We start from the raw sequence: 113,314 nt of genomic DNA, 5'->3' as shown, positions 1-113,314 counted from the left end.
GATCGTCAGCCTGTCCTTCGGCTCATTGTGTCCTTTGAGCAGCAGGGCCGACAGCGCCGGCGACAGGGTCAGCGAGTTGACGGCGGAGATCACGGTCGAGATCGCGATCGTCAGCGCGAACTGCTTGTAGAACTGCCCGGTGAGGCCGGAGATGAAGGCGAGCGGCACGAACACCGCGATCAGGACCATCGCGATGGCGATGATCGGTCCGGAGACTTCGCGCATGGCCTGATAGGTGGCGTCGCGCGGCGACAGGCCGCCCTCGATGTTGCGCTCCACGTTCTCGACCACGACGATGGCGTCGTCGACGACGATGCCGATCGCGAGCACCAGGCCGAACAGGCTAAGCGCGTTGATGGAGAAGCCGAACAGATGCATCACGGCGAAGGTGCCGACGATCGACACCGGCACGGCCAGCAGGGGAATGATCGAAGCGCGCCAGGTCTGGAGGAACAGGATCACGACCAGCACCACCAGCGCGATCGCCTCCAGCAGCGTATGGATGACGGCTTCGATCGAGGAACGCACGAACTGGGTGGGATCGTAGACGATCTGGTACGACACGCCCTCCGGCATGTTCTTCTTGATCTCCGCCATGGTGGCGCGGACGTGGTCGGAGATCTCCAGCGCGTTGGAGCCAGGCGCCTGGAAGATCGGAATCGCCACCGCCTGTTTGTTGTCGAGCAGCGAGCGCAGGCCGTATTCGGAGGCGCCGAGCTCGATGCGTGCGACGTCGCGCAGCCGCACCACCTCACCACGCGTGCCGGTCTTGACGACGATGTCGCCGAACTGGTCCTCGTTCGCAAGGCGTCCTTCCGCATTGACGGACATTTGCAGGTCGATACCCCTGACGTTCGGGGAGGAGCCGACCACGCCGGCGGCGGCCTCGACGTTCTGCGCCTGGATCGATTTGACGATGTCGCTCGCGGTCAGGCCGTGCTCGGCCGCCTTCTGCGGATCGACCCAGACCCGCATCGAATAGTCACCGGCGCCGTAGAGCTGGACGTCCCCGACGCCGTCGATCCGCGCCAGCCGGTCCTTGACGTTGAGCACCGCGTAGTTGCGCAGGTACGTCATGTCGTAGCGGCCGTTGGGCGACAGCAGATGCACGACCATGGTGAGGTCGGGCGAGGACTTCTTGGTGATGATGCCGAGCTGGCGCACCACGGCCGGCAGGCGCGGTTCGGCCTGCTGCACGCGGTTCTGCACCAGCTGCGTCGCCTTGTCGGGGTCGGTGCCAAGGCGGAACGTCACCGTCAGCGTCATCGCGCCGTCGGTGGTGGCCTGGCTCGACATGTACAGCATGCCCTCGACGCCGTTGATCTGCTCCTCGATCGGCGTTGCCACCGTCTCGGCGATCACCTTGGGATTGGCGCCCGGATAGGTCGCGCGCACCAGCACCGAGGGCGGCACCACGTCGGGATATTCCGAGATCGGCATCGCGAACAGCGAGATCAGCCCCGCGAGGAAGATCAGGACCGACAGCACGCCGGCGAAAATCGGACGATCGATGAAGAATTTCGAGAGATTCATGGCTTTGCCCCTGGGCAATATCTTGGTCGTCTCCGCACAGCTCCGCCGTCATTCAGGGGCGCGCGAAGTGCGAGCCCGGAATCCGGAGGGGATGTGCTCGGAGTTTTGTAACGTCGTCATCCCGGGCTCACGCCACGCGCAGCCCGGGATGAGGTAACTAGCGTTGCACTACGTCCTGGTTGCTGTGGTTGTTTGCCTGCTGTGGCCCACGCGCGCCCATCTGTGCGACCTCCGTCTTGAGGAGAGCGCCCGGACGCACGCGTTGCAGGCCGTTGACCACGATGCGGTCGCCTGGCTTCAGCCCCGTCGTCACGATACGCAGGCCATCGACCGAACCGCCGAGCGTGATCGGCCGGTAGACCGCGCGGCTGTCGTCACCGACCCCCATCACGAACTTCTTGTCCTGGTCGGTGCCGATCGCGCGCTCGTCGATCATCACCAGCGACTGCTGCTTCGGCTGGCCCATGCGCACGCGGGCGAACTGGCCGGGGATCAGACGCCCGTCCTCGTTCCGGAACACCGCACGGACGCGGATGGTGCCGCTCTGGCCGTTGACCTGGTTGTCGATGAGCTGGATGTGGCCCTTGGCGGAAAGACCGCCCGAGGTCGTCATCTCGACCGGGATCTGGTCGAGCTTGCCGCGCTGGCCGGAGGCATCCGCGATCGAGTTCAGCGCACGCAGTACCACTTCTTCATCCGCGTCGAACGAGGCGTAGATCGGGTTGACCGAGACCAGCGAGGTCAGCACCGGGGAGGCGGTGCCGGCGGCGACGAGATTGCCGACGGTGATCTCGAACTTGCCGACGCGGCCATCCACCGGCGCGCGCACCTCGGTGTAGTCGAGGTTGAGCTTTGCCGTCTGGAGCGTTGCTTCGGCGGCCTTCACGTTGGCGATCGCTTCGCGATTGGCGTTGTCGCGCTGGTCGTAGTCGCGCCGCGTGACCACGGCGTTGCCGACCAGCTGCGCGCCGCGCTCGAGCTCGCTCTGGGTGAACACCACGCGGGCCCTGGCGGCCTCGAGCTGCGCGTTGGCCTTGTCGACCTCGGCCGCGTAAGGCGCCGGATCGATCTTGAACAGCACGTCGCCGGCCTTCACCAGCGCGCCTTCGGTGAAGTTGGTCGCGAGGATCGCACCCGCGACCCGCGGTCGAAGCTCGACCCGGTTGATGGCCTCGAGCCGGCCGGAGAAATCGTCCCACAGCACGGTCTGCTTTGGCTCGATCAGCGCGACCGTGACGGGCACGGCCTGCTCGGCTGCGGCGGCCGTTGCGGTCGCCTGCGCGGTACGAAAATAATGGCCGGTCGCGATCGAGCCGGCGACGGCGAGGGCGCCTACGACCGCGACACCGCCAAGAAGGCGGCGGAAACGGCCGGTGCGGGGGGAGTTTTGCGAGGGATGCATTTGCGCGCTCCAGATATGTAGTGTTCACTACAGATGTGGAGGTGGATGTCGCAGTGCAAGATACTTATGTACCATTCACTAAGAAAATTGTAGCCGCTTACCGCAAGAATTGGCAAGCGGAAGAGAAAAGAAAGACAGAACAAATAGATAGGATCAGGCGTTAGATTGAGAGATGACGCCGATTTCGAGGAGAACAGGCACATGGGCATGGGACGCCCCCGCGAATTCGACGCCGAAACGGCGTTGGACCAGGCGATGGAAGTGTTTTGGCGCCATGGCTATGAGGGCGCCACCATCGCCGAGCTGACCGAGGCCATGGGCATCAATCCGCCCAGCCTCTACGCCTGTTTCGGCAACAAGGAAGGCCTGCTCAAGGCCGCGCTCGATCGCTACACCAAACTGCGCAGTATCTGGATGAACGAGGTGGTAGCGGCTCCGACCGCCCGCGATGTCGCCGAACGAATGCTGATGGGCATCGCCGACAGGCAGACCGATCCCGCCAACCCGCCCGGCTGCCTGCTCGTGCAGGGTGGCATCGCCTGCGGCAGCGGCTCCGAGAATGTCCCCTTCGAGCTTGCCGCCCGCCGCGCCGAAAACGAAGACCAGCTCCGCGAGCGTTTTGTTCGCGCCAAGGCCGAAGGCGATCTCAAGCCGACCTCCGATCCCGCCGCACTGGCGCGCTACGTCTCCGCGGTGTCGGTCGGCATGGGCGTGATGGCGTCCTCGGGCTCGGACCGCGAGGCGCTGCGTCAGGTGGCGAGCGTGGCGGTGCAGGCGGTCGAGGCGCAGTCCGTCGACCGAACCTGACGGCTAGCGGCCATTGTCATTTTGAGGAGTGGAGCGCCGGCGGCGGGACGAAGCCGCCGAACTCGCGCTCGATTAGCCCTGCCAGCGCAATTGTGGTGCGGTCCTCCAGATAAGGCCCGATGATCTGGACGCCGATCGGCAAGCCTGACGGCGTGCGCTCGATCGGAACGGCGGTCGCCGGCAATCCGCAGGTCGAGGCGGGATCGGCCCAGATGAAGCACGCATCGGAATAGTTGTGGAGCTTTCCATCGATGTCGAGCTGCCGCGCGTCGAACGGCTCGGAATGATCGTGTGGGAACGCCGGCACGGCGGCAGCCGGGTAGACCACCGAGTCGAACTCCCGGAAGAAGAGCTGCCACTTCTGCTGCAACTGCAGGCGGGCAGCATCCATCGCGAGCCACTCGCGATGGATCATGCCCCAACCGCGGGCTCGCTCGGCCTGCAGGCTGCGGTCGTCGGGCGAGAGAGCAGCGGCAACGCCTTGCGCCTCGGCGAGGGCGCCCGGTGTCAGGCGCGGGCTTCGCGCGGCGTTCAGCAGCTTCATATAGAGCCGCGCGGAGTCGGCAAGATCGGGGAGCGAAGCGCTCGCGCGTGCGATCCGTGCGCCGGATCGTTCGAGCCGTTCGGCCAGCCGTCCGATCGCGGAACGTACCGCGTCGCCCGTCGGCATCAACGGATGCGTATCGATCACGAGGATCCTGAAATCCTTGAGCTGGTCATGGCGCGGGGCTGGCAGTGCAAGGCGATAGCCTATCCCGTCGCGCGTCTCGTCGGGGCCGGCGATCACGTCGAGCGCCAGCGCAAGGTCCGCAGCAGTGCGCGCCATCGGTCCGACGACAGCGAGATCGCCCTGGCCGGGGACGGGCGGTGCCGGCGGCAGGCTATATCCGCGCAGCGGGACCAGACCGAGGCTCGGCTTGTGTCCGAACACGCCGCAGAAATGCGCAGGCACCCGGATCGAGCCGCCGATATCCGAGCCGATCGAGAGCGGACCGAAACCGGCGGCCAGCGCCGCCCCCGATCCGCCCGAGGAGCCGCCGGGCGATCGGCCGAGATCCCACGGATTGTTCGTTGTCCCGTAAATCTCGTTGTAGCTCTGGAAATCCCGCAAGCCGATCGGGATGTTGGTCTTGCCGATGATGACGGCGCCCGCCGCCTTCAACCGCGAGACGACGAGAGCATCTTCCGCCGGTTGAAAATCCCTGAAGTGTGGAAAGCCCCACGTGGTCGGCAGGCCGGCCACGTTGAACGGTTCTTTCATGGTGACGGGGATGCCGAGCAGCGGCAGCCGCTCGCCGCGGCCAAGCGCGGCATCGGCGGCGCGCGCGGCGTCCCTGGCGCGATCGAAATCGCGAACGATGATCGCGTTGATCGGTCCGTCCAGTGCCTCGATGCGTGCAATCGTGTGTTCGAGCAATTCCGACGCCGACACCTTGCGCGCGCGCAGGGCGCTCAGCAATTCGCTGATCGAGCCGTACTTCAAGTCAGCGGCCTCTGCGGTCATCACGAACTCCATGGTATCGCATCGTCCCGGCAAACCGATCCGGGCGCCGACCATGCAATCTTGGGAGCGGGATGAGGAGGTGGCGCGACGGGAACCAGATCTGCCCGCCGGTCGGGACGGAGGGGCCGAACATTTGCAGGGGGGCATCATGCCCGGGACAAGCCCGGCCATGACGCCAAAGTCCGGCGTCCCGAGGTCGGACTCGGATCATCCACCGATCGGCAAGAGTGATACTCAGGAAGCTTCCTTGAGCACCGGCGCTGCCGTTTCCTCCGTTTTCATCTCCTCGAGACTGCGATGCCGCGGCTCGATCCCCAGCGCCCAGACCGTGACGATCTGCACCACCAGCAGTCCGATCATCAGCGCCATCACCCCGGCCACGCCGCGCGACTCGAATAGCGACACCACGAGGAATGGCGTGACGATCGTCGCGCCGCGTCCCAGCGTGTTGACGATGCCGGACGCACGCAGGCGGACTTCGGTGGGAAACAGTTCCGGGATGTAGATGCCGAACAGCAGGGCGACCAGCACGTAGATCGGCACTGTCAGTGCAAAGCCGACGGCCGGCAGCAGGATCGGATCCGAGATCATCGGATAGAGAATGCCGAATGCTACCGTGATCAGGGACGCGCCGATGATGGTCGGCTTCCGGCCCCAGCGGTCGGCGGTCAATGCACCAATGGCCGCGCCGATCGGTGCACCGAGCGCCATCAGCAGTGAATAGCCGAACGAGGTCGCGACCGAGAGACCCTGCTTGACGAAGAACACGGGGAGCCAGGTGACGAAACCATACAGCAGGGTGTTGATCGTGATCAGGCAGACGGCGCCGACGATCATCCGCGACAGCAGGGGCGCAGTGAACAGCGTGCCGAGATCGGGGGACACCGGCGCCGGTATGGCGGCCGCAGGCGCGGGCAGGGGCTGCCCCTGGGCCGCCTCCTTTTCGATCGCCTGCATGAGCGCTTCCGCCTCGGTGGTGCGTCCCACGGCCTCCAGCCAGCGCGGCGATTCCGGCAGCGACTTGCGCATGTACCACACGACAAGCGCGCCGATGCCGCCGAGCACGAACATGGAGCGCCAGCCGAATTGCGGTACCAGCACGGACGCGACCAGCAATGCGACGGGCAGACCCGTCACCACGCACACGGCCGTCAAGCCGAGCCATTTGCCGCGGGTGCGCGCCGGCACGAACTCCGTCATCGTCGAATAGCCGACGACGTTCTCGGCTCCGAGCCCGACCCCCATCACGAAGCGGCAGGCAATGAGGAAGGCCATGTTCGGAGAGAACGCCGCGGCGAGCGAAGCGATGCCGAAAAGGAGCAGATTGAATTGGTAGGTGAAGCGGCGTCCGTAGCGGTCACCGAGAAAGCCGGTGCCGAACGACCCCAGCATCATGCCGACGAAGGTCGCAGAGATGAAGGCCGCGTTCTGGGCAAGCGTCGAAAAGCCCGTCTTCAGGGTGACGCTGAGGACGGTCCCGGCGATGTAGATGTCGAAACCGTCGAAGAACATTCCAATGCCGATCAGCAGCATGATGCGGCGATGGAATGGCCCGATCGGCAGCCGATCCAGACGGCCGCCTGCGTTCACCGATGTCGACATTTACGCTCTCCCTTGACTGTTGTTCTGGTTGATGCGGGCCGCCTTCTACGGGCGGTCGGCCGCTTGCAGTTCTGCTAGTTCAGCCGTTTCTGATTGGCCGTGTCGCGGTACCAGTCGAACGGCTGCTCGTGGGTCGCGACCATCACGCTCTTGGTGTTGAAGTGGTCGTTGAAACTCTCGGTGCCGCATTCGCGGCCGATCCCGGAATCGTCGACGCCGCCCCAGGGCGAGGCCGGATCAAGCCGGTGGTGATCGTTGATCCAGACAATGCCGGCCTTGACGGACGCGGCGACGCGATGAGCGCGCCCGACGTCGCGGGTGCGGATCGCGGCGGCGAGGCCGAACGGCGAGTCGTTCGCAAGCCGAAGCGCATCGGCCTCGTCCTTGAACGGCGTCACCGAGGTGAAGGGACCGAACACTTCCTCCTGGAAGATGCGCATGTCGGATGTGACGTCCGCGAACACGGTCGGCTCGACGAAATAGCCGTTGTCATGGCCCGGCACCTTCGCGGCAACGCCTCCGGTGACGAGGCGCGCGCCGTCCGCATGGCCGTAGCCTGCGTAGGTGAGAACGCGATCGCGCTGCCGGGCGGAGATCACGGGGCCCATCTGGGTGTTTGCATCGAAGGGATCTCCGACGCGGATCGTGCGGGTCTTGGCCTGCAGCTTCTCGACGAATTCGTCGTAGATCGAGGCCTGGACGATATGGCGCGAAGCGCAGACGCAGGTTTGTCCGGCGCCGATGAAAGCGCCGAACGCGGCATAGTTCACGGCACGGTCGACGTCGAAATCGTCGAACACCATCACCGGCGTCTTGCCGCCGAGTTCCATGGTCTGATGCGCGAACACTTTTGCGGCCGCGCTTCCGGCGATACGGCCGGCCTCGGTGCCGCCGGTCAGGACCAGCTTGTTGATGTCGCCATGCTCGGCCAGCATCTTGCCGGCGCTCTGGCCCAGGCCGAGAACGATGTTGAAGACGCCGGGCGGAAGGCCTGCCTCGGTGAAGATCTGCGCCAGCTTCAGTGTCGTCAGCGGCGTGTATTCGGACGGCTTGACCACGGTGACGCAGCCGGTCGCCAGCACCACGGCGAGCGATTTGCACAGGATCATCAGCGGGTGGTTGAACGGCGTACAATTGGCGACGATACCGATGGGGGTGCGCAGCGTGTAGTTCAGATATGCGCCTTCGACGGGGATCACGGAGTCCCGACGTGCGAGCGCAACGCCGGCAAAGTAGCGGAAGAAATCGGGCAGGCGGGAGAGCTGGGCACGGGTCTCGTTGATCGGCCGGCCGTTGTTGAGGGTCTCCAGCCGGTACAGGCTGTCGAGATTGGCCTCGAAAGCATCCGCGAGCCTGTTGACCAGTCTGGCACGCGCGCGTGTGTCCATGCCGCCCCAGGCTTTGCCTTCGAACGCGGCGCGCGCGCTCTTCATGGCGCGGTCGATGTCCTCAGCGGTAGAATTGGGGATGCGGGCGATCACGTCGCCGGTCGCGGGATTGCGAACGTCAAGCATCGCGCCGCCTCCGGCCTCGACTTCACGCCCGTCGATGAAATTGCCGTGGATTTCGACGTCGATCGACGCAGGTTTCGACGGGATGTTCATGACGACCTCTCTTCCACGATGACGGCGTTGCGCTTGAGCGCCGGCAGGACGCGTTTTTCTGTGGCTCCGATGTGGGCCTTGATGATGCGCGCGGCGGTTCGCGTCTCGCGCTGTTGCATGGCGTCGATCAGGGCGACGTGCTCGGCGACGAGCTTTGCCGGGTCATGCCCCTTCAGGTTGGACACGCTGACGCGGACCAGCCGGTCGGCCTGGCCGATCAGGTCGCACAGCGCCGTCGCCATACGGCGATTGCCGGACGCGTTGGCGAGCGCTGTGTGAAAGCCGCGATTGTAGGCGATGAAGTCCTCGTGGTTGCCCGAGAAGCGGCGAAATTCGTCGAGCGATTTCAAGACGCTGTCAGGGGCGCTCTCGATCGCCTCGGCAACGCAAGCCGGCTCAAGTGCGAGGCGGAAGCGCAGGAGATCGCGGGCATCGGACAGCGAGATCGGAGTGACCCGGTAGCCCTGCCGCGGCTGCACCGTCACGAGATGCTCGCGCTGCAGTCGCAAAAGCGCATCCCGAACCGGTTGCCGGCTCACCGAATAGCGCTCGGCCAGGTCCTGTTCGCGCATTTCATCACCCGGCGCAAATCGACAAGCTAAAATATCAGACCTGAGAAGATCATAGATGTTTTCGCGTAAAAGCATGATTACTCCGGGTCTCGTTCGCTCCAATCTGACAATCCTGATATTTCACGTCAAGAGCCAAATGCTTGAATTCCCTGACAGTTGATTTATCAATCGGGGCCTCGCGGTCCGCGAACGGGCGTGATCCCGCCGACGAAGTTAAGGAAAGACCAGACATGGACAGGCTTCTTGCCAACGGGACCGTCAACGCAGCGCAATCGGGCGAGGGGACGCCGCTCTTCCTGTTCCACTCGCTGCTGTCGGATCGCGCGAGTTTCGATGCGATCGTGCCGGAACTTGAAAAATCCTTTCGGACCATCGTGCCGGAGTTGCCGGGGTTCGGCCGTTCACGCGCGGTGGAGGGCGGCCTCGCCGCGGTCGCGGATCGGATGGCCGAGGCCGTGCGCGATGCGGCTAGTGGTGCGCCGGCGATCGTGCTCGGCAATGGCTATGGCGGCTTCGTTGTCTTGCAGATGGCGATCCGGCATCCGGAGATCGCCAGCAAGCTTGTTCTGGCCGACAGCGGCGCGGCGTTCTCGGAGCCTGGCCGCGAGGCGTTTCGCAACATGGCGAAAGTGTCGCGCGAGAAAGGGCTGGAGGCCATCACTGATGTTGCGATGCGCCGCCTGTTCGCGCCGGATTTTCAGGCACAGCACTCCGAACTGATGCGGGACCGTCGTGAAGCATTTTTGCGGACGGATCCCGACGTGTTTCGCAGCGCATGCGATGCGTTGGCTGGCCTCGATCTTCGCGCTGAGCTTGCCGCGGTGAAGGTCCCGGTCCTCGTTCTGGTCGGCGAGCACGACGAAGCAACGCCTCTGCCGATGTCGCGCGAGCTGGCGGCGGGATTGCCGCACGCCGAACTCAAGATCATTCCGGGATGTGCGCACGTGCCGCAGCTTCAATCGCCGCGGCAGTTCCTCGGAGCTCTCAAGGACTTCTTGATCTGATTTGGGCTTGGTCGAAGCTGGCTTTGCATGAGAACCGCGATGCCTTGCGAACGGCTGCTAGCGTTGGCGCGGCGGCGAAATCACGATCGGGGATGATACAAGTCTGCGCCTGTTTTGCCCGACGGCGCAAGTGAAAATTTCGCTCTTGCCGAAATCAAAAAAAGGTCAATGATTCCGATCCGATCTCTACTGTGCATGGGGTTGTTTTCGCATTTTGTGTTGGGGCTCACCACGCCGCATGGCTCGCACTATCCGCCAGATTGAACCGGAACCCCTAAGAGTTTTTATACACAGTTCTGGCACGCTCCCGCGCGTCAAGATCCGCTACCTGCATCGTCACGTCTCAACGCGTGCACGAAAAGACGGGGCGGGCACTGAGGGGGCGTTGCTTCATGACTGCACTTGCTTCGGACGCCGGTTGCGCGAAGCGCGGGATCGTGCCGATCCTGCTGTGCGTCGTGCCGTTCAGCCAGATCCCGCTTGACGCCTATACGCCCGGCCTGCCGCAGATGGTGGTGGACCTCGCCACCGATTCAGCGTCGATGCAGAACACCGTCACCGCTTACATGCTCGGCATGAGTCTGGCGCTGGTGCCGGTCGGAATCGCCTCCGACACGCTCGGTCGCCGCAACGTCCTGCTCACGGGTCTGACGGTGCTCATCGCCATGAGCATTGCCTGCGCGCTGGCCACCAGCGCCTCGCTGCTGCTGGGCTTGCGCTTCCTGCAAGGCATCGGCGGCTGCACCTGCCTCGTGGTCGCCTATGCGGTGGCGGCTGATTGTTTTCGCGGCCGCGAGCTCATGGCAATCTCCGGCCTGCTTGGCGCGGCCTGGGGCCTTGCACCCGTGCTGGCGCCGGCGGCTGGCGGCTTCATCGTCGAGTTGACGTCCTGGCGCGGCGTCTTCGTCATCATTGCGATCGCCGCGGCCATCGTCGCCGCGATCGTCGTATTGTTTCTGCCCGAGACATTGCCGGCCGACCGGCGCGCGCCGTTCGATCCGCGCCGCACCGCCAGCATCTTGCGCGAGGCGCTCGCCCGTCCGGGCTTCATGGCCTTCGTGCTGGTGTTCGCCGCGGCGGCCAGCGCGCAACTCGCATTCGGCGTCGTCGCCCCGTTCTTCTACCAGACCGGTCTTGGCCATTCGGCAGCCATCTATGGCCTCGTCGCGCTCGGCCTTGGTGGCGTGAACCTCGCCGGCGAGCTCGGCTGCGCGCGTTTCGCGAGTTGGATGCCGGCCCGCGTGATGGGCTTCGGTGCCTTCGCACTGTTCCTCGCCGGCGCCGCGGTGCTGACCGTAACGGGCATGACTCTCGGTCTCGATTTCACGTCGATCACGATCGGCGGCGCGCTGGTGCTCGGCGGCTGCGGCGTGCTGTGTCCGATGATGTACGGCATGGCGCTCGGCCTGTTCGAGCGCGACCACGGCCTGATCGGCGGCCTCATCAGCGCGCTCTGCTATCTCGCGGTGAGCGGCGCCATGGCGATCGCGGCTGTACTGCCTGAAGCGACGCAGGCGCCGATCGGCTGGCTTTATCTCGGTCTCTGCGCCGTCGCCGGTACGCTGCTTGCTATCTCGCTGCCTGCGGCGCGCCGCGCGGCACAGACTTGAGAAAGGAACCAATCATGACCACCGTCGGTATTCGCGGCACGTTCTTCGATTTCGTCGACGATCCCTGGAAGCACGCCGGCAACGAGCAGGCCGCCGCGCGATTTCATCAGGACGGCCTCATGGTCGTCACTGACGGCGTCATCAAGGTGTTCGGTCCTTATGACAATATCTCCGCTGCGCATCCGGGCGTGCAGATCACCCACATCAAGGACCGCATCATCGTCCCGGGCTTCATCGACGGTCACATCCATCTGCCGCAGACCCGGGTGTTAGGTGCCTACGGCGAGCAGCTCTTGCCGTGGCTGCAAATGTGGATCTATCCGGAGGAGCTCAAATACAAGGATCGCAACTATGCGCGCGAGGGCGTGAAGCGCTTCCTCGACGCGCTGCTGGCCTCCGGAACCACCACCTGCCAGGCGTTCACGAGCTCCTCGCCGGTCTCGACCGAAGAACTGTTCGAGGAAGCCGCCCGCCGCAACATGCGCGTGATCGCGGGCCTCACCGGCATCGATCGCAACGCGCCGGCGGACTATGTCGACACGCCCGAGAATTTCTATCGCGACAGCAAGCGGCTGATCGCGCAGTATCACAACAAAGGCCGCAACCTCTACGCCATCACGCCACGCTTCGCCTTCGGCGCCTCGCCTGAGCTGCTCAAGGCGTGCCAGCGCCTCAAGCACGAGCATCCGGACTGCTGGGTCAACACCCATATCTCCGAAAACCCGGCCGAGTGCAGCGGCGTGCTGGTCGAGCATCCGGATTGCCAGGACTACCTCGGCGTCTACGAGAAGTTCGGCCTGGTCGGTCCGAAATTCTCGGGCGGCCACGGCGTCTATCTCTCCAACAACGAGTTTCGCCGCATGTCGAAGCAGGGCGCGGCGGTGGTGTTCTGCCCGTGCTCGAACCTGTTCCTCGGCAGCGGCCTGTTCCGCCTCGGCCGCGCCACCGATCCGGAGCACCGCGTGAAGATGTCGTTCGGCACGGATATGGGCGGCGGCAATCGCTTCTCGATGATCAACGTTCTGGACGACGCCTACAAGGTCGGCATGTGCAACAACACGCTGCTCGACGGCAGCATCGATCCCGTGCGCAAGGATCTCGCCGAAGCCGAGCGCAACAAGCTGTCGCCCTATCGCGGCTTCTGGTCGATCACGCTGGGCGGTGCTGAGGGCCTCTATATCGACGACAAGCTCGGCAATTTCGAGCCGGGCAAGGAAGCTGATTTCGTCGCGCTCGATCCCAACGGCGGCCCGGCGGCGCAGCCCTGGCACCAGTCGCTGATCGCCGACGGCGCCGGCCCGCGCACGATGGACGAGGCCGCGAGCATGCTGTTTGCCGTCATGATGGTCGGCGACGATCGCTGCGTCGACGAGACCTGGGTGATGGGCAAGCGCCTCTACAAGAAAGGCTGAAGCGGACGCGATGAACGGATCACCGGATCAAGCCGGCCAGCCGGTCGCGCTCGTCATCCAGCGCCGCATCGCGGATGACGGCTTTGCCGCGTTCGCGCGCTGGAACGGCGAGGTCGGCGAAGTGCTCAAGGCATGGCCCGGCTTCCTCAGCCAGGAAGTCGTGCCGCCGCAGCCGCCGGCGCATGTCGACTGGGTGACGATCCTGCGTTTCGCAAGCCCGGCGGCCGCGCGCGCGTGGCTTCAGAGCGAGGTGCGGGCGAGGCTGATCGCGGAGGTGCAGCGCTTCTTCGTCGGTTCGGAGGATGTCCATATCCTGCCGGACAGCGGCGTTCAGCGCGACAGCGCGGTCTCCGCCGTCATCTCCTTCAAGGTTCCTGACGGGCTCGAGGACGCGTTCCTGAAATGGCAGCAGCGTATCCAGGCCGCGGAGGCCGAGTTCAAGGGATTCCTGCGCCACAAGATCGAGCGGCCGATCCCGGGCCTGCACGACGAATGGATCATCATCCTGTCGTTCGACGGCGACGCCAATCTCAATGCGTGGCTCGACTCGCCCTTGCGGCAGACCCTGCTGAGGGACGGCGCGCGCTTCAACGCCGGCATGAGCGTGAAGCGGGCGAGCTATGGCTTCAACTTCTGGTTCCCGGCCGGCAAGACGCAGGCTCCGGAGCAGGGACCGGCCCTGATCTGGAAGAGCAACCTGATCGTCCTGCTGGTGCTCTATCCCGTGGTCTTCCTCTGGGGCTTTTTTGTCAGTGCTCCGTTGATCGATAGCCACGGCGTGCCGGTCTGGCTGTCGCTGTTCGCAGGCAATCTCGTCAGCACCCAGTTGCTCGGCTGGTGGCTGGTGCCTGCTGCCTTCAGGGCGCTCGACTGGTGGATTACGCCGAAGGCGGCGCTCGGCCGTCAGATCGCGGGATACGCGCTGCTTGCCGCGCTCTATGCGGGATCGATGGGCCTGTACGCGCTGCTGCTCGCGTGGCATTGGGGGCAGTGAGGCCGCTCATGTGCCGCCGGATGCGTGATCATGTTTGCTCTGACATTTCTCGGGACCTCGGCCAGCTTTCCCTCGGCAGAACGAAACCATCCGGCCCTCCTCGTTGAAGCCGAAGGCAAGCGCATCCTGGTCGATTGCGGCAAGGGCACGCAACGCCAGTTGCTGCGGATCGCCGCCGACTTCGACCACATCGTGATCTAGTCGAGGTCCATGGCGCGCGCGTTATCCTTACCGGTCAAGGTTGACGTGACATCTTGCTCACATGGGGGCGCCGATCGCGATAGCTTCGGTGCCTGGGCAATAATCCATGTTTTGAGAGTACGATGTCTCGTTCCGTTGAATTGATCGTCGAAGGATATGTGCGGCTGAATGATCGCGAGGCCCTCCACGAGATCCTGACGCATCGGCAGGACCTGCTGCGGCAACTGGTATCGGTGACCGGCGTCGACCCGAGGCAGGCCATCGCGCAGGTCAGCGAGGAGATCACGATCATCGAGGCCGGGCTCGCGACGCTCGCGCCGGAATAGGCGCGTCCCCAGGGCCCACCCCTGGTCAACAGCTCCGTGCACCGCAGCGCTTGCCAGCCCCGGGACGAGGGGGTAGAACGCTGCCACGCCTGAGCCGTGATTTGCGCCCGAACGCGCTTCCGGCCGCAGCCGAACAGGTCGATAAGTCATTGAATTTGTTCGGCTATTCCGTTGGGGAATGGTGTAACGGTAGCACAACAGACTCTGACTCTGTTTGTCTTGGTTCGAATCCAGGTTCCCCAGCCATATCAGGCCCTTTTCCCCTGTTGAATCTGTACCACCGGTTCGCCCTCAAGCCTTACGGCTTCTGCCTCACGGCTTCTTCTTGGCTTTCTTCGCCACGGTCTTCTTTTTCTTGGCCTCGATGGTGAAGGGGCGCGCGGCCATGAAGGCTGGATTGCTGGCGCCGACCAGCGACAGTTTTGGCGATTGATCCGGCGGCATCTTGCGGCCGATGGCGGTGTGGAAGCCGCGGTAGGACCCCTTGAACGTGCCACCGTTCCAGACGGTCTTCAGCGTTCCCGTGAACAGGCCGTTGAAGGTGCCGTCCTGCGAAAGCTGGTTGTCCTGGCACCCTGAGATCAGCAGCACCGACGCCTTGATCTTGCCGAGAGCCTCGGAAAGGTCGCGCCGTTTCAGCAGCGGATCATAGGTCTTCTTGTTGTTCTGGTACACGCGCAGCGCCACCTCGTCCGGCATCGCGCGATATAGCGTGCCCGAAACGGAGCGGGCCCTGGCCTGATAGTACAGGGCCTTGCTCACGCTGCCGCTGTGACAACTGTCCGAGAGCAGCAGAATGCGCACGCCCGCTGCAAACGCCCACCATGACGAATACAGCTCATCGTCGATCAGCTCGCCGTCGTAGAGGCACCAGGTCTCGTCCTTGCCGTCAGACTCGTCGCCGTTGAGGTCTGGTAACTGACCGCCGTGCCCCGAATAGGTCAGAAAGAACATGTCACCCGACTTGAGGGTCTTCGCCGCGTGCGCGATCCCGCCCAGAACGGCGGAGCGCGTCGCCTTGCGGGTGAGGAGCCTGCTCGGTGCGAAGCCGCTGGTGTGAGCGAGGTCCGCCATGTCATTGGCATCGGCCTCGCAGGCGTTGAGGGGGCCGCTCCAGCCCTCGTAATGCCGCGGGTCGACCGAGTTCAATCCGATATGCAGGGAGATGCCTGTCGCCATGATGAATTCTCCAGCGTCCGATCGATCGAGCCGATGACTGCTATTTCTTTTTCGCCGTCTTCCTCGCTGCAGGCGCCCGTTTGCGCTCCGTCTTGCGGGGACGCCTCGACGATGTCGTCGGGCCGGCCTGGGCCGCGGTTTTGGCGGGCGCCTCGCCTTGCGAGCGTCCCCACGGCACGGGCGCGTTGCAGCGAACCTTGGCGCCGACCAGATTGGGCGTCTGGTTGTATCTCATCCGCCTCAGTTTCGCGGTGACGAGATCATTCAGCGTATTGAAGGAGGGATTTTCGCCCCTGGCTCTCAGCTCGCGCAGTGTGGCGGCCATCGAATAGGTGTAGACACCATAGGACGTCACGCCATCGCGGTATTCGTAGGAGAGCTGCTGCTCCTGGCAAGCCTCGAGCAGGATCGGCAGATACGGCCCGAAATGGTCGAGCTCCTTGCGTGTCTTGTCGTAGTCCTTGTCCGGTCTGGTGCGCAGCATCATTGCGCGTCCCAACCGTTGCGTTGCGCCGTTTTGCCCCAGGAAATCGGCGCCGTTCTTCCGGTCCTTCAGGCTCCTGTTCAGAGGCGTGAAGTCCCGCGGCACCCACATCCGCTCGGTCGCGTCCCATTTCAGTGCGCGGTGCCGGATGTCGTCCGGAGGGCTCAGCCCGCGGACACGCGGACCGCCGTCGCGCGTCAATCCGCCTGAATGACAGCAATCGAGCATCGCCACGAAATAACTGTCATAGGGAAGCTGCGAGTACAGCTCGGCGAACTGGCGATCCAGAATGGCGTGGGCCGGCGACCAGTCGAAATCATAGGGCACGAGGCATTCGTCGACATGATCCGGTTCGCCCTGGATGTTGTAGCGGGGAATCTGGGCGCCGTGTCCCGAATAGAACAGCATACGCTCGTCGCCGTCGCGGACGCCGTCGAGCAGCCAATGCAGCCGGTCCATGATGCCTTGCGTCGTTGCGCGATCATTGAGGACGATGCGGATATCCTCGGGCTCAAAGCCGCTCTCCTGGAGTACCGCACTCATCAGGAAAACGTCGTTGACGCAGCCCTCGAGCCGGCTGGCCGGGTCGGGGTAGTCGTTGATGCCGATCAGCAGGGCGCGGCGGCTGGGCTTGACCGCAAGGCTCGCCATCTCGCGCGCAGCGCTTACGATCCCGCGGGATGCGGGCGCCGGGACCGCATCATGCCAGACGGTCGCGACGGTGCTGGTGTGCGACAGGTACCACGTCGCATCGTGGTTCAGCGCGTCGTTGGGAACATCGAAGGAAACCGTGACCTGCTGATAATTGTCGGCCCGGATGCCGAGCGGGTAGGTCAGCACGTGATCGACGGGATTATAGAGGTGATACCATTTGCGGCAGGTCAGGGGCTTGATGCGACCGGCGAAGACGTCGCGCACCGCCGGATTGCCGATCTGCGATCCGAAGCTGACGAAGACCGCGTCCTTGATCGCGTCGTTGTCGTGCAGAAAGGTGTCGTAGCAGATCAGCGAGCCAAGGCTGTGCGCCAGGACCACGTCGTAGGTCTTGCCCTCGATCTTGTCGAGAATGAGCTGGCGCAGGTCCTCGCGGAGCTGCTCGTCCGTGGACCACTGGGCGACCATCCCCGCGGTCCATTTGATGACCGCGGGGATGTCCGTAATGCCTCGTGCACCAGTCAGAAGGTCGGTGAGGCCATGAGCCACTGCGCTCGCCAGCAGCTTGGCCGAGGCTGCGGCGTAGGTGAGGGGGTTGAGCGGGGCCTTGTCGAACAGATCGTCGTATTGCACGAAGTCGATATCGAGTTGAACGCCCTGATCGACGCTCTCGATGGCACGTGTGATGGCTGCGGACCAGGACTGCTGGAACCCGGCGTCGATCTCCGCGTGACCGACGCCGTGGACGCAAAGCAATGAAAGGCGGGTGCTCATGAAAGCTGCCTTCTGCCAAATTGCAATCTGAAATAGCCAGTGCGCGGGTACAAACGCTGGGGATGGTGTCACGGTGTTGCCACCTCTGGATGTGAAGTAGCACACGAAAACCTCGCGACAGTTTGCCTCACCTTGCAAGTTACCGTGACGTGTCGGATCGCCGCCGGCCGCTTCGTCCTTGGGGCGTGTACCCTCAAGGAGATCCGAAATGCCCTATGTCGATGGCTTCGTGCTCGCCGTGCCCAAGGACAAGATCGAGGCCTACAAGGTGCTGGCGCGAAAGGCCTGCGCGGTGTGGATGGCGCACGGCGCACTCGACTACGTCGAATGTATCGGTGACGACGTGCCCTACGGCGAGCTGACGTCGTTCCCGCGCGCGGTGATCGCGAAGGAGGATGAGGTCGTGGTGTTCTCCTGGATCGTCTACCGCGATCGGCAGACCCGCGATGCCGTCAACAAGAAGGTGATGGCGGACCCGCAGTTCCATGGCGCCGACATGCCCTTCGACGGCAAGCGGATGATCTATGGCGGCTTCACCACGCTGTTGCAGGCGAGCGACGTGGTCGGTTGAGGGCAAGGTCTGTTTCTCTCGTGTCCCGGACGCGGCGCAACGCGCTGATGGACGGGCCCCGGCTCTGCAGCGCACCGCTGAAGTGGCGCTGCGTAGCGTCCGGGGCACGAGACTGTTGTTCATCGATGGACATGGCTGCTCATCCTCGCGGCGTGTTTCGCCCGAGCTTTGGCTGGTCGCGTCACCCCCAAGATGAAAGAGGGCGCAGAGAAGGCCGGGTGCCGGCCGGGCACCCACGGTCCACTGTGCGAAAGGTGGCAACAAGAATTTGCACAGCGGCATACAGGTGAAGCCAAAACATCCGGCCTTCCCTGCGCAGTGGTCTTACGGCTTATGTCGCGCTCTCCTCGGGGAGCGATGCACTCTTGCCCCCGTCGCCTTGCGGCTGACGATGCGCGCGCCCGGTCGGGCCGCCACATCACCGCAACGCTTGACGCCAGCCTGCGGGCGCCAGGACCACACGATTTTGCCGTACGCAGATCACACCGGTCGTACGTGCGATGTGCCTCGCTCACGGTTTCCCGCCCTGCGATCACCGTCGCACCAGTGTGGCCCACGTCCACCGCCGTCCGGCCCGCGTTCGTGACGATCGCGATACGCCCCTCTTCCTTGGGCCGGAGTGCGCGCAATATCCGCCTATTCCGAAATTCTGTAAAGGCGAATATTTTTGAGGGTGCGGATTGACCGATGGCTTGGGTGTTTTGCCCGTCGGGCAACGCAAGATCTCGTAACCGTCGCAGTTGTCCTTCGTGCACCAGGCGACGTGAGATTGAACACCGCACATCGCGCCGCGTTCGCTGCTCCCTTATGCGGCATTGCGCAAGTCCGTTTCACCTTGCCGGTATCCGGATGGCATGCCATCCTAGGGTCAGCCAGGCATAAACAAGCGGAAGCGGGCGCCAGCCACAGCTTTCAAAAAACCTTGGTCGGGGAAACCCTTTGGGAGGTCTGATTTCATGAATTTGAAGCACGTCACCGGGCTGCTTTGCGCGGCCGCGATGTCCCTTGCGCTCGGCCCAAACGCGGACGCGCAGGATAAGGTCGTCAAGATCGGCGTGATCCTGCCGATGTCCGGCGGCACCGCCTCGATCGGCGCGCATGCCAAGGCGGCGCTCGATGTCGCCACCGATATCATCAACAACGCGCATCCCGAACTCGGCAATTTCCCGCTGGCGAAGAACGCCGGCCTCGCCGGCCTTGGCGGTGCCAAGGTCGAAGTGATCATCGCGGACAACCAGGGCAATCCGGCAACCGGCCAGAACCAGGCACTGCGTCTGATCACGGAAGATAAGGTGGCCGCATTGTTCGGCTCCTACCAGTCCGGAGTCACGCTGACCACGAGCGCGATCGCCGAGAAATACGGCGTTCCCTTCCTGAACTCCGAATCGGTCGCCGCCAATCTCACCGAGCGCGGCTTCAAATGGTTCTTCCGCACCACGCCGATCGCCACCGACTTCGCCAGGATCTATGTCGACTTCCTCGCCGACATCAAGGCGCAGGGCGCCAAGACCGACAGCGTCGCGCTGGTTCACGACAACACCGAATACGGCTCCTCGGTCGCGAACACGATTGCCGGCGCTTTCAAGGATAAGGGCCAGCCGATCGCGCTCGACGTCGCTTATCCCGTCAACGCGACCGACGTCCAGGGGCAGGTGCTCCAGCTCAAGGACAAGAAGCCCGACGTCGTCATCATGATCAGCTACACGTCGGACGCCATCCTGTTCGCCAAGACCATGCAGTCGCTCGACTACAAGCCGGCCGTGCTGCTGGCCGACGATGCCGGCTATTCCGATCCGTCCTTCACCAAGGCGGCCGGCAAGATCTCGCAGGGCGTCTTCAACCGCTCGTCCTGGGTCGTGGGACCATCGGGTTCAGCATCCGCTGTTATCGCCGACATGTACAAGAAGAAGAGCGGCGAGGAGATGGACGACACCGTCGCCCGGCAGATGCAGGGCTTCTTCGTGCTGGCCGACGCGATCGACCGGGCCGGCTCGACCGAGCCTGCCAAGATCCAGGCTGCGCTGAAGGCGACAGACCTGAAGCCCGATCAACTGATGATCGGCTACAAGGGCGTGAAGTTCGACGACAAGGGCCAGAACATCCTCGCCTCCGGCGCCATCATCCAGCTCCAGGACGGCGATAACTACGTCTCGGTGTGGCCGAAGACCAACGCCGAGAAGGCACCGATGCTGCCCTACAAGGGCTGGTGAGATCGCCTAGAGGCGGGACCGTGCGTCCCGCCACTCCTTACGTGATTTGATCAGAGCAACGCAGCTCATGTCCTTTGTCCTCGTGCAGGTGATCGTCGGCGGGCTTCTGCTTGGCGCCGTCTACGCCCTGTTTTCCTCGGGCCTCACGCTGGTGTGGGGCATGATGAACATCGTCAATTTCGCGCATGGCGATTTCGTCATGCTCGGCATGTACGTCGCCTATGTCGTCTACACCCTGATGGGGGGAGGGCCGCTCCTCGGCGCACCGCTGGCGACGCTGGTGCTCGCGACCGTCGGTGTCGTGGTCTATTTCACCCTGATCCGCGACATCATGAAGGGGCCGATGCTGGCCCAGATCCTCGGCACCTTCGGGCTCGCGCTGCTGCTGCGCTATTCGGTGTTCTGGTGGTTCGGGGCCAACTTCCTGTCGATGCCGCCGAACATCGTCGGCGGCACCTATGCGTTCGCCGGCCTGCGCATCGAGGCCTCGCGGCTGCTGGCCGGTGTCGTCGCGCTGCTGGTGACATTGGGCCTGCATCTGCTGCTGACGCGGACCTCGCTCGGCTCGAAGATGCTGGCGGTGGCGGAGGATCAGACCGCGGCGCAGCTGATGGGCATCCGGCCCGACACCATGCAGGCGATCGCCTGGGGCATCGCGGCTGGCGCCACCGGTCTTGCCGGCGCGCTGATCGCGAACTTCTTCTACATCGTACCGACAGTCGGCGAGACGCTCGGCATCGTTGCCTTTGTCACGGTCTCGCTCGGCGGTTTCGGCAGCGTGCCGGGCGCACTCGTCGCGGGCCTGTTGATCGGCGTGATCGAGTCGTTGTCCGGCTATCTGATCGGCGCGGTCTACAAGGACATCGTCGTCTATGTCCTGTTCCTGCTCTTCCTCTGGTTCCGGCCGCAAGGCTTGATGGGTAAATCCTGATGGGGAAGCTGTGATGCGGCGCCTGATCTGGCTCTCGGTCGTCGCGGCCTGTGCGATCGCCTATCCGCTGCTGATGTCCTCGCCGTTCCAGCAGCGCCTCGGCGCGCTGGTGCTGCTCTATGCCATCGCGGCCTCCGCCTGGAACATCGTCGGTGGTTATGCCGGGCAGGTCTCGGTCGGCCACGTCGTGTTCTTCGGCTGCGGCGCCTATGCCGCGATGGCCTCCTACGCCAAATTCGGACTGTCGCCGCTGTTCGGCATCCCCGGCGGCATCGTGCTGGCGGTCGGGCTCGCCGCGATCATCGGCGTGCCGACGCTGCGGCTGTCAGGTCACTATTTCAGCATGGCGACCATCGCGGTGGCCGAGACGGTGCGGTTGATCGTGACCAACACCGAGTGGTTGGGCGCAGCTGTTGGCCTCTCCGGTCCGACCGTGCCGCGCAACGTCTTCGATCTCTCGTTCCTGTCGTCGCTGCCGTATTACTATCTCTTCCTCGCCGTGCTCGTGATCACGTTGCTCGTCACCTGGTGGATGACCAACAGCCGGATGGGGTTTTACCTGCGCGCGATCAAGGATTCCGAGCGGGCCGCGCGTTCGCTGGGCGCTCCGGCCGCACGCACGAAACTCTATGCCTACATGCTGAGCGCGGCGCTGACGAGTGTCGCCGGCGCGCTCTATGCGATGATGTTCGGCTTCGTCGACCCCGAGTCCGGGCTCGGCATCCTGATCTCGGTGAAAATCCTGATCATGGCGGCGCTGGGCGGGGCAGGGCTGCTGTTCGGGCCCTTGGTGGGAGCCGCGATCCTGGTGCCGCTGGAGGAGATCTCCAACAGCTGGCTCGGCGGCAAGGGCGCCGGGCTCACCTTCGTGCTGTATGGCGCAATCATCGTGCTGATCGCACGCTTCCAGCCGGGCGGCCTGCTCGCCCTGTTCACGCGCCGCCGCAAGCCCAACGCCGACACGGGAGCCGGCCATGCTCCTTGAGGCACGCGGGATCACCAAGGCGTTCGGCAGCTTCAAGGCGGTGGACGATGCCTCCGCGACGCTGGAGCAGGGCGACATTCTCGGCCTGATCGGGCCGAACGGCGCCGGAAAATCCACCTTCTTCAACTGCCTCACCGGCGACCTCAAGGCGACCTCGGGCCGCGTGCTGTTCGAAGGGAGCGACATCACCGACTTCACGCCGGAGCAGCGTGCCGGGCTAGGGCTTGCCCGCACCTTCCAGGTGCCGCAGACCTTCGAGGGCATGACGGTGCTGGAGAACGTCATGATCGGCGCCTTCCTGCGCACGCCGCATCGCAAGGAGGCCGAGACCAGGGCACGCGCGGTGCTTGAGCGTGTCGGCATGATCAGGCTCGCGGACGCGCCGGCGCGCTCGCTCGGTACGCCCGGCCGCAAGCGGCTGGAGATCGCGCGCGCGCTCGCGACCGAGCCGAAGGTGCTGCTGCTCGACGAGGCCATGGCCGGGCTCAACGCGCATGAGGTGAAGCTCGCGATCGATCTCGTCCGTGACATTCACCGCTCCGGCATCACGCTCGTCATCGTCGAGCACATCATGGAAGTGATCATGTCGCTGGCCAGCCGCGTGATGGTGTTCCACCAGGGCAAGGAGATCGCCCGCGGCAGCCCGCGCGAAGTCACCTCCAACCCGGCAGTGATCGAGGCCTATCTCGGCAAGCGCGCGGCCAAAGCGGCCGCGGGCCATACGCCGGTCGAGCTGATGGGCGGGCCGGACCGATGAGCGGAGCGCTGCTGCGGATCGAGCACCTCGAGGTGCGCTATGGCGACCTGATCGGCGTCTCCGACGTGTCGCTGGAGGTGCCCGAAGGCAGCGTCGTCGCGCTGCTCGGCTCCAATGGCGGCGGCAAGACCACGACGCTGAACGCGATTGCGGGTCTCATTCCCGTGCATTCCGGCTCCATCAGCTTTCGCGGCGAGGACATCGCCGGGCAAAGGGCGTTCACGATCGTGCGCAAGGGACTGGCGCTGTCGCCCGAGGGTTGGCGGCTGTTCGTGCAGCAGAGCGTCGAGAACAATCTCATGCTCGGCGCAACGCCGCTGCATGACAAGTCGCGTCAGGCCGTGCTGCTCGAGCGGGTCTACGAGTTCTTTCCGCGCCTGAAGGAGCGCCGCAACCAGCGCGCCGGCACCATGTCCGGCGGCGAGCGGCAGATGCTCGCGGTCGGCCGCGCATTGATGAGCGATCCGAAGCTCTTGATGCTCGACGAGCCGTCGCTCGGCCTTGCGCCGGCCGTGGTCGAATCCATGTACGAGACCTTCGGTCGCCTGCATCGCGAGGGCCTCACCATCCTGCTCGCCGAGCAGTCGATCGAGCTGGCGCTGGAAGTGTCGGATTTCGCCACCGTGCTCCAGGTCGGCAAGAGCGTGCTGTCCGGCACGGCGGCCGCGCTCGCGGAGGATCCGCAGGTGCAGAAGGCTTATCTCGGGGTGGACTGATCGGCTTCCGCCTGGAGCAACCTCGACGGATGTCAGGGATAGGGTTACGCTTGCGCGGTTTGCGAAACTCCCGGGGGATTGGATCGTGTTCTCAGACGCGCTCGGATTCGATGTCGCGACCGGCAGATACCTTTTGAAGCAAGGCGAGGAAGGCGAAGGCGCCGCCTATCTCCAGGAGTTCATCGCGAAAGGCTCTGTCATGGCTATGATCGACATGGCCGAACATCTGGATGACAAGGGAGATCAATCCGCGAGCCTGACGTTGATGGAGCGAGCCGAGGCATCGGTCACGGACGATGACTTCGAGTCGCGGCTTTATCTCGCTGGGGCCTTGCGACGGGGGCTCGGGGCCGGGACGGCCCAGGAGCGATACTTCAGGTCCTTCCGTCTGAAGGAGCGGGTGGCCGAGGCAGGCCATTTGGCGACCATTCGAGAGATGATCGTGAATTACTCTCACGGCCTCAACGGCGCTCCGAAGGATAGCGAACGCGCGATCTATTGGCTCAGAAAGGCAGCGGCGTTCGGGGACGAGAAGGCGAAACTGATCCTTCGCGAGGAAGGCTTGTCATAGTTCCGCTTGAAGCAGCAGCAACAGGCAGCCGGCGAGCCGCGTCTCCATCTCTTTCGACACCAGCGACAGCGGCCCGGGATCGTTCAGGATGGCGTTCACCAGCGTGCCCAGCACGACTTGAAAGCCGAAGGCGATGGCGCGGGTCTTGGCCGCTTTGCGGCCCTTGCCCATGGCCGGCAGCAGGAGAGGGGTGGCGCGTTCGGTCGTCGCCTTGGCGAGCGCCTTGAACGGTGACCATGCGTCCGGGCGGGTATCGTCATGTTGCAGGGCGGCGCGGAGCACGCCCTCGTGGTTGCGCATCCAGGCGATGATGCCGCTGACGATGAGGGTGCAGAGCTTGTCGAGGCTTGTATCCGGTGACGGTGACCTGATGTCGCGGAGCCGTTGCTCGCCGTCGCGCGTGGCCAGCGCCATCAGTGCGTTGAAATAGGCCTCCTTGCTCTCGAACCGGCTGTAGAAGGCGCCGACGGTGGCGCCGACCTCGGTGCAGAGCGCCTCGATGGAGAGTTCGGCAAGGCTGCGCGTCCGCAGCATGTCGGCGCCGGCGCGCAGCAGCGCCAGCGTGGTTTCCCGGCTGCGCTTCTGCCGCGATGGTGTGACACCGGGCAGGTCGAAGTCGCGAGGCTCGTCCGGCGATGGTCGCATCCGTGCTTGCATCCGGCTTAAATCATAATCATAATTCGGGTTATAATTTAAGCGCGGACGTGCTGCGGGTCAACCGTGGGGTTCACGCGGCAAACAGGGAGGATCGGATGAGCGCAGGCAGCGGCACGCCGTTTCGCGGCACCGTCGGCAAGACGGTCGCGGAGTCGAAGCCCTGGTGGCCGGAGGCGGCAAGGCCGCCCGCGGGCGCGCCGAATATTCTGGTCGTGCTGTTCGACGATGTCGGCTTCTCCGATTTCGGCTGCTATGGCTCGGCGATCAGGACGCCGACCATCGACAGGCTCGCCGCGGAAGGGTTGCGCTACAGCGGCTTCCACACCACGGCGATGTGCTCGACCACGCGCGCCGCGCTGCTGACCGGCCGCAATCATCATTCGGTCGGTGTCGGGTGCCTCGCCAATTTCGATTCCGGTTATCCCGGTTACCGCGGCAAGATCGCGCGCGAGGCAGGAACGCTCGCCGAGATGCTGCGGGTGCACGGCTATCGCAACTACATGGTCGGCAAATGGCACGTCACACCGCTGACCGAGAGCGGCGCCACCGGTCCGTTCGACGGCTGGCCGCTCGGGCGCGGCTTCGATCGGTTCTACGGCTTCCTCGACGCCGAGACCGATCAATATGCGCCGGAGCTCGTCTCGGACAACACGCATATTGATCCGCCGGGCACCTACGCCGACGGCTACCATCTGACCGAGGATCTGATCGACCAGTCGATCCGTTTCATCGGCGATCATGTTGCCGATCGTCCTGATGTTCCCTGGCTGACCTGGGTTGCGCTCGGCGCCTGCCATGCGCCGCACCAGGCGCCGATGGATATCATCCGCAGCTACGACGCCGCCTTCGCGCATGGCTGGGACGTCGAGCGCGAGCAGCGGCTCGCGCGTCAGAAGGCGATGGGACTGGTGCCGCCGGATACGCGGATGCCGCCGCGCAACGACGGCGTGAAGGCCTGGGAGGAGCATTCGGCCGACGAGCGGCGCGTTTTCACGCGCCTGCAGGCGGCCTTCGCCGGCATGCTCGATCATTCCGACCGGCATCTGGCGCGGCTGGTCGCATTTCTGGAAACGGCCGGCATCCGCGACAACACGGTGATCATGGTGATGTCCGACAATGGCGCGAGCCAGGAGGGCGGGCCGCTCGGCTTCGTCAATGCGATGGGGCCGTTCAACTTCAAGCCGGAGCCGATCGCGGAGAAGCTTGCCCGGATCGATGACATCGGCGGGCCCGACACCCACAGCAATTTTCCGCATGGCTGGGCGATGGCCTCGAACACGCCGCTGCGGCGCTACAAGCAGAACACCCATGGCGGCGGCATCCGCGATCCCTTCGTGATCAACTGGCCGAAGAAGATCGCGGGTCTAGGCGAGCTGCGGCACCAGTTCGTCCATGCCTGCGACCTCACGCCGACGCTGCTGGACCTGATCGGCATCGCGGCGCCCGCGGAGATCGCGGGCTGCCCGCAGATGCCGCTGGAAGGCGAGAGCTTTGCGCGCTCGATCACCGATGCCTCCGCGCCTTCGAAAAGCTCGCCGCAATATTTCGAGATGTTTGGCCATCGCGGCCTCTGGCACGGCGGATGGAAGGCCGTGGCGTTCCATCCATCGGGCACGCCGTTCGAGAGCGACAAATGGGAGCTGTTCCATCTCGACGAGGACTTCTCCGAGACCAATGACCTTGCGGCGAAAGAGCCGGAGCGTCTGGCCGCGATGATCGCGACATGGTGGGCGGAGGCCGAGACACGCAACGTGCTGCCGCTCGACGACCGGTTCGGGCCGCGCTTTGCCGAGAACGCCGCGCGCTTCCACGGTGCGCGGCATCATTTCGTCTTCCACGCCGGCATGGGCCATGTGCCGACCGACGTCGCCCCCGACGTGCGCAGCCGCAGCTATACGATCGAGGCGCATGTCGAGACCGGCGAGGCGGGCGCGGACGGCGTGCTGATCTCGCATGGCGATGCGACGTCGGGCTACAGCCTCTACGTCAGGGACGGCCATCTCTTGCACGATCTCAACATCGGCGGCAGCCATCAGATCGTTCGGTCGGACCGGAAAGTGCCGTCAGCTGCGCGGCGGCTCGGCGTACATGTCGAGCGCCTCGTGCGCAAGGAGGCGCCGGCGAAGGGCTCGCGCACCGGTGTCACAGAGTACACGCTGCTGATCGACGGCGAGCCGGTGGGATCGCTGCAGACCCAGCTCGGCTTCCACACGCTGATCTCGTGGTCCGGCCTCGACATCGGCCGCGACCGCGGCAGCCCGGTGTCGCATTACGAGGCGCCGTTCGAATTTGAGGGACGGCTGCTGCGCGTCACCGTCACCATGCACAACGACCAGAAGCTCGACGGCGAAGCCGTCGGCAACGCACAGATGGCGCGGCAGTGACGGAAGACGCTCGTTACTTGATCTTGTCGTAGGCGGCCGCGAAATCGCCCAGCGGCATCGGGATCGCGATGGTCTCCTTGGCCATGTTCTGAAAGGAGACCTTCAACTGCTTGCCCGACTTCAGGCTCGCGAGCAGGTCCGGCGCGATCGGGGTCGAGGCGTAGCAGCCGCGGTTCTCGCAGGTCTGGATCTGGAGGTCGACCGTCTTGCCCTCGTCGACCTGGAGCTTGGCGCCGACGGGCAGGTTGAGGCCGAGCGGCAATTGCAGCAGCGCCACCGGCGTGCGGGTGTCGGGCGCGATGCGGATGTTGATGAGGACGATGGTCTGGCCGGTCTTGGTCAGCACCGCGTTCTGCTCGATCGCGCATTCGAGCGGCGCGTCGCGGCTGGGGCTGGTGCAACGCGCAACCCAGCCGGCCTGCTGCGCCGGAGCACCGTCAGCCTGCGGCTGCGTCGGGGCAGGAGCGGGCTGTGCGGCAGGCGCCGCATTCTTCCTGGCGCCCTGCTGGGCATACGCCGCGCTCGTTGACAACAGCAATGCAGCGGCAAGGGCGACAAGTCGGGATTGCATGGGCATGGCGAAACCGCGTTGGCGTGACCGGAGGCCTCGCTGTAGCGTCGCGGGCGCAGCGGTGCAAGCCTACTCGGCTGCTTCCTTGACGGTGCCGTGCCCGGGCGTTTCGTGGCCTTCGCTGTCACCCGAACGGCCCCAGCCCGAGAACCAGTTGTTGAGCTTGTCGAGATAGAGATAGACGACTGGCGTCGTGAACAGCGTCAGCGCCTGGCTGACGATCAGGCCGCCGACCATGGCGTAACCCAGCGGCTGGCGGATCTCGGCGCCGGTGCCGTGGCCGAGCATCAGCGGCACGCCGCCGAGCAGCGCTGCCATCGTCGTCATCATGATGGGGCGGAAGCGCAGCAGCGCGGCCTGACGGATTGATTCCTCCGGCGTCTTGTGCTCGTCGCGTTCGGCGGCGATGGCGAAGTCGACCATCATGATGCCGTTCTTCTTCACGATGCCGATCAGCAAGATGACTCCGATCAGGGCAATGAGGCTGAACTCGAAGCCGGCCGCCATCAGGATCGCGAGCGCGCCGACGCCGGCCGAGGGCAGGGTCGACAGAATCGTGATCGGGTGGATGTAGCTCTCGTAGAGAATGCCGAGGATCAGATAGACCACCACCAGCGCGGCGAGGATCAGCAGCGGCACGGTGCCGAGCGACTGCTGGAACGCCTGCGCGGTGCCCTGGAAACTCGAGTTCAGCGTCGGCGGCGCGCCGAGATCGGCCATCGCCTTCTGCACGGCCTCGGTGGCCTGGCCGAGTGCAACGCCCTGGGCGAGGTTGAAGCTGATCGTGATCGCGGGGAACTGGCCCTGGTGGCTGATCGAGAGCGGACGGACCGGATCGGTGCTCCAGGTCGCGAAGGTCGACAGCGGCACCTGGTCGCCGGTCAGCGGCGATTTCACATAGAGTTTGTTCAGGCTCTCGAGGCTGCCCTGCAATTCCGGCAGGATCTCGAGGATCACCTTGTAGGTGTTGAGCTGGGTGAAATATTGCGTGACCTGACGCTGTCCGAACGCGTCGTACAGCGTGTCGTCGATCAGCTGCGGCTGGATGCCGTAGCGCGCCGCGGTGTCGCGGTTGATCTTGAGCTGGACCGTGGTGCCCTGTGTCTGCTGGTCGGACGCGACGTCGCGCAATTCAGGCAGCGTCTGCATCTTGGTGAGGATCTTTGGCGCCCAGTCGTTGAGCTCGTTGAGATCGGCATCCTGCAAGGTGAATTCGAACTGCGTCCGCGTCGGCCGGCCGCCGAGCCTGACGTCTTGAGCGGCCTGCATGTAGAGGCGGGCGCCCTCGACCTTGTCGAATTGCGGGCGCAGCCGAGCGATGATCTGCTGGGCCGAGGCCTCTCGTTTGTCTCGCGGTTTGAGCGTGATGAAAAGGTTGCCGTTGTTGCCGGCGCGGCCGCTGCCGCCGATCGACATGGCAACGCTTGCAACGTCGGGATCGGCGAGGATGATCTTGCCGAGCTGCTCCTGGCGTCTCACCATTTCCTGGAACGAGATGTCCTGTGAGGCCTCGGAGGTCGCAGTGATCAGGCCGACGTCCTGCTGGGGGAAGAAGCCCTTCGGGATCAGCACGAACAGATAGACCGACAGGGCCAGGGTCGCGAAGAAGATCGCGAGCGTCGTCCGCCGCCAGCTGAGGGCATGGTCCAGCCCCCATTCGTAGCCGCGCAGCATCGCGTCGAAGCCGCGTTCGCTCCACTGGTAGAACTTGCCGTGGGTCACTTCGCCATGGGAGCGCAGGAAGCGCGAGGCCATCATCGGCGTCAGGGTCAGCGACACGAACATCGAGACGAAGATCGTCATCGCCAGCACGACGGCGAATTCGCGGAACAGCCGGCCGATGATGCCGCCCATCAGCAGCAGCGGGATCAGCACCGCGACCAGCGAGATGCTGATCGACACGATGGTGAAGCCGATTTCCTTCGAGCCCCTGAAGGCGGCCGCCATCGGCGTTTCGCCTTCCTCAATGTAGCGCGTGATGTTTTCCAGCATCACGATGGCGTCGTCGACGACGAAACCGACCGCGATGGTGAGCGCCATCAGCGACAGATTGTCGAGCGAATAGCCGGCCACCCACATCAGGGCACACGCGCCCAAAAGGGCCAGCGGCACCGTGATGGTGGGAATCACCGTCGCCCAGAAGCTGCGCAGGAAGATGAAGATGACCATGACCACGAGTGCGATGGTCAGCAGCAGCGTGAACTGGACGTCCTCGACCGCCGCCCGGATGGTCGTGGTGCGGTCACTGATCACCTCGATCTTGATCGCAGGCGGGATTGCGGCGACGAGCCGGGGCAGCGTCGCCTTGATCCGGTCGACGGTCTCGATGACGTTGGCGCCTGGCTGTTTGAAGATCACCAGGAACACGCCGCGCTTGCCGTTGGCCCAGGCTGCCTGCTTGGCGTCTTCAGCTCCGCTGACCGCCTGGCCGATGTCGCGGATGCGCAAGGGACCGCCGTTGCGATAGGCGATGATGACGTCGTTCCAGTCCTTGGCCTGGGTCAGCTGGTCGTTGGCGTAGATGGTGTAGGCGCGTTTGGGACCGTCGATATTGCCCTTGGGGCTGTCGACCGTGGTGATCGCGATCTGGCTGCGCACGTCCTCCATCGACAAGCCCTTGGCGACGAGCTTGGCCGGGTCGATCTGGATTCGGATGGAGGGTTTTTGCTGGCCGCCGATGAAAACCTGCGCGACGCCCGAGAGCTGGCTGATCTGCTGGGCGAGCTGGGCATCGACCGCGTCACTGACGCTGGTCAGAGGCAGCGTCTCTGATGTCGCCGACAGCAGCAGGATCGGGGCGTCGGCCGGGTTGACCTTGCGGTAGGTCGGCGGCGAGGGCAGGTTCTTCGGCAACTGGCCGCTGGCGGCGTTGATGGCGCCCTGCACGTCGTTGGCGGCGCCGTCGATGCTGCGGTTGAGGTCGAACTGGATCGTGATCGAGGCGGTACCCAGATAGCTCGTCGAGGTCATCTGGGCGATGCCGGGGATCTGGGCGAATTGCCGCTCCAGCGGCTGCGCCACCGACGAGGCCATCGTCTCGGGGCTGCCGCCCGGCAGATTGGCGGTGATCTGGATGGTCGGGAAGTCCACCTGCGGCAGCGGCGCGACCGGCAGCAGGGGGTAGGCGACGAGACCGACGAAGAGAATGCCGGCCATCAGCAGCGAGGTGCCGATGGGATAACGGATGAAAGGTGCCGAAATCCCGCCCGCGTTCATTCCTGTCGTACCTTGTTCTGGCTTGGATCCGAACTCGCCACGGCCGTCGAGACAAGGCTCCCGGGCTGCACCTTGAACTGGCCGCCGGTGATCACCTGCTGGCCCGGGGTCAGCCCTTCATCGACGACCGAACGACCGTCGATGGCGTAGCTGACCTTGATCTTGTGCAGTTCGGCCTTGTTGTCCTGATTGACCGTGTAGGCATAGAGGCCGTTGGTCGAATGCTGAACCGCGTCGTCCGGAACCACGGTCGCGTCCTTCAGGGTGCGCACCAGAAGGCGCGTCGAAACCGACTGGCCCGGCCACAGCGTGTGGTCCTTGTTGTCGAACACCGCCTTGAGCCGGATAGTCCCGCTGGTGGTGTCGACCTGGTTGTTGATGACCGCAAGCTGGCCTTCTGCAAGCGTCTTTTTCCCGTCGGTCGTGAACGCGATCACCCTCAGCGCGCCAGCCTTCTGGCCCTCGCTGATGTAGGGCAACTGGTCTTCCGGCGCGGTGAAGATGACCGAGATCGGCTCGACCTGCGAGATCGTGACGATGCCGGTCTGTGTCGATGCGTTGACGATGTTGCCGACGTCGACCAGACGCAGACCGGCGACGCCGGTGATCGGCGCCTTGATCTGGGTGTAGTCGAGCTGGGTCTGGGCGTTGGAGATGGCGGCTTCGTCGGCGGCGATCTGCGCGGTGAGCTGGGCGACGGTCGAGCGCTGGGTATCGACCCGCTGCGCGGTCGCGAACTCTCCGAGCTTCGTGGCGCGCTGCAGCTCGAGATTGGCGTTGGCGAGATTAGCCTCGTCCTGAGCCTTCTTGGCCTTGGCCTGGTCGAGCGCGGCCTTGTAGGGGCGGGGATCGATCGAGGCCAAGAGCTCGCCTTCCCGGGCGATCTGGCCTTCGGTGAAGGCGATCTTGTCGATCTGCCCGTCGACGCGACTCCGGACTTGTACGGTGTTGAAGCCAGCAACCGTGCCGAGGCCGGTCAGATAGACCGGGAAGTCGACCTTCTGGACCGGTGAAACACTGACGGGGACGGCGGACGGGCGCGGCGGTCCCTTTTGGGCGGTCTGGGCTTTTCCGCTCTCGGGCGAGCCGTATTTCTGCCAACCAAAGTAGCCCGCCGAGGCCACGGCCGCGATGATCAGAATCCAGAGGATCGGCCGTGATGTCTTCATATCGGCTCGCATGCCCAAAGGTATGAATTATGGGCCAATCATAGGGTTCCAGCGCGCTTGTATAATACACGCCAAGTTCGAGTGTAAACAGCACTATCGAATGGAAATCCTAAACAATTGGAAAGCTTTGCACTGCTTAGGCAACCCTCTGGCGCACCGGTGTGCAGTGCTGCATTTTCCCAGAACGAACCATCAGCGAGCAAAGCTCGTGCAATGCTCGGAAGCGGTGTGGCGGCGCCTCGCGTTGTCGGCACAGCCTCCTCTCATCACGAGCGCGACGGCGCGCGTGAGAACGGTTCTAAACCGGGAGTGCTGCGTTTCGGTTGTCAGGAAAATCTGCATCGGTCATATCGGCCCCGCCACAACGGGAGCGCAGGATGGACGAGCTGAACGGCAAGCTGATCGCGAGTCAGATTTTGATCACGGGCCTGATCGCGCGCGTCGCCAACGAGCAGCGTGATCCCTTGCGCTTCCTCACCGACTTTCGCGACGAGATCAAAGCTGTCGTCAACGGCGTCAACATCGCCGGCATGGACAACAGCGACCGCGTTCGCGCGGTCGCGCAGAAAACCATCGACGAGTTGTTCTCGCTGATGAAGCCGCCGAGCAGCGATTGACGTCGCGCGCACGACGCTGATTTTCGCTGCGTTTTTCCCGTTCGATTTAGAACGAGTCCAATCTCGGTTTAGAACCGTTTCAAACTACAGTTTAGAATCGTTTTGATCTGGACTTATTCAAGGGTTCTCGCGGCTTGCTCGCATTGACCCGCTATTTTGCCGCCGATACCAACAGCTTCATCGTTCGTCGAAGTGAATGAACGAACAGGAATATGGGGCGTGTTGAAATGGGGCAGGTGGTCGCACCGAAGTCGCTGCGTTCGTTCGCAGCGTTCGAGTTGATGGATGAAAAGTCGTCGGCAGGTTCCGGCAAGACGGTATCGGCAGTCGCGAGCTTGATCGCGGTGGCGTCGGTGTCGAGTGGCGCGCAGGCGCAGCAATCGAACCTGCCGCCGGTGACGGTCGATGCTCCCGTCGAACGTCCGCGCCCGACAGCCTCGAAGCCGACCGCAGATCAGGTCCGTGCGCGCAATGCTCTGCGCCGAGCCGCACAGCGCCAGCAGGCCCAGCAGCAGGCCGCCGCCGTGACACCGGGCGCTGCCGGCGCCGTGGATCGCAATCCCTATGCCGATCCGGCAGCGCCCTACAAGGTCGACCACGTCCAGGCCTCCGGCAAGTTTCCGGAGCCGATGCTGAACACGCCGAAGACCATCACCGTGCTCAGCAAGGAGGTGCTCCAGGACAAGAACGCCACCACGCTCAAGGAGATCGGACGCTCGACCGCCGGCGTGACGCTGGGATCGGGCGAGGGCGGCAACGCGTTCGGCGACCGCTTCTTCATCCGCGGCTTCGACGCGCGCAACGACGTGTTCATCGACGGCATCCGCGATCCCGCCGTTTCCATCCGCGAGAACTTCTTCACCGAGCAGATCGAGATTCTGCGCGGGCCGGCATCGTCCTATGCCGGCCGCGGCACCGCCGGCGGCGCCATCAACATCGTCACCAAACAGGCGGGCGACACCAACTTCAAGCGGATGGATACCGAGTTCGGCACCGACAGGACCAAGCGCGTCACGCTCGACGTCAATCAGGTCATCGATCCGACCTTCTCGGTGCGCGCCGGCGGCCTGTTCCAGGATGCCAACGTCGCCGGGCGCGACTACGTGACCGACAATCGCTGGGGCTCGTTCATCTCGACCAAGTACACCCCGACCACCGATCTGAAGATCACGACGAACTACGTCCATACCGACCTCAGCGGCCTGCCGGATTTCGGCGTGCCCTACTACAAGCAGGGCAACGTGCCGGTGACCTCGGCCGGCATTCCGCGTGGCAACTGGTACGGTTTCCTCAATCGCGACTTCCAGACCGCGCGGCAGGATTTCGGTACCGGCACGATCGAGTACAAGGTCAACGAGGCCATCACGCTGAGCAGCAAGGTGCGCGGCGAGCACTCGCTGCTCAACTATATCGGCACGCTGCCGCAGAACCCGAATACGACCAGCCCCAATCCGCTGCTCTGGACCACGACGGCGAGCGCACAGAGCCGCTACCAGAACGTGGACGTGTGGGCCAACCAGAACGAGGCCACGTTCAAGCTCGACACGGGCGGCGTGAAGCACACGGCGGTGTTCGGCGTCGAATATTCGAACGAGAACATCTCAATCGACCGTTACACCGGCCTGTCGTCGGAACTGTTCGGCGGCGGCTCGACCAGCAACGGCGCCGTCACGGGAGTCAATCTCTATTCGCCGCAGTACACCAACATTCCCTTCAGCAACACGCCGTCGCTGGTTGGAAACCCGACGCGTTATGGCGTCAACACCAGCAGCGTCTATGTCATGGACACCGCGAACTGGCAGGACACCATCATCGTCAACGGCGGCATTCGCTATGACGGCTACAGCCAGAGCGCATCGACGAACTCGGCCTATCTGAAGCAGAACGCCGATCTGGTGAACTACAACGTCGGCCTGGTCTACAAGCCGATGTCGATCGGCAGCATCTATGCGGCCTACGCGACCTCGGCCAATCCGTTCGGGTCGGAGCTGGACGCGACCGGCACCGACTACGGCGGCGTTCCCGCCAACTCGACCATCCTGCTCGGGCCCGAGCGCAACAAGGCGGCCGAACTCGGCACCAAGTGGGAGCTGGCCGACCGCCACCTGCTGGTCAGTGCCGCGCTGTTCCAGACCACGAAGGACAACGCCCGCGAGACCGTCAGCGGTCTGCTCACCTCTGGCGCGGCCTACCGCATCCAGGGCATCGACATCGAGGCCGAGGGCAAGATCACGGATCGCTGGAGCATCTTCGGCGGCCTGGTGCTGATGCAGTCGAAGGTTACGCAGAGTGGCGTTGCCTCCAACCTTGGCCTGCAGCTTGCCAACATCGCCCACCAGTCGTTCAGCATGCTCACCAAGTACAAGTTCGATGGCGGCTGGGAGCTCGGCGGGCAGGCGGTGTATCGCTCGAAAGTCTATGGCGGCACATTCGCGGCCAATACCGGCAACGAGCTGCCGAGCTACTGGCGCTTCGACGCGTTCGTCGAGAAGAAGATCGACGCGAACTGGACCATGAAGTTCTATGCGCAGAACCTGACCAACAAGCTGTACTACGATACGCTCTATCGCAGTGCCGTACCGTTCGTCGCGGTCGCGCCGGGACGGGCGTTCTATCTCGTCACGACAGCGAAGTTCTGATCATGCTGACGTGCCTGCCTGGCGTCCTGAGCAAAGATGATGTGGCGGATTTCCGCCGCATCATGGACGCCAGCGATTGGGAAGACGGCCGCTCGACTGCGGGGGCGCAGTCGGCCATGGTCAAACGCAACGAGCAGTTGCCGCCGGACGGCGAGGTCGCGCGCAAGCTCGGCAACCGCATCATCTCGGCGCTGACGTCCAATCCGCGCTTCATCGCGGCGGCGATACCGCTCCAGATCTTCCCGCCGTTGTTCAACCGCTACGCCGCGAGCGGCGGCCACCATTTCGGCCTGCATGTCGACAATGCGATCCGTGGCGACCGCCTGACCGGTCTTCGCATCCGCACGGACCTTTCTGTCACGCTGTTCCTCGCCGAGCCGGAGGAATACGACGGTGGCGAACTTGTGATCGAGGACACCTACGGTTCGCACGAAGTCAAGTTGCCAGCGGGCGACTGCGTGCTCTATCCCTCGACCAGCCTGCATCTCGTGACGCCGGTGACGAGGGGAGCGCGGGTTGCGTCTTTCTTCTGGCTCCAGAGCATGATACGGGACGATCAAGCCCGGAGCATGATCTTCGACCTCGACACCGCGATTCAGGCGCTGGTGGAACGGCTCGGGCGCGACGATCCCGAAACGGTCAAATTGACGGGTATCTATCACAACCTCATTCGCCACTGGGCCGAAGTATGAAGATCATGTCCCTCCGAGCAAGCCTTGCCGCAGCCGTGATGCTGGCGGCCGCCTGGCTCGCATTCCCTGTTTTTGCCCAGCAACAAACCGCGCCCGCGGCAGCGCCGTCATCGACAGCTCCGGCAGCGGCCGGTCCGGCGACGGTGCTTTCGACCGCGGCACCGGCGGTTGCCCCGACGGCCGCCACGCCGGTAACTCCCCCGATTGCCTCCGCACCGGCCGACGCTGTGCCGGGTGAGCCGGGCGGCCGTTCGGTGAAGTCGACCGCCCCGGCCATGAAGGAATTGTCGCCCTGGGTGATGTTCATGTCGGCCGACATCATCGTGAAGGCGGTGATGATCGGGCTCGCGTTCGCGTCGCTGACGACATGGGCCGTCCTCATCGCCAAATCGATCGAGCTGTCGGTTGCCTCCGCCAAGCTTCGTTCGGCATTGAAGAAAGTTTCGGAAGCGCGCTCGCTGGCGGAGGCGCAGATGGCGCTCGGCGCCAAGCAGGGGGTGTTGCCGTCCTTCCTCGCGTCCGCGCTGCGCGAAGCGCGGATGTCGGCGGGCATCTCCAGCGACGCCGGCATCAAGGAGCGCGTAGCTTCGAGCTTCTCCGAGATCGTGCGCGCCGAGGGTCGTCGCATCCGGATCGGCATGGGCGTGCTGGCGACCATCGGCTCCACGTCGCCCTTCGTCGGCCTGTTCGGCACGGTCTGGGGCATCATGAACAGCTTCATCGGCATCTCGAAGTCGCAGACCACCAACCTTGCCGTGGTCGCGCCGGGGATCGCCGAGGCGTTGCTCGCCACCGCGATCGGCCTCGTCGCTGCGATCCCCGCCGTCATCATCTACAACCACTTCTCGCGCGTGACGAAGGGCTATCTCGAGCTCGTCAGCCGCGCCTCGGGTGCGGCTGCGCGCCTGCTGTCGCGCGATCTCGACCGCAGTCACGGCAGCGTGCATTCGCGCGCGGCGGAGTGAGCCATGGCCGTTTCGATCACGGACAACGATGACGACGACGATTTCAACGAAACGCATGACATCAACGTCACGCCTTTCATTGACGTCATGCTGGTGCTGCTGATCATCTTCATGGTCGCAGCTCCGTTGTCCACGGTCGACCTGCCGATCGATCTGCCGACGTCGACATCGACGCCGCAGAAGAAGCCCGACAAGCCGACCTATGTCAGCATCAAGCCGGATCTTTCGGTCGCGATCGGGGAGACTTTCGTCAAGCGCGTCGATCTCGTCAGTGCGCTCGACAACACGCCGGACATGAGCAGGGACAAGTATATCTTCCTGCGCGCCGATCGTGCCGTGCCATATGGCGAGCTGATGGCCGTGCTGGAGTTCCTGAACAAGGGAGGCTATTCCAAGGTCAAGCTGGTGACGCTGGAAGGTGTTCCGGGGGCAGCGCCGCAGGGCGCGCCGACGGACGCACCGAAGCCGTGACGAAGGCCCGACGCCGATGTCCGATTACGAACTGAAACCGTCTCGCAAGCTGTGGCTGTTCGCCGCCGTGGGAGCGCTCGCGCTGCATCTGGGCGGCGCCGCGCTGGCGCTGGCCTATTTGCGCAACGAAGAGCCGGACTTCATCGCGGACCCGCAGGGCATCGAGGTTGGACTCGAGTCCATGTCGCCCAATGGCGAACCCAGCGAATTGCCGCCCGGGCCTGACTCGAACGAGTCGGTGGCCTCGCCCGAGCTGACCCAGCAGAAGGCCGAGCTCAAGGAGAGCAGCCTTCCCAAGGACGTCCCGATGGAGGTCAAGGAGGCCGACCGGGCCGTGACGATGAACGAGACCAAGAAACCGGTCGAGGAGGAAACCAAGGAATCGGTTGTCCCCACCGCGGCCTCGGTGGCTTCACCCGCCGCCGAAGCGACGGCGATGCCGACCTCCGATGCGGAAAAGAAGAGCGACCGTTCGGTACGCATTCGCCAGGGCTGGGAAAAGGACCTGGTCGCGCATCTCGACCGGCATAAGCGCTATCCCAAAGGCCTGTTCAAGGCGGCCGAGCTCTCGGTTCGGCTGACGCTCGACCGGCTCGGCCATGTGGTCGAGGTTGCCATCGAGAAGGGATCGGGCGATGCGGCGTTCGACGAGGCCGCCATCGGAATGGTCAGGCGCTCCGATCCCGTCCCGACCCCGCCGGCGCTGGTCGCCGACGAAGGGCTGACCTTCGTCTTGCCGGTGCTTTTCAGGAAGAACGAGAAGGGTGCCAAGGCCGAGGCCGCAGCGCGGCCCTCTTCTCAACGCCAGTAGAGCCGGATCGAGACGTAGACCACGACCAGGCAGGCGAAGATCAGGGCGACCGGGAGCGGCCGCTTCTGGGTTCCGCCGAACGTAGCCGACACGAAGGAGGCCCCCGTCTTCTTCGGCTTGGGTGCCGGCCGTCGGAAGGCGGTAACATTGTCCGCCGCAGGCTCAGCCGCGCGCGGCTGGACGTCGGGCGGAGTTCCTGCACCACCCATCTCGGCATAGTAGGCCTTGTAGATCGCGCCAATGGTGGCCTCGTTGGCTTCGCCCTCGCTCATCTGCGCCAGCAGGTTCTTGTAGCTCGCGAGGAACTCCTGAGCCTCCGGAGGCAGAGCGGACGACCCGTTGAGCTTGGCCATCATCTTCCAGGTGGCGAAATCGGCGCGGGCACGGGTGTCGGCGCGTCGCGCGATCAGCATATCGGCAGCTTTGACCAAGTCGGCCTCTGGCCCTTCGGCTTGTGTGTTCGAGTGTCGCTGTTCAACTACGCATTGCCGGTCAGAAAGAGAACAGCCTGAATCACATAACCGGTCAACGATCGCAGTATTGCTGAAATAACATCAAGATTTAGACCGAACTGCGAGCCGGCCAAAGGCAGCAGGATCAGCAGCGCGATCAGGATCATCATCCCGAACGGCTCGAGCCGGGCCAGCGGCAGGGCGAGCGGGCGGGGCAACAGCCCGACCGCGACTCGCCCGCCGTCGAGCGGCGGGATCGGCATCATGTTGAAGACCGCCAAGACCGCGTTGATCAGGATCGCGTTCTTGAGGTTGTCGGCGATCCATTGCGCCGAACCGGCGGGTATCCAGGACAGGGCGTGAACGGCGAGGCCCGCCGCGAGCGCCAGCAGAATGTTGGTGGCGGGCCCAGCCAGCGCCACCCAGACCATGTCGAGCCTGGGGTTGTTGAGGTTGCGATAGTTCACCGGCACCGGCTTGGCATAGCCGAACAGGAACGGCGAATGCGCAAACAGCAGCATCGCCGGCAGGATCAGCGTGCCGAACGGATCGACGTGGCGGAGCGGGTTGAAGCTGTCGCGGCCGAGCTGCCAGGCCGTGTTGTCGCCGAGCCGATGCGCGACAAAGGCGTGCGCAGCCTCATGGAAGGTGATGGCGAGCAAAAGCGGCAGCACCCACACCGAGAGGTCATAGAAATTGATGTTCACGGCTCGTCTGTCCCGGTTGTGCCTGCGGCCTTGCAGACGACCCGGCCGAACCGGCGGTGCAGCAACGCTTCAGCTCAACATAGGGTGCCCGGTGCCGAAATGCCACGCTGCAGATGATCCGCCAGCAGCGCCGCCGGGCGCGACAGATCGCGCGCGCGGTGGAGGCGGATGTCCGCCGACGGCAGCGGCGGCAGGCCGTCGCGTAACGACAGGACGCGCAGGCGAGAGGGCAGGGTGCCGGCTTTCACGACCGTGATCGCGAGGCCCTGCGCCGCGATCGCCTCCACCGCTGCGAGCGTCCGGCTGACAAAGGCCAGCCGCCAGGGCCGGCCGGCGGCATCGAGGGCGTCCGCGGCCCATTGACGGAACAGGCAACCCGGCGGGTAGAGCGCGACGGGCAACACGTCGTGCTGCATGCCGGCTGGATACGACTCGGCCGCGGCCCAGACCGCTTGCTCGCTCCGTAGCAACTCGCCGCCACCGCGTCCCTTCGGGTGCATGGCGATGACGAGATCATAGGCATCGCCGAGTCGCGCCGGCATGGTCGCGGTCAGTCCGGTCTCGATCTCGACCTGGATCTCCGGATGGTTTTGGGCAAAGCGCGCCAGCAAGGGCGGAATGACGATCGTGCCGTAATCGTCCATCACGCCGAGACGGACGACGGTTTCGTACTTGCGCGCGCGGAGCGCATCGACCGCCTCGGCATTGAGGTCGAGCAGCCGCCTCGCATAGATGAGGAGCTCATCACCCGCCGCGGTCAGTGCCACGCCGGCCCTGGTGCGCTGAAACAGTTCTGTCCCGAGCCGTTGCTCCAAACGCCTGATCTGAACGCTCACCGCCGATTGGGTCCGGTTGAGCGTCGCGGCCGCGCGCGTGAACGAGTGATGCTCGGAGACGGCAAGGAAGGCCCTCAGCAGATCGGGATCAAGAACAGGTGCGGTCATGATGAAAACTTATCCCAGCATGAAGGAAATTCCATTCCCTGTTTGGGCGAGCCTCGTATGCTGCTTTCAAAGCATCAACAGGAGGACTTGTGGCGGAAATCTCCGGCGTTCTGGCCGCCGTGCTGTCGAGCGGCCTCGGTGGCACCTCGATTGGCGCGACGCGCTATCTCGTCAGCAGTCTCGATCCGCTGGCGATCGGCTCGTTCCGGTTCGGCATCGGCTTTCTGCTGCTGTTTCCGCTGACGCTGCTGCGCGGCGACCGCTGGCCGGGGCGAGGGGATTGGCCCGCTGCGATCGGGCTCGGCATCCTGTTCTTCGCGCTGTTCCCGATCCTGTTCAATGCGTCGCTGATCTTCACGACCGCCGCGCGCGGCGCTCTCGCGCTGTCGACGCTTCCGCTGTTGTCGCTGGTGATCGGGGCCGCCCTCGGCGCCGAAGCCCTGACCTGGCGCAAATCGATCGGCGTTGTGATCGCAACGTTGGGCGTTGCCGTTGCGCTGCTCTCCGACCTGGCCTCGGCACCAGCTGGCGCTTGGCGCGGCGATCTCTTGATGATGGCGGCGGCGCTGTGCATGGCGCTGTACGGAATCTGGTCAAAACCGTTGATCGGGCGCTCCAGCCCGATTGCCTTTACGACGATGGGCATGGCGGCAGGTGCGGTTTGCCTCATCCTGCTCTCATATGTTCGCGGCAGCTTTGCGCCGGTTTTCGGCTTCGGCCTACCGCAATGGCTGGCGGCTCTCTATCTCGGCGCGTTCGGCGCGGCGGTGACCTTCTATCTCTGGGCCTTCGCGCTGGAGCGGACGACGCCGACGCGCGTCGCGATCTCGGTGACGGTCAACCCGATCACGGCCTCGCTGGTCGGGACCTGGCTGCTGCACGAGCCGTTGCGCTGGAATCTGGCGGCCGGCATCGTCGCCGTGTTCGCCGGGATCTGGATCGTGACGACGACGGGCCGGCGTGCGCAGGCGGCGTCAAGCCAGGTCTGACCTCACGCCGGGATGGTCGTGATCTCAGTAAGTTGCGCGTCCGCCCGAGATGTCGAACACGGCGCCGGTCGAGAACGCGCAGTCCTCGGACGCGAGCCAGCTCACCATGGCCGCGAGCTCTTCCACCAGCACGAAGCGGCCCTTCGGGATCTTCGACAGCATGAAGTCGATATGCTGCTGCGTCATCTGGTCGAAGATCGCGGTCTTCGCCGCCGCCGGCGTCACGGCGTTGACGAGAATGTCGTGGGCCGCGAGCTCCTTGCCGAGCGACTTCGTCAGCGCGATCAGGCCGGCCTTGGAGGCCGAGTAGTGCGCGGCGTTGGGATTGCCTTCCTTCCCGGCGATCGAGGCAATGTTGACGATCCGCCCGTATTTCTGCGCGATCATCGCGGGCACTATCGCCTTGCAGACGATGAAGGGACCGTCGAGGTTGATGCGCAGCACCTTGCGCCATTCCTCCAGATCGGTCTCCCAGACCGGCTTGTTGACGCCGGCGATGCCGGCATTGTTGACGAGGATGTCGATCTTGCCGAAGGCTTTGAGCGTGGCATCGCGGGCCTGCTCGACGGCAGCAGTGTCGGTGACGTCGACCTTGAAGACCTTGGTCTCGCCGCCAATCTCCTTTGCAGTCTTCTCGGCCAAGCCTTCGTCAAAGTCCCAGATCGCGACCCTGGCGCCGGAGGCGACAAAGCGCTCGGTGATGGCACGGCCAAAGCCCTGTGCGCCGCCGGTGACGATTGCGGCTCGGCCGTTGAGATCGATCTTGTTCATGCTGGCAGCCTCTGGCGTCAGAGCATGTAGCCGCCGTCGACGACGAGGTCGACGCCGGTGGTGAAGGCGCTTTCGTCGCTGCCGAGATAGACCGCCATGGACGCGATCTCGTCGGCGGTGCCGAGCCGGCCCATCTTCTGGCGGGAGATGAACATCTCCTTGCCCTGCGGGCCCTGCGCTGCGGCGCGGTCGAGCATCGAGGGGGTCTCGACGGTGCCGGGGCAGATGCTGTTGCAGCGGATGCCCTTGGTGATGAAGTCGAGCGCGACCGCGCGGGTCAGCAGCGACACCGCGGCCTTCGACGCGCTGTAGACGTAACGATTCGCCGGCGGCCGCAGCGCGGCGCAGGACGAGATGTTGACGATGCTGCCGCCGCCGCCCGCCAGCATGTCGGGCAGGAACGCCCTGATGGTCCGGTGCATCGATTTGACGTTGAGGTCGAACGAGAAGTCGAAATCCTCCTCCGAGCACTCCAGGATCGTGCCATGATGCACGAAGCCGGCCGCGTTCAGCAGGATGTCGACCTTGCCGACGCGCTCGGCAAAGGCGTTGACGTCGGCGGTGTTGCGGACGTCGAGCTTGGCGACCTCGGCGATGCCGTCCTTGGTCAGGCCCGCGATGCCGGCTTCGTTGATGTCGGTGGCGATCACGGTCGCGCCTTCACGCGCGAATGCGATGGCGCATGCGCGACCGATGCCTGCTGCCGCTGCCGTGACGACGGCGCGTTTTCCCTTGAGGCGGTCTGCCATTTTATTTTTCTCCTTGGCTTGAATGTGTCTATCGGCTCGTCATTGCGATGAGCCCGCGACAAAATTGCAAGGCAATTTTGCGCTGGTGCGACGAAGCAATCCAGACTGTCTCCGCGGAGATATCTCTGGATTGCTTCGCTGCGCTCGCAATGACGGTGTGGTTGTCAGTGATTATCCCGCGCCACGCCGAACGTGCCGGCGACGTTCTGGTAGTGCGTGGCGAGCTCCATGCAGGCGCCGGTCGATTGCTGGCCGACGGTGTTGCGATAGATCTCCTGCCACGGCGTCTGGTTCGCCGGATGCTTGAAGCCGCCATTGGCCATGAGTTCGGCGTGGCGCTTCTTCAGCTCCTCGTCCGAGATCAGGATGTTGGCGCTGCCCTTGTTGAGGTCGATGCGCACCTTGTCGCCGGTCTTGAGGATCGCAAGTCCGCCATTGGCGGCGGCTTCCGGTGAGGCGTTCAGGATCGAGGGCGAGCCCGAGGTGCCGGACTGGCGGCCGTCGCCGATGCAGGGCAGCGCGAGAATGCCGCGTTTGATCAGCGCCGCCGGCGGCTGCATGTTCACGACCTCGGCGCCGCCGGGATAGCCGATCGGTCCGGTGCCGCGGACGAACAGCATGCAATGCTCGTCGATGTCGAGCGAAGGATCGTCGATCCGCGCGTGGTAGTCCTCCGGTCCCTCGAACACGATGGCACGGCCCTCGAAGGCATTCAGGTCCTTCGGGTTGCTGAGATAGCGGTCGCGGAATTCCTTGGAGATCACGCTGGTCTTCATGATCGCTGAATCGAACAGATTGCCCTTCAGCACCAGGAAGCCGGCGTCCTTCACCAGCGGCTTGTCATAGGCCCAGATCACGTCGTTGTCGGGCTTCGGCGCGTCCTTGCAGTTCTCGCCGATGCCACGGCCATTCACCGTGACAGCGTCCTCATGGATGCGCTTGTGCTTCATCAACTCGCGCACCACGGCCGGCACGCCGCCGGCGCGGTGGAATTCCTCGCCGAGATAGAAGCCGGCCGGCTGCATGTTGACCAGCAGCGGCACGTCGTGGCCGACCTTCTGCCAGTCGTCGATCGACAGTTCGACGCCGATGTGGCGGGCCAGCGCGTTGATGTGGATCGGTGCGTTGGTCGAGCCGCCGATCGCCGAGTTGATGACGATGCAGTTCTCGAACGCCTTGCGGGTCAGGATGTCCGAGGGCTTGAGGTCTTCCCACACCATCTCGACGGCGCGTTTTCCCGTCTCGTAGGCGATCTGGCCGCGCTCGCGATAGGGCGCGGGGATCGCGGCGCAGCCCGGCAGCGAGAAGCCGAGCGCTTCGGCGAGGCCGTTCATGGTCGACGCCGTGCCCATGGTGTTGCAGTGGCCGACCGAGGGCGCCGAGGACGCCACGATCTCCATGAACTCCTCGTAGTCGATCTCGCCGGCAGCGAGCCGCTCGCGCGACTTCCAGACGATGGTGCCGGAGCCGGTGCGCTCGCCCGCGTGCCAGCCGTTCAGCATCGGGCCGCCCGACAGCACGATCGCGGGCAGGTTCACGGTCGCCGCCGCCATCATGCAGGCGGGCGTGGTCTTGTCGCAGCCGGTGGTCAGCACCACGCCGTCGAGCGGATAGCCGTAGAGGATCTCGACCAGGCCGAGATAGGCGAGGTTGCGGTCGAGCGCCGCGGTCGGGCGCTTGCCGGTCTCCTGGATCGGATGGGTCGGGAATTCCATCGCAATGCCGCCGGCCTCGCGGATACCTTCGCGGACGCGGTGCGCCAGCTCGATATGGTGACGGTTGCACGGGGAGAGGTCGTTGCCGGTCTGGGCAATGCCGATGATCGGCTTGCCGGACTGCAACTCGGCGCGGGTCAGGCCGTAATTCAGATAACGCTCCATATAGAGCGCGGTCATGCCCGGATTATGCGGGTTGTTGAACCATTCCTGGGAGCGGAGGTGGCGGCGAGCGCCGTTGCTGGCGGGCGCATGCCCATTGGTTGGGTTTTTTGTCATTGGTTTCTCCTGCAATGCAAACGCACTGGCGTCGGGGGCTCAGCTTCGGCTGGTGCGATGCCCAACGGCGCGGTCGATGGTTCAAAGGCCCGTTGGCGGGTCATTTCCTCACGAGGTCGATACTACTCACCGCCACTTGGTAACGCTATCATTTTGTTCGCGGCGACTGCGCCGGATACGGCTGGCTTGCTGTCCGGACGCCGCGATGCCGAGCTCTGCCGCTCGATCACCTTGAAGCCGAGATCGAGCACGGGACGCTCCGGGCGCCGCCCGTCGATCGCCTCGATCAGCATGGTCGCGGCGGTGTTGCCCATCTCGTAGCGGTTGGTGCGCACGCTGGTGAGGGTGGGGACCGCGGAGGCCATGAACTCGAGGTCGTTGAAGCCGACGATCGCGATCTGTTCGGGGATCGCGATCTCCCGGCGCCGGCATTCGAAGAGAACGCCGAGCGCGAGGTCGTCATTGGCGCAGAACACCGCATCGATGCCGGGCTCGCGTCCGAGCAGATCGGCGAAGAGGGTGCCGCCGAGCGTCACCGAGGTCGGCGTCGCCGTGGTGACGACGAGGCGCTGTTCGTACAGGCCTGCTTCCTTCATGGCCGAGACATATCCGTCCAGCCGCCGTTGCACCCGCGGGTCCATGCGCGCGCCGACGAAGCCAATCTTGCGGTGGCCTTGCGCGAACAGGTGCGCGACCGCCGCGCGCGCTGCATCATAGTGCGAAAAGCCGATCATCATGTCGACCGGATTGGGCCCGACCTCCATGATCTGCACGATCGGGCAGTCGGCGGCCTCCAGCATCGCGCGCGATTCCGCGGTCTGGTCGATGCCGGTAACGATCAGTCCGGCCGGCTTCTGCGCCAGAAACAGGCGCAGAAGCTTCTCCTCCTGGAGAATACTATAGCGTGTGTTGGACAATTGGATCGAGTACCGGCTGCCTTCGGAAGCGTCATAGATGCCGCGCAGCACGTCGGAGAATACGTTGTTGGTCAGCGACGGAATCAAGACACCGATTACCTCGGTGCGTTGCGAGGCCAGCGCGCGTGCCGCGAGGTTCGGCACGTAGCCGAGCTCCCTGGCGGCGCTCTCGACCCGCGTCCGCTTGGCCACCGACAGCGCCTCCGGATTGCGGAAGAAGCGCGACGCCGTGATCGGGCTGACGCCGGCAAGCTCGGCGACTTCCGCCAGCCGGATTTTGCCTGACTTGGTGCGTTTTCGACCCATTTGCTGCTCTTAACACAGTCACTCCCGCAAACAAAGGAACGTTGACAGCGCTACCAGCAGCGACTAACCAAAGACAAATTGCCAAAACCGCACAAACTGCCGACAATGTCGCTCGCCAAGATCGGGCTTCGGTTGGTGAAGTCTGAAAAAACAAGACGGTCGCGGCGCTCGGAGCGCCGTGGACTTTCGAGGAGGGAGCTAGATGTCGTCTGTGCAAATCCGCGACGTGCGAAAATCGTTCGGCAATTTTGAAGTCCTGCACGGCGTCTCGATTCCGATCGAGGATGGCCAGTTCGTCGTTCTGGTTGGTCCCTCCGGCTGCGGCAAGTCGACGCTTCTGCGCATGCTCGCAGGCCTCGAGAACATCACCTCCGGCACGATCTCGATCGGCGACCGCGTCGTCAACAATGTCCAGCCCAAGGAGCGGGACATTGCGATGGTGTTCCAGAACTACGCGCTCTATCCGCACATGACCGTGGCCGAGAACATGGGCTTCTCGCTCAAGCTGCGGAACGCGGGCTCCGACGAGATCAACAAGCGCGTCAAGCGCGCCGCCGAGATTCTCGCGCTGGGGCCGCTGCTCGAGCGCTATCCGCGCCAGCTTTCCGGCGGCCAGCGCCAGCGCGTCGCCATGGGCCGCGCCATCGTGCGCGATCCCCAGGTCTTCCTGTTCGACGAGCCCTTGTCGAACCTCGACGCCAAGCTGCGCGTCGCCATGCGCACGGAGATCAAGGAGCTGCATCAGCGGCTGAAGACCACGACAGTCTACGTCACCCACGACCAGATCGAGGCCATGACCATGGCCGACAAGATCGTCGTCATGCATGACGGCATCGTCGAGCAGATGGGCACGCCGCTCGAGCTCTACGACAAGCCGGAAAACCAGTTCGTCGCCGGTTTCATCGGCTCGCCCGCCATGAACTTCCTCAAGGGGCATGTGCGCGTGAATGGCGTTGCGACCTTCGAAGGGCCGAACGGCGTCAAGCTGCCGCTCAAGAACGCGCCGGCAGCGTCCGACGGTCGCCCGGCCGTCTATGGTGTGCGGCCCGAGCATTTCACCATCGCTGACGACGGCGCCGATGCCGAGATCATCGTGGTCGAGCCGACCGGATCGGAGACGCAGGTGTTCGCCAAGGTCGGCGGCGAGCAGGTCGTCGCGGTCTTCCGCGAGCGCCACCAGTTCAATCCGGGCGACAAGATCAAGCTGAAGCCCGATCCGTCGCTGGTGCATTTGTTCGACGATGCGACGGGCAAGCGCCTGTAGCGACGTCGAAGGACTGACGAAGAACTACCAAGATATAAATATAAAATTCAGGGAGAGAACGATGAGCAATTTCGACAGGCGAAGTGTGCTTAAAGCCGGCCTGGGCGGCGCGGCCTTGCTCGCCGGCCCGGGCATCGTCCCGGTCCGCGCGGCGGAGTGGACCAATGTGCCGGAGGCGAACGCCTCCATCCGCGTGCTGCGCTGGAAGCAGTTCATCCAGGCCGAGTTCGACAAGTTCGCCGAGCAGACCAAGAAGTTCTCCGAGAAGACCGGCGTCAAGGTCAAGCTCGAGGCCGAGAGCTGGGAAGACATCCGTCCCAAGGCCGCGGTCGCCGCCAATGTCGGCGCTGGTCCCGACCTGATCATCGGCACGCTCGATGATCCCCACAAATTCCCGGAAAAGCTCATCGACATGACCGACGTCGCCGATTATCTCGGCGCCAAGTACGGCGGCTGGTATCCGGTCGCCGAACGCTACGGCAAGAAGGGCAACAGCTGGATCGCCATCCCGCAGGGCGCGACCGGCGGCTGCCTGAACTACCGCATCAGCCACGTGAAGGCCGCCGGCTTCGACGAATTCCCCAAGGACACCGCCGGCTTCCTCAAGCTCTGCCAGGCCTTGAAGAAGAACAACACGCCGGCCGGCTTCGCGCTCGGCCATGCCACCGGCGATGCCAATGGCTGGTGCCAGTGGGCGCTGTGGGCGTTCGGCGGCAAGGTCGTCAACGACAAGAACGAGGTCGTGATCGACTCGCCGGAGACCATCGCTGCGCTCGAATACGTCAAGGAGCTCTACGCGACGTTTATTCCCGGCGTGTTGTCGTGGAACGACAGCAACAACAACAAGGCCTATCTCAACGGTGAACTCAGCCTGACCCTGAACGGCATCTCGATCTGGACCGTCGGCAAGAACTCCACCGATCCCAAGCAGCAGGAGATCGCAGCGGACACCAACCACGCGCCGATGCCGATCGGACCGGTCGGTGTGCCGACCGAGCAGCAGAACGTCCTGGTCGCCTACGGCTACAAGCACTCGAAGTATCCGAAGGCGGTGAAGGAATACATCAAGTTCATGTGGGACAAGGAGAACTACGACGCCTGGGAGGTTTCCTCGAACGGCTACGTGTCTCCGCCGCTGCCGGCCTACAACGACAACCCGGTGTGGACGTCGGATCCGAAGATCACGCCGTTCCGCGACTGCCTGAAGCGCAGCCGCGACAACGGTTTTGCCGGCGATCTCGGATATGCCTCCGCCGCCGTGATGGGCGACTTCGTCGTCGTCGACATGTTCGCGGAAGCCGCCTCGGGCTCTGCGACGCCGAAGCAGGCGGCCGCGCGCGCCGCCGAGCGGGCCAAGCGCTACTATCAGGTCTGATCAACGCCAATCTGCACGGCGTCCGGCTCGCCGGACGCCGTGACTATTCGTCGAGAGGAATCCGACATGGCAGTTATGGCCGAGCCCGTTGTCGCGCCTGGAAGGCGCAGCAGCCTGTGGAGCAGAGCATTCGAGAGCCGGCATTTTCTCGGCGCGATGTTCATGGTGCCGGCGATCGCCATCCTCATCCTGTTTCTGGCTTACCCGCTGGCGCTGGGCTTCTGGCTCGGCATGACCGATACCAAGATCGGCGGGGCCGGGCGCTTCATCGGCTTCCAGAACTTCGTCTCGCTTTCGAAGGACTCGGTATTCTGGCTGTCGGTGTTCAACACCATCTTCTATACGGTCGCTGCGAGCGCCGTGAAATTCGCCATCGGGCTTTACCTGGCGTTGCTGCTCAACGAGCGCCTGCCGTTCAAGTCGATGATCCGGGCCATCGTGCTGTTGCCCTTCGTGGTGCCGACGGTGCTCTCGGCGATCGCGTTCTGGTGGATTTACGACAGCCAGTTCTCGATCATCTCCTGGGTGCTGATCAAAGCCGGCCTGATCACGCGCTACATCGACTTCCTCGGCGATCCCTGGAATGCGCGCTGGTCGGTCGTCGCCGCCAATATCTGGCGCGGCGTGCCGTTCGTGGCGATCACGCTGCTGGCCGGGCTCCAGACCATCTCGCCATCGCTCTATGAGGCCGCCAATCTCGACGGCGCCACCAACATGCAGCGCTTCCGCCACATAACGTTGCCGATGCTGTCGCCGATCATCGCGGTCGTGATGACGTTCTCGGTGCTGATGACGTTCACCGACTTCCAGCTGATCTACACCATCACGCGGGGCGGGCCGATCAATTCCACGCATCTGATGGCGACGCTGTCGTTCCAGCGCGCCATCACCGGCGGCAATCTCGGCGAGGGCGCGGCGATCTCGAACGCGATGATCCCGTTCCTGGTCGCGGCGATCCTGCTCAGCTTCTTCGGGCTTCAGCGCTCCCGCTGGCAGCAGGGCGGGAGGGACTGACCATGAGCACCGCAGACGACCAAAGCGTCGGAATGGACTACCTCGAGAGCTTCCCGCGGAAGCTTTTCCGCGTCTACCTTCCGCTCGGCCTGATCATCTTCTTCCTGCTGTTCCCGTTCTACTGGATGGCGGTCGCGACGTTCAAGCCGGACGCGGAGATGTACGACTACGAGAAGTACAATCCGTTCTGGATCGTGAATCCGACGCTGGAGCACATCAAGAAGCTGTTCTTCGACACCGACTATCCGCTCTGGATGTGGAACACCGTGATCGTCTCGGTGTCCTCCACCTTCATCTCGCTGTTTGCCAGCGTCTGCGCGGCCTACGCGATCGAGCGGCTGCGCTACAAGGGCTCGCGCTATGTCGGCCTTGCGATCTTCCTCGGCTATCTCGTGCCGCCTTCGATCCTGTTCATTCCACTGGCGGCGATCGTGTTCCAGCTCGGGCTGTTCGACGGCAATCTGGCGCTGATCCTGACCTATCCGACGTTCCTGATCCCGTTCTGCACCTGGCTCTTGATGGGCTATTTCCGCACCATCCCCTATGAGCTGGAGGAGTGCGCGCTGATCGACGGGGCCACGCGGCTCCAGATCCTGATCAAGATCACCCTGCCGCTGTCGCTGCCGGGGGTGATCTCGGCGGGTATCTTCGCCTTCACGTTGTCCTGGAACGAGTTCATCTACGCGCTGACCTTCATCTCCTCGTCCGAGAACAAGACCATTCCGGTCGGCGCGATCACCGAGCTCGTCAACGGCGACGTCTACCATTGGGGCGCGCTGATGGCGGCGGCCCTGACCGGCTCGGTCCCCGTAGTTATCCTTTATTCCTTCTTCGTGGAGTATTATGTGTCGGCGATGACCGGCGCCGTGAAGGAATGATCTCGGGGCCGCCATGAGAGCGCCTCTAGCCTGAAGCGCTCCGACAACAAGAAGGAGTAGGCTCTTGCACATTCTGGTTCTGGGCGCGGCCGGCATGGTCGGCCGTAAATTGTGTGAACGGCTGTTGCGCGACGGCCGGCTCGGCAAGAGCGACATCACCAAGCTGACCATGCATGACGTGGTCGAGCCCAAGCAGCCGGAAAAAGCCGGTTTTGCCGTCGAGACCGTGTCGGGCGATTTCGCCGTGCCGGGCGCGGCCGAGAAGCTGATCGCCGGCCGTCCGGACGTGATCTTCCATCTCGCCGCGATCGTCTCGGGAGAGGCCGAGCTCGATTTCGACAAGGGTTACCGCATCAACCTCGATGGCACGCGGATGCTGCTCGATGCCGTCCGCCTCGTGGGCGGCGGCTACAAGCCGCGCGTGGTGTTCACGTCCTCGATCGCGGTGTTCGGCGCCCCGTTCCCCGACGCGATCGGCGACGAGTTCTTCCACACGCCGCTGCTCAGCTACGGCACCCAGAAGGCGATCGGCGAACTCCTGCTCGCCGACTATTCGCGCCGCGGCTTCCTCGACGGCATCGGCATCCGCCTGCCGACCATCTGCATCCGGCCCGGCCTGCCCAACAAGGCGGCATCGGGCTTCTTCTCCAACATCCTGCGCGAGCCGCTGGCCGGCAAGGAAGCGATCCTCCCGGTGTCCGAGGACGTTCGCCACTGGCACGCCACGCCGCGCTCGGCCGTCGGTTTCCTGCTCCATGCCGGCACCATGGACCTCGCCAAGGTCGGTCCGCGCCGCAATTTGACCATGCCTGGCTTCTCGGCCACGGTCGGCGAGCAGATCGCGGCGCTCAGGCGTGTCGCCGGCGACAAGGTCGCCGCGCGCATCAAGCATCAGCCCGATCCCTTCATCGTCGGTATCGTCGGCGGCTGGCCGCGCAATTTCGAGGCAAAGCGGGCGCGCGAGCTCGGCTTCACCACTGAAGAGAAAACCTTCGACGACATCATCCGCATTCACATCGAAGACGAGCTCGGCGGCAATTTCGTCGCCTGATCCAATCGATGAACAGCTTGGATATGACGATGGCGAGCGTCGCTTGCATCGGTGAATGCATGGTCGAGCTCCGGCAGGCCCAAGGAGGACATTCCTCCGGACAGTCTGCCGGGCAGGGCGGCGGGCTGTACTCGCGCGGCTTCGGCGGGGACACCCTCAACACCGCGGTGTATCTGGCGCGGCTCGAGGTCAAGGTCGACTATCTCACCGCGCTCGGCGATGACGCCTTGAGCGACGAGATGATCGCGGCCTGGACCGCCGAGAGCGTCGGCACCAGGCGGGTCGTGCGGTTGCCGGGCAAGCTGCCCGGCCTCTACATGATCCAGACGGATGCGAACGGCGAGCGCCAGTTCTTCCACTGGCGCGACAGCGCGGCGGCGCGGCAGTTGATGAACCTGCCGGAGACGGACGAGCTGCTCAACTCGCTGATGAGCTACGACATCGTCTATCTCTCCGCGATCACGCTCTCGATCTACGACGCGGCCGGGCGCGATCGCCTGTTCGCGGCGATCAAGCGGGCGCGGCTGCTCGGCACCCGCTTCGTGTTCGACACCAATTTTCGCGCACGCGGCTGGCCCGATCGCGACGTCGCCCGCGAGGTCTTTGCCGCGGCCTTCGCGGCCGCCGACATCGTGCTGACCTCGACCGAGGATCTGCTCGCGCTCTATCCCGGCGAGAGCCGGGAGCAACTGATGGCACGGATCCCGAGCGCGGAGCTGGTGTTCCGGCTCGCCGAGCCTGTCAGCCTGCTGCGTTTCCCGGGGGCTACCCACGAGGTCCGCGCCGAGCCCATGACCAAGCCGGTGGTCGACACCACAGCCGCCGGCGACAGCTTCGCGGCGGCCTATATCGCGGCACGGCTCGCCGGTTCCGATCCGATCGAGGCGGCCCAGGCCGGGCATCGCCTCGCCAGCCTCGTGATCTGCTATGCCGGCGCCATCATTCCGGGCTATGCCATGCCGCCGAAGAAGCGGCACCGGCCGGCGACCACGCGTCAGGTGACCAAGTGACTCGCCACCAAGTGAAACGAAAGCCAAGATGACCACGAGCGCCCAGCAGAACCACCTCGTCGCGCTGTTCAAGGCCGCGACCGTCATTCCCGTCCTCACCATCGAGCGCATCCAGGACGCCGTGCCGCTGGCGCGTGCACTGGTCGCCGGCGGCATCGGCACGTTGGAGGTGACCATGCGCACCCCCGTCGCGATCGAGGCGGCAAGGGCGATGATGGCCGAGGTGCCCGAGGCGGTCGTCGGCATCGGCACGATCCTCAATCCGGCCGACTTTACCCGCGTCGAGAAGCTCGGCGTCGCGTTCGGCATCAGCCCGGGCCTGACCCCCGATCTCCTGAAGGCCGCCACCGACAGCTCCCTGCCGTTTGCGCCCGGCATTGCCACCGCGTCCGAGCTGATGATGGCGCTGTCCTACGGCTTCGACGTCGCAAAGTTCTTCCCGGCCGAGCAGGCCGGCGGCATCAAGGGCCTGCGCGCCCTCGGCGGCCCGTTCCCGAACGTGCGGTTCTGCCCCACAGGCGGCGTCGGCGAGGCCAATGCGGCGACCTGGCTCGCCGAGCCCAACGTGGTCGCGGTCGGCGGTTCCTGGCTGTGCCCGGCCGCGGAGATCAAGGCCGGGAACTGGGCCGGCATAACTGCCATCTGCCAGCGCAGCCTCCAGGCCCTGAAAGCCGGGTGAAGTCTTGCCAACCCTGCGCTAAGACTTAGCTCAGCCAAGACTTAAGCAAAGACCGAGATCAGACGACCCCAGGGAGAAAAGACCATGACCGCCAGCATCGTCGGATGGGCTCATACGCCGTTCGGCAAGTTCGACACCGAGACCGTGGAAAGCCTCGTGGTAAAGGTCGCCAACGAGGCGCTGGCGGATGCCGGCATTCCGGCCGGCGACGTCGACGAGATCGTGCTCGGCCATTTCAACGCCGGTTTCTCGCCGCAGGATTTCACGGCGTCGCTGGTGCTCCAGGCCGACCCGAAGCTGCGTTTCAAGCCGGCCACCCGGGTTGAGAATGCCTGCGCCACGGGTTCTGCCGCCGTGCATCAGGGCCTGCGCGCGATCGCCGCCGGTGCGGCCAAGATCGTGCTGGTCGTCGGCGTCGAGCAGATGACGCGTACACCGGGCCCGGAGATCGGCAAGAACCTGCTCAAGGCGTCCTACCTGCCGGAGGACGGGGAAACCGTCGGCGGCTTCGCCGGAGTGTTCGGCAAGATCGCCAGCTCCTATTTCCAGAAATACGGCGATCAGTCCGATGCGCTGGCGCTGATCGCGGCCAAGAACCACAAGAACGGCGTCGCCAATCCCTTCGCCCAGATGCGCAAGGATTTCGGCTTCGACTTCTGCCGTGCCGAGAGCGAGAAGAACCCTTACGTTGCCGGCCCGCTGAAGCGCACCGACTGCTCGCTGGTCTCCGACGGCGCCGCGGCGCTGATCCTGGCCGATGCCGAGACCGCCAAGAGCATGAGCAAGTCGATCGGCTTCCGCGCCACCGCGCATGCCCAGGACTTCCTGCCGATGTCCAAGCGCGACATCCTCCAGTTCGAGGGCTGCACGGTCGCCTGGCAGCGCGCGCTGGAGCAGGCGGGCGTGACGCTTTCCGATCTCTCCTTTGTCGAGACCCATGACTGCTTCACCGTCGCCGAGCTGATCGAATACGAAGCGATGGGCCTGACGCCGAGGGGACAGGGCGCCCGCGCCATCAAGGAAGGCTGGACGCTCAAGGACGGCAAGCTGCCGGTCAATCCGTCCGGCGGCCTCAAGGCCAAGGGCCACCCGATCGGCGCCACCGGCGTGTCCATGCACGTGATGACCGCGATGCAGCTCGCAGGCCAGGCGCCCGAGGGCATGCAGCTCAAGAATGCAAAACTCGGCGGCATCTTCAACATGGGCGGCGCCGCGGTGGCCAACTACGTCTCCGTGCTGGAGCCGCTGAAGTAACGTCTTGTCGCTTCCGTTGGGTGGGCAAAGGTGCGAAAGCTCCGTGCCCACCTTCTTTCTTGCGCTAGATCATGGTGGGCGCGCCGGGGCCCCTTAAAGCTCCTGATTGATTTGCAGGGAATACATCATGAGCAATGACTACGAAGACTCGCTGTCGATGGACGCACTCAACGATCGCATCGCGATCCTCGAGGATAATATCAGGCAGTTGATCGAGCAGGCTGCGGCTGCCTCGGGCGAGCAGAGCGAGTCCCGCATTGCCGATCGCCTCAACCAGCAGAATGACGAGCTCGACCGGCTCCTCAAGATCCGCGAATCCCGCCAGAAGAAATAGCGGCCGATATCGCCTTGCGGCGCATGCGGCCATACCTTGGCCGCCCTTGCGCGCGCGGCGTCACTGCCGTTAGCTGACCGAAATCGCGGGGTCGATCTGGCCTTGCGCAATCGGGAGCGAACGAATGGGGCCGTTGAAGGGCATCAAGGTCGTTGACATGACCACCGTGCTGATGGGGCCCTATGCGACCCAGATGCTCGGCGATTACGGTGCCGACGTGATCAAGGTCGAATCGCTCGACGGCGACGTCACCCGCCTGATCGGCCCGATGCGGCACACCGGCATGGGTCCGGTGTTCCTCAACACCAATCGCAGCAAGCGCTCGATCTGCCTCGACCTGAAGAAGCCCGGCGGCCGCGAGGCCGTCCTGCGGCTGCTGAAGGACGCAGACGTTCTCGTCTACAATGTTCGCCCGCAGGCGATGGCGCGGCTTCAGCTCGGCTATGACATCGTCTCGAAAATCAATCCGCGCCTGGTCTATGCCGGTGTGTTCGGCTTTGGCCAGGACGGGCCATATGCGGCAAAACCCGCCTATGACGATCTGATCCAGGGCGCCACGGCGCTTCCCGCGTTAATGGCGCAGACCGGCGATGGCGTGCCGCGCTACGTGCCGAACGCGCTGGTCGACCGCATCGTCGGCCTGACCGCCGTCGGCGCGATCTGTGCCAGCCTCGTGCATCGGGATCGCACCGGCCGCGGCCAGCGCGTCGACATTCCGATGTTCGAGACCATGGCGGGCTTCGTCATGGGCGACCACATGGGCGGGCTTACCTATGAGCCGCCGCTCGACAAGGGCGGCTACGCCCGGCATCTGTCGCGCGACCGCAGGCCGTACAAGACGTCGGACGGCTATCTCAGTGTCATCGTCTACAACGACAAGCAGTGGGAGAATTTCTTCAAGGCGACGGGGCGCGACGATCTGCGCGCCGATCCGATGTTCGCGACTTTCGCCGGCCGCGCCGCCAATATCGACGTAGTCTACGCCGAGCTCGCGTGCATTTTCGAGACGCGCACCACGGCGGAATGGATCGACCTGCTGACCAAGGCCGACGTGCCTGTGATGCCGATGCATGATTTGCAGGGCGTGCTCCACGACGAGCATCTGGAGGCGACGAGGTTCTTCCCGGTCGTGAACCATCCGACCGAGGGGCCGATCCGCAGCATGAAGGTCACGGCGACCTGGTCGGAGACCGAGGCGGAGCCGGTGCGGCTGGCGCCGCGGCTCAACGAGCACGGCGCGGAGATTTTGCGCGAGGTCGGTTACTCCCAGGACGAGATTGCCGCCATGGTCCGCGACGGCGTCACGCGTTCGCCGCCGGACGAGACGTAGGGGACCGCCATGAGCTTCATCACCGGCGTCGGCCTCACGCCCTATGGCAAGCACGAGGGGTCATCCTCGCTCGACCTGATGAGCAAGGCGGCGCAAGCCGCGCTCGACGATGCCGGGCTCAAGCGTTCGGACATCGACGGCATCCTCTGCGGCTATTCCACGGTCTCACCCCACATCATGCTGGCGACCGTGTTCGCCGAGCATTTTGGCATCCGCCCGTCCTACGCTCATGCCGTGCAGGTCGGCGGCGCCACGGGGCTGGCGATGACCATGCTCGCACATCATCTCGTCGAAGCAGGCGTTGCGCGCAACGTGCTCGTGGTCGCCGGCGAGAATCGTCTCACAGGACAGAGCCGCGACGCCTCGATCCAGGCGCTGGCACAGGTCGGTCATCCCGACTATGAGGTGCCGCTTGGCCCGACCATTCCCGCCTATTACGGCCTCGTGGCCACGCGCTATATGCACGAATACGGCGTGACCGAAGCGGACCTCGCCGAGTTCGCGGTGCTGATGCGCAGCCACGCCTGCACCCATCCCGGCGCGCAATTCCAAGATCCGATCACGGTCGCCGACGTCATGGCCTCGAAGCCGGTAGCGATGCCGCTCAAGCTGCTCGACTGCTGCCCGGTGTCCGATGGCGGCGCGGCGTTCGTGATCAGCCGCGAGCGGACCGGGGAGGCCGGCGTACGCATCCGCGGCTGCGCGCAGGCCCATACCCATCAGCACGTCACGGCCGCGCCCGCGCTCAGCGAACTCGGCGCCGAGATCTCGATCGCCCGCGCCAGGAAAGCCACGGGCCTTGCGATCTCGGACGTGCGCTATGCCGCCATCTACGACAGTTTCACCATCACCCTCGCCATGCTGCTGGAAGACCTCGGCCTTGCCGGTCGCGGCGAGGCGGCGGCCCGCGTGCGATCAGGCCATTTCAGCCGCGACGGCGCCATGCCGCTCAACACCCATGGCGGGCTGCTCAGCTACGGCCATTGCGGCGTCGGCGGCGCGATGGCGCATCTGGTCGAAGCGCATTTGCAGATGACGGGGCGGGCCGTGAATCGGCAGGTGCGCGACGCCTCGATCGCGCTGCTGCACGGCGACGGCGGCGTGCTGTCGTCCCATGTCAGCATGTTCCTGGAGCGGGTGCGATGAGCGAGCGTCTGGCGGACTGGACCAAGGGCGAACAGGCCATCACTTTTCAGACCTGCGCCGCATGCGGCCATGTGCAGTATTTTCACCGCGCGTTCTGCGCGGCTTGCGGCGCCTCCGATCCGCCCGAGGCGCGTGCCAGCGGCAAGGGCAGGGTCTATGCGACCTCGCTGGTCTGCCGCGCCGCCACGCCCGAGACACGCGCGCACGTGCCCTACAACATCCTGCTGGTCGATTGCGCCGAGGGCTTTCGCATGATGGCGCACGGCGAGAACGGTCTGGCCATCGGCGACGAGGTCGATGCGACCTTCAAGTCGTTCGCCGGAAAACTGGTGCCGTTCTTTACGAAAAGGAAATAGCGGGATTCGTCATTCGGGGGCGGTCCGAGGGACCGAGCCTGGAACGGGAGTTCTGGGCCTGGCCTGTGCGAGGGCCACCCCGGAATGACGAAAACTCTTGCTAACGCAACTCTTACTAACGCCCGTAGAACAAGATGCTGGCGATGACCAGCATCGCCGTCACCGCCAGCATATGCGCGAGCGCTCCCGAGGCCGCCCCCTTGGTGGCTTCCTTCATGCCTTTTTCTCCCTAGACTTGGGCGTGACTCATCGTTGCGCGCTACTCACGCTCCGACGGCCAATTGTTTTTACTCGGAACACCCCTTGCGAGTACTCACCGCGATTTGTCCCCACGCGGCGAATATCGACTGTGCCAAGGTCGATCAGCAATGCGGCGGCATTTTGACTCGATCATGTTGCTCCCAAGGTTGCGCGCGCATAGAGTTTCCCGGGACTTATCCCGCTAACGACAAAAAGTAATAAAAGCCCCAAGAAGTCTTCGAGAAAAAACCCAGGAAAATCATGGCCCGCATCGACTACAGCGACCCGTCCAAGGCATCCGATCGTACCCGCGAAATCCTCGACAAGAACCGCAATGCCAACATCTTCCGGATGATGTCGCATTCGCCGAGCTATTTCGAACAGTACTGCCGACTCGGCGGCGCCATCCGCCACAAGGGCGAACTCGATCCGGTGGTGCGCGAGCTCGCGATCACGCGCACCGGCATTCTGTGCGAGGCGCCGTACGAGATCGTCGCGCACAAGCGCATCGGCAAGAATGTGGGCGTCACCGACGAGCAGAACGAGGCGCTCGAGAACTGGAAGGCCGCCAAATGTTTCGACGAGACGCAGCGCGCCGCGCTCGCGTTCACCGATGAAGTCGTGAAGCTAAAGAAGCCGACGGATGCGACCTTCAAGGCGATCGCGGCAAAGCTGACGCCGGCCGCGCTGGTCGAGCTTCAGCTCTCGGTCGGGTTCTACATCATGACCTCGAAATTCCTGGAGACGTTCGAGATCGATCTCCAGCCGGTCACGGAAGTGGTGGGGTAGACAGACGGGGCCCGGCTTATGACCATCGACGATTATGCTGATTGGGCTGCGACGGTTGCGAAGGTCACCCCGCCGCCGGCGAGCGAGCGGCTGGCTTATCTCGGTCTCGGCCTCACGGGGGAGTCCGGCGAGGTCGCCGAGCACGTCAAGAAGCTGCTGCGCGATGGCACGCTTGATCAGGCCGCGATGGCGGAGGAACTCGGCGACGTCGTCTACTATTGGGCCAGCCTGTGTGCCACGTTGGGCCTCAAGCCTTCGGAGGTGCTTGCGGCGAGCAAGGCCAAGATCAGCGCGAGACTCGCGCGGTAGTGCTCACGTCGACGTCAGGATATCCACCTTGGCGTTGGCCACGATGAGGCGGTCGGCGAGGAGCAGCGCGAGGTTGCGCATGACGCGCTCGCTGGCGCGCGGGTGCTGCCTGCGGAAACGCTCGAAATCCTTCAGGGAGACCTCGAACGCGGTCGCCGCCATGTCCGCGAACACGTCGGCGGAACGTGTGGTCTCGATCAGCGCCATCTCGCCAAACGCCATGCCGGCGGTGAGTGTCGCCAGCCGTACGCCGTCGGGCAGGGTGACATGCACGGCGCCGCTGCGCAGGAAGAACAGGGAATCGGCGGGATCGCCCGTGGTGAGGATCTTCGCACCGGACTGATAGGTCCGGATGCTGCAGATCGAGGCAAGGTCGGTCAACTCTTCCTCGCCGAGGCCTTCGAGCAGCGGCTGCTCGGCCAGCTCGGTGGTCTCGTGGAAGTCGATCGAACCGCCATAGCGGTAGACGATCTGGTCTTCGGCCCATTCGATCGCGGTGTCGAGCAGATAGAAGTCGCGGACGTTCTTCAGCTCCGCCGTCCATTCCCGCAACGTGTCCCATTCCTTGGAAGCGCGCCTGACGCCTGACAGCACCACCGTCACGTTCAGCGCGGCGAGCTCCTCGAACGCCTCGGCCGCGAGCCGCGCACCGGCGCGCGTGGTCGAGGTGACACGATGCAGGTCGAAGATCACGAATTGCGGCCGCGGCCGGCCGGCGAGCCGGCGCGAGACGTAATCGACCGCCGAGAGCGAGAGCGTTCCGACCAGCTCGATGATCCGCACCTCCTGCTCATGCGCGGCCAGGATCTCGCGTTCCTGTGGACGGCGGACGCGGCGGGACGGGCTCTTGCCGATGTCGTAGTCGGCGATGACGGCGTTGCGCGCGTCGTCGCTGCGGTTGAGCATGTGCAGGTCGTAATGCGAGGACAGCGCCTCGCAGACCTTGATGCCGCGCACGCTGTTGCCGTGCTTGTCGAGCTTGGGCGAATAGCTGCCGAGGCCGAGCCGGGCGGGCAGTGCGGCCAGGATGCCGCCGCCGACGCCGCTCTTGGCGGGGATACCGATCCGGTAGATCCATTCGCCGGCATAGTCGTACATGCCTGATGACGTCATCACCGACAGCGTACGCGAGATCGCGTAAGCGCTCAGCACCTGCTCGCCGGTGACCGGATTGAGGCCGCGGTTGGCAAGCGTCGCCGCCATCACGGCGATGTCGCGCGCCGTGACCAGCACCGCGCATTGCCGGAAATAGACGTCGAGCACGCCGGCGACATTGTCGGAGATCACGGCGTTGGTCTTGAGCAGATAGCCGATGGCGCGGTTGCGGTCGCCGGTCTGGCTTTCGGACGCGTAGACGGCCTCGTCAACGGCGAGGTCGCGCCCCGCAAAGCGGCTGAGCGCGAGCCGGATCTGCTCGAAGGCATCCGGGCCCTTGCTGTCGTAGATCAGCCCGGTACAGGCGATCGCGCCGGCATTGACCATCGGGTTGAACGGATGGTTGTCGGAATTGAGCCGGATCGAGTTGAAGGGATCGCCCGAAGGCTCGACGCCGATTGCACTTTCGACCCGGCCGGCGCCGAGAATATCCAGCGCCAACGCGAACACGAACGGTTTCGACATCGACTGGATGGTGAAGGGCACCCTGGAGTCGCCGACCTCGTAGACATGGCCGTCGAGTGTGGCGAGGCTGATGCCAAAATAGGCAGGGTCGGCCTTGCTCAGTTCGGGAATGTAGTCGGCGACGTGGCCGGAGGTCTCGGCCGAGAATTCGTTGAGGCAGGTGTCGAGAAACCGCAGCAGAGGCGGTTTCGAGCGGGTCCAGGCGGAGGCGGGCGGCGATGTCATCGCCTCCCTTGTGCAACGCAATCAGGGCACGCGCAACCCGTCCGGAATCGGGCTTTGCCGCCTGACCAGCAGGAGCGCGACCAGGACCGTGGGCATGAGGATACCGAGACCGAGCATCGTCACCTGCATCTGCGACAGCGGCATGATCCCGCCGCCCGGGGTTGCCACCACGAAGCCGCCGATCACCAGCAGCACCCGCAATGGCCACTCCATCAGGCCCGCGCCGCGGAGGTCGCCGACGAACGGCTGATAGCCCTGGATGCCGCCGCAGATGAACAGCGTCCCGAACGCGGCGAGCGCCATCAGGCCCAGACCTTCGAGATAGGGGCTCGGTCCTTGCAGCACCAGCGCAGGATTGAGCACGAAGAAGAAGGGGATGAAGTAGATGATGCTTCCGACCCACATCGATTCCCAGCCCGTCTTCATCGCCGGCGAGCCGGCGATGCCGGCGGCTGCGAAAGAGGCGATGGCGACCGGCGGCGTGATCGAGGACAGCATGCCCCAGTAGAAGATGAACATGTGTACCGCCATCTTGTTGAGTCCGAGCTTCTCCAGCGCGGGCGCGACCAGAATGGCGAGGAAGATGTAGCAGGCCGTCGTCGTCAGCCCCAGGCCGAGAATGAGGCTGGTAAGGGCGCACATGCCGAGCAGCAGGAACGGATTGTCGCCGGCAATGTGGAGGAGGTCGTTGGCGAGGCTCGACACCACGCCGGTCATCGAGAAGGCACCGATCAGGAGGCCGCAACCGGCGAGGATGCCGACCAGTTCCACGAAGGTGCGACCGTTGACTTCGAGGAACTTGCCGATCGTCGCCAGCGTCCAGCGCGTGTCCTTCGAGAAGAGCTGGTTGAGCACGAGCAGCAGCGCGGTCGCATAGAACGGCGCGTGACTCTCCCGCTTGAAGTAGAGCAGCATCACGATCAGCAGCGCAATGACGAACACGTAGTACCAGCCGTCCTTGATCGTATCCATGATCCGCGGCAGCTCGGTGCGTGGAATGCCCTTCAGGCCGTGGCGCGCGGCGTAGGAGTCAACCTGCATGAACAGGCCGATATAGTAGAGAACCGCCGGAATGATCGCGGCGATCGCGACGTCGGCGTAGCTGACATTGAGGAACTGGGCGATCACGAAGGCGGTGGCGCCCATCACCGGCGGCGCCAGCACCGCGCCGGTGGACGCGCAGGCCTCGATCGCTCCGGCATAGGAAGCGCGAAAGCCGCTCTTCTTCATCACCGGGATGGTCATGGTGCCGGCGGTGAGCACGTTGGAGATGATCGAGCCTGACATCATGCCGAGCAGGCCGCTTGCGAAGATGCAGACCTTCGCCGCGCCGCCGCGGAAGGTGCCGCACATCGCGAAGGCGAGGTTGATGAAGAACTTTCCGGCGCCGGTCATCATCAGCGCGGTGCCGAACACCAGGAACCCGATCACGGTGTCGGCGAAGGCCTGGATGGGAATGCCGAGCAGGCTCTCGCCCGACAGCACGTGGTAGGCGGTCGCCTGCTCCAGCGTCGACTGCGTGCCGCGGAACGGCCCGAGCCAGCCGGCCTCGGCGAACAGCGGATAGACGGTGAAGGGAAAGACGCTGAGCAGCAGGCTCCAGCCGCCGGTGCGGCGCAGCGCCTCCATCAGCATTGCCCACATCACGAGCCCCGCCGCGATCACATTGTTGGGCGCGCCGCCGAATTCCCAGCCGGCTTCCGCGGCCTTGCGGACGTTCGACATCAACATCAGGGCGGCGGCGAACGTCACGACGAAGAAGAGAAGGTCATACCAGGGGATGCGGTCGAGCGGCGCGCGCTCTGTGCCCGGAAAAATCAGGAACGTGAACGGCAGCATCAGCGCAATCAGGAGATAGAAATACTCGGTGTTGAGCTGGGTGTAGCCAATGAAGAAACGCAGCGAGAATTGCTGATTGATGCAGAGCAGGATCGTCGCCGCGGTCGCGGCCACCAGCGTCCAGCGCCATGCACCGCGAAGCGTGCGGACGCGCGTGACCTCGGCTTCCTGCATGTTGCCGGCGGCGCCGTGCGGATCGTCGAACACGATCCGCTTGGCCTCGTCCTGCGGGCCGGTGGAGATTGACGACATGATCGACTCCGCGCGTGGGCTATGACCCGCTGTGGACTAGTCCTCGAACCCGTTCGGCATGTCGGCCTTGGCAAGCGCCGTGGCGCGTGCCTTCATCCAGCCCTCGAGGAATGCCTTGTCATCCGCTGGCGGATTGGACTTGCCGTAATCGGTCCACGCTGCGCCGAGCACCTCCTGCCGCTTGATCAGCTTGTTGTTGTGCGCGTCCTGCGCGTCGCTCCATTGCCCGGATTCTTTTAGCGCCTTCACAGCTCCGGGATGCACCGGCACCACCCAGTTCTTTGTCTGCCGGTCGGCAGCCAAGCCGCCGGCGCCGGGCGCGGAGTCCTTGTACGCGTCGTAGTTGACGATCATCGCCTTGGTCATCGCATAGACCTGGTCGGCCGGCTGCGAGGCATAGGCGACGAAGATCGGGTAGGGATAGTTGCCCAACTCGACCGGCTTCTCGGGCGAGATGCCGGCGCCGCAGGTGGCCGTCTGCGGGAAGAAGAACGAGCCGACCTTCTGCATCCGCGCCCAGCCTTCCTTGTCCTTGGCGGGCAGTGGCGGCCAGACCAGGCCGCGCGGCGAGGTCTCGGCTTCCTTGGCGGGACCGGTGATGGTGGTGCCGAAGGCCGCGTCGGTGTCGTTGTTGATCAGGCCTTTCCACATCGCGCCATAGCTGGCGAATTCGACGACCTTGACGTCCTTCTGTGTCAGCCCAGCGAAGGCGAGTACCGCGAGCGAATTCTGGTTGAGCGCGGGCGAGCCGACGACGAAGCCGACGCGCTTACCTTTCAGGTCTTTCAAATCTTTCACACCAGTATCGGCTGCGACGCCAAGCGAACCGCAATTGCAATCGACCGTCGACAGTATGATCTGGAGCGGCTGCGGACCCCATTCCCTGGAGCCGAACTCGAACACGCCTTCCTGCGCGAAATAGGAGCCCGATCCCATTGCGGATGCCGCCGCGCGCTTGGCGCGCAGTGGCGCAAGACGCGCCACGTCGTTGCCTGCCGGCAGCACGCGCACGTCGGTGCTGTATTTGTCCTTCATCATCTTGCCGACGCCGACCGCGATGTTGAAGCCGGCGGTGCCGGTGTCATAAGCGGTGAACGTCAATGTCGCCGGCAGCTTGATGTCATCGGCGAATGCATAGCGTGTAGACACAAAAGAAGCGCCCGCAACCAAGGCAGGCGCGAGCATGATCAGCCCACGAAGCATGTTTCCCTCCACGATCTCCGCTTTTTGCCGCGAAGATTTTCGTTCTTTGTTTGAAACAGTTTTTTGTTTGAATCGATCATGTCACCGCGATCGAGCGATGGCAACGTCGCACCGGAAACGCAGCAATGGAGCAGACAGATTGTCGCGGAAATGAAGGAGAATGCAGTCAGTTCGCGATCATCGCGATCGCCTGTCCTTCGGCCACGATGTCGTCGAGCTTGACCAGTAGCGATGTGATCGTGCCGCTCGCGGGCGACGACACAGGGATCTCCATCTTCATCGCTTCGACGACTACAATTTCATCGCCATCCGCAACAGTTCCTCCAACTTGCACGAGAGTTGCGCAGATGCGACCCGCGATCTCCGTGACGATCTTAATTTCTGGCATGCCATCGCCTTTTTGTTGTCGTTGCAAAATGCCTGAGGTAGCGTCGTCTGCAAGTGGAATTTAATTCCGCACAGCGGAACAATTGGTAGGGAACATGGGACGACGTTCGGAGCGGTTGAGTAGGCAAGGTGCGCTCGCTGGCGACGCCGGCGAGGGGGATGTCATTCAGGTTGTGTCGCGCGCGTTCGACGTGTTGCGATGCTTCGAGGGCCACGAGGCTCGACTCGGCAATCTCGAGATTTCAAATCGGTGCGGTCTGCCGCGCTCGACGGTGTCGCGGCTCACGCACACGCTGACGCGGATGGGACAGCTCGTCTATCTGCCGCGCGACCAGAAATATCGCATCGGCCCGAGTGCGGTGGCGATGAGCGCCTCGATGATGAAGGGCGCGCAGCTCCGCAGCATGATCCGCCAGCGGCTCCAGGAAGTCGCCGAGCAATTGCCTGGTACGGTCGGCTTCGTCGTGCCGGATCGGCTTCATCTCGTCTATCTCCAGTTCGCGCGCTCGGCCGCCGCGCTCGGCCTGCACGAGGGCACCGGCAGCCGCATTTCGATGGCCTCGACCGCGGCGGGCGCAGCCTACACGGCTGCTTTGTCGCCGGAAGTCGGCGATGCCTTCATCAACGACATGGAGCGGGATGCGCCCGAGGCCGCAAAAATCCTGCGGCCTCGCATCGAGGCTTACCGGCAGTCGCTGCGCGAGCGGGGCTATGTCGTGGCGTGCGGCCTGTGGAGCCCGCACATCAACGGGCTCGCGGTGCCGATCTGGTCGCCGCAGTACCAGACCTTCGTGGTCATCACGATCGGCCTTCTGGCGGCGATGTATGACGAGCAGCGTCTGCATGCCGAAGTCGCGCCGCTGATGGTCGAGCTCGGCCGCTCGCTCGGCAGCCTGATGGAAGGCGCGGAGGGCGACGTCTTCAACGCCCGTATCCCGCGCAAACCGGTCGCAATGGCCGTGCATAACAATAACAAGCCGATCAATTCGGAGGGAGTGAATGAACTGGAAGCCGGAACTCGACGAGCTCGCCCGGCGCGAAGCCTTCGCGCGGGAGATGGGCGGCGTTGACAAGGTCAAGCGTCAGCATGACCAGGGCCGACTGACTGTTCGGGAGCGTATCGACAAGCTGACTGACAGAGGCAGCTTTCACGAGATCGGTGCCGTCTCCGGCATCGGTGAATACGATTCCAGCGGCGAGCTGCAGAAACTGACGCCGGCGAACTGCGTGTTCGGCCGCGGGCGCGTCGATGGACGCACGGTGGTCGTGGTCGGCGACGATTTTACCGTGCGCGGCGGCTCGGCGGATGCGTCGATCTCGGCCAAGCCGCTGATGGCGGAGGAGATGGCGCACGATTTCCGCCTGCCGATCATCCGCATCATCGAAGGTTCCGGCGGCGGCGGCTCGGTCAAGACCATCGAAACCAAGGGCGCGGCGAATCTGCCGGGAGGCATCGGCGGCACCCGCTGGTATCGCTTCACGACAGAAAACCTGTCGCGCGTTCCAGTGGTGGCGCTCGGGCTCGGCTCGGTCGCGGGCCTTGGCGCCGCGCGTCTGGCCGCCAGCCACTATTCCATCATGACAAGGAAGTCCGCGATGTTCGTCGCGGGCCCGCCCGTGGTGAAGGCGCTGGGGCAGGACCTCACGAAGGAAGAACTGGGCGGCGCCGACATCCAGACCCGCGCCGGAGCGGTCGATCATGCCGTCGACACGGAAGAAGAGGCGTTCGCCTGCGCACGGCGTTTCCTCTCTTATCTGCCGTCATCGGTCTACGAGCTGCCACCGACTTTACCCTGCGCCGACAATCCCGAGCGCAGCGAAGAAGCGCTGATGAACGCGGTGCCGCGCAACCGCAAGCAGGTCTACAAGATCCGGCCGATCATCGAGCAGGTCGTCGACAAGGGCTCGTTCTTCGAGGTCGCCAAGAACTTCGGCAAGCCGCTCATCGTTGGTCTCGCCCGGCTCGAGGGCAGGGCGGTGATGGTGCTGGCCAGCGACAGTTTCCACTATGGCGGCTCATGGACCGCGGATGCCTGCCAGAAGGTGGTGCGCTGGGTCGACTTCGCCGAAACCTTCCATCTGCCGATCGTCTATCTCATGGACTGCCCCGGCTTCATGATCGGCCTCGATGCCGAGAAGGCCGGAACCATCCGCCACGGCGTCCGTGCCATGACCGCGGTGAATCAGACCACCGTGCCCTGGTGCACCGTGATCCTGCGCAACGCCTTCGGCGTCGCCGGCGTGGTGCATCAGCCTGCCGACCGGTTCTCGATCCGCTACGCCTGGCCGTCGGCCTATTGGGGCTCGCTGCCGCTCGAAGGCGGCATCGAAGCCGCCTACCGGGCCGACATTGATGCTGCCGAGGACAAGGCCGCCAAGCTGAAGGAGATCGAGGAGCGCCTCAACAAGCTGCGCTCGCCGTTCCGCTCGGCCGAAAAATTCTGGGTCGAGGAGATCATCGATCCCAGGAAGACGAGGTCGCTGCTGTGCGAGTTTGCGCGGCTCGCCGAGCCGCTGCGCAAGCCAGGGCCGCCGGAGAACATGACGATCAGGCCGTAGCTCGCTGTTACGGCGAGCTGCTGCCGTCGGCCTTCGACCCGATTGCGCCTGGGCCGTATTGATCCATCGCAACACCACGCGTCCAATTGTCTGCAAACGTCTCGCTCTTAAAAGGGAGAGACGTCATGACAAACGCGGGAAACGCACTGCTTTGGACAGGCATATTCTTTGGTCTGTCGTTTGCTTCGATCTTTGCGGTCTGGTTTGCCGAGCGGGTACGCGTAGGCGTTCGGAGCAAGCTGTAGCGCTTAGGCTCTGGCACCTGAAGCCTGCCGAGCAGCGCGGGGCCTGCGGCGACACAAAGCATCAATTCGGACAAGGTTGTCCGGCGGCTCCCCATAGAGCCATGTCCCTGACGTGATCCTCGAACGAACCCGGCGGTGTCGAGCGGCCTGCTCCGGGCGCCCATCCGCGAGGAATGAAGCCGTTCAATGACGCGTCGTGCCGCAGGTGTTCGACGAGACCGGCGGCATCGCGACCTCCATTGCGTTTGGGATCTTTCAGTTGCGCGCAGATCTCGGCGCCGCTCTTGCCGAACCAGATGAAAGCCACCGGGGCGAGCTGCCAGTCGATGCCGGCGCGCGGCGGCGCCGGCGCCGGCTCGTTCGCCTGCGTTGAGGTCATGTGACAGGTCGAGCAGGCGAGCTTCTCGGCGCCGATGCGGCTCTCTCCACCATGGATGTTCATGCCATGCACGCGAGGCTTGGTTTCGCCTGCCGGTGTCCATATCGGTATGGCTTTGGCATCGACGTGGCAGTTCGCGCAGCGCGGATGTGTCACCACCGCTTCGATTCGCTTCCAGGCCTCCAGCCCGTCGGCGCGACTGACGCTGCCCGGCGGTGGCGTCCCCTTGGTGGCCTCGTCCTTGGCTGCGACGATGCCGGTGAGTACCGCGACCGATGAAGCCGCGATGATGACCGCGATCAGAGACCTCGTCATGGCGCGCCTCACACGAAATCGATGAACTTGTTGAAGGGCATTTCGCGGATACGCTGGCCGGTCGCCGCGAAGATCGCATTGGCGAGCGCCGGTGCCGCAGGAGGGACGGGCGGCTCGCCGAGGCCTCTCACCTTTGGATCGTTCTCAAGCCCGCGAACTTCGATCACCGGGCACTGGTAGATCCGCATGGCTTCATGGTGGTTGTAGTTGGTCTGCTGCACCGCGCCGTTAGCGTAAGTGAGCTCGCAATTGATGGCATGGCCAAGCCCCCAGATGACGCCGCCCTGCACCTGGTTCTCGAAATTGACGGGGTCGATGACCTTGCCGACATCGACGGCGACCCAGACCTTGTCGATCCGGATGCCTCGCTCCGTCTTCGTCACTTCGACGACCTCGGCCGTCGGCGTCCCGAACGACTCGACGAAGGCAACACCGCGCCCGCGGCCGTTGCCAAGCGGCCCCTTCCAGTCCGACATCTCCGCAACCGTTTCCAGCACCTTGCGATAGTGTGGTACGGTGCACATCGTGATGCGCGCCTTCATGGGATCGAGACCCGCCGCATGGATCAGCTCGTCGATGAAGCTTTCGGTGAAGAAGCCCGAGGTCGAGGCGCCGACCGAGCGCCATGTGGTGCATGGCGACAGTCCTTGCGCCTCGTAGCTCGTGCCCCGGAAATTGGGGATGTCGTAATAAACGTTCCACAGACCTGCGGCCAATTGCCCGTCGGGATCCTTTGTTGGTGTGCCCGAACGCTCGAGCAGCCCCTTGAACGGAGCCGTTGAGGCAACTTGGAGGTCGGCCGCGACGATCCTGCTCTTGTCGACGCTGCCGCGGTGCCGGGCGATCGCAATCTGCCGTGGGATGTCCTGAAGGAAATCCTCCTCGCGCGAGAACACCAGCTTGATCGGCGTTCCCTTCATCTGACTGGCGATCTCGGCGAGAACGCGGACGTTCTCGTATTCGAGACGATGGCCAAAGCTTCCACCGGTCCATTGATTGTGGAAGGTGACTTGCTCCGGCTTGAGGCCGATCGCGGTTGCCGCGACATATTGCACGAAGCGGGGGCTCTGATGGCCGACCCAGATTTCCATTCCCTTGTCGGTGACGAGGCCGATCCCGTTCAGCGGCTCGAGCGGCTGATGTGCCACGTAAGGCGCGCGATATTCGGCCTCGACGAGCTTGCCCGTCTTCAGCGCGGCGTCGATATCGCCGATCTTCCGCCACTCCTTGCCGAGGAATTCAGGCTTGAAGGAGGATTCCAGCACCTTCCAATGATCGGCCTGCTCGGCGGGATAGGCCGAGGGCATCCACTCGCACATGACGGCGTCGGCCGCCTTCATGGCGTACCAGCTGTTGGTGGCGATCACGGCTATGCCAGTCTTGAGTTCGAGGACCTTCTTGACCCCGGGCATCGCGCGCGCCTTGCTGGCGTCATATGACTTCAGGGGCTGGCCCTTGCCGGGGTTCAGCTTGACGGCGGCGTACAGCATGCCCTCCATCTTCATGTCGATGCCGAACTTCAGCTCCCCCATGACCTTGTCGCGGATATCGAGGCGCGTCATCGGCTTGCCCAGCATGCGCCATTTCGACGGATCGCGCGGCTTGGCATCGAGCACCGGTGGAATCTTCGCGGCGTCCGCGCAGAGATCGACATAGGCGATCCTGGTGCCGTTGGGCAGGATCACGTGGCCCGATTGGGTACGCAGGTCGGCCACAGCGATACCCGAGCGTTTGGCGGCGGCAGCCTTCAGCGTCTCGCGTGCGACGGCGCCCGCCACGCGCAGCTTTTCATAAGTGTCCGGTAGCGTGCTCGAGCCGCCGGTCATCTGCAGGCCGGCCTGTCTCAGCCATTCGAGCATCTTGGCGCGCGCTTCCTCGGCGGCGGGACTTTGGTCCGCAGCCACGAACGGCGCGAGTTCGTCTGCAAAACCGGTGTTGAAATAGGCGGGACTGGGGCCGGCGAAGCGAACTTCGAACTGGTCGGGATCGAGGTCCATCTCCTCGGCGATCATGATCGGCTGGATCGAGCCGACACCCTGGCCGATATCGGCATGCTGGGCGATCAGCGTGATCTTGTCCGGGCTGATCTCGACCCAGGGATTGAAGGTCACGGAATTCGGCCCGAGGCCAGCGACCAACGGATTGTCACCGGCGGTGGCAGCCGCTTCAGCCGTGCCATAGGCGCCGAAGGCGATGCCGCCGGCGATGGCGGCGGAGCCGAAAACGAAGGCGCGTCGGGAGAGGTCCTGCATGTGGCCCATCTTACTTCTCCGCCATTTTCTTCGCGGCGGCGGCGTGGATCGCCGCGCGGATGCGCGGATAGGTGCCGCAGCGGCAGAGATTGCCGGACATCACCTGGTTGATCTCGTCGTCCGTCGGATTGGAGATCAGATCGAGCAACGAGATCGCCTGCATGATCTGGCCGGTCTGGCAGTAGCCGCATTGCGGCACCTGATGTTCGATCCAGGCCTGAATGACCGGGTTCTGCTCCTTTTTCTCCAGGCCTTCGAGCGTGACGACCGACTTGCCCGCGACCTCGCCGATATGGGCCTGGCAGGACCGCACGGCCATGCCGTCGATCTGGACGGTGCAGGTGCCGCATTGCGCGACCCCGCAGCCGTATTTGGGACTGGTGATGCCGAGCTCGTCGCGGAGGACCCAGAGCAGGGGCATCTCGGGAACGACATCGACTCGATGCCTGGTCCCATTGACGGTGAGTTCGATCATGTCGGTGCGTCCTTACCAATCGTCGTGCAGCAATCTAACGAGGTGAAGAAAGGCCTGCGGTTAAATGTGGTAAAAACGTACGGTCAAGACATGCGGAACCGGCGCGGCCTGGTAAGCACAGCAGGCACGCAATTATGTTCAGTCCATCCAGGGAGACTACGCGCGACCGGATGAGGCCTCGATCTCTAAACGATCGAGCAGGCGACGGGCTCTCGCGACGTCTTTGCCTGTGCCGTCCTGCGCAAACTGCCGGCAGATTGGATCAAGCATCGCTACGGCCGCAGAAGCAGCTCCGCTCTCCGTCCAGACATTGCCGAGGTCGGTCGCGGCGCGGAGCTGGAAGGAGAGGGCGCCTGACGCTTCCGCTGTCTGCACCGCGCTGATCAGGGCCTGCTCTCCGCGCGCGCGATCGCCCCGCTGAAGTTCGATACATCCGAGGACCCGGAGCAGCTCGGGCCGGCACCATGTCTCATCCAGTTGGTCCGCATGCGTGATGGCCGCCGCAATGCTCTCGCGCGCGAGCTCAATCCGGCCGCGCTCAAGCGCCGCTTCCGCGAGCATGCCGAGGTAGATCGGCGCGCGGATCAGGAATTTGCTGTCGAGGATCTCGTTGGCAGCGACGCGCATCTGCTCGACCGCATCCGCACTTCCGCGATGATGCCCTATCACAGCGCGGAAGAAGTGGCTGAGCGGCGCCCAACTCGCGAGGTTCCTCCGGTTGAGATTGTCGTCGAGCAGGTTGAGATGCTGCTCGGCCGTGTCGATATCGCCTCTCCAGATCGCAATCGGAATGGAGGCCAGGGCAAGAGCGTTGGACTGTGTCACCAGATGCTCGGTTGCGGCGGCGCCGTCGACGGCGGCTCTGGCAGCCTTGACGGCTTCGAGCGTATCCCCGCGTACCCATCCGACGAAGGCGAGCGAGACGCGGATCACCACGTAGGGATCGACTTGGAAACGAGATATGCGCGTGCGCTCCGCAGGACTGTCGTGCTGTCTGGCGAGCCGCTTCAGGGAGGCGTGGGCGCCGACGATATCGCCGCGATAGAACTGCGTCATGATGCGAAACCGCGCGCCTGAGGATGCGGCGGCGCTGTCCTTCGTCCGCTCGCTGATCGCATCGAAGCGATCGAGGCTCGCCAGAACGTCGCGGTGACGCCCGGCGAATGACTGGAGGACCGCAAGGCCCCATACCGCACGGAGCTGATAGTCCGCATCGCCCTTCAGCTCGGCCAGCCTCACGCTCTCGCGGCACGCACCTTCGGCCTCCGGATCGAGCCGTTCGGTGAAAGTCAGGCTTCGGGCGTGGGCAGTCGCCAGTTTCATCCGCACCTCGAGATCTGGATGAGCCGTCAGCTTGGCGGCGTCCAGCGCCGTGCGCACGCGTTGCCGGCATTCGGCCACCGACGAGAGTTCATCCCAGAGCGGGATCGCTGCGGCGGATAGTCGGAGGCCAGTCTCGACATCGCCATCCGCGCCGAAAGCCCAGTCGATCGCGTTGCGCAGGTCGTTGGCGTGCCGGCCGTAGGTCGTCATCCAGTCTTCCCGTGCCAGCCACGTCCATTCCGCCTCGGCACGTTCGAACAGGTCGAGCATATAGACGGCATGGCTCTCGCAGGCGCGCCTATGTTCACCTTCCGCACGCAGCCGCTCTGCAGCATAGGTTTTGGTCGTGTCGAGCAGCCTGTACGCAGCCTTGCCGCCCGAGAGTGTCTGCGAGACCAGCGACTTCGATGCGAGGTTGTCGAGGCAAGCGGCGGTCTCGCCCGGCGACGCGACGATGTCGCTGGTGATGCCGAGCACGTCCTCGGTCGTGAACAGTCCGGCGAACACGGACAGATGACGCAACAGTGAGGCCTCGGCCTCGGATAAAAGCCGATAACTCCAGTCCAGCGTCGCCTGCAGAGCCTGGTGTCGAAGCGGCGCGGTTCGCGGACCGTAGTTCAGGAGATCGAAACTGTCTTTAAGATGTCGCAACAGGGAAGCTGGATCGCAGCTCTTCAGCCGCGGCGCCGCAAGCTCGATCGCGAGGGGAATTCCATCCAGCCGCCGGCAGATATCGACGATGACGGAGACGTCGGAATCGCTCAGACCATAGCCTGCGGCCTCCTGCGCGCGTGTGACGAACAGCTCGACCGCCGGGAACGCCATGGCCTGTCGTCCGTCGAGGCCTACCTCATCCGAGGGACAGCGAAGCGGGGCAAGCCGGTATACATTCTCGGTCTTCGATCGAAACGGCTCGCGGCTGGTCGCGATGATACCGATCTCGGGCACCGCGAGATGCATGTGCTCGGCCACGAGCGCCGAGGTCGTCAGCACATGCTCGCAATTGTCCAAAATTAGCAGCATGTTTTTAGACCGCACGGCGTCGACGATCCCGACGAGCAGATCGATCACTCCGGCGGCGGATCCCAGGGCGGACGCGATGGCCGCGCACACCAACTGCGCATCATTAATCGCAGCGAGATCGACGAAGCAGACACCGTCATTGAAGCGTTCTGTCAGCTCCCGCGCGGCTGCGACGGCGAGGCTCGTCTTGCCGACGCCAGCGGGACCGACGATGGTGACAAAGCCGCGATCACACACGCGCCTGGTGACTTCGCCGACATCGTCTTCGCGCCCGATCAGCAGGTGTGACCCTTGCAGCTGCCGCTCCAAGCCGCCGCCGCCATGGGAGGGTGCTACCGACGAGGCAGACGCCGTCTCGAACCGCACAGGCGCGGCAAAGCGATAGCCGCGGCCGGGAACGGTGATGATGTAGGGGAGATCGGCCTTGTCCTGCGGCAGTGATCGGCGCAGGGCCGCGATATTCACCTTCAGATTGCTCTCATGCACGAATGTGTCGGGCCATGCGAACCGGATCAGATCGGCCTTGCTGACCAGTTCACCCTGCCGTTCGAGCAACACCTGAAGCAGATCGAGCGCGCGCGCCCCGACCCGAACCGGAGCCTGACCCCGCAGCAGCAATTGCCTCCGGGGAAAAAAACGATACTCGTCAAAAAGGTAAGCGCCTTCGCTGACCGGGCGCAAGGTTGCCTCCCAACACGTCCAATGCAGAGTCTATGGCATCGGGTGCGGTCTGGCCATGTTGCGTATCGGCGCGGCAGCGGATGCGTCGTGCGATTTGGCAAGTGCGGTCTGCTGCCCGTCAGAGTGGCAAAGAGCCAGCCCGTGCGGCCGCGAGGGACGGCCGATCTCGAGCCACTGGTTCGTGCCTGGCGCGGCCGGATAACGGACTGTGCGAAGCGATCCCGAACCTGGGCGCAAAGAAGGTTACGTTCCGGGGGCATCGATCATTGGGGCGGGATTTGGGCGTTCTTTTCGCTCGTGTGTCGGTGACCTCAATTTTGTTTCGGTTGCGCCGGATGCGCCCGAACGCCCGATCTGCGACGTTCAATCCGTGTTGGCCGCCACGTGCTCTTGCGAAGGATCCGTGATGCCCCCTTTCGGATGAGACGTGAAGGACAATTGCTATGTATGCGGGCGCCGGACTGTCGTTACGCGCTTCCCGGCACTGGCTTCTCGTACTGCTTGTTCTGGCGATTGTTTCATGTGGATCGTCGTCTGGGACGAACGCTGCGGACCCCAGATCCCTGAGACAAGGCGGCGCGATCGGCCAGTCCGATGCGAGGTTTGTGTCCCTCGGCGTGGGCAAATCGATGGTGATCGATCTTCCCCGCGACGTGAAGGATGTGCTGGTCGCAGACCCCAAGATCGCCAACGTCGTGCTTCGATCGGCGCAGCGCGCCTACATCATCGGTGCTGCTATCGGGCAAACCAACGTGGTGTTCTTCGATACCGCCGGCCAATCGATCGTCGCCTACGACATCGCCGTCAAGCGTGACCTGAACGGTGTTCGTGCCGCGCTGAAGCAGGCGCTTCCCGCGGCCAATGTCCAGATTGACGGCGTCGGCGATGGGGTCATCCTGACCGGCACCGTCGCGACGCCCCTCGAAGCCCAACAGGCCAACGATATTGCCTCCCGCCTGACGGGTGCGGCCGACAAGGTCGTCAACTCGATCGCGGTTCGGGGCCGTGACCAGGTCATGTTGAAAGTGACGGTCGCCGAGATCTCACGCGAGATCGTGAAGCAGCTTGGCGTCGATCTCAGCACCAGTCTCAGTTCAGGCACGTCGGTTGTAAGCCTCGCCAATTCGAACCCGTTCACGGCCTACGGCAAGAACCTCGTCGACGGCAACAACGTCACCCTGTCGGCCGGGGGAACGACGGCCACGCTGAGGGCGATGGAGAAGGCGGGCGTCGTACGCACCCTGGCGGAACCCACGCTGACAGCGATATCTGGAGAGGCCGCTACTTTCGTCTCTGGCGGCGAGTTTCCCGTGCCCGCTGGGTACTCCTGCGACCCGACAACCCATGTCTGCACGACCCAAATCAGCTTCAAGAAATTCGGAATGTCGTTGAGCTTCACGCCGGTCGTTCTGGCGGAAGGCCGCATCAGCCTGCACCTGATGACCGAGGTGTCGGACCTCTCGAACGAGAATTCGATCACCTTGTCCCAGGCGGTGAGCGACAACACGACCAACTCTCTGACCGTCCCGTCCATCAAGACGCGCCGGGCCGAGAGCACGCTCGAGATTCCCTCCGGCGGGTCCATGGCAATCGCCGGCCTGATTCAGGACCAGACCAAGCGAGCCGTGAATGGCTTGCCCGGGCTGATGCAGGTGCCGCTGCTGGGCGCGCTCTTCAGGAGTCAGGACTTTGTCAACAACCAGACCGAGCTCGTCGTTCTCGTGACGCCTTACCTCGTTCGCGCCGTGAGCCCGAGAGAGCTCTCGCGCCCGGATGACGGCTTCGTCGGCTCGAGCGATCCGCAAGCCAATCTCATTGGCAGCATCAATCGCCTTTACGGCCGAACAGGATCAACGGGGACCCGTCGCAGCGATATCGGCTTCATCACAGATTGACGCGCTGTCCATACGTCGCCCGGCAATGTTCAGGCAATCTCTGCAACATCTCTAAACATCTTCGTCAATATCCCGCGGCTGTTCGGGCATAGGGACGTGCGTGGACTCAATATCAGGATCGATGGAATGCTTTTTAAGTCTTCGGTGGTGCGCATGGGCATTGGTGCTGCGTGCCTCGCGCTCGTCGGCATCGGTCCGTTGCGCGCAGAGCCAGTGTTCGACGGTTTGGCCGGCGCATGGTTTGGCATCGGCATGATGAAGCCCTCGGACGGCCCACGCGAGAAGGTTCGCTGCAAGGTGGCTTACAACATCACCAGGCCCGGACGGTCGTTGACGCTGGACCTGCGCTGCGCGAGCGATGCGTACAAGATGGTCTTGTCCGCGAACATCGAGCAGAGCGGGACGGAGCTTTCCGGCAACTGGTTCGAGAGCGAATACCGGCAGGGCGGCAAGGTCTACGGCACGAACAGGGACGGCCTGATCGAGGCGCGAATTGAGGGAAACACCGTAGCTGCGCTGGTGACGATCCAGACCAGGAGCAACCATCAATCCTTCCTGATGGAAGCGCCGGGGTCCTGGATGTCGGAGGTCGCGATCGAGTTGAACAAGGAAGCGAAGTGATTTGGTTCATGCGCAACAATTCTTCATACGCAGCAATTCTTCTCCGCTTGGTGGAGAGGCATCGCAACCGCTATCGTTCCGTTCGGGCTCAGGAATTCCCAGATTCTCGCGCCTGAGGACCGTCGCCTCGGCCCCTGGACGTTGACACTCCCCGAGCAGCTGGCGGCGGTCCTCTCTCCGTCTCGGGCTCACTCCGATTTGTAACAGTTGATTGCTGAACAGGCTGAGGATGGCTTAAGCCACCACCGGCTTGGGCTGCCGCGAGATCGCGAGAACGATCAGCGCGGCGAACACGCAGAGCGCGCCAGCTACGAAGAAGGCGGGCAGGTAGCTCTGCAGCAGCGTCCGCGACAGGCCCGCGCCGAAAGCCGCAGTGCCCGCGCCGAGCTGATGGCCGGCGAAGATCCAGCCGAACACCAGATTGGCGCGCTCGGGTCCGAACTTCTGCGCCGTGAGGCGCACCGTCGGCGGCACCGTCGCGATCCAGTCGAGCCCGTAGAACATCGCGAACAGCGACAGCCCGTAGAACGAGAAATCGCTGAAGGGCAGGAAGAGCAGCGAGAGCCCGCGCAGGCCGTAGTACCAGAACAGCAGATAGCGATTGTCGTAGCGGTCCGACAGCCAGCCCGACATGATGGTGCCGAAGAAGTCGAAGATGCCCATGGCGGCGAGCAGGCTCGCGGCCTGCACCTGCGGGATGCCGAAATCGAGGCACATCGGGATCAAATGCACCTGGACGAGCCCGTTGGTCGAGGCGCCGCAGACGAAGAAGGTCGCGAACAGGATCCAGAACGCGCGCGACTTCGAGGCATCGCGCAGCGTGCCGAGCGCCACGCCCGTGATCGAGCCATGGTTGACCGGCGGCACGGGCAGGGGCTCGGTGCCTTCGTCACCGAACGGACGCAGGCCCACATCGCTCGGCCTGTCGCGCATTGCGAGCAAGACTGCAAGGGCGGACACGCCAAGCGCGATGCAGACGAAGCCGAGCGCCAGCCGCCAGCCGTAACGTTCGGTCAGGCTTGCGAGCAGCGGCAGGAAGACGAGCTGGCCGGTGGCGACGCTCGCGGTCAGGATGCCGACGACCAGGCCGCGCCGCGCCGCGAACCAGCGCGTCGCGATGGTCGCGCCCAGCACCAGCGCGGTCATGCCGGTGCCGATGCCGATCACCACGCCCCACAGCGCGACGAGTTGCCAGACCTCGGTCATGCCGAGTGAAAGCACGAGCGCCGAGACCACGATGAACTGCGCCGTGAGCGTGACGTTGCGCAAGCCGTAGCGGTTGAGCAGCGCCGCGGCGAACGGCGCCATCAGCCCGAACAGGATGAAGCGAATCGAGAGCGCGGAGGAAATCTGCGCCGTGCTCCAGCCGAACTCCTGCTGCAGGGGAACGATGAACACGCCGGGCGCACCGACCGTGCCCGCGCTGATCAGCGCGGTGAGGAAGGTCACGCCGACCATCACCCAGCCGTAATGGATATTGCGGCGGGAAAGCGCTGCCGCGAGCCAGTTCGAGATCATTGGGCCTCAATGTTTGATGGGCAGGTTTGGGAACACCTGCACGAGCTTGCATAATGCCACGGGGGCCATCTGTCTGAAATGACAGAGTTCCCTCGTTTTCAGACTTTCGCGGTCAATGCGCGAGACGCTCCACCGCGATTGCCGTGGCCTCGCCACCGCCGATGCAGAGCGCCGCAACGCCACGCTTGAGGTTCTGGGCCTCGAGCGCATGCAGCAGCGTCACGATCAGCCGCGCGCCGGTGGCGCCGATGGGGTGGCCGAGCGCGCAGGCGCCGCCGTTGATGTTCAGCTTGTCGCGGGGAATGCCGAGATCGCGCTGCGCCGCCATCGCCACCACGGCGAAGGCCTCGTTGATCTCGAACAGGTCGACGTCATCGGCGCTCCAGCCGACCTTGTCCAGCAGCTTGCGGATCGCCGGAATCGGCGCGGTGGTGAACCATTGCGGCTCCTGGCTGTGGGTGGCGTGGCCCTTGATCTCGGCCAGCGCGGGCAGGCCGTTGTGGTCCGCGAGCGAGCGCTTCGTCAGCACCAGCGCCGCGGCGCCGTCGGCGTTGGCGGAGGAGGCGGCCGGCGTGATGGTGCCATTGGCGCCGAACGCCGGTTTCAATCCGGGGATCTTGGCGGGATCGACCTTCAGCGGATGCTCATCATTGGCGACGATGCGCGGACCAGCCTTCTCCGTCAGCGTGATCGGCGCGATCTCGGCCTTGAACGCACCGCCCTCAACCGCCTTGCGCGCCCGGCTGAGCGTCTCCATCGCATAGGCGTCCTGGTCCTTGCGGGTGAACTGATAAGCTTCCGCGGTGGCCTCGCCGAAATCGCCCATGGAGCGGCCGGTCTCGTAGGCGTCCTCCAGGCCATCCATCATCATGTGGTCGATGATGCGGTCATGGCCGACGCGGTAGCCGCCGCGCGCTTTCGCCAGCAGATAAGGCGCGTTGCTCATGCTCTCCATGCCGCCAGAGACCACGATCCCGGCCGAGCCCGCGCGGATGATGTCGTGCGCCAGCATGGTCGCCTTCATGCCGGAGCCGCAGACCTTGTTGACGGTCGTGGCGCCAGTGGCGTCGGGAAGTCCTGCGGCCCGCGTGGCCTGCCGCGCCGGTGCCTGGCCCTGGCCGGCGGGAAGGACGCAGCCCATGAAGACCTCGTCGACCTTCTCGGGTGCGAGTTTTGCGCGCTCCAGCGCGGCCGCGATCACGTGGGAACCGAGCTTGTGCGCGGGAAGTGGCGACAATTCGCCCATGAAGCGTCCGAGCGGGGTGCGGGCGGCGGAGACGATGACGACGGAATCGGCGGCTTCGGCCATGACGAAACTTCCTGCGATGACGGGTAAGATTATGGTCATCATATGATGCGGCGCAAAAAATGCAACCTCGGCAGGGATGAGAAAATGTCGTGGGTCGGATGAGATTGTCGTCTGGTGGGAGGAGGTCCACCTACGGCACGCTGTCGTCACCCGCGAAAGCGGCTGATCCAGTATTCCAGAGGCCGTCGTGGGGTACGGAGAGGCCACGGCGTACTGGATGCCCCGCCTTCGCGGGGCATGACACCATCTTTGAGGGAACGCCTTCTACCGATCTACCGCTTCCGGTTCACGAACGCCTGCATCAGCCGCGTTGGCTCGTCCGTCAGGAACGATTCGCCGAACACCTTGACGCTGAGGTTCACCGACTCCGTCAGCGGCAGTTCCTCCCACTGCCGCAGCAGCGCCTTCTGCGAGCGCAGTGCTTCGGGGCCGCATTCGAGCAGTGCCTTTACGAGATGCTCGATCTCAGCATCCAGTCCGCCCTCCGGCGCGAGCTTGTCGACCAGGCCCCAGGCCAGCGCCGTCGGCGCGTCGATATTCTCGGCCGTCATCACCAGCCAGCGCGCGCGCGCCCAGCCGATCAGGCGCGGCAGCAGCGCGGCGTGGATCACCGAGGGAATGCCGACGCGCACCTCTGGCATGCCGAAATGCGCATCGTGCGCCGCAATCCGGAAGTCGCAGGCCGCCGCGACCTCCAGCCCGCCGCCGAGGCACCAGCCGGGCATGCGCGCGATCACGGGGGCGGGGAATTGCCGCACGGCTTCGCAGAGATCGCGCAGGCGGCTGATGAACGCTTCGGCGGATGTCTGGTCGAGCTTCACCATCTCCTTGATGTCGGCGCCGCCGATCATGCTCTTCTCGCTCTGGCCGCGCAGCACCACGACGCGAATGCTGCGGTCTGAGCCGAGCTGCTGCAGGCCCTCGCGGACCGCGTCGGTCACGGGCGAGCCGAGGATGTTGAGCGAGCCGGCGTTGCAGATCGCGACATGAACGACGCCGCGCGCATCGCGCGTCACGCCGCAGTGCTGATTGAGCATTTCCATGGTGGCATCTCGAAAGTTTCGTGGACAGGCGCGAGGCGCACCGGTCCGGATCACTTCCGGGCCGAAACGCCGGTCTTGTCAAGCAGGCAGGGGAGACGGAGTTGCCAGTGCGAAATCCGTGGCATAGTATGATATACATCATATAAAGAGGCGGCCATGATCAGTGACGATCAACTCGACTTGTTTTCGCCCGCGCAGCGGCGCGAGCGCATCGTGGACTGGCAGGTTCCCGCGCCGGTCGCCAGAGTGGCCATGGGGTTATCAGGCATGGACGCGATGCTGGGCATTCGCGACGGCCGTTTGCCGCCGCCGCCCTTCGCCAGGCTGATCGGCTTCACGATGGCCGTGGTCGAGCCGGGCCGGATCGTGATGGAGCTGGAGCCGCGCGAAGACCTCGAAAATACCATCGGCCTTTTGCACGGCGCGACCGCGGCGGCGCTGATCGATACCGCGATGGGCTGTGCGATTTCGACGCGGCTGGAGGCCGGGCAGTCGTCCGTGACACTCGACCTGAAAATGACCTTCCTGCGGCCGCTGTCGGTCCGGTCGGGGCTGATCTCGGCCGAAGGTAAAGTGATGAAGCTGGGCCGCCAGACCAGCTACACCGAGGGCTTCGTGCGCGACGGCAAGGGCTCGCTCGCAGTCCATGCAACTGCAACCTTTTCCATGATCGGCGTAACAACTTAATATGAATTAATGCACACGCCGGGCCGTTCCTGTGTTATGAAATGATCTTCGACATTCAATGAGACGTGCATGCGCTATTCCCGGGAACACAAGCAGGAAACCCACGACCGCATCGTGAAAAAGGCCTCGGTGCGGCTGCGGGAGAAGGGTGCCCACGGCATCGGCGTCGCCGACCTCATGAAGGAAGCGGGCCTGACCCATGGCGGCTTCTACGCGCATTTCGACTCGCGCGAGGCGCTGGTGATCGAGGCCTTTGGCTACGCCATGGACCGCTCGATGGAGCACTGGCGCAAGCAGTCCGATCAGGTCGCGCCCGAGAAGCAGCTCACCCAGATCGTCGAGACCTATCTGTCGACACTCCACCGCGACAATCCAGGCCATGGCTGCTCGATTCCCGCGCTGGGCGCGGAGATCGCGCGCGAGAGCCCGAAGACCCGCAAGGCCTTTGCCGGCAAGCTCGACGAGATGGTCGAGATGATGACCGACTTCATCCCGAACCTGCCGCGCAAGGCCGCGCGCAAGCAGGCGATCGCGACGCTGGCGACCATGGCCGGGACCATGCTGCTGGCGCGGATTGCCGGCTCGAGCGAGCTGTCGGACGAGGTGCTGAAGGCCGGCAAGGACAGCGCGCTCGAGGGTGCAAAGCGCGAGCCGAAGGTGACGGTGGCTAAGAAGGCGAAGCAGAGTTAGGCTTCACCTTCCCGCAAACAGCGCCCGGTCCCGCTCCACGATCTCACCGATGTAATCCGCCACCGCCCTGATCCGCGCCAGATCCTTGCTGTCGGCGTGCATCAGCATCCAGAACGTCCTTGTGATCGAGATCTCCTCGGGCAGCACCGCCATAAGCTGCGGATAATCGCTCGCCATGAAATGCGGCAGCACGGCGATGCCGAAGCCGGAAAGCGTGGCATTGAGCTGCGCGATCAGATTGGCGCTGCGGAAGCGCGCGGAAATCCGCGGCGAGACCTGCGGCAGATAGTCGAGTTCCGGCGTGAACAGCAGCTCCTCGATGTAGCCGACGAAGCGGTGCTGCGGCAGCACGTCGCGCGAGGTGATTTTCGGGGAGCGGTGGAGATAGGCGGGCGCCGCGTAAAGCCCGAGGCGGTAGTCGAGCAGCTTGCGGCCGACGATGCGGCCTTCCTTCGGCATGGTCAGGCTGATGGCGATGTCGGCCTCGCGCTTGGAGAGGCTGAACAGGCGGGCGGTGGCTACAAGTTGCAAATCGAGGTCCGGATAGCGGTCCGCGAACGGCGCCAGCCGCGGCGCCAGGAAGGCCGTGCCGAACCCGTCGGGCGCGCCGATCCGCACCGTGCCGGTCAGCCGCGCCACCGAGCCGCCGACCTGCTCCTGGTTGGCGACGATGGTCGATTCCATGGTTTCCGCGCTGTCGGCGACGCGCTGGCCGGCCTCGGTGAGGAGGTAGCCGGTCTTGCGCCGGTCAAACAGCTTGGCCGAGAGGTGCTTTTCCAGCCGGTCGACACGGCGGATCACCGTGGCATGGTCGACGCCGAGCTGCTTGGCTGCAGCCGACACCGACCCGCCCCGCACGATGGCCAGCACGAAGCGGAAGTCGTCCCAGTCGATGTGACCTTGATCCAGCATTTCCGCACATCTATGGTGCATTATCTCAGACTTGAATCCTATAAAATGCAGGTCGATAGGATTTGTCAAAGCGATCAGACCGGGATCTAAGGAGTTCATTCCATGCGCGCAGTCGGACATTTCATCGGTGGCAAGGAGGTCAAGGGCACCTCGGGCCGCACCGCCGACGTTTTCGAGCCGATGACCGGTGACGTTCAGGCCAAGGTGGCGCTGGCGTCCAAGGCCGAGGTCCGCGCCGCCGTCGAGAACGCGCGCGCCGCACAGCCGGAATGGGCCGCGACCAATCCGCAGCGCCGCGCCCGCGTGATGATGAAATTCGTCGAGCTGGTGCAGCGCGACTACGACAAGCTCGCCGAGCTGCTGGCGCGCGAGCACGGCAAGACCGTGCCGGACGCCAAGGGCGACATCCAGCGCGGCCTCGAGGTCGCGGAATTCGCCTGCGGCATCCCGCACCTGATGAAGGGCGAGTACACCGAAGGCGCCGGCCCCGGCATCGACATCTATTCCATGCGCCAGGCGCTCGGCGTCGTTGCCGGCATCACGCCTTTCAATTTTCCGGCGATGATCCCGATGTGGAAGTTTGCCCCCGCGATCGCCTGCGGCAACGCCTTCATCCTCAAGCCGTCGGAACGCGATCCCGGCGTGCCGATGATGCTGGCCGAGTTGATGATGGAGGCGGGCCTGCCGGCCGGCATCCTCAACGTCGTCAACGGCGACAAGGAAGCGGTCGACGCCATTCTGGACGATCCCGACATCAAGGCCGTCGGCTTCGTCGGCTCGACGCCGATCGCGCAGTACATCTATGAGCGCGCCGCCCAGACCGGCAAGCGTTGCCAGTGCTTTGGCGGCGCCAAGAACCACGCCATCATCATGCCGGACGCCGACATGGACCAGGCCGTCGATGCGCTGATCGGCGCCGGCTACGGCTCGGCCGGCGAGCGCTGCATGGCGGTCTCGGTTGCCGTTCCCGTCGGCAAGTCCACCGCCGACCGCCTGATGGAAAAGCTGATCCCGCGCGTCGAGTCGCTCAAGATCGGCACCTCGATCGATCCGTCGGCCGATTACGGTCCGCTGGTGACGCGCGAGGCGGTCGAGAAGGTCAAGGGCTACATCGACATCGGCATCAAGGAAGGCGCGACGCTTGCCGTCGACGGCCGCGGCTTCAAGATGCAGGGCTACGAGAACGGCTTCTATCTCGGCGGCTCGCTGTTCGACAACGTCACCAAGGACATGCGGATCTACAAGGAAGAGATCTTTGGCCCCGTGCTCTCGGTCGTGCGCGCGCACGACTACAAGGAAGCCCTGGCGCTGCCGTCCGAGCATGATTACGGTAACGGCGTTGCCATCTTCACCCGCGACGGCGACGCCGCGCGCGACTTCGCGGCCAAGGTCAATGTCGGCATGGTCGGCATCAACGTGCCGATCCCGGTGCCGATCGCCTATTACACCTTCGGCGGCTGGAAGAAGTCCGGCTTCGGCGATCTCAACCAGCACGGCCCGGACTCGGTCCGCTTCTACACCAAGACCAAGACGGTGACCTCGCGCTGGCCGTCCGGCGTCAAGGAAGGTGCGGAGTTCTCGATCCCGCTGATGAAGTGATCCTCTCAGGAGCGAGGCCGGGATGCAGTTCGCTCTGAACGAGGATCAGGTCGCAGTTCGCGACATGGCGTTGGCGTTTGCGGCGGAGAAGATCGCGCCGCACGCGTTGCGCTGGGACGAGGAGAAGCATTTTCCCGTCGAGGTGATGCGCGAGGCGGCGACGCTCGGCATGGGCGGCATCTACATCCGCGAGGATGTCGGCGGCTCCGCAATGACGCGGTTCGATGCGGCGCTGATCTTCGAGGCGCTGGCGACAGGCTGTCCGACGACGTCGGCCTTCATCTCCATCCACAACATGGCGTCCTGGATGATCGATGCCTATGGCAGCGACACCCAGCGCCACACATGGCTGCCGAAGCTCTGCACCATGGAGCTGATTGCGAGCTACTGCCTGACCGAGCCGGGCGCCGGCTCCGATGCGGCAGCGCTGCGCACCCGCGCCGTGCGCGACGGGGACCACTATGTCCTCAACGGCCAGAAGCAGTTCATCTCCGGCGCCGGCGGCACGGATCTCCTCGTCACGATGGTCCGCACCGGCGGCGATGGCCCCGGCGGTATCTCGACCCTTGTCATCGACGGCAAGACGCCGGGGGTCTCGTTCGGCGCCAATGAGCGCAAGATGGGCTGGAACGCGCAACCGACCCGTGCGGTGATGTTCGAGAATGCCCGCGTGCCCGTGGCCAATCGCCTGAGCGAGGAGGGCGTCGGTTTCAAGATCGCGATGGCCGGCCTCGACGGCGGCCGCCTCAACATCACGGCGTGCTCGCTCGGCGGCGCCCAGACCGCGCTCGACAAGGCGCGCGCCTACATGAAGGAGCGCAAGGCGTTTGGCAAACGCCTCGACGAATTCCAGGCCCTACAATTCAAGCTCGCCGACATGGCGATCGAGCTCGAGGCCGCGCGCACCTTCCTGTGGCGCGCCGCCGCTGCGCTTGACCGCAAGGACCCCGATGCGACTATGCTGTGCGCGATGGCCAAGCGGTTCGGCACCGATGCCGGCTTCGAGGTCGCCAACCAGGCGCTGCAGCTTCACGGCGGCTACGGCTACCTCAGCGAATACGGCATCGAGAAGATCGTGCGCGATCTGCGCGTGCACCAGATCCTCGAAGGCACCAATGAAATCATGCGGCTCATCGTGGCGCGCAAACTGATCGAGGGCGCGCGATGACTGCAGTGGAGGAGGGCGACCTCATCGTTCGCCGCGAGGGCGCGGCGGGCGTGATCCGGCTCAACCGGCCCAAGGCGATCAACGCAATGACGCTGGAAATGTCTGAAGGCATCGACGCCGCGCTCGACAAGTTCGAGACCGATCCGGAAGTGGCCCTGATCATCCTGGAAGGCGCCGGCGAGCGCGGCCTCTGCGCCGGCGGCGACATCCGCGGCCTCTGGGAGAGCTCGCGCGAGGGCGGCGACCTCGGCGCGCGGTTCTGGCGCCAGGAATACATCATGAATGCGCGGATCGCGAAATATCCGAAACCGTATGTCGCGTTCATGGACGGCCTCGTGATGGGCGGCGGCGTCGGCCTGTCAGGCCATGCCAGCCATCGCATCGTCACCGATCGGACGAAACTTGCGATGCCCGAAGTCGGCCTCGGCTTTTTCCCGGACGTCGGCGGCACCTGGCTGCTGTCGCGCTCGCCCGGCGAGATCGGCACCTATTTCGGCCTCACCGGCCAGACCATGAACGGCCCCGACGCGATCCACGCGAAGTTCGCCGATGCCGTGGTGCCCGCGGCCAAATGGCCGGAGCTGCGCGAGGCACTGATGCGGGTTGGTCCAGCAGCGAGCCCGGCCGAAGTCAGCAAGCTCATCAACAGTTTCGCGACGGGCGATGCGGCCGGTCCGGTGGCGGCAAAGCAGGCGATGATCGATGCGTTGTTCGGTTTCGACCGCATGGAGGACATTGTCGCTGCGCTGACGCGTGACGGCTCCGAGTTCGCATTGGCCACGCTGAAGACGCTCAATGAGAAGTCACCGCGCGGTATGATGGTGACGCTGAAGCTGCTGCGGCTCGCGCGCACGACCTCGAGCCTCGAGGAGTGTCTGGTGCGCGAATATCGCGCCGCGCTGGAGGTCTTTCGCAGCGACGATTTCCGCGAAGGCGTGCGCGCCGCCGTGATCGACAAGGATCGCAACCCGACCTGGTCGCCGCCGCGGATCGAGGACGTCACACCGGAGATGCTTGCGCCGTATCTCGCCGGGATCGGCGCCGACGAGCTGAAGTTCAACTAATCAACGAAACGTCACAGCGGAGGAAATGAAGATGGCCACGATCGCATTCATCGGTCTCGGCAATATGGGCGGCCCGATGGCGGCCAATCTGGTCAAGGCCGGGCACAAGGTGGTGGCCTTCGACCTCGTCGAGGCCTCGCGCGCGCAAGCCAAGGCTGACGGCGCCGGCATCGCCGACAGTGCATCAGCCGCGGTGAAGGGCGCCGATGTCGTCGTCACCATGCTGCCGGCCGGCAAGCATGTGCTCGGCGTCTGGAACGAGGTCGTCCCTGTCATGACCAAGGGCGCGTTGATCATCGACTCTTCGACCATCGACGTCGAAAGCGCGCGTCAGGCGCACGCGCTCGCGGCCAGGAGCGGCGTGCTCTCGGTCGACGCGCCGGTCTCCGGCGGCACTGGCGGCGCCAAGGGCGCTACGCTCACCTTCATGTGCGGCGGCGATGAGAGTGCGTTTGCCGCGGCCAAACCCGTGCTGGAGAAGATGGGCAAGAAGATCGTGCATTGCGGCGGCGCCGGCGCAGGCCAGGCGGCCAAGATCTGCAACAACATGATCCTCGGCATTTCCATGATCGCGGTGAGCGAAGCCTTTGCGCTCGGCGAAAAGCTCGGGCTCTCGCACCAGGCGCTGTTCGACGTCGCCTCGACCTCGTCGGGCCAGTGCTGGTCGCTGACGACCTATTGCCCGGTGCCGGGTCCGGTGCCGACCTCGCCCGCCAACAACGACTACAAGCCGGGTTTTGCCTCGGCGCTGATGGTGAAGGATCTGACGCTGGCACAGGACGCCGCGAAGGCCGCGGGCGCCGCGACGCCGCTCGGCCTGCATGCGCAGGAAATCTACCAGGCCTTCGACAGGGACGGGCAGGGTGGGGTGGATTTTTCCGGAATTATCAAGCACGTTAGGGGGCTGGCCGGGAAAGCCTAATGACGACATTTCAGGACGCGCGCGCGTTTCTTCTGCAACATCGCACGGACTACGAGACAGCGGCCAAGGATTTCCGCTGGCCCGATCCGGTTCCCTTCAACTGGGCGCTCGACTGGTTCGACGCCGAGCTGGCGGCGAATGCGGAGAGCAAGGATCGGCCCGCGCTCTGGATCGTCGATGCCGCGCAGGACAAGCAGACGAAGCTATCCTTTGCGGCGCTCTCCAGGCGCTCCAACCAGGTCGCCAATTTCCTCCGCGCGCAGGGCTTGAAGCGCGGCGATCATCTTCTGCTGCTTCTCGGCAATGTGGTTCCGCTGTGGGAGACGATGCTGGCTGCGATGAAGCTCGGTGTCGTCGTCATTCCCGCCACCACGCTGCTCACCGCCGACGAGCTGCGCGACCGGCTCGATCGCGGCAAGGCGAAGGCGGTGGTGGCCGCGCAGGACCAGGTCGCCAAGTTCGCAAGCCTTGGCACCGAGAATGTCGTCCGCATCGTGGTAGGTGCCGGCTCCGACGGCTGGCTCGGATATGATGAGGCGGCGAAGGCGTCTGAGAGCTTCACGCCGGACGGCCCCACCAATGCCGACGACCCGATGCTGCTCTATTTCACCTCGGGCACCACGGCAAAACCTAAGCTCGTGCTGCACAGCCAGCGCAGCTATCCCGTCGGCCATCTCTCCACCATGTACTGGATCGGGCTGAAGCCCGGCGACGTCCATCTCAACATCTCGTCACCCGGCTGGGCCAAGCATGCCTGGAGCTGCTTCTTCGCACCGTGGAACGCCGGCGCGACCGTGTTCGTGCTCAACCAGCCGCGCTTCGATGCCAAGGCGCTGCTCGCCACCATCGGCCGCTGCGGCGTCACCACGCTGTGCGCGCCGCCGACGGTGTGGCGGCTGTTTATCCAGGAGAACCTGGCATCGTTCAAGGTGGCCTTGCGCGAGGTCTGCGGCGCCGGCGAGCCGCTCAATCCCGAAGTGATCGACCAGGTGAAGGCCGCCTGGGGGCTCACCATCCGCGACGGCTACGGCCAGACCGAGACGACTGCGCTCGCGGGCAATTCGCCAGGGCAGACAATCAAGGTCGGCTCGATGGGCCGGCCGCTGCCGGGCTACCGCGTGCAGGTTAGCGACGCCGATGGCCATCCCGCAAAGGAAGGCGAGGTGACACTGGTGCTGGGCGCCCACCGTCCCGCCGGCCTGATGCAGGGTTATCAAACCGATGACGGCAAGCTCTCGGGTGCTGAAGGTACGCTCTATCGTAGCGGCGACGTCGTGTTCGAGGACGAAGACGGCTATCTCACCTTCGTCGGCCGCTCCGACGACGTGTTCAAATCCTCGGACTACCGCATCAGCCCGTTCGAGCTGGAAAGCGTGCTGCTGGAGCACGAGCTGGTGGCGGAAGCGGCCGTGGTGCCGAGCCCCGATCCGATCCGGCTCGCAATCCCCAAGGCGTTCGTGCTGCTGACGGCAGACGCCGAGCGGACGGACCAGACCGCGCTCTCCATCTTCCAGCACCTGCACAGCCGCCTTGCGCCGTTCAAGCGTATCCGCCGTCTCGAAATCGTCACCGAGCTGCCGAAGACGATCTCTGGCAAAATCCGCCGCGTCCAGCTACGACGGCTGGAACGCGACGACGATCGCAATGATCCCTTGCGCGGCCGGGAATTCCGCGAGGAGGATTTTCCGGAGCTGTCGAAAACTAGAAGTGAGACCTGAAGCGAAATGAACGAAATCTGGAAGAAGCCGCCGATCACGCTGGAGGCCTATCAGGCTCTGGTCGGCAAGGAGATCGGCGTCTCGTCTTGGTACCTGATCGACCAGCCCCGCATCGACACCTATGCCGACGTCACCGAGGATCACCAGTTCATCCATGTCGATCCCGAGAGGGCCAAGGAGACGGCGTTCGGCACCACCATCGCGCACGGCTTCCTGACGATGTCGATGATGTCGGTGATGTCCTACGAAGTGATGCCGGCGATCGCGGGCACGACGATGGGCGTCAATTACGGCTTCGACAAGCTGCGCTTCATCTCGCCGGTACGCTCGGGCAAGCGCATCCGCGGCCGCTTCGTGCTGGCGGAAGCGAAGCTGCGCAAGCCCAACGAATTGCAGTCCCGCACCAACGTCACCGTGGAGATCGAAGGCGAGGACAAGCCCGCGCTGGTCGCCGACTGGCTCGGGCTGATCTATTTTGCCTGATCTGAGGCGTCGTTCCCGGGCTTGACCCGGCAACCCATCGCTGCTCAAAAGCCTGTCGAATTGATGGATGACCGGGTCAAGCCCGGCCATGACGAAACAGCATCCAGGAAGCACACTCATGGCAATCAGGTTCGACGGACGCGTCGCCATCGTCACCGGCGCGGGCAATGGTCTGGGACGTGCGCACGCGCTGGGATTGGCGAGCCGCGGCGCAAAGGTGGTGGTCAACGATTTCGGTGGCGCACGCGACGGCAGCGGCGGCTCGCTGTCGCCGGCGGAAACGGTGGTCGAGGAGATCCGCAAGGCGGGCGGCACCGCGATGGCCGACGGCGCCGACGTTTCGAATTTCGAGCAGGTCACCGCGATGGTCGCCCGCGCCACCAAGGAGTGGGGCAGCGTCGATCTGATGTGCGCCAATGCCGGCATCCTGCGCGACAAGTCGTTCGGCAAGATGGAAGCCGCCGATTTCCAGAAGGTGCTCGACGTGCACCTCGTCGGCACCTTCTACTGCTGCAAGGCGGTCTGGGCCGGCATGCGCGAGCGCAACTACGGCCGCATCGTGCTGACCACCTCGTCCTCCGGCCTCTACGGCAATTTCGGCCAGGCCAATTACGGCGCGGCGAAATCAGGCATGGTCGGCCTGATGAACGTGCTGGCCGAGGAAGGCCGCAAGAACGACATCCGTGTCAACATCATCTCGCCAACCGCGGCGACCCGCATGACCGAAGAGCTGCTGCCGCCGCAGGCGCTGCAATTGATGAAGCCGAACGCGATCACGCCCGCCGTCGAGTACATGCTGAGCGAGGACGCGCCGACCCGCACCATCATGGGCGCTGGCGCAGGCTCCTTCGCCGTCATCAAGATCCTGGAGAGCGAGGGTATCAACCTGCCGGAGTCAGAGTGGACGCCGGACGCAGTCGCCGCGCATTTCGCCGAGATCAGCGACATGTCCAAGGCGAGGGCGCTGCAGGGCGCGTTCGAGCAGACGCAGAAATACGTGGCCCAGGCGGCGGCACGGGCGGGCATCAAGCTGTAGCCCCGCTGTCATTCCGGGGCGCGCGTAGCGCGAACCCGGAATGACGAGCCAGGCCGGAGAATCTGGCCTAAACTCCGGCCATGACTCCACCTGAAAACCATGTTGCCGTCATCGGTGCAGGTCCCGCCGGCCTGATGGCGGCGGAGATGCTGGCGCAGGGCGGCGCCCGCGTCACCGTCTACGACGCCATGCCATCGGCCGGCCGCAAATTCCTAATGGCCGGCCGCGGCGGTCTCAACCTCACCCACAGTGAGCCGCTCCCGGATTTTCTCACCCGCTACCGGGAGGCGCCGCCACATCTGCGTGCCGCGATCGAGGCGTTTCCGCCCGATGCGCTGCGCGACTGGAGCGCGGCACTTGGACAGGTGACCTTCGTCGGCAGCAGCGGGCGTGTGTTTCCCAAAACGTTCAAGGCCTCGCCATTGTTGCGCGCCTGGTTGCGGCGGCTCGATGCGGCGCGCGTGCAATTCGCATTTCGGCATCGCTGGACCGGATGGGACGCGCAGGGGCGGCTCACATTCCAAACACCCGACGGCAGGCTTGCAATCGACGCAAAGGCAACCGTGCTCGCGCTCGGCGGCGCAAGTTGGCCTCGACTTGGGTCGGACGGTGGCTGGGTCGAACTCCTCGCGGCAAGGGGCATTGCCATCTCGAAGCTGAGGCCCGCCAATTCCGGCTTCACGGTCGCGTGGTCCGACGTCTTCCGTGATCGCTTCGAAGGCCAGCCGCTCAAGGGCGTGGCGCTCGCCATCGGATCACACACCCTGCGCGGCGAGGCGATGATCACGCGCAGCGGCATCGAAGGCGGCGCGATCTATGCGCTGTCGGCGGAGCTCCGCGAGGCGGTGCTGGGTCTGGGGCACGCGACGCTGATGATCGCCTTGCGGCCCGATCTCGACACGACTGCCCTGGCCACGCGGCTATCGGGGACGCGCGGCAAGCAGTCGCTCGCCAACTTCCTGCGCAAGGCGGCACAGCTGTCGCCGGTCGGCATCGGCCTGATGCAGGAAGCCGCCATAGCATCCGGACATCCACTGGCATCGTTCTCGCCGGCGGAGCTTGCATACCTGATCAATGCCATCCCGGTTCAGCTCACCGGTGTTGCCCCGATCGATCGTGCGATCTCGACGGCGGGCGGTATCACCTTCGACGAACTCGACGACCACTTCATGCTTCGCAAGCTGCCAGGCGTGTTCGCCGCCGGCGAGATGCTGGACTGGGAGGCGCCGACGGGCGGCTATCTGTTGCAGGCCTCGTTCGCGACGGGGGCCGCGGCGGGCAGGGGCGTGCTGGAGTGGCTGAGGCGCTAACCACCGTCATTGCGAGCGTAGCGAAGCAATCCAGGATCCTTCCGCAGAGGTAGTCTGGATTGCTTCGGCGCAAGAGCTCCTCGCATGACGGCCGAGAGAGCTGCGTCTACCTCAGCTTGCCCCGGGCCGACACCGGCAGCGTGCCGATGATCTCCTCGCCGCGCACCATCACCACCTCGTCCATCATGTTGACGACGACGCAGACATGGTTGGGGACGATGCGCACGACGTCACCGACGTTCGGCCGCGTGTTGCTGCGAGAGAGGTCCAGGAAGCCGTGCTCCTCGGCAAAACGCGCGATCTTGGCTTCGGGGTGTTCCAGGATCAGGCCGTGGCCGTCGAGCCCGCCGGTGTCCGTGGTCAGCGTCTTGGAGCCGGCGTCGAGAATGCCACGCTCGGGCGCGGCACGGCTCACCACCGTCGAATAGATGTGCAAGGCGCAGTCATCCCAGCTGGCGGCACCGGCGGCGACCTGCATGCGGTCGTTGTAGATATAGGTGCCGAAGCGATGCTCGGTGCCGCCCTTGAGCTTGCCGATGTTCTTCAGGTTCGGCGTGCCGCCGGTCGAGACGATCGTCGCCTCCAGCCCGTGCGCGCGGACGCCCGCCAGCGCCTCGTCGTAGAACTTCTGGGCGTCGGCCCAGCCGGTCTCGGTCGGATACAGCATGAAGCCGGCGAAGTGCAGGCCCTTGGACGCGGCGATCTCGCGCGCCAGCGCGATCGCTTCCGCCGGTGTCTCGACGCCGGCGCGCTTGCGCCCCGTATCGCATTCGACCACGACCGAGAGCGGTCGGCCTGACGCCGCGGCGGCCTTCGGCAGACCCGCGACGACGGTCGCATTGTCGGCGGCGACCGTCATGTTCGCCTTCGCCTGCAGCGCACCGAGCCGCGCCATCTTTTCTTCGCCGAGCAGATTGTAGCTGATCAGGATGTCGTCGATGCCGGCATTGGCCATGATCTCGGCCTCGCCGAGCTTCTGGCAGGTGATGCCCTTGGCGCCGGCCGCGATCTGCATCTTCGCGATCGTCGGATTCTTGTGCGTCTTGATGTGCGGTCGGTTGGCGATGCCGGCGTCGTCGCAGGCCTTCTGGATGCGTGCGATGTTGCGCTCGACCTTGTCCATGTCGATGACGGCGCAGGGCGTGCCGTATTCGCGGGCGATCTTGGCGGCGAGGGGAGTGGTCATCGGTTAAGCCTGTTCGATTTCTTCGCGGAGCATTTCCAGTTCGAGCCAGCGCTCTTCGGCGGCGGACAATTCACTATGCGCCTTGGCGATGGCGGCGGACGCATCGTCGAATTTCTTGCGGTCCTTGACGTAAAGTTTGGGATCGTCGAGCACGCGTTGCAGCCTGGCGATGTCGGCCTGCAATTTTTCCATCGTCTTCGGCAGCGTTCCCAGCGCGTGCTTCTCGTTGAAGCTCAGTTTGCGCCTGGATGCGGATGCGGGAGCATCGGGCCGATCCTCTTTTTTCTCCGCCGAGGCTTGCGCCTTCGCGACCTCGCGCTTCAGGTCTGCGCCGCGCTGGATCAGCATGTCGCTGTAGCCACCGGCATATTCGGTCCACTTGCCGTTGCCTTCTGGCGCGATGACTGAAGTCACGACGCGGTCGAGGAAGTCGCGGTCATGACTGATCAGGATCACCGTGCCCTCGTAATCGCCGAGCATGTCTTCGAGCACGTCGAGGGTTTCGAGATCGAGATCGTTGGTCGGCTCGTCCAGCACCAGCAGGTTCGAAGGCTTGGCCAGCGCGCGTGCCAGCATCAGCCGGCCGCGTTCACCGCCTGAGAGCACCTCCACAGGCGTGCCGCGCTGCTCCTGTGCGAACAGAAAGTCCTTCATGTAGCCGACCACATGCTTCGGCTTGCCGCCGACCATGATCTGGTCGCCGCGGCCGCCGGTCAGCGCCTCCGCCAGCGTCGATTTCGGATCGAGGCTTTCGCGGTGCTGGTCGAGGGTGGCCGTCTCCAGATTGGCGCCGAGACGTACCGTGCCGGAGTCCGGCTGCATGCCGCCGGTAAGCAGATTGACCAGCGTGGTCTTGCCGGCGCCATTCGGCCCGATGATGCCGATCCGGTCGCCGCGCTGGATGCGGGTGGAGAAATTGTCGACGATCATGCGACCGCCATAGGCCTTGGTGATGCCCTTGGCTTCGATCACCAGTTTGCCCGACTGATCCGCCTCGGCCGCGGCGAGACTGGCGGTGCCGGCGGTGCCGCGATAGTTGCGCCGCTGGTCGCGTAGCGCATGCAGATTGCCAAGCCGCTTGACGTTGCGCTTGCGCCGGCCGGAGACGCCATGGCGCAACCAGTGCTCCTCGTCGACGATCTTGCGGTCGAGCTTGTGCTGGTCGCGCTCTTCTTCCGCCAGCACCTCGTCGCGCCAGCTCTCGAACGAGGCAAAGCCGCGGTCGATCTGCTTGATCTTGCCGCGATCGAGCCAGGCCGTGGAGCGGGAGAGATTGGTGAGGAAGCGGCGGTCATGGCTGATGATCACCAGCGCGCTGCGGCGGCTGTCGAGCTCCTTTTCCAGCCACTCGATGGTGGCGAGATCCAGATGGTTGGTCGGCTCGTCCAGCAGCAATATGTCGGGCGAGGGCGCCAGCACATAGGCCAGGGCCGCGCGGCGCGCCTCGCCGCCCGAGAGGTTGTGCGGGTCCTCGTCGCCGCTGAGGCCAAGCTGCTCCAGCAGATAGCGTGCCTGATAGGAATCGTCGCCGGGCGCGAGCCCGGATTCGACATAGCCGAGCACGGTCTTGTGCTCGCCGAAATCCGGCTCCTGCGGCAGATAGCGAACGGTGGCGCCGGGCTGCACGAAGCGCGTGCCACCGTCGGGCTCGACCAGGCCGGCCGCGATCTTGAGCAGCGTCGACTTGCCGGAGCCGTTGCGGCCGATCAGGCAGACCCGCTCGCCGGCCGCGACGTTGAGCTCGACGCCTGACAGCAACGGCGTGCCGCCGAAGGTCAGCTTGATGTCTTTCAGTTGGATCAGCGGCGGCGCCATGGTCAGTCCTGACTCAAATTCTGGCTCGTTGCGGCCTGATCGGCGCGGCGGCGCTGGATCCGGCGCAGCGTCTGGTCGAGCGCGGAGAGGAAGGCCGAACGGTCGCGCGGCGCGAACGAGCGCGGGCCGCCGGTGACTTCACCGGCCGAGCGCAGATCGGTCATCAGATTGCGCACCGCCAGCGTCATGCCGATCGATTCCTCCGTGAACGGCTTGCCGTTCGGCGCGATCACGTCGGCGCCCGCCTTCACGCAGCGGCTGGCCAGCGGAATGTCGGAGGTGACGACGACGTCGCCGGGCTTGACCCGCTCCACGATCCAGTCGTCGGCGGCATCCATGCCCGCGCCCGCCGCGATGCGCTCGATCAACGGGTCCTGCGGGACGCGGATGAAGTTGCCGGCGACGACGCTCACGGGCACGCTGTGCCGGAGCGCGACGCGGTAGATCTCGTCCTTGACCGGGCAGGCGTCGGCGTCGACATAGATGCGGGTGGGGCTGTCAGTCATTCGCGGCGTGGTACCCCATTCGGGCCGCAAAGGCGAGGGGATTGACCGGTGTTCCCCGGGGCCTAGGATCGGCCCGGAAACAACAAGAATACAGGGAAGACGACCCCATGCCGAACCGGCTCGAAACCTGGCGCGTCGAGGCCTACAACACCGCCAAGCAATCCGAAAACAAGATGCATGACGACACCGTGGCCCGCCGCTTCGGCTTTTCCGGCGGACTGGTCCCGGGCGTCGATGTCTTCGCCTACATGATGCACGTGCCGGTGGCGCGCTGGGGCCGCGATTTCCTGGCGCGCGGGCTGATCGAGGCTCGCTTCATCAAGCCGGTCTATGACGGCGAAACCGCCGACGTCGATGCGACCGAGCACAACGGCCAGCTCACGATCGAGGTGTTCAGCCGCACCGAGCTCTGCGCCACCGGGACAGCGTCGCTGCCGGCGGCTGCGCCCGTGGTTTCGTTGAGCGACTATGTCGAGGTGCCCGCGGTAGCCGAGCGCAAGCCGGTCGGCCCGGCGACCTTCGAGACAGGCAAATGGCTTGGCACGACGCCGCGCCGATGGATCGGGCAGGACGCGGCCGATTATCTCGCCGATATCAGGGAGACCGATCCGATTTTCGCGCGCGAGGGATTTGGCCATCCCGGCCTGATCCAGCGCGTGATGAACCGCGTGCTGGTCGACAATACCGTTCTGGGCCCGTGGATCCACGTCGGCAGCCGCATGCAGCTGCTGTCGGCCGCGCGCGCCGGCGACGAGATCACCGCACGCGCGAAGGTCACCGCGACCTACGAGAAGAAGGGCCACCGCTTCGTCGAGCTCGACGCGCTGGTCGTGGCCAACGGCACGACGCCGCTCGCGCACTGCCAGCACACCGCGATCACCCAGCCGCGCGAGCAGGCGGCGGCGTAGGCGGAACTAGGCACATCGTCACCACATCGTCATGCCCGGGCTTGTCCCGGGCATCCACGTTCTCCGGACCTCGCGTCAAGGCGTGGATGGCCGGGACAAGCCCGGCCATGACGGCGGAGAAAGAGCGTCCCCCTTACGCCGCCTTGCCCTTCGCATCCTGGATCGCGCGCCACACCCGCTCCGGGGTCAGCGGCATGTCGATGTGCTTGATGCCGTAGTCGGAGAGCGCATCGACCACCGCGTTCACGACGGTCGACAGGCTGCCGGCGCAGCCGGCTTCGCCGCAGCCCTTGCTGCCGAGCGGATTGGTCGTGGCCGGCACCGGGTGATCGCCGACCGTCATGTTCGGCACGTCCTCGGCGCGCGGCAGGGCGTAGTCCATCAGCGAGCCCGTGATCGGCTGGCCGCTCTCGTCGTAGCGGACTTGCTCCATCAGTGCCTGGCCGATGCCCTGGACCACGCCGCCATGGAGCTGGCCCGCAACCAGCATCGGGTTGATCACCGTGCCGAAATCGTTGACCGCGCTGTAGCGCACGATCTGGACCACGCCGGTGTCAGGATCGATCTCGACCTCGGCGACGTGGCAGCCGTTCGGGAACGCCGACGGCACCGGCTCGCTGGTGTGGTCGACGTCGAGAGAGTCAGGCACGCCGTCCGGTGTCTTGCCGTCATGCAGGCGCTTGGCCAGCTCCATGATGTCGATGCTGCGGTCGGTGCCGGCGATGGTGAAGTTGCCGTCGGCGAACTCGATGTCGGCCTCGGACGCCTCCAGCATGTGGGCTGCGGCGCGCTTGCCCTTTTCGATGACCAGCTTCGAGGCCTCCACGATGGCCTGTCCGCTCGCGGTGATCGAGCGGGAGCCGCCGGTGCCGTTGCCGGTATGAACGATGTCGCTGTCGCCCTGCACCAGCTTGACGCTGTCGAAGGGTACACCGAGTTGCGAACAAAGCACCTGCGCGAATGCGGACGCGTGGCCCTGGCCGTAATCGAGCGTACCGGTGATCAGCTGCACGCTGCCATCGGGATCGAACACGATCTTGCCGAGCTCGGGGCTCGGCGGCGCGGTGACCTCGAGATAGGAGCCGACCGCGATGCCGCGCAGCTTGCCGGCCTTCTTGCTCTCCTTCTTGCGCTTGGCGAAGTTCTCGTGGTCGGAGATTTCCAGCGCCTTGTTGAAAACGGCCTGGAAGTCACCGCTGTCATAGGTGACGCCGGAGGAGGCCGCGAACGGGATCTGGTTCGGCTTGATGAAGTTGCGCTTGCGCATCGTCAGCCGGTTGATGCCCATCTCGTCGGCGGCGCGGTCGATCAGCCGCTCCATGTAGTAGTTCGCCTCGGGTCGGCCGGCGCCGCGATAGGCGCCCATCAGCGTGGTGTTGGTCAGCACCGTCTTGATGTCGATGCCCATCAGTGGCGTGCGGTAGACGCTGGAGAAGTTCTTGCCGGTGTTGAGCGAGAGCGGGCCGGGCGCGACGCCAGTGATGTAGGCACCGAGATTGCCGTAGCCGGACAGCTTCGCCGCGAGGAAGTGCCCCTCGGCGTCGAGCGCCAGCTCGGCATGGATCTTTTGCGCGCGGCCGTGGCTGTCGGAGAGGAAGGCGGTCGAGCGCTCGTCGAGCCACTTCACCGGGCGGCCCAGCGCCTTGGCCGCGTACAGGATGCACATGTATTCGGGGTAGTTGACGTTCTTCATGCCGAAGGAGCCGCCGACATTTGCGGTCAGGATGCGCACCTTCTCGTTCGGCACTTTCAGGTTCTTGGCGAGGTTGGCGCGGTTGCCCGCGACGCCCTGCGTCGGCATCTGGATGGTGTAGCGCTCGGTGTTCTTGTCGTAGGAGGCCAGGCCGACGCGCGGCTCCATCGAGACCACGGCGACGCGGGTGTTCTCGATGTCGATCTTGGTAACGTGGGCCGCGCCGGCGAACGCTGCGTTGACCTTGTCCATGTCGCCGTAATGGTAGTCGAGCGCGACGTTGTTCGGGATGTGGTCGTAGAGCTGCGGTGCGCCGGGTTTTGCGGCTTCCTCGGGATCGGTCACGGCCGGCAGCGGCTCGATGTCGAGTTCAACGGCTTCGGCCGCGTCGCGGGCCTGCGCCAGCGTCTCGGCTACCACGAAGGCGACGGGATCGCCGACGAAGCGGACCTTGTCGGTCGCCAGCGGCTGGCGGTTGGTCTGGAGCAGGGGGGAGCCGTCGCGGTTCTTCAGCGGCAGGCCGCAGGTGAAGGGGCCGTAGCCGGCGGCGTCGAGGTCCTTGCCGGTCCACACCCCCAGCACGCCCGGCATCGCCTTGGCGGCATCAAGGCCGATGCCGCGGATCACGCCATGGGCATGGGGCGAGCGGACCACCACGGCATAGGCCTGGCCGGGCAGGTTGAAATCGTCGGTATAGCGGCCCTTGCCGCGGACCAGCGTGTCGTCCTCCTTGCGGCGGACGGGCTGCCCGACGCCGTATTTTTGCAGTGCAATAGCGTTTTCGAGCGTGGACGATTTGGTGTGTTCTTGCATGGAATTGACCTGAAAAGCCGGCAATTGCGCGGTTGGGGGGCGCCTGGAGGGCCGGACCTTCCAAAAATAGCCCACCGGCCCGTTCACGACAACGCACGAATGGGCATGGTCCCATGTGATGCGTTGTTGCGCAGGACTGACGCGCTGCTAATGTTTCAGGCGAAAAGCAATTCCAGATCGGCCCGAACCGGCCGCGGAAAGACAGTTTATATGAATGACCACACGCGGCTCCGCGACGGCCATGCGCCGCACGGTGGGCTCGAGGGGTCGATGGCGGCGGTGGCGTTGGCCCCCGAACCGGCTGTCGCCGCGCAAGCGCCGGGAACCGGCGTCTACGCGGCGCTGGACCTCGGCACCAACAATTGCAGGCTCCTGATCGCCTCTCCGACCAGCGACGGCTTTCGCGTGGTCGATTCCTTCTCGCGCATCATCCGGCTCGGCGAGGGCGTCTCGGCAACCGGCTGCATCAGCGAGGCCGCGATCGAGCGCGCCATTTCCGCGCTGAGCATCTGCCGGGACAAGATCAACCTGCGGAAGGCGCGGCGGTTGCGGCTGATCGCGACCGAAGCCTGCCGCGCGGCCTCGAACGCGGAAGGTTTCCGCAGTCGCGTCGCGGCCGAGACCGGGATCGAGCTCGAGGTGATCGACCGCGAGACCGAGGCCTCGCTTGCCGTGCTCGGCTGCTCACCGCTGGTCGATCCCAGGGGCAGGGGCGCGATCCTGTTCGACATCGGCGGCGGCTCGACCGAGCTGGTGCGGATCGAGCGTGATCCGGAGAATCCTGAGCCGCGCATCAAGGCCTGGATGTCGATCCCGCTCGGCGTGGTCACGCTCGCCGAGCAGTTCGGCGGCCGCGACGTGACACCCGAGATCTATGCCGCGATGGAGCAGGAGGTCGCCAACCACGTCGCGCCGTTTGCCGAACAGCACGGCGGCGATCTCGCCGACATGCACCTGCTCGGCACCTCCGGCACCGTGACGACGCTGGCCGGCATTCACCTCAATCTCGTGCGCTATGATCGTCGCCGCATCGACAGCGTCTGGATGAACGATACCGACATTACCGCGACCATCAGCAAGCTGCTCGGCATGAGCTACGAGGAACGTGCGAACAATAGCTGCATCAGCGTCGAGCGCGCCGATCTCGTGCTCGCCGGCTGCGCCATCCTCGATGCGATCCGTCGCGCTTTCCCGCTGCCGCGCCTGCGCGTCGCCGACCGGGGCCTGCGCGAGGGCATGCTGGTCGAGATGATGCGCGAGGACGGCGCGCTCGGGAGCTGGTGAGATGGCCAAGGACACCACCGGCCGCTTGCACGTCCAGGTCAAGACCGGCGGCAAGCGCAAATTGTCGTCGAAGCTGTGGCTGGAGCGGCAGCTCAACGATCCCTATGTGGTCAAGGCGAAGGCGCTGGGTTACCGTTCGCGCGCGGCGTTCAAGCTGCTCGAGATCGACGACAAATACCGGCTGCTGAAGCACGGCATGGCCGTGGTCGATCTCGGCGCGGCGCCAGGCGGCTGGAGCCAGATCGCGGCCAAGCGCGTCGGCTCGGTCGACGGCAAGGGCAAGGTCGTCGCGATCGATCTGCTTGATATGCCCGAGATTGCCGGCGTCGAGTTCGCGCAGCTCGACTTCATGGACAATGACGCCCCGGCGAAGCTGAACGCGATGCTCGGCGGTGGCGCCGACGTCGTGATGTCCGACATGGCGGCCAACACCACGGGTCACCGCAAGACCGACCAGCTTCGCATCGTCGGCCTGATCGAGACCGCCGCGGCGTTCGCCTGCGACGTGCTCAAGCCCGGCGGTACGTTCCTGGCCAAGGCGTTCCAGAGCGGCGCCGACGCCGAACTGCTCGCCCAGCTCAAGCGCGACTTTGCGACGGTGCGTCACGTCAAGCCCGCCGCGAGCCGGGCGGACTCGTCCGAGCGCTACGTGCTGGCGACGGGGTTTCGGGGCGAGGCAAAGACGTAACCACAGCCTCCGTCATTGCGAGGAGCGAAGCGACGAAGCAATCCAGAGAGCCTCTGCAGATGCATTCTGGATTGCTTCGCTTCGCTCGCAATGACGAATTGAGCTAACCCAGCCGCTGGTCCCGCACGTCCTGCGTATCCTCGGTCGCCGCCTTGACGGCCGCCTTGGCGGCGCTCTTGTCCGCGCCCTTGCGGCTGGAAATGTCCCCCACCTTACGGCCGGAGATCTCGTGGCCGGCGTCCGCGGGCATCTGCCAGAAGAACCAGCTCGACGCCGCCGAGGTCAGCGCCACCACGACGAAGGCGGGGGCGAACACATTGGCGTTGAGCTCGCTGACATGGCTGAGCCACATCGTCGTCTCCACCGAGGCTGCGCCGACGGCGACGCCGGCGGAGACCGCGAGCTGCTGGTTGACGCTGACCAGCGTGGTGGCGCGGCTCATCTGCGCGGTCTCGACCTCGGCATAGGCCACCGTGTTGATCGCGGTGAACTCCAGCGAGCGGAAGAAGCCGCCGACCACCAGGATCACCATGATGATGAGCAGCGGCGTCGTCACGGTGAACAGCGCGCAGATGCCGAGGAAGACCGCGCTGACGATCGCGTTCACCGTCATCAGATTGCGGAAGCCGAAGGTGCGGATGATGCGCGCCGCCAGCGTCTTCATGCCCATGGCGCCGAGCGAGGAGCCGAAGGTGACGAGGCCGGAATGGAACGGCGACAGCCCGAAGCCGATCTGCATCAGGAGCGGCAGCAGGAACGGCAGTGCGCCGATGCCGAGCCGGAACAGGAATCCGCCGAGCACGGCCGCGCGCAGCGTCGGCAGGTTCAGCAGCGAAAAATCCAGCACCGGCGACCCCGTCCGCCGGGCATGAATGACGTAGAGCGTCATCGAGATCGAACCGCCGACGACCAGCGCCGCGACCGTGCTCCACGGCAGCAGGTTGAGGCCGGCCACGGACAGGCCGAAGGCAATGCCCGCAAGCCCGAGCCCGGCGAGCACCATGCCGTAAAGATCGAACGGCTCGCGTTCCTCACTCTTGATCGGGTCGATGAACTTCAGCGCCATGAAGATGCCGAGCAGCCCGATCGGGATGTTGATCAGGAAGATCCAGTGCCACGACGCGTAGGTGGTGATGAATCCGCCGAGCGGCGGGCCGATCACGGGACCTATCAGCGCGGGGACCGTCACCCAGGCCATGGCATTGACCAGCGCGCTCTTGTCGACCGAGCGCAGCAGCACGAGGCGCCCGACCGGCGTCATCATCGCCCCGCCCATGCCCTGGAGGATGCGCGCGAAGACGAAATCGGTGACCGAGCTCGAGAGTGCGCAGCCGACCGAGCCGACCATGAACACGCCGACCGCGATCGCGAACACCATCCGCGCGCCGAACCGGTCGGCGGTCCAGCCGCTCGCCGGAATGAACACCGCCAGCGACAGCAGGTAAGAGGTGATCGCGAGCTTCAGCGTCAGCGGGCTGGTGCCGATGTCGGCGGCGATCGCCGGCAGCGAGGTGGCGATCACCGTCGAATCCATGTTCTCCATGAACAGGGCGGTGGCCACGATCAGAGGAATGACGCGTTGCTTGTCGACCATGACGGATTGGTAATGAAAATCAGAAGAGGGGTGGAGTTGCGGCTTACCACCACGACACGGTCAGGACCATTGCGGATCGACGCATAGCACCTAAATCGCGCGTAACAACGGTGTGACCCTCTCCCGTCATTCCGGGGCGTGCACCTGGCGCGAGCCCGGAATCCATTGGGCCGCAGGGGCCGCCGCGAAATGAATTCCCGGCTGGCTACTTCGTCGCGCCCCGGAATGACGGCGGGCATGGGCTATCCACGCTGAATTTACTTAAAAACCCTGTGCATGGCTGGCCAGCGATCCGAATTGCTTTGATTCGTCATCCGGCCGTGCTATCGACCCGCGTCAACCCCACCGATGGGCTCCGATTCTCCGGCGACGCCGCAAGGCACGCCGAGGGCGGCGCTCATCCATAGCTATTTGCGGCAGGGCCGCGGAAGGAGTTGGCAGATGGCCATGGTTCAACAAGGCATTCGCGAAGCCTTTACGTTCGACGACGTGCTGTTGAAGCCGGGCCTGTCGGATGTCATGCCGGGCGAGGTCGACATCCGCTCCCGCGTCACCCGCGCCATTCCGCTCAACATTCCGATCATGGCCTCCGCCATGGACACGGTCACCGAAGCCCGCATGGCGATCGCCATGGCGCAGGCCGGCGGCCTTGGCGTCATCCACCGCAATTTCGATCCGGAAGGGCAGGCTGCCCAGGTGCGGCAGGTCAAGCGCTACGAGTCGGGCATGGTGGTGAACCCGCTCACCATCAGCCCCGATGCCACGCTGGACGACGCGCTCAAGTTGATGAGCGACCACGGCATCTCCGGCATTCCCGTCGTCACCGGCGCCGGCAAGAACACGCCCGGCAAGCTGGTCGGCATCCTCACCAACCGCGACGTGCGCTTTGCCACCGACCGCAGGCAAAAAGTCTCCGAGCTGATGACGCACGAGAAGCTCGTCACGGTGCGCGAGAATGTCAGCCAGGACGAGGCGCGGCGGATGCTGCACCAGCATCGCATCGAGAAGCTGCTCGTGGTTGACGAGCAGTATCGCTGCGTCGGCCTCGTCACGGTGAAGGACATGGAGAAGGCAGTCGCTCATCCGCTCGCCTGTAAGGATGCGCAGGGCCGCCTGCGCGTCGCCGCTGCCACCACGGTCGGCGACACCGGCTTCGAGCGCACCGAGCGGCTGATCGATGCCGGCGTCGACCTCATCGTCGTCGACACCGCGCACGGCCATTCCCGCCACGTGCTGCATGCCGTCAACCGCATCAAGCGTCTGTCCAACTCGGTGCAGGTCGTGGCCGGCAACGTCGCCACCACCGAAGGCACGCAGGCACTGATCGACGCGGGTGCCGACTGCATCAAGGTCGGCATCGGCCCGGGCTCGATCTGCACCACGCGCATCGTCGCCGGCGTCGGCGTTCCCCAACTCACCGCGATCATGGATGCGGTGGAAGCTGCGAAGAAGGCCGACATTCCTGTCATTGCCGACGGTGGCATCAAGTTTTCCGGCGACCTTGCCAAGGCGCTTGCCGCCGGCGCCGACATCGCGATGGTGGGCTCGCTGCTCGCCGGCACCGACGAGACGCCCGGCGAAGTCTTCCTGTGGCAGGGCCGGTCCTACAAGGCGTATCGCGGCATGGGTTCGGTCGGCGCGATGGCGCGCGGCTCGGCCGACCGCTACTTCCAGCAGGACATCAAGGACACGCTCAAGCTCGTGCCTGAAGGCATCGAGGGCCAGGTGCCCTACAAGGGCGCGGTCGGTCACGTCATGCACCAGCTCGCCGGCGGCCTGCGCGCCGCCATGGGGTATGTCGGCGCAAAGGACATGAAGGAGCTGCACGAGAAAGCGAACTTCGTTCGCATCACCGGTGCCGGCCTGCGCGAAAGCCACGTCCACGACGTGACCATCACGCGCGAGAGCCCGAATTATCCGGGCGGGGGTTAGTTACACCGCCCTCAGCTGCGCGCGAGCACATAGGTTTCGATGCGCTTGCCTCAACGACGGTGTCGTGCCCCGGCTTGACCGGGGCGCCCAGTACACCGCAGCTTCTCGGCTCAACCACGACTGTCTCTGGAATACTGGATCGCCCGATCAAGTCTGGCGATGACAGCCAGTGTGTGGCTCCACGCTTTTGTATTGACGCAGGTCCCTCCCTCCGCTTCCGTTCGCGGCGACAGCAATCCGGAGGAAGCCCCCATGTCCCAAGCAAAACGCATCGTTCTTGCCGCGCGTCCCGTCGGCGAACCAAAGCCGTCCGATTTCCGCACCGAGGAATTCGCTGTCCCGACACCGGGGCAGGGCGAAGTCCTGCTGCGCACGATCTGGCTGTCGCTCGATCCGTACATGCGCGGGCGCATGAGCGACGGTCCGTCCTACGCGACGCCGGTGCCTGTCGGCGGTGTGATGGAAGCCGGTACGGTCTGCGAAGTCGCTGCGTCCAACAATCCGAACTTCGCCAAGGGCGACATCGTGCTCGCGCGCGCGGGCTGGCAGACCCACGCGATCTCGGACGGCAAGGGGCTCGCCAAGGTCGATCCGAAGCTCGCACCGATCTCGACCGCCATCGGCGTGCTCGGCATGCCCGGCATGACCGCCTATACGGGCCTGCTCGACATCGGCAAGCCGCAGGAAGGCGAGACCGTCGTCGTCGCCGGCGCCTCCGGTGCGGTCGGCTCGGCCGTCGGCCAGATCGCCAAGATCAAGGGCGCCCGCGCGGTCGGCATCGCCGGCGGCAAGGACAAGTGCGACTACGTGGTGAAGGAGCTCGGCTTCGACGCCTGCCTCGACCATCGCGATCCCGATCTCGCCGCGAAGCTGAAGGAAGCCTGCCCGAAAGGCATCGACGTCTATTTCGAGAATGTCGGCGGTGCCGTGTTCGAGGCGGTGTTCCCGCTGCTCAATCCGTTCGCGCGCATTCCGGTCTGCGGACTGATCGCGCATTACAACGACACCGAGTCCAAGCCGCCAAAATGGGCCGGCGCGATGATGCGTACGATCCTGACCAAGCGGCTGAACTTCCGCGGCTTCATCGTCTCCGACTTCGCCTCTCGCCATGGCGACTTCCTGCGCGACATGTCTGGCTGGGTCCGCGACGGCAAGGTCAAGTACAAGGAGTTCGTTACCGAGGGCCTGGACAGCGCGCCGGGCGCCTTCATCGGGCTGCTGAAGGGCGCCAATTTCGGCAAGCAGCTGGTACGGGTCGGGCCGGACAAGGCTTAATTGCCAACGTTTGGCTGCAAGACCTGGTTGCAGATTGGCCACTCCCCAGGCGGGAGTGGTTAATAAAGAGTCACCGATCGGCCACACCTGCCCGTAAAAACCGCAGGTGTGACCGGTCGTTCATTGACCTCGAAGCGAAGGCATTGAATCATCGCACATATTTCGGGTGTTGCGATGTTAGAGATCGGTATTTTCTGCGTCATTGTTCTGGCCGCCGGCTATTGGACGGCGATGTATGTCATGGGCCGTCGTGACGACGTCATTCATGGCAAGTTCGTGCACACCGACAACGAGGACGCGCTCACGCAGCCCGCGATGCCTCCGCCGCCATTTCCGAAGCGTCCGGTCAAGGCCGCCGCGCCAGCCAATGTTCAGTCCGTGAAGGCTGAGGCGAAGCCGGTCAACAGCGACGCGCTGCAATCCTTGCTCGCCGCGATCCAGCAGGATCTCAAGAGCGTCGCCTGACGAGCGCGGTTAGTGCCCCCCGCCCATCTGGGCGAACAACTCCTCGATATCGACATCGACCTGTCCGGCGGCGCGGACGTGGCGGACTTCGAAACTGTCGGACTTGAAGCGGTATTCGACCAGGCCAACTTCCTTGTTTCCAATCCGCTCTTGGCGCTTGTCGTTGATGACAAAGCCTGCCGATGGCGCCCAGACGTGGCGCGTATGGCGGAAGGTAAATTCGCGCCGCTGGTGGACGTGGCCGCTGGCGATCAGGCGCAGATCGACGCCCGCGAACATCCCGATCAGCCGCGCGCGTGCCGGCTGCGGCACGTAGCGGATCGAGGTCTCCGGGGTTTCGGGGTCGTCGGGCGAATTGAGGAACAGCGGCTTGTGCAGGAACAGCGCGACCGGCTTTCCGCTCGCCCGCGCGATCTCCCGAGACAGCCAGTCGAACTGCTCGGCCTCGAACGCCAGCCCCGCATTCATCACCAGCGTGTTGAGGCCGATGAAGTGCCAGCCCGCTTGCTCGAACGACCAATGGTCTTCGCCGATGATGTCGCGAAACTGCTGGCGGTGAGCTTCGGTGACCGGAGGCTTGGGGGCCGGCCCGATTGCGGTCGGATTGTCGCCGATGTCGTGATTGCCGGGAATGTAGCGGCAGGCGACGGGCAGGGCCTCGTGCAGGCCCTTGGCGAACTCGATATCGTCGCGGCTGGTCGGCCCGTCGAACGAAACGTCGCCGGTGTTGACGACGAGATCGGGCCTGTTAGCGTCGATGTGCTCACTGACTCGGTGGAAGTTGGCGATCAGGCCGGGGAAGCGCCGGCCGAGATGGGTGTCGGAAATCTGCGTCAGGCGAAATTCGGACATGCGGTCAGCTTAGCCGGGGTCGCGCGTCGGAACGATGACGGTGCGGGCATGCATCGCCGTGAACAAAGTTTAGAACACGCGGTAGCGGATCGTGTAGGCGTCCTGCGGAGCAACTGCGCCCGCCACCGGCGAGGCGACGCGATCGGCGAGATGCCACGGGCTGAAGTCCTTCGAGCGGTGCGGCTCGGCAGATAGGCGGAGACGGAATTCGAAGGTGCCCTTGCCGGGCAGGTTGACGGCCAGCACGCGGTCCGCGGTGCGATGGTTGAGCACGACCGCGCCACGCAGCAGCGCGCGGCCGTCGCCGAGCTCGCGCACGCCGTCGACAAGCGCCAGCGTCTGGTTGCGGTCGGTGTGCAGCTCGATCTGGGCATCGGACACCGTCGTCAGCGTCTCCCTGGGCATGCGGATCTCGAACTCGACGGCGGGCCTGGACGGGTTGAGGCCGAGATAGGCTAGCGCGGCATGGCGCATGTCGTAGGCGGCAAAGGCGAACAGGACAATCGCGGCGAGTACGGCGAGACCGTGCCTGGCGACGTCGCGCCAGGTCCGGTAGCTCAGGCGGAAATACACTGTCATCGCCAGCGCCACGGCAAGCGCTGCCGCGATGCCTGACAGCGCCGACATCAGGATGCCGAGCCGGCCGTCGGCGGATTCGCTCCAGAGGCTGGACAGGATGGTCATGGCGCTCGCCTGGCGGCCTTAAGCGGCCAAAAATCGCTTCAACTATCGCCATTTGGTCGCGGGATCGGGAACACCGGTTCAACTGGTTGATTGTCAGCGCCAGAAGTCGCGGCTAATGACGGGTCCGCGGCATGCCGCCTGACGGGAAAGTTCCGATGTCCATTCAAATGGTTTTGCTGCCTGTCTTCGTGCAGGTGGGTCTCACCTTCGCGCTCCTGATCGGCGTGGTGTTCCGGCGCCGCAAGGCGTCGGTCTCGGGCGAGGCCAGGAGCCCCGACATTGCGCTTGGCGAGTTCGAGCTGCCGGTGCTGTTCTACGCCCTGATCGCGCTGGCATTGCCGCTCCGCCATGCAGATCTTTTCATCGTGCTGATGTCCTGGGTGTTCGTGGTGACGCGGTTTGCCCATGCCGGCATCTTCGCCTCCTCCGACAAGCCCGGTCCGCGTTCGACGGTCTGGCTCGCCGGCGTGCTCGTGCTGTTGGCGATGTGGATCTACTTCGCGCTGAAAATGCTGTTGCTGATCTAGGCGCTTGGGCGCCGGATCCAATCTGAAAGATTCAAATGACTCCCGCTGCCCGGCTGTCCGCAGCCATCGAACTGATCGACACCATCGAGAAAGACCGCGTGCCCGCGGCCAAGGCGCTGAAGGAGTGGGGCACCGCGCACCGCTTTGCCGGCTCGGGCGACCGTGCCGCGATCGCCGGCCTCGTCTGGGACGTGCTGCGCCGCTATGCCTCGAGCGCCTGGCTGATGGATGCCGATACCGCGCGGGCGCGGCTGATCGGCATGCTCCGCCTCGAGCGCAACATGGATACGGCCACCATGGCCGCCTTGTTCGACGGCAGCCGGTTTGCGCCGGCGCCGTTGACGGACGCCGAGCAGGCGGCGCTCGCCTCGCGTTCCCTGAAGGATGCTCCGGCCGCCATCGCCGGCGACTATCCCGAATGGCTCGATTCCCATCTGGCGAAAGCGTTCGGCGAGGACCGCGTTGCCGAGGCCGCCGCGATGGCGAGCCGGGCGCCGCTCGACCTGCGCGTCAACACGCTAAAGTCCAATCGGGACAAGGTGCTGCGCGGGCTTGCTCATCTTCATGCGAAACCGACGCCCTGGTCGGCAAACGGCCTGCGCATCGAGCTTTCGGCCGATGCGCGCAATCCCGGCATCCAGTCGGAAGAGGATTTCATCAAGGGCGCCGTTGAAGTGCAGGATGAAGGATCGCAGCTTGCGGCCCAGCTCACCGCGGCAAAGCCCGGCGAGCAGGTGATCGATCTCTGTGCGGGCGCCGGCGGCAAGACGCTGGCGCTGGCCGCGATGATGCAGGGCAAGGGCCGCTTGATCGCGACCGATAGCGACAAGCGCCAGCTTGCGCCGATCCATGAACGGCTGTCGCGCGCCGGCGTCCACAACGCCGATATCCGCACGCCCAAGGGTGAGGTCGATCCGCTGGCCGACATCAGCGGCACCGCCGACCTCGTCGTCATCGACGCGCCCTGCACCGGAACCGGAACCTGGCGCCGCAACCCCGACGCCAAATGGCGCATGCGGCCGGGCGCGCTGGAGATCCGCCTGCGCGACCAGGCCGCGGTGCTGGATCGCGCCGTGCCGCTGGTCAAGGCCGGCGGCCGCATCGCCTACATCACCTGCTCGGTGCTATCTAAAGAGAATGGCGAGCAGGTGAGGGCATTCGTCGCGCGGCATCCCGGGTTTGCGGTCGTTCCGCCCGAGCAGACCGCCAGCGTGCTCTGGGACAAGGCGGAAGCGTTCGCGGACGCCGCGCTGCAGTCGCCGGAGGGCTGGCTGATGACGCCGCGGCGGACCGGGACGGACGGGTTTTTCGTGTCGGTGCTGAAGAAGACGGCCTGATCTTGCGCCCTCGTCATTCCGGGGCGCCCGCAGGGCGAGCCCGGAATCCATCGCTGGGCAGTCCCTGCGGCCTGATGGATGCCGGGCTCTCGCTTCGCGAGCCCCGGAATGACAGGGCCAAAACAAAAACCCCGCAAACCGGATCCCGGTCGCGGGGCTTTCCAATAGTTGCGCTCTGCCGGTACGTCCGAGCTCAGAACGGTGCGCGGGCGTTAGCCGACGCGGAGATTATCAGCCGACGACTTGCCGCTGCGGCGGTCGGCGACGATGTCGAACGAGACCTTCTGGCCCTCGTTGAGGGTCGACAGGCCGGCGCGTTCGACAGCGCTGATGTGGACGAACACGTCCTTCTGGCCGTCGTCCGGCTGGATGAAACCATAACCCTTTTGGGTGTTGAACCACTTCACGGTGCCCATAGCCATGGGAATTTCCTTTGTTAGAGATGGTACGCACGCGGACCGGAACGCGTCGCTGCGCCCATGATCCTGTTCAGTCGATGTTTGGAGAAGTCATCTGAAGCGTGCGCGCCCGTCTGCAACGAAGCGAAGCGGCCCAGTCGTTCGGCCAAGTATCGATGATCACATTATAGCGAGATTTTGGGCTACTTCAAGGCACCACCCGCGCCCCGGCATGTCGCGTGACTTTGCTATTTTGCGGTGCAATTGAACCGACCCGGCGTGCCTCAGTCCACGATGAAAAGCGTGGCGCCGGTGGCCGTGGACGACCGGTGCGCGGGGTCGCCGAAATCGGAGACTTGGTAGCTCATGCCCGCGGTGAGCTTGAATTTGCGCCCGTCGCGCAGCTCGCTGTCGAGCTCGCCCTTCACGACGAAGATCACGTGGCCACGGTCGCACCAATGGTCGGCGAGATAGCCCGGCGAATACTCCACCATCCGCACCCGGAGATCGCCGGTGTTGAGCGTGCGCCACAGCGCCTGGCCGGTCTCGCCGGCATGCGTGGTCGGCTCGACTTTGCTCCAGTCGGTGACGGTGAAGGGGGAGGTGGGGAGTTTCATGGTGGAATCCTGTCTTTATGCCGGCGGAGCCCTTGTTATCGGATGCGAGCGCCGCAGTCCTCATCTTTGCTGTTGCGTCAATGCGCAGGGGTGGGGCACCTGCATCCTGCTTGCAATCATGACCCAGGCCAGCAGAGCGGCGGCGCTGATCCCGGCGCCGAGCATGCACACGCCGGTCCAGCCGGCCATCGCGTACACCATCGTCGAGGTGATCGCGCCGACAGCGCTTCCGACCGAGTAGAACACCATGTAGCCCCCGATCAGTCGGCTGGCCGAATCCGGGCGCGCGGCGACGATCAGGCTCTGGCTGGTCACATGCACGGCCTGAAGCCCGAAATCCAGCATGATGACGCCTGCGACCACGAGCCACAGCGAGGTTTGCAGGCAGGCGATCGGAGCCCAGGCAGCCAGCATCAGCATCAGCGAGAGGCCGGTGGTGCGCTGACCCCATCCGAGATCAGCGAGGCGTCCGGCGTTTCGCGCCGCAAGTGCTCCGGCGAATCCGGCGATGCCGAGCAGCCCGATCGTGGTGTGCGACAGAGCGAGGGGAGGCGCCGAGAGCGGGAGCACGATCGAGGTCCAGAATACATTAAGATCAGCGAAGATCAGAAACGCAAACAATGCGCGCTCTCGCAGCAGCGGCTCCTCGGCAAACAGCGAGGCCGTCGAGCGCAGCAACGACGGATAGGACGCTCCGGCCATCGCGGCGGGCCGGTCGGACGGCAGCACGCGCAGGAGCAGGGCGGCGAGGGCGAGCATGAGGCCGGCCGAGACCAAATAGACCATGCGCCAGCCGCCGATATCGGCCAGCGCGCCGGAGGCGAACCGCGCCAGCAGGATGCCCGCGACAACGCCGCTGGTGACGGTGCCGATGGCGCGGCCGCGGCCGTCCGGCGTCGCCAGCGTCGCCGCAAACGCAACGAGGACCTGGACGACGACGGCGAGCACGCCGACCAGCGCCATCCCCGCAAGCAGGACCGCGGCGTGCGACGCCGTGCCGATGACCACGAGCCCGATGGCTGAGAGCACCGTCTGGCCGACGATCAGGCTGCGGCGATCCCGGAGATCGCCGAGCGGCACGATCAGGATCAGGCCGAACGCGTAGCCGATCTGCGTGAACGTCACCACCATGCCGATCGCAGCGGGCGCGATGTCGAGATCGTGCGCCATGGCGTCAAGCAGGGGCTGCGCGAAGTAGATGTTGGCGACGCTCAGGCCGCAGGTCAGCGCGAACAGCAGCGCCATTGCGCCAGAGAGCCCGCGCCCGGTCATATCACCGGCTTCCAGGCCCGCTGTCGTGGTGTCGTTCCCCGTCATCGTCGTCTCCGGCCTATTCGATCTGGTCTTAAAATAAGACCAGTTGCATCATGCGCTGTCTAGTCTTATTTTGGGACCAGCTTGAAGGGGGCTGCGAATGAAGCGGACCGGTTTTGCCGACGCGAGCTGCCCGGTGGCGCGCGCACTCGACGCCATCGGGGACGTGTGGTCGCTGCTGATCGTGCGCGATGCCTTCGATGGCCTGCGCCGGTTCGGCGACTTCCAGAAGAATCTGGGCATTGCCAAGGGCATGCTCAGCGCGCGCCTGTACAGGCTGGTGGAGCTTGGCGTGCTCGAGCCGGTGCCGGCCTCCGACGGCAGTGCCTATCAGGAATATGCGCTGACGAAGAAGGGGCGCGACCTGTTTCCGGTCGTCGTCAGCCTGCGCCAGTGGGGTGAAGCCAATCTGTATGCCCGAGGCGAAGTGCATTCCGATCTGGTGGACGAGGCGGGCCAGCGGGTCGGCAAGCTCGTGCTTCCGTCGCGGGCGGGCCGGCCGCTGACATGGTCCGACACCAGGGTGAGAAAGGTCGGCGCGCGCAAGCGCTGAATGCGCGCGGGCCTCCTCAACTGGATCGCGACGTCAGTGCGGCAATTGGTTCGCCGAGCCCTGCACGATCAGCCCGGCCTCGTTCACCCGCAGATATTCGCAGATCCGCTTGCCCCGCTCGTTCTCGTAGAACACGACCGCGCTGTCCGGACTGACGAACACGTCGATCACCGTGAAATGCAGGTTCGGGATCAGCCCGAGCGCCTTGCCCCAATAGGCCCGCAACGCGTCCTTGCCGCGCACGGTGCCGCTGGCATCGAACCCCATCACGGGGATGCGGTCGGACGTCATCACGGCGTCCTCGGCGTAAAGCGCGAGCACGCGCTCAAGATCGCGCGCATTCCAGGCCTCAACCCAGGTGTGGCTGAGCGCGGCAAGCGTTGATGGCTGATGGTGTTGTGACATGAACGTTCTCCCTGATTGGGCTCCTGTGTGAACCGGAGCAAATTAGGTCAATAATACTTACCTATTTACGTTTGTCCATGCCCAAAGAAGAATGTGGGTGCGTGCCGCGCGCGGTTGCGGGCCGGTCGCACGTCGCGTATCTGCTTGCCATGACAGCAGCACAGCACGACCGCTCCGCGTCGACGCCCTCCGTGGCCTCGGCGCATGACAAGATTCTCATCGTCGACTTCGGCAGCCAGGTGACGCAGCTGATTGCGCGTCG

Annotated in this window: 101 protein-coding genes, 1 tRNA gene and 1 pseudogene (2 of these 103 only partly in view); 61 read left to right on the top strand and 42 right to left on the bottom strand. The window is 64.7% G+C overall.

The genetic code is table 11. The features are described 5' to 3' along the window. Together FNV92_RS21770 and FNV92_RS21765 are read right to left on the bottom strand one after the other, a co-directional pair. On the bottom strand, positions 1-1,533 hold the 5' end (the start) of the coding sequence (locus FNV92_RS21770) for an efflux RND transporter permease subunit (protein WP_143844624.1). Its footprint begins 1,671 nt before the window's first position; only the first 1,533 of its 3,204 coding nucleotides appear in the window; it begins with the start codon at positions 1,531-1,533; the stop codon falls past the left edge of the window. Positions 1,534-1,690: 157 nt separating this feature from the next. Next, positions 1,691-2,935, bottom strand: a complete 1,245-nt coding sequence (locus FNV92_RS21765) for an efflux RND transporter periplasmic adaptor subunit (RefSeq protein ID WP_143844625.1) — start codon at positions 2,933-2,935, stop codon at positions 1,691-1,693. 201 nt (positions 2,936-3,136) lie between these two features. Here FNV92_RS21765 and FNV92_RS21760 point away from each other — a divergent pair, with 201 nt between their 5' ends. Next, a complete protein-coding gene (locus FNV92_RS21760; RefSeq protein WP_143844626.1) occupies positions 3,137-3,742 on the top strand; it encodes a TetR/AcrR family transcriptional regulator in 606 nt (201 codons plus the stop codon). A gap of 16 nt (positions 3,743-3,758) precedes the next feature. Here FNV92_RS21760 and FNV92_RS21755 read toward each other — a convergent pair whose 3' ends face one another. The 4 genes from FNV92_RS21755 to FNV92_RS21740 all read right to left on the bottom strand — a co-directional run bounded on the left by FNV92_RS21755 (position 3,759) and on the right by FNV92_RS21740 (position 9,099). Then, on the bottom strand, positions 3,759-5,246 hold the full coding sequence (locus FNV92_RS21755) for an amidase (RefSeq protein ID WP_244623656.1): 1,488 nt from the start codon (positions 5,244-5,246) through the stop codon (positions 3,759-3,761). A gap of 234 nt (positions 5,247-5,480) precedes the next feature. Next, the gene (locus tag FNV92_RS21750; protein ID WP_143844628.1) at positions 5,481-6,848 is read right to left on the bottom strand and encodes an MFS transporter; all 1,368 of its coding nucleotides are present in this window, start codon (positions 6,846-6,848) and stop codon (positions 5,481-5,483) included. A gap of 74 nt (positions 6,849-6,922) precedes the next feature. Then, positions 6,923-8,452 carry an aldehyde dehydrogenase gene (locus FNV92_RS21745; RefSeq protein WP_143844629.1) on the bottom strand — a complete coding sequence of 510 codons (1,530 nt, stop codon included), beginning with the start codon at positions 8,450-8,452 and terminating at the stop codon, positions 6,923-6,925. Next, positions 8,449-9,099, bottom strand: a complete 651-nt coding sequence (locus tag FNV92_RS21740; RefSeq protein ID WP_041748387.1) for a GntR family transcriptional regulator — start codon at positions 9,097-9,099, stop codon at positions 8,449-8,451. Before FNV92_RS21740 ends, FNV92_RS21745 begins: the two co-directional genes overlap by 4 nt. 155 nt (positions 9,100-9,254) lie before the next feature. On the opposite strand from FNV92_RS21740, the gene FNV92_RS21735 reads away from it, so the two are divergent. The 7 genes and pseudogenes from FNV92_RS21735 to FNV92_RS21705 all read left to right on the top strand — a co-directional run bounded on the left by FNV92_RS21735 (position 9,255) and on the right by FNV92_RS21705 (position 14,817). Further along, on the top strand, positions 9,255-10,028 hold the full coding sequence (locus FNV92_RS21735) for an alpha/beta fold hydrolase (RefSeq protein WP_143844630.1): 774 nt from the start codon (positions 9,255-9,257) through the stop codon (positions 10,026-10,028). A 392-nt stretch (positions 10,029-10,420) separates the two neighbouring features. Continuing rightward, the gene (locus FNV92_RS21730) at positions 10,421-11,638 is read left to right on the top strand and encodes a multidrug effflux MFS transporter (protein ID WP_143844631.1); all 1,218 of its coding nucleotides are present in this window, start codon (positions 10,421-10,423) and stop codon (positions 11,636-11,638) included. A gap of 14 nt (positions 11,639-11,652) precedes the next feature. Then, positions 11,653-13,050: a guanine deaminase gene (gene guaD, locus FNV92_RS21725; protein ID WP_143844632.1), complete on the top strand. Its 1,398-nt coding sequence runs from the start codon at positions 11,653-11,655 to the stop codon at positions 13,048-13,050. 10 nt (positions 13,051-13,060) lie between these two features. Further along, positions 13,061-14,044, top strand: a complete 984-nt coding sequence (locus tag FNV92_RS21720) for a putative antibiotic biosynthesis monooxygenase (protein WP_143844633.1) — start codon at positions 13,061-13,063, stop codon at positions 14,042-14,044. Positions 14,045-14,074: 30 nt separating this feature from the next. Continuing rightward, positions 14,075-14,227, top strand: a pseudogene (locus FNV92_RS21715) (ribonuclease Z); the annotation flags it as partial. A gap of 140 nt (positions 14,228-14,367) precedes the next feature. After that, positions 14,368-14,571, top strand: coding sequence for a hypothetical protein (locus FNV92_RS21710; RefSeq protein ID WP_143844634.1), 204 nt, complete (start codon positions 14,368-14,370; stop codon positions 14,569-14,571). A gap of 172 nt (positions 14,572-14,743) precedes the next feature. Further along, positions 14,744-14,817: transfer RNA gene (locus tag FNV92_RS21705), tRNA-Gln, on the top strand. Between the two features lie 66 nt (positions 14,818-14,883). Here the strand turns inward: FNV92_RS21705 and FNV92_RS21700 are convergent. Further along, positions 14,884-15,750, bottom strand: coding sequence for a caspase family protein (locus tag FNV92_RS21700; protein ID WP_143844635.1), 867 nt, complete (start codon positions 15,748-15,750; stop codon positions 14,884-14,886). Between the two features lie 40 nt (positions 15,751-15,790). Then, a complete protein-coding gene (locus tag FNV92_RS21695; protein WP_143844636.1) occupies positions 15,791-17,662 on the bottom strand; it encodes a caspase family protein in 1,872 nt (623 codons plus the stop codon). Between the two features lie 208 nt (positions 17,663-17,870). On the opposite strand from FNV92_RS21695, the gene FNV92_RS21690 reads away from it, so the two are divergent. The 7 genes from FNV92_RS21690 (at position 17,871) to FNV92_RS21660 (ending at position 24,403) form a co-directional block, all read left to right on the top strand. Beyond that, on the top strand, positions 17,871-18,233 hold the full coding sequence (locus tag FNV92_RS21690; protein WP_015686820.1) for a DUF1428 domain-containing protein: 363 nt from the start codon (positions 17,871-17,873) through the stop codon (positions 18,231-18,233). 956 nt (positions 18,234-19,189) lie between these two features. Next, a complete protein-coding gene (locus FNV92_RS21685; RefSeq protein WP_143844637.1) occupies positions 19,190-20,443 on the top strand; it encodes an ABC transporter substrate-binding protein in 1,254 nt (417 codons plus the stop codon). Positions 20,444-20,510: 67 nt separating this feature from the next. After that, on the top strand, positions 20,511-21,374 hold the full coding sequence (locus tag FNV92_RS21680; RefSeq protein ID WP_143844638.1) for a branched-chain amino acid ABC transporter permease: 864 nt from the start codon (positions 20,511-20,513) through the stop codon (positions 21,372-21,374). A gap of 13 nt (positions 21,375-21,387) precedes the next feature. Next, positions 21,388-22,359, top strand: a complete 972-nt coding sequence (locus FNV92_RS21675; RefSeq protein WP_143844639.1) for a branched-chain amino acid ABC transporter permease — start codon at positions 21,388-21,390, stop codon at positions 22,357-22,359. Beyond that, the gene (locus FNV92_RS21670; RefSeq protein ID WP_143844640.1) at positions 22,349-23,116 is read left to right on the top strand and encodes an ABC transporter ATP-binding protein; all 768 of its coding nucleotides are present in this window, start codon (positions 22,349-22,351) and stop codon (positions 23,114-23,116) included. The genes FNV92_RS21675 and FNV92_RS21670 overlap by 11 nt, the downstream gene beginning before the upstream one ends. Continuing rightward, a complete protein-coding gene (locus tag FNV92_RS21665; protein ID WP_015686815.1) occupies positions 23,113-23,832 on the top strand; it encodes an ABC transporter ATP-binding protein in 720 nt (239 codons plus the stop codon). The genes FNV92_RS21670 and FNV92_RS21665 overlap by 4 nt, the downstream gene beginning before the upstream one ends. An 85-nt stretch (positions 23,833-23,917) precedes the next feature. Next, entirely contained in the window at positions 23,918-24,403 is a 486-nt protein-coding gene (locus tag FNV92_RS21660) for an SEL1-like repeat protein (RefSeq protein WP_143844641.1), read from the top strand. Here the strand turns inward: FNV92_RS21660 and FNV92_RS21655 are convergent. Then, on the bottom strand, positions 24,398-25,048 hold the full coding sequence (locus FNV92_RS21655; RefSeq protein WP_168213613.1) for a TetR/AcrR family transcriptional regulator: 651 nt from the start codon (positions 25,046-25,048) through the stop codon (positions 24,398-24,400). The two genes, FNV92_RS21660 and FNV92_RS21655, sit on opposite strands and share 6 nt — an antisense overlap. Positions 25,049-25,155: 107 nt before the next feature. On the opposite strand from FNV92_RS21655, the gene FNV92_RS21650 reads away from it, so the two are divergent. Next, positions 25,156-27,444, top strand: a complete 2,289-nt coding sequence (locus FNV92_RS21650) for an arylsulfatase (protein ID WP_143844643.1) — start codon at positions 25,156-25,158, stop codon at positions 27,442-27,444. 13 nt (positions 27,445-27,457) lie between these two features. On the opposite strand, the gene FNV92_RS21645 is transcribed toward FNV92_RS21650, so the two are convergent. From FNV92_RS21645 to FNV92_RS21635, 3 genes are all read right to left on the bottom strand, one after another. Further along, a complete protein-coding gene (locus FNV92_RS21645) occupies positions 27,458-28,021 on the bottom strand; it encodes an invasion associated locus B family protein (RefSeq protein ID WP_168213614.1) in 564 nt (187 codons plus the stop codon). Between the two features lie 63 nt (positions 28,022-28,084). After that, entirely contained in the window at positions 28,085-31,231 is a 3,147-nt protein-coding gene (locus FNV92_RS21640; RefSeq protein ID WP_143844645.1) for a multidrug efflux RND transporter permease subunit, read from the bottom strand. After that, positions 31,228-32,400, bottom strand: a complete 1,173-nt coding sequence (locus FNV92_RS21635) for an efflux RND transporter periplasmic adaptor subunit (RefSeq protein WP_168213615.1) — start codon at positions 32,398-32,400, stop codon at positions 31,228-31,230. The genes FNV92_RS21640 and FNV92_RS21635 overlap by 4 nt, the downstream gene beginning before the upstream one ends. Before the next feature lie 377 nt (positions 32,401-32,777). Here FNV92_RS21635 and FNV92_RS21630 point away from each other — a divergent pair, with 377 nt between their 5' ends. From FNV92_RS21630 to FNV92_RS21605, 6 genes are all read left to right on the top strand, one after another. Continuing rightward, complete coding sequence (locus FNV92_RS21630; protein ID WP_015686808.1) at positions 32,778-33,017, top strand: hypothetical protein; 240 nt, start codon at positions 32,778-32,780, stop codon at positions 33,015-33,017. Positions 33,018-33,244: 227 nt separating this feature from the next. Next, positions 33,245-35,656, top strand: a complete 2,412-nt coding sequence (locus tag FNV92_RS21625; RefSeq protein WP_143846244.1) for a TonB-dependent receptor — start codon at positions 33,245-33,247, stop codon at positions 35,654-35,656. Positions 35,657-35,658: 2 nt separating this feature from the next. Then, positions 35,659-36,348, top strand: coding sequence for a Fe2+-dependent dioxygenase (locus tag FNV92_RS21620; protein ID WP_015686806.1), 690 nt, complete (start codon positions 35,659-35,661; stop codon positions 36,346-36,348). Then, positions 36,345-37,313, top strand: a complete 969-nt coding sequence (gene exbB, locus FNV92_RS21615) for a tonB-system energizer ExbB (RefSeq protein ID WP_143844647.1) — start codon at positions 36,345-36,347, stop codon at positions 37,311-37,313. Before FNV92_RS21620 ends, exbB begins: the two co-directional genes overlap by 4 nt. 3 nt (positions 37,314-37,316) lie before the next feature. Beyond that, a complete protein-coding gene (gene exbD, locus FNV92_RS21610; protein ID WP_143844648.1) occupies positions 37,317-37,784 on the top strand; it encodes a TonB system transport protein ExbD in 468 nt (155 codons plus the stop codon). Positions 37,785-37,800: 16 nt separating this feature from the next. After that, the gene (locus tag FNV92_RS21605; RefSeq protein ID WP_143844649.1) at positions 37,801-38,595 is read left to right on the top strand and encodes a TonB family protein; all 795 of its coding nucleotides are present in this window, start codon (positions 37,801-37,803) and stop codon (positions 38,593-38,595) included. On the opposite strand, the gene FNV92_RS21600 is transcribed toward FNV92_RS21605, so the two are convergent. From FNV92_RS21600 to FNV92_RS21590, 3 genes are all read right to left on the bottom strand, one after another. Then, positions 38,583-39,008 (bottom strand): hypothetical protein, encoded by a 426-nt coding sequence (locus FNV92_RS21600; RefSeq protein ID WP_143846245.1) that lies wholly within the window; start codon positions 39,006-39,008, stop codon positions 38,583-38,585. The two genes, FNV92_RS21605 and FNV92_RS21600, sit on opposite strands and share 13 nt — an antisense overlap. A 65-nt stretch (positions 39,009-39,073) precedes the next feature. Continuing rightward, complete coding sequence (locus FNV92_RS21595) at positions 39,074-39,754, bottom strand: site-2 protease family protein (RefSeq protein WP_143844650.1); 681 nt, start codon at positions 39,752-39,754, stop codon at positions 39,074-39,076. Between the two features lie 74 nt (positions 39,755-39,828). After that, positions 39,829-40,698 (bottom strand): LysR substrate-binding domain-containing protein, encoded by an 870-nt coding sequence (locus FNV92_RS21590; protein ID WP_143844651.1) that lies wholly within the window; start codon positions 40,696-40,698, stop codon positions 39,829-39,831. 89 nt (positions 40,699-40,787) lie between these two features. On the opposite strand from FNV92_RS21590, the gene FNV92_RS21585 reads away from it, so the two are divergent. Then, positions 40,788-41,687, top strand: a complete 900-nt coding sequence (locus FNV92_RS21585) for a DMT family transporter (protein WP_143844652.1) — start codon at positions 40,788-40,790, stop codon at positions 41,685-41,687. A 24-nt stretch (positions 41,688-41,711) separates the two neighbouring features. Here FNV92_RS21585 and FNV92_RS21580 read toward each other — a convergent pair whose 3' ends face one another. From FNV92_RS21580 to gntR, 4 genes are all read right to left on the bottom strand, one after another. Continuing rightward, positions 41,712-42,458, bottom strand: a complete 747-nt coding sequence (locus tag FNV92_RS21580; RefSeq protein ID WP_143844653.1) for an SDR family NAD(P)-dependent oxidoreductase — start codon at positions 42,456-42,458, stop codon at positions 41,712-41,714. A 17-nt stretch (positions 42,459-42,475) separates the two neighbouring features. Further along, the gene (locus FNV92_RS21575) at positions 42,476-43,207 is read right to left on the bottom strand and encodes an SDR family oxidoreductase (protein ID WP_143844654.1); all 732 of its coding nucleotides are present in this window, start codon (positions 43,205-43,207) and stop codon (positions 42,476-42,478) included. A gap of 164 nt (positions 43,208-43,371) precedes the next feature. Beyond that, positions 43,372-45,201, bottom strand: coding sequence for an IlvD/Edd family dehydratase (locus FNV92_RS21570; RefSeq protein ID WP_143844655.1), 1,830 nt, complete (start codon positions 45,199-45,201; stop codon positions 43,372-43,374). Positions 45,202-45,323: 122 nt separating this feature from the next. Beyond that, positions 45,324-46,424 carry an HTH-type transcriptional regulator GntR gene (gene gntR, locus FNV92_RS21565; RefSeq protein WP_143844656.1) on the bottom strand — a complete coding sequence of 367 codons (1,101 nt, stop codon included), beginning with the start codon at positions 46,422-46,424 and terminating at the stop codon, positions 45,324-45,326. A gap of 202 nt (positions 46,425-46,626) precedes the next feature. Here gntR and FNV92_RS21560 point away from each other — a divergent pair, with 202 nt between their 5' ends. From FNV92_RS21560 to FNV92_RS21495, 14 genes are all read left to right on the top strand, one after another. Beyond that, positions 46,627-47,688 (top strand): ABC transporter ATP-binding protein, encoded by a 1,062-nt coding sequence (locus FNV92_RS21560; RefSeq protein WP_015686793.1) that lies wholly within the window; start codon positions 46,627-46,629, stop codon positions 47,686-47,688. A 61-nt stretch (positions 47,689-47,749) separates the two neighbouring features. Continuing rightward, the gene (locus FNV92_RS21555) at positions 47,750-49,063 is read left to right on the top strand and encodes an ABC transporter substrate-binding protein (protein ID WP_015686792.1); all 1,314 of its coding nucleotides are present in this window, start codon (positions 47,750-47,752) and stop codon (positions 49,061-49,063) included. A gap of 66 nt (positions 49,064-49,129) precedes the next feature. Beyond that, positions 49,130-50,077, top strand: a complete 948-nt coding sequence (locus FNV92_RS21550; protein WP_143844657.1) for a carbohydrate ABC transporter permease — start codon at positions 49,130-49,132, stop codon at positions 50,075-50,077. A gap of 2 nt (positions 50,078-50,079) precedes the next feature. Then, the gene (locus FNV92_RS21545; protein ID WP_143844658.1) at positions 50,080-50,955 is read left to right on the top strand and encodes a carbohydrate ABC transporter permease; all 876 of its coding nucleotides are present in this window, start codon (positions 50,080-50,082) and stop codon (positions 50,953-50,955) included. 64 nt (positions 50,956-51,019) lie between these two features. Further along, on the top strand, positions 51,020-52,006 hold the full coding sequence (gene denD / locus FNV92_RS21540) for a D-erythronate dehydrogenase (protein ID WP_015686790.1): 987 nt from the start codon (positions 51,020-51,022) through the stop codon (positions 52,004-52,006). A gap of 29 nt (positions 52,007-52,035) precedes the next feature. Next, positions 52,036-53,016, top strand: coding sequence for a sugar kinase (locus FNV92_RS21535; protein WP_168213616.1), 981 nt, complete (start codon positions 52,036-52,038; stop codon positions 53,014-53,016). 28 nt (positions 53,017-53,044) lie between these two features. After that, a complete protein-coding gene (gene eda / locus FNV92_RS21530; protein ID WP_143844660.1) occupies positions 53,045-53,695 on the top strand; it encodes a bifunctional 4-hydroxy-2-oxoglutarate aldolase/2-dehydro-3-deoxy-phosphogluconate aldolase in 651 nt (216 codons plus the stop codon). A gap of 84 nt (positions 53,696-53,779) precedes the next feature. After that, positions 53,780-54,949, top strand: coding sequence for an acetyl-CoA acetyltransferase (locus FNV92_RS21525; protein ID WP_143844661.1), 1,170 nt, complete (start codon positions 53,780-53,782; stop codon positions 54,947-54,949). Between the two features lie 127 nt (positions 54,950-55,076). Continuing rightward, the gene (locus FNV92_RS21520; RefSeq protein WP_015686786.1) at positions 55,077-55,283 is read left to right on the top strand and encodes a hypothetical protein; all 207 of its coding nucleotides are present in this window, start codon (positions 55,077-55,079) and stop codon (positions 55,281-55,283) included. A gap of 124 nt (positions 55,284-55,407) precedes the next feature. After that, on the top strand, positions 55,408-56,613 hold the full coding sequence (locus FNV92_RS21515) for a CaiB/BaiF CoA transferase family protein (RefSeq protein ID WP_143844662.1): 1,206 nt from the start codon (positions 55,408-55,410) through the stop codon (positions 56,611-56,613). 9 nt (positions 56,614-56,622) lie between these two features. Beyond that, a complete protein-coding gene (locus FNV92_RS21510; protein ID WP_143844663.1) occupies positions 56,623-57,759 on the top strand; it encodes a thiolase family protein in 1,137 nt (378 codons plus the stop codon). Beyond that, a complete protein-coding gene (locus FNV92_RS21505) occupies positions 57,756-58,115 on the top strand; it encodes a Zn-ribbon domain-containing OB-fold protein (protein ID WP_143844664.1) in 360 nt (119 codons plus the stop codon). Before FNV92_RS21510 ends, FNV92_RS21505 begins: the two co-directional genes overlap by 4 nt. A 501-nt stretch (positions 58,116-58,616) precedes the next feature. After that, positions 58,617-59,144: a carboxymuconolactone decarboxylase family protein gene (locus tag FNV92_RS21500; RefSeq protein ID WP_143844665.1), complete on the top strand. Its 528-nt coding sequence runs from the start codon at positions 58,617-58,619 to the stop codon at positions 59,142-59,144. Between the two features lie 18 nt (positions 59,145-59,162). After that, complete coding sequence (locus FNV92_RS21495) at positions 59,163-59,453, top strand: nucleoside triphosphate pyrophosphohydrolase family protein (RefSeq protein WP_143844666.1); 291 nt, start codon at positions 59,163-59,165, stop codon at positions 59,451-59,453. Between the two features lie 3 nt (positions 59,454-59,456). Here FNV92_RS21495 and glsA read toward each other — a convergent pair whose 3' ends face one another. The 4 genes from glsA to FNV92_RS21475 all read right to left on the bottom strand — a co-directional run bounded on the left by glsA (position 59,457) and on the right by FNV92_RS21475 (position 64,980). Further along, complete coding sequence (gene glsA, locus FNV92_RS21490) at positions 59,457-61,298, bottom strand: glutaminase A (RefSeq protein WP_143844667.1); 1,842 nt, start codon at positions 61,296-61,298, stop codon at positions 59,457-59,459. Between the two features lie 21 nt (positions 61,299-61,319). Next, positions 61,320-63,389 (bottom strand): TRAP transporter permease, encoded by a 2,070-nt coding sequence (locus FNV92_RS21485; protein WP_143844668.1) that lies wholly within the window; start codon positions 63,387-63,389, stop codon positions 61,320-61,322. A 36-nt stretch (positions 63,390-63,425) separates the two neighbouring features. Beyond that, positions 63,426-64,592 (bottom strand): TAXI family TRAP transporter solute-binding subunit, encoded by a 1,167-nt coding sequence (locus tag FNV92_RS21480; RefSeq protein WP_143844669.1) that lies wholly within the window; start codon positions 64,590-64,592, stop codon positions 63,426-63,428. Between the two features lie 166 nt (positions 64,593-64,758). Further along, entirely contained in the window at positions 64,759-64,980 is a 222-nt protein-coding gene (locus FNV92_RS21475; protein ID WP_015686777.1) for an acyl-CoA carboxylase biotin carboxyl carrier protein subunit, read from the bottom strand. A 94-nt stretch (positions 64,981-65,074) separates the two neighbouring features. On the opposite strand from FNV92_RS21475, the gene FNV92_RS21470 reads away from it, so the two are divergent. Next, positions 65,075-66,049, top strand: a complete 975-nt coding sequence (locus tag FNV92_RS21470; RefSeq protein ID WP_041748382.1) for an IclR family transcriptional regulator — start codon at positions 65,075-65,077, stop codon at positions 66,047-66,049. Beyond that, positions 65,979-67,538, top strand: coding sequence for an acyl-CoA carboxylase subunit beta (locus FNV92_RS21465; protein ID WP_015686775.1), 1,560 nt, complete (start codon positions 65,979-65,981; stop codon positions 67,536-67,538). The genes FNV92_RS21470 and FNV92_RS21465 overlap by 71 nt, the downstream gene beginning before the upstream one ends. A 306-nt stretch (positions 67,539-67,844) precedes the next feature. Here the strand turns inward: FNV92_RS21465 and FNV92_RS21460 are convergent, their stop codons facing one another. The 4 genes from FNV92_RS21460 to FNV92_RS21445 all read right to left on the bottom strand — a co-directional run bounded on the left by FNV92_RS21460 (position 67,845) and on the right by FNV92_RS21445 (position 74,231). Beyond that, complete coding sequence (locus FNV92_RS21460; RefSeq protein WP_143844671.1) at positions 67,845-68,477, bottom strand: hypothetical protein; 633 nt, start codon at positions 68,475-68,477, stop codon at positions 67,845-67,847. 8 nt (positions 68,478-68,485) lie between these two features. Continuing rightward, positions 68,486-70,738: a xanthine dehydrogenase family protein molybdopterin-binding subunit gene (locus tag FNV92_RS21455; protein WP_143844672.1), complete on the bottom strand. Its 2,253-nt coding sequence runs from the start codon at positions 70,736-70,738 to the stop codon at positions 68,486-68,488. A 1-nt stretch (position 70,739) separates the two neighbouring features. After that, positions 70,740-71,204, bottom strand: coding sequence for a (2Fe-2S)-binding protein (locus FNV92_RS21450; protein WP_015686772.1), 465 nt, complete (start codon positions 71,202-71,204; stop codon positions 70,740-70,742). A 156-nt stretch (positions 71,205-71,360) separates the two neighbouring features. Then, positions 71,361-74,231, bottom strand: coding sequence for an ATP-binding protein (locus FNV92_RS21445; protein WP_143844673.1), 2,871 nt, complete (start codon positions 74,229-74,231; stop codon positions 71,361-71,363). Between the two features lie 443 nt (positions 74,232-74,674). Here FNV92_RS21445 and FNV92_RS21440 point away from each other — a divergent pair, with 443 nt between their 5' ends. Together FNV92_RS21440 and FNV92_RS21435 are read left to right on the top strand one after the other, a co-directional pair. Further along, the gene (locus tag FNV92_RS21440) at positions 74,675-76,126 is read left to right on the top strand and encodes a type II and III secretion system protein family protein (protein WP_143844674.1); all 1,452 of its coding nucleotides are present in this window, start codon (positions 74,675-74,677) and stop codon (positions 76,124-76,126) included. 126 nt (positions 76,127-76,252) lie between these two features. Further along, on the top strand, positions 76,253-76,747 hold the full coding sequence (locus FNV92_RS21435; RefSeq protein ID WP_143844675.1) for a hypothetical protein: 495 nt from the start codon (positions 76,253-76,255) through the stop codon (positions 76,745-76,747). A 234-nt stretch (positions 76,748-76,981) separates the two neighbouring features. Here the strand turns inward: FNV92_RS21435 and FNV92_RS21430 are convergent, their stop codons facing one another. The 3 genes from FNV92_RS21430 to FNV92_RS21420 all read right to left on the bottom strand — a co-directional run bounded on the left by FNV92_RS21430 (position 76,982) and on the right by FNV92_RS21420 (position 80,617). Beyond that, positions 76,982-78,265 (bottom strand): MFS transporter, encoded by a 1,284-nt coding sequence (locus FNV92_RS21430; protein WP_143844676.1) that lies wholly within the window; start codon positions 78,263-78,265, stop codon positions 76,982-76,984. Between the two features lie 112 nt (positions 78,266-78,377). Further along, a complete protein-coding gene (locus FNV92_RS21425) occupies positions 78,378-79,574 on the bottom strand; it encodes an acetyl-CoA C-acyltransferase (protein ID WP_143844677.1) in 1,197 nt (398 codons plus the stop codon). A 272-nt stretch (positions 79,575-79,846) separates the two neighbouring features. Continuing rightward, positions 79,847-80,617 (bottom strand): enoyl-CoA hydratase, encoded by a 771-nt coding sequence (locus FNV92_RS21420; protein WP_143844678.1) that lies wholly within the window; start codon positions 80,615-80,617, stop codon positions 79,847-79,849. A gap of 156 nt (positions 80,618-80,773) precedes the next feature. On the opposite strand from FNV92_RS21420, the gene FNV92_RS21415 reads away from it, so the two are divergent. Together FNV92_RS21415 and FNV92_RS21410 are read left to right on the top strand one after the other, a co-directional pair. Then, entirely contained in the window at positions 80,774-81,304 is a 531-nt protein-coding gene (locus FNV92_RS21415) for a PaaI family thioesterase (protein WP_143844679.1), read from the top strand. A 69-nt stretch (positions 81,305-81,373) separates the two neighbouring features. Continuing rightward, a complete protein-coding gene (locus FNV92_RS21410; protein WP_143844680.1) occupies positions 81,374-81,994 on the top strand; it encodes a TetR/AcrR family transcriptional regulator in 621 nt (206 codons plus the stop codon). A 3-nt stretch (positions 81,995-81,997) separates the two neighbouring features. Here FNV92_RS21410 and FNV92_RS21405 read toward each other — a convergent pair whose 3' ends face one another. After that, positions 81,998-82,906: a LysR family transcriptional regulator gene (locus FNV92_RS21405; protein ID WP_143844681.1), complete on the bottom strand. Its 909-nt coding sequence runs from the start codon at positions 82,904-82,906 to the stop codon at positions 81,998-82,000. Positions 82,907-83,008: 102 nt separating this feature from the next. On the opposite strand from FNV92_RS21405, the gene FNV92_RS21400 reads away from it, so the two are divergent. From FNV92_RS21400 to FNV92_RS21365, 8 genes are all read left to right on the top strand, one after another. Next, a complete protein-coding gene (locus FNV92_RS21400; RefSeq protein WP_143844682.1) occupies positions 83,009-84,505 on the top strand; it encodes a CoA-acylating methylmalonate-semialdehyde dehydrogenase in 1,497 nt (498 codons plus the stop codon). A gap of 22 nt (positions 84,506-84,527) precedes the next feature. After that, positions 84,528-85,673, top strand: coding sequence for an isobutyryl-CoA dehydrogenase (locus FNV92_RS21395; RefSeq protein WP_143844683.1), 1,146 nt, complete (start codon positions 84,528-84,530; stop codon positions 85,671-85,673). After that, positions 85,670-86,737, top strand: coding sequence for an enoyl-CoA hydratase/isomerase family protein (locus FNV92_RS21390; protein WP_143844684.1), 1,068 nt, complete (start codon positions 85,670-85,672; stop codon positions 86,735-86,737). The genes FNV92_RS21395 and FNV92_RS21390 overlap by 4 nt, the downstream gene beginning before the upstream one ends. A gap of 31 nt (positions 86,738-86,768) precedes the next feature. Then, positions 86,769-87,659, top strand: a complete 891-nt coding sequence (mmsB, locus tag FNV92_RS21385) for a 3-hydroxyisobutyrate dehydrogenase (protein WP_244623657.1) — start codon at positions 86,769-86,771, stop codon at positions 87,657-87,659. Continuing rightward, positions 87,659-89,377: an AMP-binding protein gene (locus FNV92_RS21380; protein ID WP_143844686.1), complete on the top strand. Its 1,719-nt coding sequence runs from the start codon at positions 87,659-87,661 to the stop codon at positions 89,375-89,377. The genes mmsB and FNV92_RS21380 overlap by 1 nt, the downstream gene beginning before the upstream one ends. 6 nt (positions 89,378-89,383) lie before the next feature. Next, positions 89,384-89,860, top strand: a complete 477-nt coding sequence (locus FNV92_RS21375; protein ID WP_143844687.1) for a MaoC family dehydratase — start codon at positions 89,384-89,386, stop codon at positions 89,858-89,860. Between the two features lie 118 nt (positions 89,861-89,978). Next, positions 89,979-90,896, top strand: a complete 918-nt coding sequence (locus FNV92_RS21370) for an SDR family NAD(P)-dependent oxidoreductase (protein ID WP_015686756.1) — start codon at positions 89,979-89,981, stop codon at positions 90,894-90,896. Positions 90,897-90,976: 80 nt separating this feature from the next. Next, on the top strand, positions 90,977-92,206 hold the full coding sequence (locus FNV92_RS21365; RefSeq protein WP_143844688.1) for a BaiN/RdsA family NAD(P)/FAD-dependent oxidoreductase: 1,230 nt from the start codon (positions 90,977-90,979) through the stop codon (positions 92,204-92,206). Positions 92,207-92,312: 106 nt separating this feature from the next. Here the strand turns inward: FNV92_RS21365 and FNV92_RS21360 are convergent, their stop codons facing one another. Genes FNV92_RS21360 through FNV92_RS21350 form a run of 3 tightly spaced genes read right to left on the bottom strand, consistent with a single transcriptional unit; the run spans position 92,313 to position 95,713 of the window. Then, complete coding sequence (locus FNV92_RS21360) at positions 92,313-93,392, bottom strand: D-TA family PLP-dependent enzyme (protein WP_143844689.1); 1,080 nt, start codon at positions 93,390-93,392, stop codon at positions 92,313-92,315. A 3-nt stretch (positions 93,393-93,395) separates the two neighbouring features. After that, entirely contained in the window at positions 93,396-95,207 is a 1,812-nt protein-coding gene (locus tag FNV92_RS21355; RefSeq protein WP_143844690.1) for an ABC-F family ATP-binding cassette domain-containing protein, read from the bottom strand. Between the two features lie 2 nt (positions 95,208-95,209). Then, a complete protein-coding gene (locus tag FNV92_RS21350) occupies positions 95,210-95,713 on the bottom strand; it encodes a YaiI/YqxD family protein (protein WP_143844691.1) in 504 nt (167 codons plus the stop codon). A 107-nt stretch (positions 95,714-95,820) separates the two neighbouring features. Here FNV92_RS21350 and FNV92_RS21345 point away from each other — a divergent pair, with 107 nt between their 5' ends. Continuing rightward, positions 95,821-96,621, top strand: coding sequence for a hotdog family protein (locus tag FNV92_RS21345; RefSeq protein WP_143844692.1), 801 nt, complete (start codon positions 95,821-95,823; stop codon positions 96,619-96,621). Positions 96,622-96,754: 133 nt separating this feature from the next. Here FNV92_RS21345 and FNV92_RS21340 read toward each other — a convergent pair whose 3' ends face one another. Further along, complete coding sequence (locus tag FNV92_RS21340; protein WP_143844693.1) at positions 96,755-99,127, bottom strand: xanthine dehydrogenase family protein molybdopterin-binding subunit; 2,373 nt, start codon at positions 99,125-99,127, stop codon at positions 96,755-96,757. Positions 99,128-99,337: 210 nt separating this feature from the next. Between FNV92_RS21340 and FNV92_RS21335 the strand changes: the two genes are divergently transcribed. Both FNV92_RS21335 and FNV92_RS21330 read left to right on the top strand, forming a co-directional pair. Beyond that, a complete protein-coding gene (locus FNV92_RS21335) occupies positions 99,338-100,411 on the top strand; it encodes a Ppx/GppA phosphatase family protein (RefSeq protein ID WP_143844694.1) in 1,074 nt (357 codons plus the stop codon). Position 100,412: 1 nt separating this feature from the next. Beyond that, the gene (locus tag FNV92_RS21330) at positions 100,413-101,099 is read left to right on the top strand and encodes an RlmE family RNA methyltransferase (RefSeq protein WP_143844695.1); all 687 of its coding nucleotides are present in this window, start codon (positions 100,413-100,415) and stop codon (positions 101,097-101,099) included. 103 nt (positions 101,100-101,202) lie between these two features. On the opposite strand, the gene FNV92_RS21325 is transcribed toward FNV92_RS21330, so the two are convergent. Next, entirely contained in the window at positions 101,203-102,693 is a 1,491-nt protein-coding gene (locus tag FNV92_RS21325) for a DHA2 family efflux MFS transporter permease subunit (RefSeq protein WP_143844696.1), read from the bottom strand. A gap of 441 nt (positions 102,694-103,134) precedes the next feature. Here FNV92_RS21325 and guaB point away from each other — a divergent pair, with 441 nt between their 5' ends. The 3 genes from guaB (at position 103,135) to FNV92_RS21310 (ending at position 106,365) form a co-directional block, all read left to right on the top strand. Beyond that, positions 103,135-104,625 carry an IMP dehydrogenase gene (gene guaB, locus FNV92_RS21320; RefSeq protein WP_143844697.1) on the top strand — a complete coding sequence of 497 codons (1,491 nt, stop codon included), beginning with the start codon at positions 103,135-103,137 and terminating at the stop codon, positions 104,623-104,625. A 252-nt stretch (positions 104,626-104,877) separates the two neighbouring features. Beyond that, positions 104,878-105,900, top strand: a complete 1,023-nt coding sequence (locus FNV92_RS21315; protein ID WP_143844698.1) for an NADP-dependent oxidoreductase — start codon at positions 104,878-104,880, stop codon at positions 105,898-105,900. A gap of 174 nt (positions 105,901-106,074) precedes the next feature. Continuing rightward, positions 106,075-106,365: a hypothetical protein gene (locus FNV92_RS21310; protein WP_143844699.1), complete on the top strand. Its 291-nt coding sequence runs from the start codon at positions 106,075-106,077 to the stop codon at positions 106,363-106,365. A gap of 9 nt (positions 106,366-106,374) precedes the next feature. Here FNV92_RS21310 and FNV92_RS21305 read toward each other — a convergent pair whose 3' ends face one another. Further along, entirely contained in the window at positions 106,375-107,217 is an 843-nt protein-coding gene (locus tag FNV92_RS21305) for a metallophosphoesterase family protein (protein WP_143844700.1), read from the bottom strand. A gap of 69 nt (positions 107,218-107,286) precedes the next feature. Further along, entirely contained in the window at positions 107,287-107,901 is a 615-nt protein-coding gene (locus FNV92_RS21300; protein ID WP_143844701.1) for an acriflavin resistance protein, read from the bottom strand. A 155-nt stretch (positions 107,902-108,056) separates the two neighbouring features. On the opposite strand from FNV92_RS21300, the gene FNV92_RS21295 reads away from it, so the two are divergent. Then, positions 108,057-108,428 (top strand): MAPEG family protein, encoded by a 372-nt coding sequence (locus FNV92_RS21295; RefSeq protein WP_041748380.1) that lies wholly within the window; start codon positions 108,057-108,059, stop codon positions 108,426-108,428. Between the two features lie 35 nt (positions 108,429-108,463). Continuing rightward, complete coding sequence (locus FNV92_RS21290) at positions 108,464-109,765, top strand: RsmB/NOP family class I SAM-dependent RNA methyltransferase (RefSeq protein ID WP_143844702.1); 1,302 nt, start codon at positions 108,464-108,466, stop codon at positions 109,763-109,765. A gap of 212 nt (positions 109,766-109,977) precedes the next feature. Here FNV92_RS21290 and FNV92_RS21285 read toward each other — a convergent pair whose 3' ends face one another. From FNV92_RS21285 to FNV92_RS21275, 3 genes are all read right to left on the bottom strand, one after another. Continuing rightward, positions 109,978-110,187: a cold-shock protein gene (locus FNV92_RS21285; protein ID WP_015686739.1), complete on the bottom strand. Its 210-nt coding sequence runs from the start codon at positions 110,185-110,187 to the stop codon at positions 109,978-109,980. Between the two features lie 260 nt (positions 110,188-110,447). Beyond that, positions 110,448-110,780, bottom strand: coding sequence for a DHCW motif cupin fold protein (locus tag FNV92_RS21280; RefSeq protein ID WP_015686738.1), 333 nt, complete (start codon positions 110,778-110,780; stop codon positions 110,448-110,450). A 60-nt stretch (positions 110,781-110,840) separates the two neighbouring features. Further along, positions 110,841-112,097 (bottom strand): MFS transporter, encoded by a 1,257-nt coding sequence (locus tag FNV92_RS21275; RefSeq protein ID WP_143844703.1) that lies wholly within the window; start codon positions 112,095-112,097, stop codon positions 110,841-110,843. Between the two features lie 97 nt (positions 112,098-112,194). Between FNV92_RS21275 and FNV92_RS21270 the strand changes: the two genes are divergently transcribed. Beyond that, complete coding sequence (locus tag FNV92_RS21270; RefSeq protein WP_143844704.1) at positions 112,195-112,647, top strand: winged helix-turn-helix transcriptional regulator; 453 nt, start codon at positions 112,195-112,197, stop codon at positions 112,645-112,647. 33 nt (positions 112,648-112,680) lie between these two features. On the opposite strand, the gene FNV92_RS21265 is transcribed toward FNV92_RS21270, so the two are convergent. Continuing rightward, a complete protein-coding gene (locus FNV92_RS21265; protein WP_143844705.1) occupies positions 112,681-113,052 on the bottom strand; it encodes a nuclear transport factor 2 family protein in 372 nt (123 codons plus the stop codon). Between the two features lie 149 nt (positions 113,053-113,201). On the opposite strand from FNV92_RS21265, the gene guaA reads away from it, so the two are divergent. Then, a protein-coding gene (gene guaA / locus FNV92_RS21260) for a glutamine-hydrolyzing GMP synthase (RefSeq protein ID WP_041748945.1) crosses the window boundary here: on the top strand, positions 113,202-113,314 show its beginning. 1,486 nt of this gene lie beyond the right edge of the window; 113 of the gene's 1,599 nt are visible here — the first part of the coding sequence; it begins with the start codon at positions 113,202-113,204; its stop codon lies off the right edge, out of view.

Origin of the sequence: Bradyrhizobium cosmicum (genome assembly GCF_007290395.2) — a bacterium.
Taxonomy (GTDB): Bacteria; Pseudomonadota; Alphaproteobacteria; order Rhizobiales; family Xanthobacteraceae; genus Bradyrhizobium; species Bradyrhizobium cosmicum.
The sequence above is the reverse complement of the archived record's forward strand: the minus strand, read 5'-3'. Positions and strand labels throughout refer to the sequence as shown.

Excerpts from the sequence above, each read along its gene's own strand:
- FNV92_RS21765 (WP_143844625.1), bottom strand. The coding sequence starts at position 2,935 with ATGCATCCCTCGCAAAACTCCCCCCGCACCGGCCGTTTCCGCCGCCTT.
- FNV92_RS21760 (WP_143844626.1), top strand. The coding sequence starts at position 3,137 with ATGGGCATGGGACGCCCCCGCGAATTCGACGCCGAAACGGCGTTGGAC.
- FNV92_RS21755 (WP_244623656.1), bottom strand. The coding sequence starts at position 5,246 with ATGACCGCAGAGGCCGCTGACTTGAAGTACGGCTCGATCAGCGAATTG.
- FNV92_RS21750 (WP_143844628.1), bottom strand. The coding sequence starts at position 6,848 with ATGTCGACATCGGTGAACGCAGGCGGCCGTCTGGATCGGCTGCCGATC.
- FNV92_RS21745 (WP_143844629.1), bottom strand. The coding sequence starts at position 8,452 with ATGAACATCCCGTCGAAACCTGCGTCGATCGACGTCGAAATCCACGGC.
- FNV92_RS21740 (WP_041748387.1), bottom strand. The coding sequence starts at position 9,099 with ATGCTTTTACGCGAAAACATCTATGATCTTCTCAGGTCTGATATTTTA.
- FNV92_RS21735 (WP_143844630.1), top strand. The coding sequence starts at position 9,255 with ATGGACAGGCTTCTTGCCAACGGGACCGTCAACGCAGCGCAATCGGGC.
- FNV92_RS21730 (WP_143844631.1), top strand. The coding sequence starts at position 10,421 with ATGACTGCACTTGCTTCGGACGCCGGTTGCGCGAAGCGCGGGATCGTG.
- guaD (WP_143844632.1), top strand. The coding sequence starts at position 11,653 with ATGACCACCGTCGGTATTCGCGGCACGTTCTTCGATTTCGTCGACGAT.
- FNV92_RS21720 (WP_143844633.1), top strand. The coding sequence starts at position 13,061 with ATGAACGGATCACCGGATCAAGCCGGCCAGCCGGTCGCGCTCGTCATC.
- FNV92_RS21710 (WP_143844634.1), top strand. The coding sequence starts at position 14,368 with ATGTCTCGTTCCGTTGAATTGATCGTCGAAGGATATGTGCGGCTGAAT.
- FNV92_RS21700 (WP_143844635.1), bottom strand. The coding sequence starts at position 15,750 with ATGGCGACAGGCATCTCCCTGCATATCGGATTGAACTCGGTCGACCCG.
- FNV92_RS21695 (WP_143844636.1), bottom strand. The coding sequence starts at position 17,662 with ATGAGCACCCGCCTTTCATTGCTTTGCGTCCACGGCGTCGGTCACGCG.
- FNV92_RS21690 (WP_015686820.1), top strand. The coding sequence starts at position 17,871 with ATGCCCTATGTCGATGGCTTCGTGCTCGCCGTGCCCAAGGACAAGATC.
- FNV92_RS21685 (WP_143844637.1), top strand. The coding sequence starts at position 19,190 with ATGAATTTGAAGCACGTCACCGGGCTGCTTTGCGCGGCCGCGATGTCC.
- FNV92_RS21680 (WP_143844638.1), top strand. The coding sequence starts at position 20,511 with ATGTCCTTTGTCCTCGTGCAGGTGATCGTCGGCGGGCTTCTGCTTGGC.
- FNV92_RS21675 (WP_143844639.1), top strand. The coding sequence starts at position 21,388 with ATGCGGCGCCTGATCTGGCTCTCGGTCGTCGCGGCCTGTGCGATCGCC.
- FNV92_RS21670 (WP_143844640.1), top strand. The coding sequence starts at position 22,349 with ATGCTCCTTGAGGCACGCGGGATCACCAAGGCGTTCGGCAGCTTCAAG.
- FNV92_RS21665 (WP_015686815.1), top strand. The coding sequence starts at position 23,113 with ATGAGCGGAGCGCTGCTGCGGATCGAGCACCTCGAGGTGCGCTATGGC.
- FNV92_RS21655 (WP_168213613.1), bottom strand. The coding sequence starts at position 25,048 with ATGCGACCATCGCCGGACGAGCCTCGCGACTTCGACCTGCCCGGTGTC.
- FNV92_RS21650 (WP_143844643.1), top strand. The coding sequence starts at position 25,156 with ATGAGCGCAGGCAGCGGCACGCCGTTTCGCGGCACCGTCGGCAAGACG.
- FNV92_RS21645 (WP_168213614.1), bottom strand. The coding sequence starts at position 28,021 with ATGCCCATGCAATCCCGACTTGTCGCCCTTGCCGCTGCATTGCTGTTG.
- FNV92_RS21640 (WP_143844645.1), bottom strand. The coding sequence starts at position 31,231 with ATGAACGCGGGCGGGATTTCGGCACCTTTCATCCGTTATCCCATCGGC.
- FNV92_RS21635 (WP_168213615.1), bottom strand. The coding sequence starts at position 32,400 with ATGAAGACATCACGGCCGATCCTCTGGATTCTGATCATCGCGGCCGTG.
- FNV92_RS21630 (WP_015686808.1), top strand. The coding sequence starts at position 32,778 with ATGGACGAGCTGAACGGCAAGCTGATCGCGAGTCAGATTTTGATCACG.
- FNV92_RS21625 (WP_143846244.1), top strand. The coding sequence starts at position 33,245 with ATGGGGCAGGTGGTCGCACCGAAGTCGCTGCGTTCGTTCGCAGCGTTC.
- FNV92_RS21620 (WP_015686806.1), top strand. The coding sequence starts at position 35,659 with ATGCTGACGTGCCTGCCTGGCGTCCTGAGCAAAGATGATGTGGCGGAT.
- exbB (WP_143844647.1), top strand. The coding sequence starts at position 36,345 with ATGAAGATCATGTCCCTCCGAGCAAGCCTTGCCGCAGCCGTGATGCTG.
- exbD (WP_143844648.1), top strand. The coding sequence starts at position 37,317 with ATGGCCGTTTCGATCACGGACAACGATGACGACGACGATTTCAACGAA.
- FNV92_RS21605 (WP_143844649.1), top strand. The coding sequence starts at position 37,801 with ATGTCCGATTACGAACTGAAACCGTCTCGCAAGCTGTGGCTGTTCGCC.
- FNV92_RS21600 (WP_143846245.1), bottom strand. The coding sequence starts at position 39,008 with ATGCTGATCGCGCGACGCGCCGACACCCGTGCCCGCGCCGATTTCGCC.
- FNV92_RS21590 (WP_143844651.1), bottom strand. The coding sequence starts at position 40,698 with ATGACCGCACCTGTTCTTGATCCCGATCTGCTGAGGGCCTTCCTTGCC.
- FNV92_RS21580 (WP_143844653.1), bottom strand. The coding sequence starts at position 42,458 with ATGAACAAGATCGATCTCAACGGCCGAGCCGCAATCGTCACCGGCGGC.
- FNV92_RS21575 (WP_143844654.1), bottom strand. The coding sequence starts at position 43,207 with ATGGCAGACCGCCTCAAGGGAAAACGCGCCGTCGTCACGGCAGCGGCA.
- FNV92_RS21570 (WP_143844655.1), bottom strand. The coding sequence starts at position 45,201 with ATGACAAAAAACCCAACCAATGGGCATGCGCCCGCCAGCAACGGCGCT.
- gntR (WP_143844656.1), bottom strand. The coding sequence starts at position 46,424 with ATGGGTCGAAAACGCACCAAGTCAGGCAAAATCCGGCTGGCGGAAGTC.
- FNV92_RS21560 (WP_015686793.1), top strand. The coding sequence starts at position 46,627 with ATGTCGTCTGTGCAAATCCGCGACGTGCGAAAATCGTTCGGCAATTTT.
- FNV92_RS21555 (WP_015686792.1), top strand. The coding sequence starts at position 47,750 with ATGAGCAATTTCGACAGGCGAAGTGTGCTTAAAGCCGGCCTGGGCGGC.
- FNV92_RS21550 (WP_143844657.1), top strand. The coding sequence starts at position 49,130 with ATGGCAGTTATGGCCGAGCCCGTTGTCGCGCCTGGAAGGCGCAGCAGC.
- FNV92_RS21545 (WP_143844658.1), top strand. The coding sequence starts at position 50,080 with ATGAGCACCGCAGACGACCAAAGCGTCGGAATGGACTACCTCGAGAGC.
- FNV92_RS21535 (WP_168213616.1), top strand. The coding sequence starts at position 52,036 with ATGGCGAGCGTCGCTTGCATCGGTGAATGCATGGTCGAGCTCCGGCAG.
- eda (WP_143844660.1), top strand. The coding sequence starts at position 53,045 with ATGACCACGAGCGCCCAGCAGAACCACCTCGTCGCGCTGTTCAAGGCC.
- FNV92_RS21525 (WP_143844661.1), top strand. The coding sequence starts at position 53,780 with ATGACCGCCAGCATCGTCGGATGGGCTCATACGCCGTTCGGCAAGTTC.
- FNV92_RS21520 (WP_015686786.1), top strand. The coding sequence starts at position 55,077 with ATGAGCAATGACTACGAAGACTCGCTGTCGATGGACGCACTCAACGAT.
- FNV92_RS21515 (WP_143844662.1), top strand. The coding sequence starts at position 55,408 with ATGGGGCCGTTGAAGGGCATCAAGGTCGTTGACATGACCACCGTGCTG.
- FNV92_RS21510 (WP_143844663.1), top strand. The coding sequence starts at position 56,623 with ATGAGCTTCATCACCGGCGTCGGCCTCACGCCCTATGGCAAGCACGAG.
- FNV92_RS21505 (WP_143844664.1), top strand. The coding sequence starts at position 57,756 with ATGAGCGAGCGTCTGGCGGACTGGACCAAGGGCGAACAGGCCATCACT.
- FNV92_RS21500 (WP_143844665.1), top strand. The coding sequence starts at position 58,617 with ATGGCCCGCATCGACTACAGCGACCCGTCCAAGGCATCCGATCGTACC.
- FNV92_RS21495 (WP_143844666.1), top strand. The coding sequence starts at position 59,163 with ATGACCATCGACGATTATGCTGATTGGGCTGCGACGGTTGCGAAGGTC.
- glsA (WP_143844667.1), bottom strand. The coding sequence starts at position 61,298 with ATGACATCGCCGCCCGCCTCCGCCTGGACCCGCTCGAAACCGCCTCTG.
- FNV92_RS21485 (WP_143844668.1), bottom strand. The coding sequence starts at position 63,389 with ATGTCGTCAATCTCCACCGGCCCGCAGGACGAGGCCAAGCGGATCGTG.
- FNV92_RS21480 (WP_143844669.1), bottom strand. The coding sequence starts at position 64,592 with ATGCTTCGTGGGCTGATCATGCTCGCGCCTGCCTTGGTTGCGGGCGCT.
- FNV92_RS21475 (WP_015686777.1), bottom strand. The coding sequence starts at position 64,980 with ATGCCAGAAATTAAGATCGTCACGGAGATCGCGGGTCGCATCTGCGCA.
- FNV92_RS21470 (WP_041748382.1), top strand. The coding sequence starts at position 65,075 with ATGGGACGACGTTCGGAGCGGTTGAGTAGGCAAGGTGCGCTCGCTGGC.
- FNV92_RS21465 (WP_015686775.1), top strand. The coding sequence starts at position 65,979 with ATGAACTGGAAGCCGGAACTCGACGAGCTCGCCCGGCGCGAAGCCTTC.
- FNV92_RS21460 (WP_143844671.1), bottom strand. The coding sequence starts at position 68,477 with ATGACGAGGTCTCTGATCGCGGTCATCATCGCGGCTTCATCGGTCGCG.
- FNV92_RS21455 (WP_143844672.1), bottom strand. The coding sequence starts at position 70,738 with ATGGGCCACATGCAGGACCTCTCCCGACGCGCCTTCGTTTTCGGCTCC.
- FNV92_RS21450 (WP_015686772.1), bottom strand. The coding sequence starts at position 71,204 with ATGATCGAACTCACCGTCAATGGGACCAGGCATCGAGTCGATGTCGTT.
- FNV92_RS21440 (WP_143844674.1), top strand. The coding sequence starts at position 74,675 with ATGTATGCGGGCGCCGGACTGTCGTTACGCGCTTCCCGGCACTGGCTT.
- FNV92_RS21435 (WP_143844675.1), top strand. The coding sequence starts at position 76,253 with ATGCTTTTTAAGTCTTCGGTGGTGCGCATGGGCATTGGTGCTGCGTGC.
- FNV92_RS21430 (WP_143844676.1), bottom strand. The coding sequence starts at position 78,265 with ATGATCTCGAACTGGCTCGCGGCAGCGCTTTCCCGCCGCAATATCCAT.
- FNV92_RS21425 (WP_143844677.1), bottom strand. The coding sequence starts at position 79,574 with ATGGCCGAAGCCGCCGATTCCGTCGTCATCGTCTCCGCCGCCCGCACC.
- FNV92_RS21420 (WP_143844678.1), bottom strand. The coding sequence starts at position 80,617 with ATGGAAATGCTCAATCAGCACTGCGGCGTGACGCGCGATGCGCGCGGC.
- FNV92_RS21415 (WP_143844679.1), top strand. The coding sequence starts at position 80,774 with ATGATCAGTGACGATCAACTCGACTTGTTTTCGCCCGCGCAGCGGCGC.
- FNV92_RS21410 (WP_143844680.1), top strand. The coding sequence starts at position 81,374 with ATGCGCTATTCCCGGGAACACAAGCAGGAAACCCACGACCGCATCGTG.
- FNV92_RS21405 (WP_143844681.1), bottom strand. The coding sequence starts at position 82,906 with ATGCTGGATCAAGGTCACATCGACTGGGACGACTTCCGCTTCGTGCTG.
- FNV92_RS21400 (WP_143844682.1), top strand. The coding sequence starts at position 83,009 with ATGCGCGCAGTCGGACATTTCATCGGTGGCAAGGAGGTCAAGGGCACC.
- FNV92_RS21395 (WP_143844683.1), top strand. The coding sequence starts at position 84,528 with ATGCAGTTCGCTCTGAACGAGGATCAGGTCGCAGTTCGCGACATGGCG.
- FNV92_RS21390 (WP_143844684.1), top strand. The coding sequence starts at position 85,670 with ATGACTGCAGTGGAGGAGGGCGACCTCATCGTTCGCCGCGAGGGCGCG.
- mmsB (WP_244623657.1), top strand. The coding sequence starts at position 86,769 with ATGGCCACGATCGCATTCATCGGTCTCGGCAATATGGGCGGCCCGATG.
- FNV92_RS21380 (WP_143844686.1), top strand. The coding sequence starts at position 87,659 with ATGACGACATTTCAGGACGCGCGCGCGTTTCTTCTGCAACATCGCACG.
- FNV92_RS21375 (WP_143844687.1), top strand. The coding sequence starts at position 89,384 with ATGAACGAAATCTGGAAGAAGCCGCCGATCACGCTGGAGGCCTATCAG.
- FNV92_RS21370 (WP_015686756.1), top strand. The coding sequence starts at position 89,979 with ATGGCAATCAGGTTCGACGGACGCGTCGCCATCGTCACCGGCGCGGGC.
- FNV92_RS21365 (WP_143844688.1), top strand. The coding sequence starts at position 90,977 with ATGACTCCACCTGAAAACCATGTTGCCGTCATCGGTGCAGGTCCCGCC.
- FNV92_RS21360 (WP_143844689.1), bottom strand. The coding sequence starts at position 93,392 with ATGACCACTCCCCTCGCCGCCAAGATCGCCCGCGAATACGGCACGCCC.
- FNV92_RS21355 (WP_143844690.1), bottom strand. The coding sequence starts at position 95,207 with ATGGCGCCGCCGCTGATCCAACTGAAAGACATCAAGCTGACCTTCGGC.
- FNV92_RS21350 (WP_143844691.1), bottom strand. The coding sequence starts at position 95,713 with ATGACTGACAGCCCCACCCGCATCTATGTCGACGCCGACGCCTGCCCG.
- FNV92_RS21345 (WP_143844692.1), top strand. The coding sequence starts at position 95,821 with ATGCCGAACCGGCTCGAAACCTGGCGCGTCGAGGCCTACAACACCGCC.
- FNV92_RS21340 (WP_143844693.1), bottom strand. The coding sequence starts at position 99,127 with ATGCAAGAACACACCAAATCGTCCACGCTCGAAAACGCTATTGCACTG.
- FNV92_RS21335 (WP_143844694.1), top strand. The coding sequence starts at position 99,338 with ATGAATGACCACACGCGGCTCCGCGACGGCCATGCGCCGCACGGTGGG.
- FNV92_RS21330 (WP_143844695.1), top strand. The coding sequence starts at position 100,413 with ATGGCCAAGGACACCACCGGCCGCTTGCACGTCCAGGTCAAGACCGGC.
- FNV92_RS21325 (WP_143844696.1), bottom strand. The coding sequence starts at position 102,693 with ATGGTCGACAAGCAACGCGTCATTCCTCTGATCGTGGCCACCGCCCTG.
- guaB (WP_143844697.1), top strand. The coding sequence starts at position 103,135 with ATGGCCATGGTTCAACAAGGCATTCGCGAAGCCTTTACGTTCGACGAC.
- FNV92_RS21315 (WP_143844698.1), top strand. The coding sequence starts at position 104,878 with ATGTCCCAAGCAAAACGCATCGTTCTTGCCGCGCGTCCCGTCGGCGAA.
- FNV92_RS21310 (WP_143844699.1), top strand. The coding sequence starts at position 106,075 with ATGTTAGAGATCGGTATTTTCTGCGTCATTGTTCTGGCCGCCGGCTAT.
- FNV92_RS21305 (WP_143844700.1), bottom strand. The coding sequence starts at position 107,217 with ATGTCCGAATTTCGCCTGACGCAGATTTCCGACACCCATCTCGGCCGG.
- FNV92_RS21300 (WP_143844701.1), bottom strand. The coding sequence starts at position 107,901 with ATGACCATCCTGTCCAGCCTCTGGAGCGAATCCGCCGACGGCCGGCTC.
- FNV92_RS21295 (WP_041748380.1), top strand. The coding sequence starts at position 108,057 with ATGTCCATTCAAATGGTTTTGCTGCCTGTCTTCGTGCAGGTGGGTCTC.
- FNV92_RS21290 (WP_143844702.1), top strand. The coding sequence starts at position 108,464 with ATGACTCCCGCTGCCCGGCTGTCCGCAGCCATCGAACTGATCGACACC.
- FNV92_RS21285 (WP_015686739.1), bottom strand. The coding sequence starts at position 110,187 with ATGGCTATGGGCACCGTGAAGTGGTTCAACACCCAAAAGGGTTATGGT.
- FNV92_RS21280 (WP_015686738.1), bottom strand. The coding sequence starts at position 110,780 with ATGAAACTCCCCACCTCCCCCTTCACCGTCACCGACTGGAGCAAAGTC.
- FNV92_RS21275 (WP_143844703.1), bottom strand. The coding sequence starts at position 112,097 with ATGACGGGGAACGACACCACGACAGCGGGCCTGGAAGCCGGTGATATG.
- FNV92_RS21270 (WP_143844704.1), top strand. The coding sequence starts at position 112,195 with ATGAAGCGGACCGGTTTTGCCGACGCGAGCTGCCCGGTGGCGCGCGCA.
- FNV92_RS21265 (WP_143844705.1), bottom strand. The coding sequence starts at position 113,052 with ATGTCACAACACCATCAGCCATCAACGCTTGCCGCGCTCAGCCACACC.